We start from the raw sequence: 88,189 nt of genomic DNA, 5'->3' as shown, positions 1-88,189 counted from the left end.
CGGCCGACGGCAGGCTAAAGCAGAACCGGCCCGGCGGAAATCCGCCGGGCCAGCTTTGCCGCACGGTGCGCGACCGGTTCAGTTGCCGTTATGCGCTTCCGCCGGCATGTCGGACGCGACAGCCTCCGGCACCGGTTCCGCCGCGGACGCTTCAGTCATGGCGGCTGCATCGGCAGCTTCGGCCGCCTTCCTGCGGGCACGGGTCTCCGCACCCTTCTTGGCAGCTGCGGACCGGCTCGAGCTGCCCGTCGGCGCCGTCGCCTTGCGAAGCGCGGGCTTCCGCACCGCACTGACCTGGCGTGCCGGGGTAGCCTTGGTGGCCGAAGGCTTCTTCGCCGCGGCGGGACGTGCCGCCTGCTTCTTGGCCGCAGCCGGCTTACGCGCCGCCGTGGTGCGGGCTGCCGTCGCCTTTGTGGCAGTGGATTTGCGAGATGCGGTGGATTGCGAGGTAGCGGATTTGCGAGCGGGTGCCGTGCGTGTGGCAGCCGGCTTCTTCGCGGCGGTTCTCGCCGTGCTGGTCCGCGCCGAGGACGCCTTCGCCGCCGCAGGCTTCCGGGCGGTCGCTGTTCTGGTGGACGCCGCCTTACGCCCAGTGGCCGTCTTGGCGCTGCTCGGCCTGCTGGCTGTGGAACGGCTGGTGGACGTCTTGGCCGCGGTCGTCTTGCCGCTGGAGGACGTCTTGCGGGACGAGGCGCTCTTCGTGGCTGCTGGCTTGCGAGACGCCGCGGTCTTTGTTGCGGCGGGCTTGCGCGTGCTAGCCGTTCCCCGGGCAGCAGTGGTCTTGCTGGCAGCCGGCTTCCGGGCCGCTGTCTTCGCTGCAGCGGGCTTGCGGGACGCGGGGACGCTGCGGCTGGCGGGCTTCTTCCCTGCCGCGCTCTTCACCGCCGCGCTCTTTGTGGAAGCGCTCCGGCTCGCGGTGCTTTTCGTCGAGGCGCTCTTTGTCGAGGCGCTCCGCGACGCGGTGCTCTTCGCAGCAGAACTCCTTGTCGCCGTGCCCTTCGCTGCGGTGCTCTTCGCCGTAGCGCCCTTGCTCGCAGCGGGCTTCTTCGCCGCCGGCTTGGCCGCGCTCTTGGCCGCGCCTTTGGCCGGCGCCGCCTTGCGGCCGGCCGTGCTGGCCTTCCGCGTCGCCGCACTGCGTCGGCTCGTGCTCATTGCCATGGCTTGCGCCCTGGGTGTCTTGCTGTCGCTGTCGGACATGTGCTGGATCTCCTAACCCAAAGTCTCTGCCGCCATGGTCTGGCATACGGGGCGCACGGCTTGGCCCCGCATCCCGGTTTCTGCGCGGCGCTTCGCTGGCAGCCGGATCGCCGCTGACAGAGTCCGCCTCGCCGATCTCTTGTCCCGCATTCCGGCCGATGCACGACGCGGCTCTTGACAGCGCCACCCGCGAATCGCGCTCAACCGGTGCGCGCGCCACACGCTATCTTCACGCACAATCTGCTTGTCAACGAAATCCGCCTGTCCCCGTTGCAAAATCACGACGTCGCGTCCGGATCCACGCCCTGCTGCATGAGCAGCGAGGGTGGGCTGCGGCGCCAGGAGACACGCCACAGCCTGCATCGAACGCAAATCAGCGGTGCGGCAGCTCCCGCTGCGCGGCGCCGGTGTACTGCGACAAGGGACGGATGAGGCGATTATCGGCGCTCTGCTCGATCACATGCGCCGCCCAGCCGGTGATGCGGCTGGCAACAAAGATCGGGGTGAAAAGCGGGATGTCGAAGCCCATCAGGTGGTACGCGGGCCCCGCCGGAAAATCGAGATTGGGATGGATGTTCTTTTTCTCCAGCATCTCGGCGGCGAGGATGCGGCTCATCTCCATCCAGCGGCGGTCGCCTACCACCTCGGCCATCTTCTCCGCGTACCGGGTCATGGTCGGCACGCGACTATCACCGTTCTTGTAGACGCGATGGCCGAAGCCCATCACCAGCGCCTTGTGATCGAAGCGTCCCCGGAGCCAGTCGGCAGCCTTTTCCGGGCTGCCGATCTCGGTGAGCATGTGCATCACGGCCTCGTTGGCGCCGCCATGCAGCGGGCCTTTCAGCGCCGCGATGGCCGCGGTCACCGCGCCATGCAGGTCCGCGCCGGTGCTGGTCACAGTGCGCGCGGTGAAGGTTGAAGCGTTGAATCCGTGCTCGGCATACAGGATCAGGGAAACGTCGAAGGCCTTCACCACTTCCGGCGCCGGCACCTTGCCGAGCACGACGTGGAAGAAATTCTCCGCGAAGCTGAGCGACGGGTCGGGATCGACCGGTGCCTGCCCTTTCGAGGCGCGGTGCGCCGCGGCGATGGCGGTCGGGATCCTGGCCAGCAGGCGCATGGCCTTGCGCCGCGTCGCGGGCTCGGACGTATCGGCAGTGTCCGGGTCCTCAAGCCCGAGGAAGCTGACCGCCGTGCGGATGGCGTCCATCGGATGGGCGTCATGCGGAAAGGCCCGGATGACCTGGTGCAGCGCAGGCGTGATGGCCCGGTTGGACGCCTCCTCCTTGCGGAAGTCGGCAAGCTGCGCGGCATCGGGCAGCTCTCCGTTCCACAGCAGATAGGCCACCTCCTCAAAGCTGCAATGCTCGGCCAGATCCTGCACGGCGTAGCCGCGATAGGTCAGGCTGTTGGTTTCCGGCATCACCTTGGAGACGGCGGACACGTCGGCGACCACGCCGACCAGCCCCTTGCGGATCTCGTTGAGGTTCTCGCTCATGGACTTCCTGTTCCTTGTTTGGAGTGCCGGCGAAACGGCGTGGCGCCGGCAGATCGGCCAGGGCGGAGAACGGTCTCCGCCCCTTTCCCGGTCAGAAAATGCCCGGCTTGCCCTCGGCCAACGCCCCGCGCGGCATCGCGACGTTGAGCAGATGCAGCTCGCCGGCCGCGAGGCGCGGCAGGTCCTGCACCACCTCCAGGAACCGCGCGCCTTCACGCGGTGTGATCAGCCCCTCGGTCATGGTCAGGAACTTGCCGATGTAGTCTTCCCGCACCCAGGGCTTCGCGCCCAGCGGATGGGCATTCGCCACCGCCATCTCATCGACCAGCGTGGTGCCGTCCCGGAAGGTGATCTCCACCCGTGCGCCGAACGCCTTCTCGTCCGGATCGACCGAATGGTAACGCCGGGTCCATTCCGGATCCTCGCGCGTTTCCACCTTGTGCCACAGCCGCACGGTGTCAGCCCGGCCCGCACGGCGCGGCGCGTAGCTGTCCACATGGTGCCAAGCGCCGTCCTGCAACGCGACGGTGAAGATATACATGATGGAATGGTCCAGCGTTTCGCGACTGGACTTCGGGTCCATCTTCTGCGGATCGTTCGCCCCGGTGCCGATGACGTAGTGGGTGTGGTGGCTGGTGTGGATCAACACCTTCTCGATCGCGTCGAAATCGGCGATCTTCTCCCGCATGCGGAAGGCGAGGTCGATCAACGCCTGGCTCTGGTATTCGGCCGAATGCTCCTTGGTGTAGGTGTCGAGGATGGCGCGCTTGGCCTCACCCTTCTCCGGCAGCGGCACCTGGTAGTAGGTCGGGCCGTACACGTCGTCACGGTTGGACCGTCCGGCCAGGACCCAGGCGATCACCGAATCCTCACCCTCGTAGATCGGGCTCGGCGCGCCCTCACCGCGCATGGCGCGGTCGGCGGCTTCAACCGCCAGCTTGCCCGCATGGGCAGGCGCGAAGGCCTTCCAGGTGGAAATTTCGCCCTTGCGGCTCTGCCGGAAGGTGACGGTGGTGTGCAGCGCCTGCTGCACTGCCTGGTAGATGGTTTCCTGCTTCAGCCCGAGCAGCGTGCCGATGCCTGCCGCCGCCGAGGGGCCGAGATGCGCGATGTGGTCCACCTTGTGTTCATGCAGGCAGATGGCCCGGACCAGGTCGACCTGGATCTCGTAGCCCGTCGCGATGCCGCGGATGAGGTCGCGCCCCGATCGCTCCATGGTCTGCGCGACCGCGAGGATCGGTGGGATGTTGTCGCCGGGATGCGAATAGTCGGCAGCCAGAAAGGTGTCGTGCATGTCGAGCTCGCGCACCGCCGTGCCGTTCGCCCAGGCTGCCCATTCCGGCGAGAAGCCGGCATTGTTCGCCAGGCCGAAGATGGTCGCGCCGCCCTTGCGGGGATGCCCCATCGCCATCGCGCGGGCGGATGTCGGCGCCTGCCGGTTGACCGAAGCGATGGCCACGGCGGCGTTGTCGATCACGCGGTTGATGATCATTTCGGCCACCGGTTTCTGCACCGCCACACGGTCGGCAGCGACGGCGGCGATCTTCCAGGCGAGCTGTTCCTCGCGCGGCAGCAGCGCCTTGGAGGGGTGGACCTTCACGTCGTGCATCTTCATGCGACGGCGTTCTCCCATTCTGTTGCGGTGGTTGGCCGTGCCGTTGTGCGCCGCATCGCGACGGGCGTCCATTCCGATTGATCGCGGTCCGCGATAGCTTTTGCGTATGGACGCACGCCTTCTCCGCCGCCTCGGCCATTTCCTTGCTGTTGCCGAGGAAGGGCATTTCGGTCGCGCCGCCACGCGGCTTGGCATGTCGCAGCCGCCACTCACTGCGCAGATCCAGGCGCTGGAAGCGGAACTCGGCGTGCTTCTGCTGGAACGCACGCGGCGCGGCACACGGCCGACGCGCGAGGGCGAAGCATTGATCCCGCTGGCCCGGCGGCTGGTGGAGGATGCCGGAAAGCTGCAGTCCCTGGCGCGCGAGCTGCGAAGCGGCCGGCACGCGCCGGTAGCCATCGCCTGCGTCACCTCCGCCCTGTTCGACCATCTTCCGCCGCTGGTGCGCGCCCTGCGGGATGCTCGCCCCGAGGCGGCCGTGACCGTGCGCGAGATGGACACGGCCGACGCCATGGAAGCTCTGCGCCGGGGAGAGGTGGACCTGGCGCTGCTGCGGCTGGATGGTGACCGGCCGCCGCTGCGCGTGTTGGCGCTGGGCGAGGACGAACTGGTTGCCGCTTTTCCTCAGGGCCATCCGCTGCTCGATCTTCCCGAGCCGTTGCCGATTTCGGCTCTGGCCGATACGCCGCTGCTCACTCTGCCACGCGCGATCAGCCCGGCCTATTTTGATGCGCTGGTTGCCGCCTGCCGCGAGGCGGGCTTCGAGCCACGCGGGCTGAGCGAGGTCGGCTCCTCCATGGCGCAGCTTTCCTTTGTGGCGTCCGGCTTGGGCGTTGCCCTGGTGTCGTCCGGCATGGCGCGCATTCATCCTCCTGGGCTGGCCTTTCGCAGGCTGCGGGGCCCGATCCGCGCCGTGGCGGTGGCGCTGGCGTGGAACGAGGATCGCGAAACGGAATCCGCTCGGTCCGCTCTTCTCCTGGCGCGTGAGGCGTTTCGGTTGTCCTGAGCGCACCATGAAACCGATACAGAGACGGATTTTCTTTATCGATCAGTTGATAAGAACTTTCTTCTGACTCGGAATCTCGGCATTGTTGCGCTTGTGCACGTGGCCTCGGGGGAGGCTGGCGGGCACGCCCGGACATGGCAGCAGGCCGCCGGGAGGGAGGGGATGCGCGGCCCGCCTTCGGGGGCGTTGGTGCGGGGCGCGCGATGGGGGATTGAGCCGGATGGCGGATCAGCGAAGGCCCGGTCGGGGCCGTGTCGCGCGTGCCTTGCTCGCGCGCTGCGGCAACGTGTTCTGGGGACAGGCCCGGACCGGGCTAGTGGCGCTGGCGGCAATGGGGGCCGCCCTGTGCGCCGCACCCGAGGCCAAGGCCCAAATCGGTGGCAGCCGCTATGCCGCCATTGTGGTCGATGCCAGTACCGGGCGCGAGATCCTGGCAATCAACGCTGACGAGCCCCGCTACCCTGCCTCACTGACCAAGATGATGACCCTCTACCTGGCCTTCGAGGCCATGCAGCAGGGTCGGCTCTCTCCTACGACCCGCATTCCGGTGTCGCGCCACGCGGCAGGACAGCAGCCTTCCAAGCTCGGCCTGCGTGCGGGCAGCACCATCACGGTGCGCGACGCCGTGCTGGCCCTGATCACCAAATCCGCCAATGACGCCGCGGCCGCGCTCGGCGAGCGTCTGGGCGGCAGCGAGGTGCAGTTCGGCCGGGTGATGACGCGCAAGGCGCGCGAGCTCGGCATGCGCAGCACCAGCTTCCGCAACGCGTCCGGCCTGCCCGACGCGCAGCAGGTGACCACGGCGCGCGACATGGCGATCCTGAGCCGTGCTCTGCACCGTGACTTTCCCGGCCGCTATGACTGGTTCAGCATCCGCAGCTTCAACTACAACGGCCAGACCATCCACGGCCACAACCGGGTCCTCACCGAGTACGACGGCGCCGACGGGCTGAAGACCGGCTACATCAATGCCAGCGGCTTCAACATCGCCACCAGCGCGGAGCGGGACGGCCGTCGCATCGTGGCCGTGGTGTTTGGCGGCGCGACCAGTCGCGAGCGCGATGACCATGTGATGGCGTTGCTCGATCGTGGCTTCTCGGCCGGGCCCGGCCGCAACAGCGACATGATGACGGCCTCGGTCAGTCCCAGACTGATCGCGACGGCCAATGCCGCACCCATGGCCGCGCCGGCGTTGAGCCCGCCGCCCATGGCGCGTCCGGTCGCAAGCCGCACCGCCAGGCCGGTGTCCGCCAGGGGCAACTGGGGTGTTCAGGTTGGCGCCTTCACCGACCGCCAGATCGCCACCCGCGCGGCCTCCAGCGCTGCCAAGAGCCTCGGCGCCGCCCGGGTGGAGCGGGTGAAGGTGAAAGGCGTTTGGTATTACCGTGCCCAGGTCATGGGCCTTTCCGCCGGAGCGGCTCGCAACCTGTGCGACGCCCGCCGTGGTCCCTGCATGGTGCTGCAGCCCTGACAAGCCTGCCCGTCATGGCTTGTTGATGGCGGAGGGCGGGCTTATCGTCCGCCCATCAAGCTCGACCGGATCATGCCGAATGCAAGAAGCCTATGACCGCGTTTTGCGCGGCGACCTTGTTCTCCCCGACGCGGTGCTGCCCGATGCCTACGTTGCGGTGCGGGGAGAAACCATCGCAGCCATCGGTCAGGGCACGCTGCCGCCCGCGAAGCAGGTGGATGATTTTTCCGGCAAGCTGATCCTGCCCGGGCTGGTGGATGGCCACATGCACACGGGCAGCGCCATTGGCTGGCCGGGCATCGAGGGCGCTACGGCCACGGCAGCCGCAGGCGGCGTCACCACTGTTTGCGACATGCCGTATGACGTGCCGCGCGCAGTGACCTCGGCTGAGATCTTCCGCGAGAAGGTCGAGGCGGTGCATCAGTGGGCGCATGTCGACGTCGCGCTTTACGGCACCATCCGCAAGACGGGCGGCGTCGATGCCATTGCCGGCCTGGCCGAGGCCGGTGCTTCGGCGTTCAAGCTTTCCACCTATGAATATGACGCGGTGCGCTTCCCCCGCATCGATCACCCGACCATGGTCGAGGCCTTCCGGGAGATCGCCAAGACCGGCCTGATGGTCGCCGTGCACAATGAGGATCAGGAGCTGGTCGAGCGTCTGACCGCGGAGGCACGGGCCTCCGGCCGCGTTGACCCGATCATGCATGCCCGCACCCGCCCGCCCCTGGCGGAAACCATGGCAGATCTGGAGATCTTCGAGATCGGCATGGAGACCGGCGCGCATGTCCACATCGCGCATTCCTCCGTCGCCCGCGGCTTCGATATCGCGGAGAGCTTCCGCTCCATGGGCGGACGTGCCACCGGCGAAGCCTGCATCCAGTATCTCTGCATGACCGAGGAGGACCTTGTCCGCCTGAAGGGCTTTGGAAAGTGCAATCCGCCGCTCCGCACGGCGGAGGAGGTGGAGCGCATGTGGGTGGCACTCACCGCCGGCAAGATCGCCTATGTTTCCACCGACCATGCCCCGTGGCAGCGCGAGAAGAAGCTCGGCGACGACATCTTTGCCTGCGGCGCCGGGCTGACCGGCATGCAGAGCTATGCGCCGCTGATGTATACTCTGCTGGCGGAGCGCGGCCTGCCCGTCACCTGGATGGCACGACTCTGTGCCGAGAACACCGCCCGCTATCATGGCTTGTTCCCGAAGAAGGGTGCCATCCGCATCGGCTCCGATGCCGATTTCGCGGTGCTGGAGACCGGCGACTTCGTGTTCGACGAGGCCACCATCCAGGACCGTCCAGATGCGCGCTGGTCGCCCTATCATGGTCGCGCGATGAAGGCGCGGGTCGCCGCCACCTTCCTGCGCGGCGCTGCCATCTGGAACGGCACCGAGGTGCAGGCCAAGCCCGGCCAGGGCCGCTTCGTTCCCCGCCAGCACCGCGAGAGCGTGCTCGGGTGATTCGGCCGCTGCTGGTAGCAGGCGCCGCCCTCGGCGCCTTCTTCCTGTGGATCGTGGTGACGGGGCCGGGCACCAGCCTGCCACTGGCGCTGGGCGGCGGTCTTGTTGCCCTGCTGGCCGGCCGCATCGCCTACCGCCTGCTGACGCCACGCGGCGGCGACAACGACACCGCCCCGCCGAAGTGAGGGATGAGGCCCATGTTCGAGATGCGTGAGGAGAAGGACGGCAGCCTGACCGTCTGGGTAGCGGGAGGAGAGCGCGTCGCCATGCTGAAAAGCCGCGAAGCGGCGGAGGCGCTGGTCGATGCTCTGGAGGATGCCTGGGATTCAGCCTTTCTGCAGGCCGTCGCCGAGGTGCAGGAGGATTACGGGGCAGATTTCATCGATCCCTTGCCCCCCGCCGCCAACTGATCCAACCAGCCGGGAGAACCAGACCCATGAGCCGCAAGATCACCGTCGCCGGGGCGCAGCTTGGCCCCATCCAGAAGGCCGAGGGCCGCGATGAGGTGGTAGGTCGCCTGGTGCGCCTGATGGAAGGGGCGCACCGGCGCGGCGCCGAGGTGGTGGTGTTTCCCGAGCTGGCCCTCACCACCTTTTTTCCGCGCTGGTACGAGGAGGACATCAACAACGCCGACCACTGGTACGAGAGCGCCCTGCCCTCGAACGCGACGGCGCCGCTGTTTGATGCCGCCCGCAGGTTCAACATCGGCTTCCATATCGGCTATGGCGAGATCGTGCACGAGCCCGATGAGGGTGGCGTCCAGCGCAAGAGGCACTTCAACACCGCCGTCTATGTCCACCCGACGGGCGAGGTGGTGCTGAAGTACCGGAAGGTGCATCTCCCCGGCCACCGCGACTTCGATCCGAAGCGCAAGGTGCAGCACCTGGAGAAGCGCTACTTCGAGGTTGGCAACCTTGGCTTTCCTGTGGTCCGGGCGCCGGTCGGTCAGGCCGGGCCGGTCAACATCGGCATGTTGATCTGCAATGACCGCCGCTGGCCCGAGGCCTGGCGGGTGCTCGGCCTGCAGCAAGTCGAGCTGGTGATGCTGGGCTACAACACGCCCTCCACCAATCAGGATGCCCAGGGCTTCGAGGCGCACCACCTGCGTGTGGAGCACAGCCACCTGTCGATTCGCGCAGGCTGCTACCAGAATGCTTGCTTCGGCGTCGCCGTTGCCAAGGCAGGCACGGAAGATGGGTGCGAGTTGTTCGGCAACTCCATCATCGTCAACCCGCAGGGGCAGATCATGGCCGAGGCGGTGACATGGGATGACGAGCTGATCGTGGCTGATTGCGATCTTGAACAGTGCGAGCTCGGCCGCAACTCCATCTTCAACTTCGCGGCGCATCGCCGGACAGAGGCCTATGGCCGCATCCTGGAGCAGACCGGCAGCGTTGCGCCGGACGAGTGGAAGCCGGGCGACAAGCCGAATGGCTGAGGGCGCCTCCCAGAAGCGGGCATGAAGATGGCCGTGGTTGCCCACTTGCGGCCGCAGCACCTCCGCAGCCCGCGTTCTGGAGGTGAACCATGACAGATGTGTAGATCCCGGAACGGCGCCGCCTGCTGGGCATGGTCCTGGCATGCGCGGCGGCAATGGTGCCGTTGCCCACGCGTGCCGACGAGGATGATGACGATGACCATCGGCGCGGCACCCGCCATCGCCCGGAGGATCCACGCTGGCACCCTCAGCAGGAGCTCCGCTTCCGAAACCGCCATGACGATGACGACGATGATGATGAGGAGGCACGCCGTGCGCGTCCTCGCGCTCGTCGTGGCGGGCGGGAGGATGACAGGGATGATTGACGGCTGAAGCGGTGGCTGGAGGCGCGGCCCCTTGTCACGGCGGGGTCACGGAGGGAGCATCGCCCACCTAGTCCAGCGCGGAGCAGCCTGCCCATGCCCACCGAGAACCATCCCCGTATCGCCGCCATCTCTGCCGAAGCCGGCGAATGGCGGCGCGACATGCACGCCCACCCCGAATTGTCCTTTGCGGAGCATCGCACCAGTGACCTGGTGGCTGCCCGGCTGGAGTCCTGGGGCATCGAGGTGACGCGGGGCATCGCCGGCACCGGATTGGTCGGCACGCTGCGCGGCAGGGATGCTCCTTCGGGGCGCAACAGCGGCCGCGCCATCGGACTGCGCGCCGACATGGACGCCCTGCCGATGCAGGAGATCACCGGCCTCCCCTATGCTTCCACGGTGGACGGAAGAATGCATGCCTGCGGGCATGACGGGCACACGGCGATGCTGCTGGGGGCAGCCCAGTACCTGGCGGAAACGCGTGATTTCGACGGCACCGTCCACTTCATCTTCCAGCCGGCGGAGGAAGATGGCGGTGGCGGCGAGGTAATGGTGAAGGAAGGGCTGTTCGAACGCTTTCCCTGTGACCAGGTCTTCGGCATCCACAATGACACGCAAACACCGGCGGGCGTGTTCACCGTGGCGCGCGGCACGGTGAACGCGGCGGCGGATTCCATTGACATCCGCATCCTCGGCAAGGGTGGGCATGCAGCCCGTCCGCATCAGACATTGGATCCCGTGCTGGGCGCGGCGCACATCATTGTGGCGGCACAAAGCGTGGTCAGCCGGCGCACCGATCCGCTTGACTCGGCTGTGGTGTCACTTTGCACGGTGCATGGCGGCACAGCACGCAACGTGATCCCCGAGGAGGTGACCGTCACCGGCACGGTGCGCACGCTGAAGCCCGCGACCCGTGACGCGGTGGAACAGCAGCTCAAGGCCGTCATTACCGCCACCGCCGAGGCGCATGGGCTGCGCGCCGAGATCACCTATGTCCGCGGCTACCCCGCCGTGATCAACAGGGACGAGCCGGTGGAACGCGCCCGCCTCGCCGCCGCTGCCCTGGCAGGCGAGGACCGGCTGATCCGGGAACGCCCACCCACCATGGGTGGCGAGGATTTTTCCTACCTCGCCAATGCCGTGCCGGGTTGCTTCATCCGCCTCGGTCAGGTCGATCCGGCAAAGCCGGGCTTCGCCACGCACCATCCAGGCTACGATTTCAACGATGCCATCCTGCCGACCGGCATCGCCTTCTGGGCGAGCCTCGTCGAGCAGGAGCTCAAGCCCGAGTAAGGGATGGCGTCAGGCAACGGTGGCGAGGATCGCCTGCGCCGCCGCGGCCTGGCATGGCTCGATCACTGGCACGCCGGCGGCATCTTCCGCCGCCGCGCGGTGTCCGGCCATGCCGGCGCAGCCCAGGATCACCGCTCCTGCCCCTTCAGCGGCGAGGCGCCGGGCCGTGTCGCAGATGACGCCACGCGCCGCCGCAGGATCGGTCAATGTCTCCATCGGCAGGTTCAAAGCGATGCTGGCCGCCAGCCTGCCCTCCGCCCCCATGGATTGCAGGGCACGTCTTTGCCGTGCCTTGGAGGCCTCCACGAAGGCGATCACGCCAAAATTCTCCGCCCGCGCCAGAGCTGCCGCCACCGCGCAGCGGAAGGGCCCGAAGACCGGCCGCCTCGTTGCGCTCCGCACAGCCTCCAGCCCTGGATCTGATACGCAGGCAATGATGTAGGCATTGGCCGGCTCGGCCTCGACCATGCGGCACAGCGGTTCGGCCACCGAATACCAATCACGCCAGGAGGCGATGGCAGGCGGTCCGCCGGGAAGCGAAACCACCTGGAACGGGGGCGCCGCCGGCGCGGAGAAGGAGCGTAGGCTCTCGGCAATGCCGCGTGTGCAGCTTTCCGATGTGTTGGGGTTGATGACCAGGATGCGGCGCATGGCGACAGCATCCTGGTGGCTGGGACGGATGGCAAGCAGTTCGCTGCTCGGCAAGGCCTTGATCTGGGGCCGGTGCCATGCCGATATGGTCTATGTGGATCACGCGCCGCGGCACAAGGCGGCCGTCGGGTTCCTATCACGGGATCCCGGACCGCCGGCCGGCCAAGGGGCGGCGGATCGAAGAACAGAACAGCAACCAGGACCGCACCGAATGGAACGCCCGCCGCAACGCTGGGAACCTGCCCGCGGCACCGCCGTGCCGCCGGGGGGTCCTTCCTTCACCACCATGGTTTTGCGCGGCGCCCGCAACAGGTGCCCGATCTGCGGTGAGGGACATGTTTTTCAGGGCTACCTGCGCATAGTGCCCGAGTGCAGCGTCTGCCATGCGCCGCTGGGACGGGTGCGGGCGGATGACGCACCTCCTTATTTCACCCTGTTCATCGTGGCCCACATTCTGGTGCCGCCGATCTTCTGGATCGAGAAGGCCTATCAGCCACCGATGTGGCTGCACATGGTGGTTTGGCTGCCGCTCTTCGCGCTGATCTGCGTGGCGATGCTGCGGCCGGTGAAAGGGGCGGTACTGGGCTGGATGCTTAGGCTCGGCATCACGGGCGATCCGCATGGCGAGTCCCAGGGCGATTATTCGGCCGCCCAGTCGGCGGCACCCCCGGTCCCGGGGAATGAAGGCGGAGTGCCTGGCACATCCGGAAGCCCGGTGCGCCCCCGCCCCGCACCGGAGGGGCGCCATGGGTGAGCAGTGCCTGCAGCGACTGGTGCTGCCGGATCAGGCGCCGCTCCCCAACCCGTATGCCGAGGCAGACCGCAGCCAAGCGGTGGCCGATCTTCTGGCACAAAACCGCTTCGACCCCGCCGGACTGCCCGCCGGCCCATACGCGCTGTATCTGGAGATCCGCGAGGGGCGGCTGATCCTGGACATCCGCAGCGTCACCGAAGCGCCGTTGCGCATCATCGCGCTGGCACTGGGGCCATTCCGCCGGCTGATCAAGGACTACCACATGGTCGTCGCCAGCCATGAGGCGGCGGTCACGGAAGGCGGCTCCGACGCGCGCATCCAGGCCATCGACATGGGCCGCCGCGGGCTGCACAACGAGGGCGCCGAATTGCTGGCTGCGCGACTGGATGGCCGCGTGACACTGGATTTCGAGACCGCGCGCCGCCTGTTCACCCTGGTTTGCGCCCTGCACCAGCGTATCTGACGGCGCATCCCTCTCACCCTCTCAGCGCATGCGAACTTCACATGATTTCAGAGGGTGCCGGGCCTATATGCGCCCACCACACCCTATCACCCCGCCCGCGCGCGGCTTTCCACGGACGGAGGCTTGCCCCCATGAAGATCGACGGCGTTCCTTATCGCAGCGTTTGGGTCGACCCCGAGGATGGTTGGTCCGTCCGCATTATCGACCAGACGCGCCTGCCCTGGGCGGTGGAGATCCTGCGCCTCACGGAAGAGAAGCAGGTGGCGCACGCCATCAAGTCCATGCAGGTGCGGGGTGCCCCGCTGATCGGCGCCGTTGCGGCCTACGGGCTGGCGCTGGCGCTGCGGCGCGATGCCTCGGACGCGGCGCTGGAAGGTGTCGCGGCCATGCTGGGAGCCACCCGCCCCACCGCCATCAACCTGCGCTGGGCCCTGGCCCGCATGCTGGATGCGCTGCGCCCGGTGCCAGAAGCGCGGCGCGCGGACGCTGCGTATGCCGCCGCAGCGGCCATTGCCGAGGATGACGTCGAGACCTGCCGCGCGATTGGTCAGCACGGGCTGCCCCTGATCGAGGCGATCGCCGCCCGCAAGACGGGCAAGCCGGTCAACATCCTGACTCATTGCAACACCGGATGGATCGCAACGGTTGATTTCGGCACAGCCCTGTCGGTGATCTACCAGGCGCATGATGCCGGCATCCCGCTACATGTTTGGGTGGACGAGACACGGCCGCGCAATCAGGGCTCGGCGCTGACGGCGTGGGAGCTGGGCAAGCACGGCGTGCCGCATACGGTGGTCGCCGACAATGCGGGCGGTCATCTGATGCAGCACGGGGAAGTCGATATCTGCCTTGTCGGCACCGATCGCGTGACGAGGCAGGGCGACGTGGCCAACAAGATCGGCACCTACCTCAAGGCGCTGGCGGCGCATGACAACAACGTGCCCTTCTGGGTGGCGCTGCCGCACTCTACCCTGGACATGAGCGTCCGCGACGGCGTTCGGGAAATCCCGATCGAGGAGCGCGACGCGCGAGAGGTGCTGGAGGTGACCGGCCAGAGCTGGGATGGCCGCGTTCAAACCGTGCGAACTGCTGCTCCGGGCAGTCCCGGCCTCAACCCGGCCTTTGATGTGACGCCGGCGCGTCTGGTGACGGGGCTGATCACGGAGCGCGGGCGCTGCGACGCCACAGAAGCTGGGCTGCTTGGTCTCTATCCCGAGTTCTTGGCCAACGTTGCGGCGGAATAATTGCTGCGCCATGTGCGGGCGGCCTGTCCGGTATTTCCCGTGACACGGCTGCCCGGGCGTTGCACGCTTCTTGCTGGCATGATGCGGTCACAACGGCCGCACCCGGCCGCAGGGAGTCCAGTTGAAGTATGCGTAAACTTGCCTTCGCCCTTGCCTTCGCCGCGCCGATCGTGCTCGGTGCCGCGGCCCAGGCCCAGCAGCCGATCCGCACCGCCGTGGACGGAACCTTCGCCCCCCATGCCTTTCCCAAGCTTGATGGCGGTGTGCAAGGTTTCAACGTGGACCTGTTCACTGAGGTGGCGAAGCGCATGGGCCGCCCCATCACCATCGACAGCGCCAGCTTCTCCGGGCTGATCCCGGCACTGAATGCCGGGCGCTACGACTTCCTGGCCGCGCCGGTGACGGCAACCCGGGAGCGGGCCGAAGGCGTGCTGTTCACCGAGGGCTACCTCTACACCGCCTTCCAGTACGGCATCCGCAAGGGCTCGGCGCCAATCAAGTCGATGGACGACATCAAGGGCAAGGCGATCGCGGTCAACAAGGGCTCAGCCTACGATGCCTGGGCCCAGGCCAATGCCGGCAAGTACGGCTTCACCGTGCAGACCTATGACAGCCAGCCCGACGCGGTGCAGGCCGTGGTGGCGGGCCGGGCCTATGCGACGCTGGGTGGCAACACCACCATCCGCTATGCCGCCACACGCAATCCGATGTTCGTGCCGGATTTTGTCATGAACGAGACCCGCGCCCACTGGGCCGCACCATTCCGCAAGGACGACGTGGCCGGGCGTAACGCGGTCGAGAACGTGCTGGAATGCATGAAGAAAGACGGCACCATCGCCGCCTTGTCGGAAAAATGGTTCGGCGTAAAGCCGGCTGAGGACGATGCCGAGAACGTCGTCTTCCCCGGCTATGGCGTGCCGGGCTTCCCTGGCCATGATGCAACGGAGCACACGTCGAACTGCGGCTGAGCATAACCCTGTGCGGCGTGGCGCGTTCCTGCTTGGACCGTTCGCAGCAGGAGGGCGCCATGCCGCGCGGTGACAAGTCAGCCTACACCGAGAAGCAGAAACGCAAGGCAACGCACATCGGGCAAAGCTACGAGGCACGCGGCATCCCCGAGGACGAGGCCGAACGCCGCGCCTGGGCCACGGTCAACAAGGATAGTGGCGGCGGCAACAGGAGCGGGTCGGGGCGCGGCAAGCCGGATACCCAAGCCGCCGCGCATGAAGGAGGTAGAAAGGGCGGCGCCGCCTCGGCGAAGCGCCCTGCCGCCGAACGTTCGGCCTCGGCACAAAAAGCACCCGGTTCGCGGCAGGCCCACGCCTCTTGACCGGCAGGCCGGACCAATTGCTCAACGCTGCCGCCAGGGCAGCCCTTCGGCCTTCCAACCGGCCACCTGGCCGCGATGACCTTCGATGTCGGGCGGCCCTTCGAAGCCGTCAGCGACGTTGAAGGCATTCGGGAACCCTGCGGCCTGCGCGGCCTGGGCCGCGGCCAAGCTGCGGGCGCCCGAGCGGCACATGAAGTAAAGCTTGTTCAGCGGCGTCAGCCCGGCCTTGCGCAGATGATCGGCGAAGGCGCCGTTCACCTGCATCGACGGGTAAAGCTGCCAGGGGATGAGGATGGGCTGCTTGCCTGCCTCGGCCAGCTCGGCAAGACCGACGAAGTTCCATTCCGCATCAGTGCGCACGTCGATCAGCACTGCATCGGCATCCTGCCGCAGCGCGTCCCAGGCGGCGCGGGGATTGATGTCTTCCACGCTCATGACAGGTCCTCCACAGGTTCCATGACATTCGACGTTCCCCCGGTCTGTCCCAAGGGCACCACATGCCGGCACTGATCTTGGGGTCGCCGGACCGCAACGTCCATGGGTGGCTGGCCGAGGGGTGCTGGCCTTGCCGCCGCGCCTTCGGCAGGATGCGCGGAAGTTCTCGAGAGGATAGGGCATGGCCTTCGTGGTGGCGGTTGCGCAGCGCAAGGGCGGCGCCGGAAAATCGACCGTGGCGGCCAATCTGGCAACGGCGATGGCCGTGGCAGGATGCAAGGTCGCGCTGCTGGACACCGATCCGCAACAAACGCTCGGCCGGTGGCATACCTTGCGGACAGGCCACCGCAAGGCCTCGCCCCTCACCTTTGAAACCTCTGCCGGCTGGCGTCTTCCCGGCACGGTGGACCGCATGCGCACGTCGCATGAGCTGGTGGTGATCGATACACCTCCACATGACGACCTGGATTCGCGGACGGCGATCCGCGCGGCCGATCTTGTGCTGGTACCTTTGCAGGCCTCGCCGCCCGATCTCTGGGCCATGGACGCGACCCTGGATCAGGCCAGGGCGGAGCGTCGTACCGTTCTCCTGGTGATGAACCGGCTGTCGGCGACCGGTCGGTTGCGGGACCAGACACTGAGCACCATAGGGCAACGTGGATTGCCCCTGTTGGAGCCGGCCTTCGGCAGTCGCGCCGATTTCGTCAATGCCTTTGCGGTTGGCCTGGGGGTGACCGAGGCTGCTCCCCGCGGTCTGGCGGCGGCCGAGGCGCGTGCTGTGGCAGAGGCCGTCATGCGGCAGGGCAAGGCCGGATGAACGGCCCTTCCAGTCGCAGCGGCGCTGCGGCCAACGCGTTACGAAAGGATAAGCTCGCGCCATGGATATCGAACTGATCCGCGACATGGCCGGACCAGAGGCACAGGCCATCCGCGATGGCCTGTCCCGCCATCGTGCCGCCGCCCTCCGCGGATTGCGGGCAGACATCATGCTCACGCACCCGCTGTGCCTGTTCCGGCGCGACGAGGCCGGCATTGTCCAGGCCGGGCTGCTGGCCGAGGTGGCTCTGGACTGGCTGTTCATCGAGAAGTTCTGGGTGGACGAGACTCTCCGCGGGCAGGGCGCCGGCTCTGCCCTGCTGACTGCAGCCGAGGCCGAAGCGGTGCGCCTCGGCGCTGTGGGCGCGCATCTCTACACCAGCTCGTTCCAGGCGCCCGCCTTCTACCGCAAGCACGGCTATCGGGAGATGGGCCGGCTTGAAGGACGTCCCGCAGGTCACGACCGGCACTGGTTCGCCAAGCGCTTCTGATCACCTGGCGCGAAGCCGGACCTCGCGGTGCCAAATATAAAGTCCGGACGCCACCAGGATTGCAACGCCGAGCAGATCCAGCGTGACCGGCCACTCGCCCCACACCAGCAGCCCGAAGCTCATGGTCCAGAGGATGCCGGAATACTCGAAGGGTGCGATCAGCGTCGCCTCTCCGCTGCGGTAAGCGGCCGTCATCAGCAGCTGCGCCAATGCGGAAACCAGTCCAACGGCCCCCAGCAAGGCCCATTGTCCCGGCGATGGCCAGACCCACACGGGCAACGCTCCGGCCGCGCCCACCAACATCCCGCCAATGGCGAACCAGAGCGTGATGGTGGCGCCGGACTCACCCGCCTCGCCCATGCGGCGGATGGTGATCATGGCCAGGGCCCAAGCCAGGGCACTGGCGAGCACCGCCAGCATGGCCATGGCCGGAGGCGCGTCGCCATCCCCGAATCCCGGACGCAGCAGCACCAGCACCCCGCAGAATCCGGCCACCACGGCTGCCAGACGCCGCGGCCCGACCTTCTCCCCCAGCAGCGGGATCGACAAGGCGGTGAGAAACAGCGGCATGGTGAAGCCGAGCGCCGTCACCGTGGCCAAGGGCAGCTGGGTATAGCCATAGAAGGTCCCCAGCATGCCGATAACGCCATAGACCGTGCGCTGCGCATGGGCCCAGGGTTGCCGCGTCGCCAGTATGGTACGACGGCGGCCAGGCCCCGCCATCGCAATCGCCAGCGCCAGCAGCACCGGCACAGCGAAAAGGTTGCGGAACAGCACCACCTGCATCACGGGAATCGCGCCACCCAGCGCCTTCACCGCCACCGCCGCCGTGGCAAAGGTGGCCGCGGCGCCGATAACACAGAGAATGGCCCGGCTCCGCGCAGCCGGGTTGGAGGCAGCAGAGCCGGGGAGTTCCGCGGCATCTTGCGCCGCCGGGGCATGGACGATGGTGTTTGGGCGGCTCATGATGCGTGAAACGTTTCCCCAAGCGAGGTTAGGCTGCCCGCCGTATGAAGGCCAGACCGCTCAAGGCCCCTCCCGTTCCGCCGCATCCGCTCTACCGCCCAGAAAGCGACGAGGTCGTCTGGTCTGGCCGGTTCGCCCTGCAGATCGTGCGCTTCCGCTACCTGCGAAGCGATGGCACGCCCTCGCGCAGCCTGACCTGGGAATTGTGGCGGCGCGGTCAGGGCGTGGCGCTGCTGCCCTATGATCCCTGGACGAAGCGCGTGGCGTTGATCGAGCAATTCCGCCTGCCGGCCCTGGCCGCCGGCGAAGAGCCGGTGATGCGTGAGTGCCCTGCCGGGCTGCTCAACGTCGGCGAAGACCCTGCGGAGGCCGCGCTGCGCGAAACGGAGGAAGAAACGGGCTTTGTTCCCGACCGCCTGGCGCCGATCGGCGAATATCTGCTGATGCAGGGCGGCTGCGACGAGAAGATGCACTACTTCTGCGGCAGGGTTCGCCTTCCGGAGCCTGGCCTGATCGGCGTGCGCGGGCTCGAGGAGGAGGGCGAGGAAACCCGCATCCTGGTGCTGCCGCTGGCGGAGGTCGCCGGGATGCTGGCCCGCAATGAGATCCGCAACGTCACCACCGCCATGCTGCTGATGTGGCTGCAACTCAACCTGACCCGACTTGACCGCGAATGGATGGATGCATGACCGAACTGCTGTTCCGTGACGATGCCTATGCGAAGGACTGCACCGCAACCGTGATCGCCTCAGGCCCCGATGGCGTGGTGCTGGACCGCACGGTGTTCTACGCACAGGGTGGCGGGCAGCCGGGCGATACGGGAACGCTGCGCTGGCCGGGCGGCGAGATGCCGGTGGCCAACGTCGTGAAGGGCGGCGAGGGCGGCGTGCTGCACATGCCGGCGGAAGGCTCGGACCTGCCTCCGGCGGGGACGGAGGTGACCGCTGCGCTGGACTGGCAGCGCCGGCACAGGCTGATGCGGATGCACACCAGCCTCCATCTTCTCTGTTCCCTCATTCCCGGCGCTGGCGTCACGGGAGGCCAGATCGGCACCGACCGTTCCCGGCTTGATTTCGACCTGGCGGAGCCGCCGCCGAAGGAATGGCTGAGCGACCGCCTCATCGCACTGGCCGCCGAGGATCATCCGGTGACTACGCGCTGGATTACCGAAGCGGAACTGGACGCTAATCCCGGGCTGGTCCGTACCCTGTCGGTGCAGCCACCACGCGGATCGGGGCAGGTGCGATTGGTGCGGATCGGCGGCGACGCCTCCCCTGTGGACATGCAGCCCTGCGGGGGAACCCATGTGGCCCGCACCGGCGAGATCGGCCGGATCACGGTGAGCAAGCTTGAGAACAAGGGGCGGCAGAACCGCCGCGTTTATCTGGTACTGGAGGATTGATGACCATGCGGAATCTCGTTTCCACCGATTGGTTGGCGTCCGAGCTCGGCGCGCCGGATCTGCTGGTCTTCGACACCACCAAATACCTGCCCAACGAGCCGCGCGACGCGCAGGCCGAGTTCGCCGCGGCGCATATTCCCGGTGCCGGCTTCTTCGACATCGACGCGGTCGCAGACCCGGAAACCGACCTGCCGCACATGGCGCCGACTCCGGGCCGCGCGGCGCGAATGCTAGGCGCACTCGGTATCGGCAACCACCACCGCGTCGTGTTCTACGACCAGAAGGGGCTGTTCTCGGCCGCGCGCGGCTGGTGGCTGATGCGCTTGTTCGGTCATGAGAAGGCGGCGGTGCTGGATGGCGGGCTGCCAAAATGGCGCGCGGAGAATCGTGCGACTCAGGCTGGCAGCGTCGCGGACGTGCAGCCGCAGGCCTTCTGGACCGACTTCATCGCCCGGCGCCTCGCGGGGATCGGCGATGTGAAGCGCGTGGTGGAAGATCGCTCGGCCCTGATCCTGGACGCGCGACCGAAGGGCCGCTTCGACGGCACCGCTCCCGAACCCCGCCCTGGGCTGCCCTCCGGCCACATGCCGGGCGCCGCCAGTGTGCCGGCCTCCGATCTGCTGCATGCCGATGGCACCATGCTCCCACCTGATGAGCTACGAACCCGCTTCGCCGCAGCCGGCGTGACGGAGAACGAGGCGCGGCCGCTGATCGCGTCCTGCGGCACAGGCGTCACCGCTTGCATCGTCGCGCTCGGCCTCGTGCAGGCTGGGCTGCCGGAGCCCGCCGTGTATGACGGCTCCTGGACGGAGTGGGCCTCGCGTCCCGAAACTGCCAAGCAGAGCAACGCCTGATGCCCGACGATCTGCCCCCCAACAGCCCGAAGGGCCAGCACCCGAACACCGGCGCGCATTTCGCGACCCGCATGTCGCATGGCGGCCGCGCCGGGACCCGTGTGCATGGCTTCGTCAACCCGCCGGTGCATCGCGGCTCCACCGTGCTCTACCCTTCCTGCGCCGAGCGCGGCAGCATCAATGCCCGCTCGCTCGAGCAGGTCATGACCTACGGCACCGCCGGGGGCCCGACTCATTTCGCGCTGGAGAACATGATCGCCGAGATCGAGGGCGGCAGCCGGGCGCTGATCGTCGGCACTGGCCTCGCCGCCTGCACTTTGCCGCTGATGGCCTACCTGAATGCCGGCGACCATTCCTTGGTGCCGGACAGCGTGTACGGCCCGACCCGCCGCATCTCGGACGGGATGCTGAAGCGGATGGGCGTGGAGACGACCTACTACGACCCGCAGATCGACGCCGCGGGATTGCAGGCGCTGATGCGCCCCAACACCAAGGTGGTGTATGCCGAGAGCCCTGGCAGCCATACCTTCGAGATGCAGGACATCCCGGCCCTGGCCGATGTGGCGCATGCCCAGGGCGCCAAGCTGATCATGGACAACACCTGGGGCATCCACCACTTCCAACCCTTCACCAAGGGCGTGGATGTGTCGGTCCAGGCGCTGACCAAGTATGTGGGCGGCCATTCCGACGTGCTGTTGGGCAGCATCACCGTGAACACGCCGGAGGACTGGGCCATCATCGCCGGCGCGGCGCGCGAGGTCGGGCACTATGCCAGCCCGGATGACTGCTGGCTGGCGCTGCGGGGCCTGCGCACCCTGGCGGTGCGACTGAAGGCGCAGGAAGCGGCAGGGCTGGCGGTGGCGCGCTGGCTCGATGGCCGGCCCGAGGTGCTGCGCGTAATGCATCCCGCCATGGGCAGCCACCCGCAGCACGCGCTGTGGAAGCGCGATTTCACCGGCGCCTGCTCGCTGTTCGGGGTGGTGTTCGATCCCCGCTACACGGTGCGGCAGATCGATGCCTTCGTGGATGGCCTGTCCCTGTTCGGCATCGGCGCTTCATGGGGCGGCTACGAAAGCCTGGCCTTGCCCACCACGAACTACATCACCCGAACGGCCACGCGGCTCGATGTGCTGGAAGGGCCCACCGTCCGCTTCCATATCGGACTGGAGGACACGGCGGACCTCGTTGCCGATCTGGAGGCAGGGCTGGACGCGCTGCCACGGTAGGATCGCTGCGCCGCAGCAACAACATCGCGGGCGGGCGGCAACCCTGCCCCCCCTTCCGGCGTCTATGGCCTTGCGCTCAGACCCGAGGGGAACTCCGTGCCGCCCGCCATCAACAAATCCCGCATCACCGAAGGCCGCGCCAATCCGTTGGGCGCCTCCTGGACCGGCCTGGGCGTCAACTTCGCCCTATTCTCGGCTCATGCCACCAAGGTCGAGCTCTGCCTGTTCGACGATGCCGGCGAGACCGAGCTGGAGCGGATCGAGCTGCCGGAATACACCAACGAAGTGTTCCACGGCTTCCTGCCCGATGCCCGCCCCGGTACCGTCTATGCATATCGCGTGCATGGGCCCTATGCGCCCGAGGAAGGGCACCGCTTCAACCCGAACAAGCTGGTGCTCGACCCTTATGCGCTGAGCCATGTTGGCGAGTTCCGGTGGGACCATTCCATGTTCGGCTACACCATCGGGCATGAGGACGAGGATCTGTCCTTTGACGAGCGTGACAGCGCTCCGTTCATGCCGAAATGCCGCGTGGTCGATCCCGCCTTTACGTGGGGTGACGACCGGCGCCCGCGCATCCCCTGGGAACGCACCATCATCTACGAGACCCATGTGAAGGGCGTGACCAAGCGGCACCCGCTGGTCGCGCCGGACGCACAAGGCACCTACGCCGGCCTGGCCAACCGGGATGTCATCAAGCACATCAAGTCGCTCGGCGTGACGGCGGTGGAGCTGCTGCCGATCCACTTCTTCGTCAACGACGACTACCTGCTCGAAAAGGGGTTGGTGAATTATTGGGGCTACAACTCCATCGGCTTCTTTGCGCCGGCTCGTCGCTACGCACGGAACCAGGATTTCGCCTTTGCGGAGTTCAAGGAGATGGTAGCCCGGCTGCACGATGCCGGGCTCGAGGTCATCATGGACGTGGTTTATAACCACACCGCCGAAGGCAACGAGCGCGGGGCGACGCTGTCCTTCAAGGGCATCGACAATGCCAGCTACTACCGGCTGCTGCCGGACCAGAAGCGGTACTACATCAACGACACCGGTACCGGGAACACGGTGAACCTGTCGCACCCGCGGGTGCTGCAAATGGTTACCGACAGCCTGCGCTACTGGGTCAACGAGATGCATGTCGACGGCTTCCGCTTCGACCTCGGCACCATTCTGGCGCGGGAGCCTGGCGGTTTCGACACGCAGTCCGCCTTCCTCAAGGCCTGCATGCAGGACCCCGTTCTGGCGGATGTGAAGCTGATCGCCGAACCCTGGGATATCGGGCCTGGCGGCTACCAAGTCGGCAACTTCATGCCAGGTTGGGCCGAGTGGAACGACAAGTACCGCGACACGGTTCGCGCGTTCTGGGTCGGCGAGGAAGGCAAGGCGGCGGACCTTGGCAACCGGCTCTCCGGCTCGGCCGACCTGTTCAACCACAATGGCCGCAAGCCCTGGGCCAGCGTCAACTTCCTGGCCGCGCATGACGGTTTCACGCTCAACGACCTCGTCACCTACAACGACAAGCACAACGAGGCGAATGGCGAGGAGAACCGCGATGGCCACTCGCACAACCTTTCGTACAATTACGGTGTGGAGGGCCCGACCGACGACCCCGAGATCAACGCGGTGCGCGAGCGTCAGATCCGCAACATGCTGGGCACGCTGTATCTGAGCCAGGGTACGCCCATGCTGCTGGCGGGCGACGAATTCGGTCGCACGCAGGGAGGTAACAACAACGCCTACTGCCAGGACAACGAGATTTCCTGGCTTGACTGGAACTGGGGCGAGAAGGGCGATCGGCTTACCGCCTTCACTCAGAAGCTGGCGGGCTTGCGCGACCGCTTCCCTGTGCTGCGCCGCGGCCGTTTCCTGTCCGGCGAGGTCCACGAGGCAAGCGAGGTGCAGGGCATCTCCTGGTACAAGCCCTCCGGCGAGCCCATGGAGCAAGCGGATTGGGAAGACCCCAACACGCGCTGCCTGGCCAAGATGCTGGATGGCCGGGCTCAGACCAGTGGTATAAGGGTTGCGGCGCATGATCAGACACTGCTGCTGATCGCCAATGCTTACCACGAGGCTGTGGAGTTTACCCTCCCCTCCTCTGTGGAAGGCGAAGCCTGGGTGCGGTTGATGGATACCAACATCGCCGACGAGGAAGATGAGGACGAACCCGCCTTTCCGATCGGTCACAGTTACACCGTGACAGGCCGTTCCCTGCTGCTGTTCTACCTGAAGCGGCAGCGTCGCCGTCGGGCCTGATCCGCTTAGCGTTCCGCCACGTTGCGGCTTGTGCTAGCCTGAGGGGGTGCGGCATCCGGTGCCCCCCTGGCGCCTGGCCCGAGACGGAGCGTCGGCATGGGCGCAACGCGGCATCCGAGATGCGCTACGTCTCCCTCAGCCCTGCCCTCGCGCGCAGCGCTGGCGGAGCAGGAGGCGTTGCTCGCTGCGCATCGGCGCTTTACTCGACCGATGCGCAGCGAGGACGAGGTCTGGCAGGCAGTGGCCGAGGCTGCCCTGGATGTGGTCCGCGCGGCGCACGGCGCCAGCGTCGCCCTCCCGGAGGGTGATGATCTGGTTTGCCACGGGGCCGCTGGCAGCATCGAGGCAGGAACCCGCTTCCGCCGCAATCCCAGCCTGTCCGGTCGATGCCTTGAGGAAGGCCGGCCCCTCCTCATGGCCGACGGCTTCAATGACCCCCGGGCCAACACCGCCATCAACCGCGCCAAGGGCATCCGCTCCGCGATCGCCGTGCCATTTCCGCTGCGCGGTCGCTTCGTCGGTGTGCTGCGGCTGATCTCGCCCAAGGCCGACGCCTTCACCGAACGCGACAGTGCCCTGGCCCAGATCCTGGCCGGCATCATCGGCACCGGCCTCAGCTCGCTTGGCGAGCAACGCGCCCTGATGGCGGCACGCGAAAGCGATGCCAAGCAGCAGTTGATGGCGGATGCCGTGCCTCACATCCTTTGGCAGGCCGATGCCGAAGGGCGGGTGGATTTCCTCAACCGCCGCTGGGCGGAGGTCACCGGTATTCCCGCCGACCACGCCCTACAGGCTCAGCCTTGGCTGGAGCTTCTGCATCCCGAGGATCGACAGGCGGTGGCCGATGCCTGGATGGCGGCGTCGCGCAAAGGCTGCGAGTTCCGTGTCACCTATCGCCAACGCGATGCCAAAGGGTGCTTCCGCTGGATGGTGAACATCGGACTGCCTTACCGGGAGCCTGGCACAGGCCGGATCACCCGCTGGTTCGGCAGCACGGTCGACGTGCATGACGAGATGCAAGGCCGTGAGCAAGTGCGCCGGCTCAATGCCGAGCTGGAGCGAGTCGTCGCGGAGCGGACACTGGAGCGGGACCAGATCTGGATGAGTTCCACTGATCTGCTCTGCGTCGCGTCCGTGCAGGGACAGATGTTGGCGCTCAACCCGGCCTGGACCCGAACGCTGGGCTGGCCGGTCGAAAGCCTGATCGACCAGCCCTTCATGGATTATGTGCATTCCGAGGATCATGAAAGAACCTCGCAGGCCATGGAGGGCCTGCGCCGCGGCCAAGCGCAGTTTCACTTCGTGAACCGTTACCGGCATCAGGATGGCAGTTGGCGCTGGCTGTCATGGAATGCCAACCCTGTGGAGGAGAGGATCTTCGCCACGGCCCGCGACATCACCGCCGAAAAGGACCACGAGGAGCTCCTTCAACAGTTGGAGGATCAGCTGCGGCAAAGCCAGAAAATGGAAGCCGTGGGCCAGCTTACCGGCGGCTTGGCGCACGACTTCAACAACCTGCTCACCGGCGTCATCGGCAGCCTGGACCTGCTGGAGGCCCGGCTGCAGCGCGGCAGGCTGGAAGATCTGGACCGCTTCATCCTGGCGGCCCGCGGTGCGGCAGAGCGCGCAGCTTCGCTGACCCACAGGCTAATGGCCTTTTCACGCCGCCAAACACTGGATCCCCGTCCGGTGCGGGCCGACGAGCTGGTGCTGGGCATGGAAGAGCTGGTTCGACGGACGGTGGGGCCCGGCATCCGGGTGGAGGTGGCGCGAGGTGACGCACCCTGGGGCACGCTCTGCGATCCCAACCAGCTGGAGAACGCTCTGCTGAACCTCTGCATCAATGCACGGGACGCGATGCCCCAGGGCGGGCGGTTGCGCATTTCCACCGCCAATCTTTCGCTGGAAGGACGCGGGGCTCAACTGGTTCGCCTGACTCCCGGCGATTACGTGGTCATGCGCGTGGCCGACACGGGAACCGGCATGCCGCCGGAGGTCCTCGCGCGGGCCTTCGATCCATTCTTCACCACCAAGCCCATCGGCCAGGGCACCGGCCTTGGCCTTTCCATGGTTTACGGCTTCGCACGCCAGAGTGGTGGCGAGGTGTCGATCGAGAGCCGCCCCGGCCAGGGTACGGCCATCAGCCTGTTCCTGCCGCGCCATGACGTTGACCGGGCCGACGTGACCGTGCCTGCGCCGGTGCCCGTGCTGGAGCCGGCGCCTGGGCCATTCAGCGTGCTGGTGGTGGATGACGAGCCGACGGTGCGGCTGCTGGCGCGGGAAGTGCTGCAGGAGATGGGCTGCAGCGTGGACGAGGCCTCCGAGGCCGGCGCCGCCTTCGCCATGCTGCAATCGGGACGCGCTTTTGACCTGTTGGTCACCGATGTCGGCTTGCCGGGTGGCATGAACGGACGGCAACTCGCCGATGCGGCGCGGGTGCTTCAACCGGAGCTGAAGATTCTTTTCATCACCGGCTATGCCGAAGAGGCGGCGTTGCGCGAAGGCAGCCTGGGGCGCGACATGGAGATCCTGGCCAAGCCCTTCAACGTGGAGGCGCTGCACCGGCGCCTCAGCGCGCTCTTGGAGGCGGAGGACAGGTAGGCCGCGCCGCGTCCCCGCTGAACCTCCCGCCTGGTCAGGCGCTCATGGAACAGGCGGCGCAGCGTCCTTCCACCTCCACAACAGCATGACCGGGCTGGAAGCCCTCCCGCGCCGCTGCATCGGCCAGGGCATGCGCCACCCCATGATCGCTGATCTCAATGGTCAGACCGCAATCGCGACAGATCAGGAACTGGTGCGCATGGTGATGGCCGGCATGGTCATGCCCGGCCTCGACACAGCCGACAAAGGCGTTGAGCCGCTCCACCTTGTGGATCAGCCCCTGCTCCAGGAGGAAGTCCAGCGCTCGGTACACGGTGGGCGGCGCCGCACCGGGGCGCAATGCCTTCAGCTTGTCGAGCAAGGCATAGGCCCCGAGCGGCTGCTCGGCCTCCAGCACCAGGCCCAGCACCTGGCGGCGCAGCTCCGTCAGTTGCACGCCGGCACGTACGCACTGTCCCTCCGCGGCACGCAGCCTGTCGGCCAGGTCCGTCTCGCCGCCGCCAGATCGTGTCGTAGCCTCCCTCGCCGTCATGCCCCCTGCTCCCATCCTGCTTCTGACGTTATATAGTAACCGAGAACTGAGTTGAGGAGCCGCACCATGCCGGTCACCGATCCCGCCGCTCGCACCCGCTTCATGGAGGCGGTGCGCTTCAACGAACAGGGGCTGATCCCCGTCATCGCCCAGGCCGCCGGCGATGGCGAGGTCCTGATGATGGCCTGGATGAACGCCGAGGCGCTGGAGGAAACCCTCGCCACCGGGCGTGTGGTCTATTTCAGCCGCAGCCGCAATGCCCTGTGGCGCAAGGGTGAAACATCAGGACAGGTGCAGCACTGGAGCGATCTGCGCCTCGACTGCGACGGCGACACTATCCTGGCGCTGGTCAAGCAGAAGGGCGTGGCTTGCCATACCGGACGCCGCTCCTGCTTCTTTCAGGCGCTGCGCGAGGGCGAGTTGACCGCCATCACCGCACCCGAAGCCGATCCGGCGGTGCTTTATGGCCGCTGATCGCCTGCTTCCCGTTACCTTGCTGACCGGCTTCCTTGGTGCCGGCAAAACCACCCTGCTGAACAACCTGTTGCGGCAGGAGGCGATGGCCGGCACCGCCGTGCTGATCAATGAGTTCGGGGAAACGGGACTGGATCACCTGCTGGTCGAAACGCTGGAGGACGAGGCGGTGCTGCTGCAGGCGGGCTGCCTCTGCTGCACCATCCGTGGCGACCTCGCGCGCGCGCTGGAAGGCATCGCCAAGCGTGTAAGGGATGGCCAGGACCTGCGGCGCGTGATCATCGAAACCACAGGCCTCGCCGATCCGCTGCCCATCCTGCAGACGCTGATGGCGGATCCCGGGACGGCGCGCCATTTCGCCCTGGATGGGGTTGTCACCGTGGTGGATGCGGTGAACGGTACGGCAACGCTGGACTCCCAGCCCGAAGCGGAGCGCCAGGCCGCCGTGGCGGACCGGCTGCTGGTTTCCAAGGCCGATTTGACGTCGCAGAATAAGCTGTCCACGCTGCTGGCGCGCCTGGCGGCGCTGAATCCGGTGGCAGAGCCCCGCATTCTGGGGCCCGGGGGCCTCGACGCCGCCGACATCATCGGCCTGAGTCCGGAGACTGCGCCGCTGCGCGACGAGGCGTTGCTTCGTTGGCTCAAGGAAACGGCGCCGGCCGCGCATCACCATGGCAGCGGCGGGCATCACGGGCACCACCACCACGATGCGAACCGGCACGACTCGCGGATCCATGCCTTCTGCCTGCGCTTCGACTCCCCCCTGCCTTGGGATGGTCTGGCCACCTGGCTGCAGATGCTGACCGCCACACGCGGCGATGCCGTGCTGCGGATAAAGGGCATCCTGGACGTAAAGGGACAGGATCGCCCATTGGCCATCCACGGTGTGCAAGGCGTGTGGCACGCGCCGGCTCTTCTGCCGAGCTGGCCAGATGCAATGAGGCCCTGCTCGCAGATGGTGTTCATCCTGCGCGACATGCCCCGCGACGTTATCGAGAAGGGTATCGCCGCCTTCTGCGCCGCTGCGATCACGCCAAAGAGAGCAGAGGCAGCGGACGATTGACGCACCGCATCAAGGCGCGTTCCCTCAGCACGAAACGAAGAAGGACCGCGTCATGTCGCTGACCATGCCGGAGGAGCTGCTGCTCCTGATGCTCGATGATGAGAGCGGGCGGCTGATCGACCGCGCAGCGCCTTCCGGCGACTATGCCCTGGTGGCGGCCATCCTGGCCGAGCTGGAGGTGGAGAACCGGATCGACGCGGGGGTAGAGCGGGTCGTTCTGCTTGATCCCCGGCCAACCGGCGACGCGGCGCTGGACGACGTGCTGGCGCGGATCGGTGCCGAGGTAGAGCCGCGCGGCAGCCGTTGGTGGATCGAGGCGCTTGCCAGCGAGGCGGACAGGCTGCGCGACCATTACTTCGACAAGCTGGTCGAGCGCGGCGTGCTGAAGCTGGAGGAAGGCCGGTTCCTCTGGTTCTTCGCAGAACGCCGCTACCCGATCTTGTCCGACAAGGAGGAACGTGAGGTCAAGGCGCGGCTGATGTCGGTGATCTTCGAGGATCATACGCCCGCGCCGCGCGACGCGCTGCTGATCGGGCTGGCCCGGGCGGCAGGACTGCTGCCGCTTTTGCTGGCGACGCCCGAGCTGGAGAGCGCCCAGCAGCGCATCGATGCCGTCGCTGACCGTGAGCCCTTGAACCGGGCGCTGACCGACGCGGTGCGCGACATCTTCACCGAGATCGCCCGCTCCGGTCCGGTGATGTGACGCACGCAACCCGGGCAATGCGGCGCGCATTGCCCGGGGCATGATCGATCAATCCCCTGTCGCACTGATCTCCGGCGCCGCGCACGGCATCGGCGCCGGCATTGCCGAACGCTTGTGCCGCGATGGCTGGCGCGTGGTCACCGCTGATCTGCGTCCCGGCATGGCCGGCACCCGGCATGTGATCGCCGATGTGTCGGAAGAGGCCGCCGTCGACACGCTGGTCGAGGGCATCGCCACGGCGGAAGGCCGTCTGGACGCGCTGGTCTGCAATGCCGGCATCATGGTGCGCAAGAAAGTCACCGAGCTTTCGCTGGAGGAGTGGCAGCGGGTCCTGACAACCAACCTGACGAGCGCCTTTCTGCTGTCCCGCAAGGCCGCGCCCCTGTTACGCCAGAACCGAGGTGCCATCCTGACCATAGCGTCCAGCCGCGCGCGCATGTCTGAACCTGATACGGAGGCATATGCCGCCAGCAAGGGCGGCATCGTGGCGCTGACCCACGCCCTGGCCATCAGCCTGGGGCCGGAGGTGCGGGCCAACTGCATCAGTCCCGGCTGGATCGATGTGGGCGGCGAGCCGCTGCGCCCGGAGGACCACGCACAGCATCCGGCGGGCCGCGTCGGCCGGGTGGAAGACATTGCCGCGCTGGCTGCCTTCCTGCTTGGGCCGGAAAGCGGCTTTGTCACCGGCGCGGAATTCATGGCGGATGGCGGCATGACGCGGAAAATGATCTACGCCGAATAGTGGCCGTCGGCCCAGAAGGTTCAGCGGCGGCTCAGCCCGCCGGCTCCAGCTTCAGCAGAGGCCTGCCGGCGGCATCCAGCAAGGTCAGGAAGCCGCCACCGATGCGATAGGAGGCCGTTGCGTCGAGCGCGGCCAGGAACCGTGCTTCCAAGGCACTGGCGGCAGGATCAAGGCAGGCCATCCGGGTCGAGGCCAGGGGACCGATGCGCAGCCGCGCACCGTCCAGCATGTACGGGCCTGCCAGGCGGTTGCAGCCGCCCGAGCCGCTTGCCCGGCGGGAAACAGGATCGAGCCGCAGGGAAGGCAGACGCGCGACGGCTCCCGCATCGGCCAGCCGCCAATCCACCGCCTCGACCGGCGGGGTTGCCGCACCAGCCGTGCGGTCGGAACCGGTTGCTCCCTGCGGGCTCTGCGGCGCCGCCGAGCAGGCGGCCAACAGCGCCGCGAGAGCGACGGCTGGAATGGCGCGGTTCATGACAGTCTCCTTCTTCGCTGGTCCGCGGCGTGCCCCTTCTCCACGCCGAGTGCAAGCACTTCCAGGCCCTCGCCAGCCCGTATCATCTGTTCTATCCCGACCACATGGCCCCTTTCCCGCTCCGCTTCGAAACTTTGCGTGGCGCCGCGCTGATGCCTCATCTGCCGGATCTTGCCGGGCTGCGCATCGCCGTATTCCGCGAATGGCCTTATCTTTACGAGGGCGACGAGGCCTATGAGGCCCGATACCTTCGTGCCTATGCCGAGGGCGAAGGCGCGGCTGTCATGCTCTGCCGCGACGGCGACCGGCCGGTCGGCATCTCGACCTGCGAACCGATGGGCACGACGCATCAGGCCGTTCGTGCATGTTTTCTTGAGGCAGGGCTGGATCCCGGGCGCTTCTGTTACTTTGGCGAAAGCGTCCTGCTGCAGCCTTATCGCGGACGCGGTGCGGGGCTGCGCTTCTTCAAGTTGAGGGAAGCTCACGCGCGAAGCCTCGGTGCGGATTACGCCACCTTCTGTGCCGTGGAGCGCGAAGTGGATGATCCCCGGCGCCCTGCCGGCTACTTGCCGCTCGACGGCTTCTGGCAACGGCGGGGCTACACGCCCTACCCGTCGCTGCGCTGCGTCATGAACTGGCGCGAACCAGGCGGAAGGGCGGAGATCCCGCACCACCTCAGTTTCTGGATCAAGCCGCTGTCCGAAGCGTCGCTGCCGTGAATTCCCCCGTCCTGACCCCCCTGAAGGTGGCCCTGCTGCAGTATCCCGTGGAGCGACCGCCTGGGATTGCGGAGTTTTCCGCCAAGCTGGATCGTTGGCTGGCGGAAGCGGTGCGGCACGGGAGCCATCTGGCCGTGCTGCCGGAGTATGCCTGTGCGGAACTGGGCGCCGCGCTGGCCGGCCAGCCCGCCGACGAGGCGGCCGAGCTGGTGGCCTTGGTGGACGCCGCGCCGGCTATTCTGAACGCGATGCGCCACGCGGCGCAGCGCAGCGGATTGTGGCTGCTCGCCGGCACGTTGCCATTCCGGATGGATGACGGACGCATCCTGAACCGCGCCCCGTTGATCACGCCGGAAGGAGCGGTGGCGTTTCAGGACAAGCATTTCATGACCCGGTTCGAGGCTGAGCGATGGGGTGTCAGCGGCGGCAGCGCGCCCGGCGTATTCGACACGCCCTGGGGCCGGATCGGCGTCTCCGTCTGCTATGACAGCGAGTTCCCGACCCATGTTCGGAGCCAGGTGGAAGCCGGTGCCTGGTTGATCCTTGCTCCTTCCTGTACCGATACGTTGCATGGCTTCAACCGTGTGCGGCTGTCCTGCGCCGCACGGGCGCTGGAAAACCAGTGCTTCGTTGCCATGACGCCCACAGTGGGCGAGGCGCCCTGGTCCGCGGCCCTGGATCGCAACCGCGGCTACGCGGCTATTTTCGGTCCCGTCGACAGGGGCTTCCCGGAAGATGGGCTGATTGCGCGCGGCGCCCTGGATGCCGCGCAGTGGGTGTTTGCCGAGCTCGATCCAGAGCGGGTCGTGACGCTGCGGCAGAACCCGTCAGTGTTCAACCACCGGGACTGGCCTGACGCTGCCTTTCCCGCCGCTCGTCCGGCCGCGTTCTCGTGACGCTGCTCTACCTCGTTGCCGGCGAGGCCTCGGGCGACATGCTCGGCGCCCGGCTCATGGCGGCGCTGCGACGCCGCAGGCCTGACCTCAGCTTTGCCGGAGTCGGCGGCGACCGGATGGCGGAGCAAGGCTTCCACAGCCTGTTTCCCATGCGCGAACTGGCCCTGATGGGGCTGCTGGAAGTGCTACCCAACCTGCGGCACCTGGCGCGGCGCCTTGACCAAACCGTGGCCGACATTGTTGCCCGCCGTCCGACCCTGGTGGTTACCATCGACAGTCCGGGCTTCACGCTGCGGGTGGCGCGGCGGGCCAAAGCACAGGGCTTCCAGGTGGCGCATTATGTGGCGCCACAGGTCTGGGCCTGGCGGCAAGGGCGGGTGAAACACATCGCGCGGGACGTGGACCGCATCCTCGCGCTCCTGCCCTTCGAGGCACCCTTCTTCGAGCGGGCGGGCATTCCGGTCGATTTCGTCGGCCATTCCATTCTGGAATCCGGAGCTGACGGCGGAGATGCGGCACGCTTCCGTGCAGCCCATGGCGTCGCCCCGGAGGAGCGGGTGGTGCTGGTGATGCCAGGCAGCCGGCGCAGCGAGGTAGGCCGGCTTCTACCCATCTTCGGAGAAGCCTTGAGCCGGGCTGAGGCATTGGTTCCGCGCCTGCGGCCAGTGGTGCCCTTGGCAGGGCCCGTGGAGGACGCGGTGCGCCAGGCGGCCGCCAGCTGGAGCCCTGCACCGATCCTGATCCATGATGTGGCAGGCAAGTACGACGCCTTCGCCGCGGCGCGCGAGAGCGGCGGCGCGGGGCTGATCAAATCCGGGACCTCCTCGCTGGAGGTCGCGCTGGCAGGCGTGCCCATGGCGGTGGGCTACAAGGTAAATCCCCTTTCCGCCGCCATAGCCAGGCGCCTGATCAAGGTTCCCTTTGTCAGCATCGTCAATCTGCTGGCCGAGCAAGAGGTGGTGCCGGAGTTTTTGCAGGAGCGCTGCACTCCACCCTTGCTCGCTGCGGCTCTTGCGGAGCTGCTGCGCGATCCCCGCGCCGCCGACGCGCAGAGGCGCGGCTTCGACCAGGTGATGCATCGCCTCCGTCCGCCTGTCGGTCTGCCCAGCGAAGCCGCGGCAGAGGCCGTTCTGGCCATGCTGGATCATGCAACGGATCCAAAGCCGCTTCGTTTGCCAGCTTGACAGGCGACGGTGGCGGATAGGCGGCGGCGACGGATTGGGTTATCGCTGGGTCAGACGCCATCCGCGCGGGCTGGCCGCCCCCGCCGACCGATCACCCGGACAGCCGGGGCGAAGGAGTATCGTGCCTCAGATCCTGAAACGCTTCAGCAGCGGCATCGAAGGGCTGGACGAGATCACAGGCGGCGGTCTGATCGCCGACAGCACCTACATCATCCAGGGTCATCCCGGTTCCGGAAAGACCATCTTTGCCAACCAGATCGCCTTTCATCAGGCGGCGCGCGGAGCCAGTGTGCTGTACGTCACGCTGCTCGCGGAATCGCACGAGCGCCTCTTCGCCTTTCTGTCCACCCTGCAGTTCTACGATCCTTCCAAGCTCGGGCGCGGCGTCACCTATGTCAGCGCCTTCACCACCATGGAGCAGGAAGGGCTCGATGGAGTCATCAAGCTGCTGCGCCGCGAGATCCCGCGCCAGAAGGCAACACTGCTGGTGTTGGATGGCCTTCTGAACGCGCGTGAGAAGGCGGCCAACACGCTGGAGATGAAGAAGTTTATCGCCGAGCTGCAAAGCCACGCCTCCTTCGTGAACTGTACCGCCCTGCTCCTGACCAGCGCACGGTTTGAGGAGAGCAGCCCCGAATACACCATGGTCGATGGCGTGATCGAGCTGCGGGAAGAAGAATATGGCGTCCGCACCATGCGGCGGCTGCGGGTGCGCAAGTCTCGCGGCAGCGCGGCTTCGGGCGGACTGCACCAGTACATGATCCGGGAGAGCGGCATCGCCCTCTATCCCAGGCTGGAAGCGCACCTGGCCACGCCGTCCGTTCCGGACGAGCAGAGCCTCGCCCGCACCTCGTGCGGCCTGCAGCGTGTGGACGAGATGCTGTCCGGTGGCCTCCCCGTGGCGTCCACAACCGTGGTGATCGGGCCATCGGGCTGCGGCAAGACGAGCTGGGGCCTTAACTTCCTTTGCGCCTCCACCTCCCAGGAGCCAGGGCTGCATTACGGCTTCTATGAGACGCAACCCCGGTTGCAGCGCAAGGCCAAGGCCATCGGGCTGGACATGGATCCCCTGATTGCCTCCGGCGCATTGACATTGGAATGGCGGCCACCGGTGGAGCGTATGGCGGACGTGATCGGGCACGACTTGCTGAAACGCGTCACACAACTGGGCGCCAAGCGGCTCTTCATCGATGGGCTAGGTGCCATTGAGCGAGGCATGCTGACAACAGGCCGCATCGTGCCCTGGTTCAGTGCGCTGGTGAACGAGCTGCGGGCACGCGGCGTGACGGTGCTGGTTTCCGCGGAGGCCAACAACCTGTTCGATCCCGCACCCACTCTGCCAGCGCCGGAGATGCTGAGTGTCGTGGACAACATCGTTCTGATGCGATTTGTTGAAATGGAGGCGCGGATCCACCGGGTCTTCTCGATGGTGAAGGTCCGCGACAGCGCCTTCGACCCCATGCTGCACGACTTCAACATCACCGATCAAGGCATCGTGGTGACGGAGCGCCTGCTGGGCAAGGATCTGACCAACGACCTGCCTTCCCCCACCGGCCGACCCGCCTGACGCGGCGGAAAGGAGGCAGAGCGGCCGATGACGACGATCCTGGTGGTTGATGACGAGTTCCTGGTCTCGGACCTTCTGGCGAGCGCGCTCGAGGACCAGGGCTACCACGTCACCCAGGCGCATCATGGCCGCAAGGCGCTGGCAGTGCTGGCACGGGAAAAACCGGCCCTGATCATCACGGATTTCATGATGCCGCTGATGAACGGGCTGGAACTGGCTCAGGCAGTCAAGGAGGATACCCGCTGGAGGCATCTGCCCATCATCTTGCTGAGCGGTGCGCAAGGCAGCATCGCGCGCGGGCATCCGCATCTTTTTGCCGACGTGTTCGACAAGCCCTTCCCGATCCGCGCCCTTGTGGCGCGCGTGCGTGAACTGGCCGGCCCGCCCGCGGAGGAGCCGGCCGAGTGACGCTTCAGGCCGCGCGCCGTCTGGCCGCATCGTAGAGCGCCAGCCTGCGCGTGGCTGTTTCAGTCAGCCCGCCAGAGTAATCGAGGCCTGCATCCGGCAGAGTCTCGGCGAAGTGGCAGGCGGCATTGTGGCCCGGCGCCACCTCGCGCAAGGCCGGGACCTCGCTTCGGCAGCGGTCCTGCGCAAACGGGCAGCGAGTGTGGAAACGGCAGCCTGGCGGAACAGCCATCGGGCTCGGCACGTCGCCGCCAAGCGGGGTCACCTTGCCACGTCGGGCCGGATCCGGGTGTGGGATCGCGGCCAGCAGGGCGCGCGTGTAAGGGTGGCGCGGATTGGCGAACAACTCCCGCTTGCCGCCGATCTCCATCACCTGGCCGAGATACATGACCGCGATCCGGTCCGCCATGTGCTTAACCACGGCGAGATCATGCGCGATGAAAAGGTAGGAGAGTCCAAGCCTCGCCTGCAGATCCTTCATCAGGTTGACGACCTGTGCCTGGATGGACACGTCCAGCGCGGAGACCGGTTCGTCACAGACCACCAGATCCGGCTCGACCGACAAGGCGCGGGCGATGCCGATGCGCTGCCGCTGACCGCCCGAGAACTCGTGCGGATAGCGTTCGGCATGGAAAGGCTGCAGCCCGACGAGACGCAGCAACTCCTGCACCTTGGCGCGACGCGCGGCATTGTCGCCGATGCCGTGCACCACCATCGGCTCGGCAATCGCCTCGCCCACCGTCAGGCGGGGGTTGAGGCTGGCATATGGGTCCTGAAAGACGATCTGAATGCGCCGCCGGAGGCTGCGCATGGCGGCGCCACCTACCTTGGTGACATCCTGCCCGTCGAAGCGGATGGTGCCGGCCGATGGCTCGATCAGCCGCAACACCAGCCGCGCGGTGGTGGACTTGCCACAGCCGGACTCACCCACCAGGGCCAGGGTCTCGCCACGCCGCACTTCAAAGGAAACACCATCGACTGCTCGCACCGTGCCGACTTGTTTCTGCACCAGCACGCCCTTCTTCACCGGGTAGTGCCGGGCGAGGCCGGAAACTTCCAGCAGGGCGCTCATGCCGCATTCTCCAGTGACAAGGAGTTTTCGATGGGCGCCCGGATGCAGGCAGCCTCATGCCCCGCCGACAACTCACGCAGCGGCGGCTGAGCCGTGGTGCAGTCGGTGATGCTGAAGGGGCAGCGCGGGTGGAAACGACAGCCTTCGGGAAAGGCGAAAGGCGGCGGCACGGCGCCGTCAATCGCCAGCAGCCGCTCGCGCTCTTCATCCAGCCGGGGAACGGAACCGAGCAGGCCCAGCGTATAGGGATGCTGCGGGTCCTCAAACAATTCGCGGGCCGTGGTGCGCTCGGCCACCTTGCCGGCATAGAGCACCGCGACCTCGTCGGCCATTTCGGCGACCACCCCGAGGTCATGGGTTATCAGGATGATCGACATGCCGGTCTCATCCTGCAGCTCGCGCAGCAGGTCGAGGATCTGCGCCTGCACGGTGACATCAAGTGCCGTGGTGGGCTCGTCGGCGATCAGCAGGCGGGGGCGGCAGGCCAGCGCCATGGCGATCATCACGCGCTGCCGCATGCCGCCCGAGAGCTGGTGCGGGTACTCGTCGAAACGACGCTCGGGGGCCGGAATGCGCACGCGCTTCAGCGCGGCGATGGCCTGATCGCGCAACTGCGCTGCACTGTCTTTCGGCGAATGGACGCGCATCGCCTCGGTGATCTGCTTGCCCACGGTGTGCACCGGGTTCAGCGAGGTCATCGGCTCCTGGAAGATCATGGCGATCTGCCCACCGCGCACCTGCCGCATCTGGCTGGTGGACAGGGTGAGCAGGTCCCTCCCCTCCAGCAGCACGCGGCCATCGGTGATGCGGCCCGGCGGCGGCACCAGCCGCATAATGGAGAGTGACAGCATGGACTTGCCGCAACCGCTCTCACCCACGATGCCGAGCGTCTGGCCGCGCTTCACGGAAAGATCGATGCCGTCCACCGCACGAACCAGGCCAGAGGAGGTCTTGAAGGAGGTGCGCAGGCCTTCGATACGGAGAAGTTCAGGGGAATTCATCAGGCCCATCGAAAGGTCGGAGGAGAAATCTTCTCGACCGGACGATGCGCCCAGTCCTGTTTCGGCGCACGGTCGAGGATGCGCTTCTGCGCTTCGTCCAAGGCTGCCGCGGCGGCGTCGTAATCCATGGTGAGAACCTTGCCATCGCGCACCACTTCCTCGCCATCCACATGCACGGAGCGGATGGCGCGGTCACCCGCCGCGTAGAGCAGCGAGCGCATCGGATCGCGCGCCGGGCGCATCATGGGATGCGTCACGTCCACCAGCACGAAATCCGCGCGGCAACCGGGGGCAAGCCGGCCGATATCGTCGCGTCCCAGCGCCTGTGCGCCACCGATGGTGGCGGCGTCGAACAGGTCGGTGGAGGTGAGGCTGCGTGGATCGCCGGATTGCGTGCGCGCGAGGTAGGCAACCAGGCGCAGCTCGTCGAGCATGTTGTGCGGATAGGTATCGGTGCCGATGCCCATGTTCACGCCGCGCTTCCGGTAGCGTCCGAAATGCTTCAGCGTGATGCCGCGCCGCGCGAAGACGGTGGGGCAATGGGCCACGGTGGTGCCAGTGGCGGCGAGCCGGTCAAGATCCGTCTCGGTGTGCCAGCGCGTGCTCGGATGGTCATCGAGGAAGATGCCGTGCCCGATGATCGAGCGCTCCGAGAGCAGACCCTGGCTGTCCAGCCAGCCGATCGGAGTCAAGCCGTGGCGGCGGGTAATCTCGTGGAACTCCACGACCGACTGCGCGGCGTGGATCTGCCAAGACAAGCCGCGCGCCTTGGCCTCCTGGAAGCTCTCGCGCAGCAGCGTCTCGGAGCAGGTGTCGATCTGCGCCGGAACCACCATGCCGAAGAGCCGGCCGGATTGGTGCTGCTCCGCGCGCTCGATCAGGTTGAGCGCCTCGGACATGGCCTTCTCGCCGGCCTTCTCGTCCCACTCATACTCGACGACGTGGCCGTTCTTGGTGAACCACCGCGCCGAGCGGAACATCGGCGCGACGCAGACGCGCAGGCCGCTCTCCGCCAGCAGGTCGAGCCAGCCAGGATGCGCCATGGACAGGTCGGCCACCGTGGTGACGCCCGACAGCAGCAGTTCCGACAAGGCTACGCGCACGCAGCTCGGCACGGCCTCCGCATCGGCCCGGAAGATCGGCATGTACTCATAGAGCGAGGAGTTATAAAGGCCGGGAGAGCCGATCTCGTCCAGCAGCCCCTTGTTCATCGGCTCCGAAGAAGGATGGCAGTGGATGTTGACGAGGCCGGGCATGACCATCAGGCCCTTGCCATCGATCACCTCATCGGCCGGCCCGTCATACTCCCGGCCGATATGGGTGATGCGCCCATCCTCGTAGGCCAGCACCGCATCCGTCAGGTAGGTGTGCTGCTTTTCCGCCGCGTCCCAGGCAATAACCAGATCGGCGTTGCGGATAACGGTGGTGACCATTCTTTCCTCCCTCGCTCAGCGCGTCAGCCGGATGTCGAGGCCCTTGTAGAGCGCGACACCGTAGATGCCGTGCGGCCGCACGCCTTCCACACGTTGCCCGGACATGACCCAGAGCGGCTGACGGATCAGTGGCAGCCATGGACTTTCCTGCGCCAGCTGCACCTGGACTTGGCCGATGGCCTGGGCGCGCTGCGCCGGGTCCGTGGCCGCTTTGGCCTCGTTCAGCAGGCGGTCGGTTTCAGGATCGTTCCAGTTCATCCGGTTCGGTGTGGGCCGGTTTGCACCGGAGAAATACAGGGCCAGCCCATCCGTCGCCGAGGCGTAAGGATAGGCCATAATGAAGGCGTCGAATTCCTGCGTCGCCAGTTTGCCCCATGCAACGGTGGCGTCCCAGAGCTGGACGCGCATCTCGATCCCGATGCGCCGCAGGTCCGCCTGGATCGCCTGCATCATGCCGCTGTTGTACTGATGCTGGATAGCATAGGCGAGGAATGAGGCTCGCTGCCCGTCCTTCACCCGAACACCGTCCGTCCCCATGGCCCAGCCCGCCTCGTCCAGGACCTTGCGCGCGCCCTCCACATCAAGCTTCGGCATCTCGGCACGGGCTTCGGCGCTGGCATCGAGCGCCTTCGGATTGATGTAGGCGTCGGCCACCTCACCGGCGCCAAACCAGACGGCCTTGTTGATGGCCGCCTTGTCCACCGCCATGTTGATGGCACGGCGCACGGCGGCATCGCTGACCACCGGCTTGTCGACCTTGAAGCCCATGAAGTTGTCGTAGAAATATTGTGTCTGCTGCTGCAGCTTCACCGTCGGGATCCGCTTCAGGCCTTCCAGCGCGAAGTACGGAATCCACTGCGTCACATCGCCCTGGCCCGATTGCACGGCAGCGAGCCGGGTATTGGCCTCCGGGATGATGCGCATGACAATCCGGCCGACCTGCGGCGACGGATTGTTGTAGATCGGCGGACCCCAATTGTAGGCGGGGTTCTTGGTCAGCACCATTTCCTGCCGCGGCTGCCAGCTCTGCCAGCAATAGGGTCCGACGCCGTTGAAGCCCTGTACCCCGAAGTTGTCGCCCAGCTTCTCCACTGTTGCCTGATCGACAATGCCGAAGAAATACTGGGTGAGCTGGATCAGCAGCTCGGAGAAGGGCTCCTGCAGCTCGTACTCGACGGTGAGGTCGTCAACCGCGCGGATCTCCTTCACCTTGCCGGCACGCCAGCGCACCGGGCCCCGCAGCGCCGGATCGACGAAGCGGTTCAGGCTGTAGGCCACATCCTTCGCCGTCATCGGCTTGCCATCGCAGAACTTCACACCCTGCTTCAGCTTGAAGGTGTAGAGCTTGCCGTCCTCGCTGACCGTCCAGCTCTCGGCCAGGCCGGGGCGGATCGTGGTCTGGTCCCAATCCATCGATACCAGCGTATCGGTCAAAAGGAACAGCGCCTCGCCGGCGGCGGTGGCAGAGGTGCGGGCCGGATCGTAGCGGTCCGCGTCGATCTCGCGCAGCACGACCAGTGTGTCGCGCGGCGACATCTGCGCCATGGCGGGCAGGCTCGCCAGCGACAGCGCTGTGCCAGCCAGCAGCGCGGCGGCGCGGCGGCCGAAATTGGGAGCGTCAGGCATGCTTGGCCCTTTCATGAGCGGGTCAGACACGGAGCCGGGGGTCAAGCGCATCGCGCAGCGCATCGCCCAGCAGGTTGAAGGTGAGCACGACCACAAAGATCGCGACGCAGGGCAGCACCGCGATATGCGGCGCGAAGAACAGGAAGTTGCGGCCCTCGGCGGCCATGGCACCCAGTTCCGCCACCGGCGGCTGTGCGCCAAGCCCGAGGAATGACAGGGCCGATCCCAGCAGGATCACCTGGCCGAAGCGCAGCGTGGCGAAGACGAAGATCGGGGACAGGCAATTGGGCGCCACATGCTTCAGGATCAGCCTGCCATCGCCCATGCCGGTGGCGCGCGCGGCCTCGATATAGTCCATACGCATGACCACCAGCGCCGCACCGCGCACGATGCGCGCCATCAGTGGCACAGTGGCAATGGACAACGCCAGCACCACCGCCGGAATCCCCGGCCCGAAGATGGCGGCGATAGCGAGGCCGAACAGGATGGCCGGGAAGGACAGCAGCACATCCATCAGCCGCATCAGCAGTCCGTCGACGCGGCGGTAGAAGGCGGCAGCAAAGCCGATCAGCGCGCCGATCACCCCGCCCAGCACAACCGAGGCAAGGCCCATCACCAGCGTCACGCGCAGGCCGAACAACATGCGGGTGATCATGTCGCGTCCCTGGCTGTCGGCACCGAGCGGCAGGCCTTCCGTCCCCGGCACCGACATGGCCGTGGCCAGGTTGTTGTCGAAGGGATCGGTCGGCGCGATCCACGGCGCAAGGATCGCGGCGAGGATCAGCAGCATGGCAATGCCAAAGGCCGTGGCCGCGATCGGCTCCTTCAACATGCGCTTCAACGTGCCGGGACGGCGCGGCGCCGATGCCGCAACAGGGGTGGCGGCGGCCGCGGCGGCGGAGGTCAGGCTCGCCATGCTCAGGCCGCCCGCATGCGCGGATCGAGCGCGACGTAGAGAACATCAACCACGAGATTCACCAGGATGAAGCCGAGGGAGAGCACGATGATCGTGCCCTGCGCCATCGGGAAATCGGAGGAAAGAATGGCGCCCACGGCCAAGCGGCCTACGCCCGGCCAGGAGAACACCGTCTCCGTCACCACCGCGCCGCCCAGCAGAAAGCCGATCTGCAAGCCTATCAGCGTCACCACCGGGATCATGGCGTTGCGCAGGGCATGACGCATCACCACCGTGCTCTCGGCCAGTCCCTTGGCACGGGCGGTGCGCACATGCTCGGCGCCCAGCACCTCCAGCACGGCGGTGCGTGTCATGCGCGCTACCGGGGCGATGAACACGCCGCCCAAGGTGAAGGCCGGCATGGCGATGGCCTGCCATCCTTCCAACGTCCAGAGCGGACCGCCTCGCCCTGTGAAGGGCAGCAATTGCCATTGAAAGCCAACAAACCAGATCAGCATCAGCCCCAGAAAGAAGACAGGCACCGAGCCGCCGGCAACCGACAGGGCGGTGACCACACGGTCCAGCACCGAACCGCGGTAATAAGCGGCGACGGTGCCCAACAGGATACCGATCGGAATGGACCAGAAGAGCGAGGCGAACATCAGCTCCAGCGTCGGGCCGATGGTGGCACCCAGCTCCTGCGTGACCGCGACGTTGTTGATGATGGAGACGCCCAGATCGCCTTGCAGCAGGCGCCAGAGATAAACGCCGAACTGCACCCAGAGCGGCTGGTCGAGCCCGAGGTCGCGGCGAATGGCCTCCACAACATCGGGGGTGGCGGAAGGACCGGCGCGGACGATGGCGGGATCGTTGGGCACCACCTGCATCAGCAGAAAGCCGACCAGCAGCACACCCAGCATCACCGGCGCGGTCATCAGGAGGCGTTGAACAATATGACGCAGCATCGGATCAGTCCGCGGCCCCCGCGAGTGCCGCCGCCTCGCCATGACGGTCGAAGATCACCCGGCCACCTCGGAGGGTGAGGTCGGCCTGCGTTTCCAGGATCGCCTCGGGCTCCGCGGCAAAGAAGTCGTGCGACATGACGGCGATGTCGGCGAGCATGCCCGGCTCCAGCGTGCCGCGCGACTCTTCCGCGAACTGCGAGTAGGCGCCGCACCAGGTGTAGCAATGCACGGCCTCTTCCGCCGTCAGCCTCTCGTCGGCACCAAGCACCGTGCCCTTCGACGTTCTGCGCGTCACCATGGTGTAGAGGTTCGGGAAGGGATCGACCGAGCAGACCGGACTGTCGGTCGAGGCCGCCGGATGATGCCCCTCATGCAGCCAGGTGCGCATGGGGTAGGAAGCAGCGGCGCGCGCCTCGCCCAGATTGGTGATGTAGAGGTCGCCGAATTCCCAGATGAAGGAAGGCTGCGGGATCGGGATGATGCCGTGCTTCAGCATCCGCGCCCGCTGTCCGGCATTGAGAAAGCCGCAATGCTCGATGCGGTGCCGGCGGCCCTTGATCGGCATGGCAGCGCTGTCCGCCTTTTCCATGCCGGTCAGCACCTGCTCGATCGCCGCGTCGCCAATGGCATGGATATCGAGCTGCCAGCCCTGTGCGTGGTAGCGCGCCAGCATCTCGTACTGCGATTCGTCGGGGAAGCAGAAGATGCCGGTGCCGCCGCCCGCGCTTTCGAGATAGGGCTCGTAGAAGGCGGCTGTCAGCCCGCCGGCGGAGCCATCGGCAAAGGTCTTCACCGCGCCCCAGGCCAGCATCTCCTCGGCGGCCGCCCCTTGCGCGAAGTTTGGCCGCAGCCCTTCACCCCAGGCCTGCGTGGCGATGCCTTCCGGATTGCCCGCCAGCACCTGCCACATGCGCTGCACCAGCCGGCCATCGGCGGCGGCGCGACGATAGGCTCCGATCTCGGCCATGCCGGCCGTCATGCCGACGTTCATGTCGCTGGCTGAAGCAAAGCCCAGGCCTGCCAGGTTCCGCCCACCGGCCTCGATGGCGTCCACCATCTCCGCCTCGGTGGGTGGTGGGATGATGTCGCGGATCAGGCGCATGGCCCGTTCCTGGAACAGGCCGGTCAACTTGCCACCCTTGCGCTCAATGGCGCCACCCTCCGGGTCGGGCGTGTTGTGGCCAACGCCGGCCAGCTTCATGGCCGCCGTGTTTGCCACCGCCACATGGCCGCATGTGCGGGTGATCAGCACCGGGTGGTCGGGCACGGCGGCATCGATTTCGCTGGCGAGCGGGTGGCGGCGGATGTCCAGCTCGCCGTGATCATAGCCACGGCCCAGGATCCACTCCCCCTTCGGCGTGTTGCGCGCCGCAGCCTTCAGGCGGTTCAGCACCTCGTCCAGCGTGCGCACCTCCTCGGCCCGAAGGTTCACCTGCCGCAGTCCCAGCCCGTAGGGCAGCAGGTGCATGTGCGCCTCGTTCAGCGCCGGGATGGCAACGCGGCCGCCAAGATCGACGCGCCGTGTGGCGGCACCGGCGGCTTCCGCCACCTCGGCGTCCGCGCCGACGGCCACGATGCGGCCATCCTTGACCGCCAAAGCCTCGGCGAACCCTCCGGCGAGCCCGCGGAAGATGCGGCCGCCCGTGATCAGCAGGTCGGCGCTCATGAGCGCCAATCCGTCTTGCTGCCCTCGATCAGCTGCAGGGCCGAACTCCAGGCCCATTCGCTGTGCGCCAGCGACCGCTCTGGATTGCCATTGAATTGCGCGGCAGTTCTGCTGCGCACCTCCTCTGGCGGGAAGACGAGTTCCGCACCGCCCGATTGCGCCGCGATCTGCGCCTGGCAGGCCCGCTCCAGGTAGTAAATCAGGTTGAAGGCTTCCGGGATCGAGCGGCCAGCAACCAACAGGCCATGGTTGCGCAGGATCATGGCCCTGTGCTCGCCCATGTCTTGCACCAGACGGTCCCTTTCGTCGAGGTCGAGTGCGACGCCCTCATAGCCGTGATAGGCGAGGTGGCCGTGGAACTTCAGCGCGTGCTGGCTGATCGGCAGCAGCCCGTCCTTCTGAGCCGAGACGGCGATGCCCGCTGCGGTGTGGGTATGCACGACACAGAAGGCGTCTTCCCGTGCCATGTGCAAGGCGGAATGGATGGTGAAGCCGGCGGCGTTCACCTGCTTCGACTCGCCGCCCTCTTCGACGATGTTGCCGTCGAGGTCGATTTTCACCAGATCGCTCGCGCACATCCGGTCGAACAGCACACCGTACTTGTTGATCAGGAAATGGTGCTCGAGCCCCGGAACCCGCGCGCTGATGTGTGTGTAGATGAAGTCGGTCATGCGGAAATGCGCGACCAGCCGGTACAGCGCGGCCAGATCGCAGCGAATGCGCCACTCCTCCTCGGAACACTGCATGCGCGGGACGGATGTGGCGACGTTCATGACCATTCTCCCTGGAATGGCCGGGAGTGTCAGCCGGGGCATGAGCAGCGTCAATCAGGGGAATCAATGCTGCACCGCAGCTTTAGTGCGGAACTGCGCAGATGTTAAGCAAGAGTCCGCTCATCCGCGGAGCATCGCCGCTTGCCGGAAACGTTTACGGGAACCTTTCCGCCACAGCCGTGCTGAGTGGCCCTGTTGATCAGGCTGGCTGAAGCTGGTCGTCCTCAACCACCACCGCAGCCTCCGCGGACCAACCGAGACGCACGACAAGGCCTTCGGACGGAGCAACGGATGCGTTCCAGGCTGGCATGACAACACGCAACGGACCCAGATCTTCCGTTGCGACGATCAGGCTGAAGGCGGCACCGGCGTAAGACCAGCTCACCACTTCTCCGGACACAGTGTTGTCAGCGGCTCCATCAGGCGACAGCAGCAGGATCTTCTGAGGACGCAATGACAGCAGCACGTCCCTTCCCGCCGTGATGGGGCACGCGACACGCAGCGCGAGGTCACCAACCTTTACAATTCCCCCGGGCCCGGCCTGCCCACGCAGAAAGTTCGAGGTGCCGAGGAAATCCGCAACAAAGCGGGTACGCGGCGCTTCGTAGAGTTCGAACGGCGTGCCCTGCTGGACCACCTGTCCCTTGTTCAGGATGGCAATGCGGTCGGACAGGCTGAGCGCCTCCTCCTGGTCATGCGTGACGTTCACGAAGGTGCGGCCGATGCGGCGATGCAGTGCCTTCAACTCCTCCTGCAGCTCCGCCCGCAGCTTCTTGTCCAGCGCCGAAAGTGGCTCGTCGAGCAGCAACAACAGCGGATCGAACACCAGCGCACGCGCCAACGCCACGCGCTGCTGCTGGCCGCCGGAAAGCTGCGCCGGCCGCCGGTCGGCGAAAGCGGAAAGCTGCACCAGATCCAGTGCGGCGCGCACCTTCTCGGCTTGATCGGCACGGGCCATGCGACGCACCCGCAGCGGAAATGCAACGTTCTCCGCCACCGTCATATGCGGAAACAGCGCATAGCCCTGGAACACCATGCCGAATTGCCGCTTCTCGGGCGGCAGCGCGGTAATGTCGTTGCCATCCAGCAATACATGCCCCGCCGACGGATCCACAAAGCCCGCGATGATCATCAGCAGCGTCGTCTTGCCCGATCCCGAAGGGCCAAGCAGCGTCAGGAACTCGCCGCGCCCCACGGCAAGGTCGACACCTTCCACGGCGGTGAAGCCGCCATACCGCTTGCCGACGCCGTGAAGCGCCAGCGCATGTCCCGTTGCGGTGCTCATCGTGTCAGGCCCTATAGCCTGGCTGCTCGCGGTCCATCTTTCGCTTCAGCGCCTGCCAGGGCAGCCAGCCCTTTACCGGCGAATCCTGCGCCTGTTCCCGCACGCGGGCGACCATCTCGGGCGATGGCATGGACAATGCGGCGCCAGTGGATTGCGCCGCCACCTGGATGCGGCAGGATTGCTCCAGGTAGTACATCCAGTAGAAAGCCTCGGCCACGGTGCGGCCGATAGTCAGCAGACCGTGGTTGCGAAGAATCAGGCAGGGCTTGTCGCCAAGATCGCGCACGATGCGCTCCCGCTCGCTCAGATTGTCGTCGGCCGCGATGCCTTCATACTCGTGCATGGCAACGCGATCGTGCAATTCCATGTTCATCTGGTTGAGCGGCAGCAGCCCGCCCGCCTGGGCCGCGACCGTCATGCCGGCCAGGGTGTGGGTGTGCATCACGCACTGCGCCCGGGACACAGCCCGGTGCACCGCCGAATGGATCACGAAGCCCGCGGGATTCACCGGCCACTCCGTGTGCTGCAACGGTTCCCCTTCGGCATCCACGGCCACCAGGGAGGAGGCGGTGATTTCCTCGAACAGCAGGCCGTAGGGGTTGACCAGGAAGCGATGCCCTTCTCCCGGAATGCGGACGGACAAATGGGTGTAGACCAGATCGGTCATGCCGAACTGCGCCAGCAGCCGGTAGGCGCAGGCGAGGTCCTCGCGCAGATCCTGCTCGCTCGGCTGATGCGACGGATCGGGGCGGATGGGCGGCGGGGGCAAAGCCATCAATAGCCTCGTGTGGGGTCGTAAAGGTTGGGCAGCGGCCGCCCCGCCTCGAAATCGGCGATGGCGCCGGCGACATACCGGGCCCGCCCGGAGCGGCTGGCCGTGGAGGCAATGTGCGGCGTCACGGTGATTCCGGGATGCGACCAGAGAAGGCTTGCGGCAGGCAGCGGTTCCTCTTCGAACACGTCCAGCACAGCGCCGCCAAGATGCCCTGCATCCAGCGCCGCCAAAAGATCGGGCACCACCAGATGCGAGCCCCGCCCGGCATTGACCAGCCCCGCACCCCGCGGCAGCTGCGCGATCAACCTGGCGTCGATCAGCCCGGCCGTTTCCGCGGTGGAGGGCAGAAGGCAAACCAGGGTGTCGGTGCTGGAAAGAAACTCGGGCAGTTCTGCCGGACCCGCGAAGCTGACGACGCCCGGCAGTTCCTTGCGCGAGCGCGACCAGCCCTGCACCGGAAACCCCACACCCTGGAGCATGGCCGCGGCGTGGCGCCCCAGATTGCCCATCCCCATGATGCCCACGCGGCGTTCGGGGGCGATGTAGCGGCTTTCCCGGTACCGCCATGCGTGTTCCGCCTGGCCCAGGGCGAAGTGCCGAGCATCGCGCAACAGCGTTAAGCAGGCCCAGACGACGTATTCGCCCATGCGCTGCGCCGTTTCCGGGTTGCCCAGGCGCACCAGCGGCAGATGCCTGGGCCAGTGCGGATCGCAGGTGATGTGGTCCACCCCCGCGGCCGAGGAAAACACCGCCTTCAGCCGCGGCAGCGAGGCTAACCAGCCGGCGGCGGGCTCCCATACCAGGACGTAGTCCACCTCCGCGGCGGGAACGTCGGCATCCTCCCACCAATGCACCGAGATGGTGGGATCGACCGCGCCGAAGCAGGCCTGCCATTCCGGTAGGGCCTCAACACCGCCCGACTTCACCAGAAGCTTCACCACGTGACGCCGGTCCCCTCGTTGCCGCGGTTCAGCCTGCCTCCGCTCCGGCCCACACGTCCAGAGGTGCTGCACCACAAAACGGCGGTCGATTGGCCACCGGCCGCCGCCTCGCGCCAGCCGATTGATCATGATGCGCAAGCCGCAGGCAAGGTGGCCTCCGTTCAGCGACATGTCAGGCAGCGCTTGACGCCGGGGAGCCGCCCGCAGAGCATTCCTGCAAACGAAACAAAACCGGAGACGTCACGATGCTGCGCCGCGCCCTGCTGGCCATTGTTCTGCCGGCCTGTGCCCTTCTCTTCCCGGCCATCGGGGCCACCCAGGGCTTCAAACCGCAGAATCCGGAATGCATCGCTCCGGCAGCACCTGGCGGCGGCTTCGATCTCACCTGCCGCACCACGGCACGGCTGCTGAACGAGTACGGCATCGTCGGCCCGGCCATCCGCACCCAGAACATGCCCGGCGGAATCGGCGCCGTGGCGATGAACCAGGTGATCGCGCAGCGCCGCACCGATCCCAATGTCATTGTCGCGGTGTCCACCGGCTCCTGGGTCAACCTTGCACAGGGGCGCTTTGGGCGCTGGACGGAGAACGATGTCCGATGGGTCGGCGCCATCGGAGCCGATTTCGGCGTCATCGCCGTGCGCAAGGACAGCCGATTTCAGTCACTGGCCGATCTGATGACAGCACTGAAGGCTGATCCGGGCAGCGTGCCGATCGGAGCGGGCGGCGCCGTCGGCAGCCAGGACTGGACCAAGGCGGCGCTGATCGCGAAGGCGGCCGGCGCCGATCCACGCCGGCTCCGCTATGTTCCCTTCGAGGGTGGTGGTCAGTCGATGGCGGCGCTTCTCGGCGGGCATATCCAGGTTTTCCCTGGAGATGCTTCCGAGGTGCAGGGTCAACTCGCGGCGGGGGAAATCCGGCTGTTGGCCGTTCTGGCGCCGAACCGGCTACCTGGCGCCTTTGCGGAAGTGCCGACCGCACGCGAGCAGGGGGTGGACGCGGAATGGACCATCGTCCGCGGCTTCTACATGCCGCCAGGGGCGCCCGATGCCGCCTATGAGTTCTGGGTTGACGCGATCCGGAAGCTGCAGGGCGAACCCCGCTACGCAGATGCCCGCAATGGTGCGGGGCTGTTCGAGTACAATCTGGCGGGGGCCGAGTTCGACGCCTTGGCCAAGCAGCGCACGGCCGAATACCGGCAGCTCGCCCGGGATGTGGGCCTGGTGACGCAATGAGCGAACACTCGTCGCCGGCGCCGCATCCCCCGCGCGCCATGGCCTCCTCGCCCTTGCCGGACCGCGTGCTGGCGCTGGCGTTGCTGGGCGTGGCCATGCTGGCGGCCCGCCATGCGGCGAGGCTTGAAGTGCCCTTTGCGGCCGATCCGTTGGGTCCGAAGGTGTTTCCTGCCGTGATCGCGGCGTTGCTCGGCGCCGCGTCGCTGACCCTGCTGCTGCGGCCAGGGCTCGGTTGGGAATCCGCGGGCCGGCCCTGGCGCGGCCTGGCCTGCATCCTCGCCATGCTTGCCTACGCTCCGTTGCTGTCGCCGCTGGGGTTCATCCTTGCGACCGGACTGCTCTGCCTCGTCATTGCGCGGGCCTTTGGCGGAAGCTCGATGCAATGCGGGATGGCGGCCTTGGTCACGGCTCCTGCGCTGTTTCTGTTGCTGGACCGGCTGCTGGACCTGCCCCTGCCCCGCGGCCCGTTCGGCTTCTGACCGCATGGACGCCCTGGCCCAGCTCGGCGGCGGCTTCGCCGTCGCCCTTGCCCCGCTCAACCTGCTGCTGGCGCTGTGCGGCAGCTTTGCCGGAACTGCCATTGGCGCATTGCCCGGCCTCGGCCCCCTGAATGCCATTGCGCTGCTGTTGCCGCTGGTTTTCGCCCTGAAGCTGCCGCCGGAAAGTGCGCTCATTCTGCTTGCCGCCGTCTACTACGGCAGCGGGTACGGTGGCCGCATTGCCGCCATTCTTCTGAACATGCCGGGCGAGCCCGCCGCCGTGCTGACCACCCTGGACGGCCACCCGATGGCCCGGGCCGGTCGAGGCAGCGCGGCACTGGCCATCTCGGGCATCGGCAGCTTTGTTGGCGCGACGCTGTCGGTGGTGCTGATGACCTTTCTGTCCGTGCCGCTGTCCCGCGCGGCGGTGGGGTTCTCGCCGGCCGACTATGTCGCGCTAATCGCTTTCGCGCTGTCCCTGCTCGGCGCCGTGGCCATGGGCAATGCCGCGAAAACCTGGATCGCGGCGTCGCTCGGGCTGCTGCTGTCCCTGGTTGGCATCGATGGCGGCACCGGGATCGAACGCTTCACCTTTGGCAGCATCGAATTGCTGGGCGGCATCGACTTCACCGTGCTGGCCATCGGCCTCTTCGCCGTCAGCGAGATCCTGCTGCTTCTGGAAAGCCCGGTTACAACCGCCGCCAGCCATCTGGGCCGGGGCGCAAGGCTGACGCTGGGCGAAGTGCGGCGCTGCATTCCCACCATGCTGCGTTCCACCGGCATCGGCTTCGTCATCGGGGTACTGCCGGGTGCCGGCGCCTCCATCGCCGCCGCCCTGTCCTACACCACCGAGCGGCGGCTGAACGGCCGCACGGGGCACTTCGGGCAGGGTGACATCCGCGGCGTGGCGGCACCCGAGACGGCCGACAATGCGGCGCAGATCGGCAACATGGTGCCGATGCTGGCGCTGGGCATTCCCGGCTCTGGCACCGCCGCCGTGCTGCTGGGCGCCCTGCTGATGTACAACATCACGCCCGGCCCCCTGTTGTTCGAGCAGCGGCCGGAAGTGGCCTGGGGACTGATCGCCAGCATGTATGTCGGCAACGTCATGCTGCTGGTGCTGAATCTGCCACTGGTAGGCCTGTTCGCGCGGCTGCTGATGGTGCCGGGATGGATGCTCTATCCCGTGGTGATCGGCCTGTCCTTTGCCGGCGTTTATGCCGTGTCGAACTCAGCCTCCGACCTGCTGCTGGCGGTCGGCTTCGGGGTTGTGGGCTGGCTGTTCCGAAAGCTTGACGTGCCGCTGGTGCCGATCATCCTGGGCTTCGTGCTGGGACGGCTGCTGGAAGACAACCTGCGCCGCGCACTGTCCCTCAGCGATGGCGACGCCATGGTGCTTCTGGCGTCGCCGGTTTCGGTTGCGCTCTGGGCGATGACGCTGCTTGCCGTGCTCTGGCCGCTGATGACACCCCTCTGGCGTCGATGGGAGGTGCGTTGACGGCGCTGCGGGCAAGTTCACCGTTCCTGCCCGCACCATTCGGGTTCAGGCGGCGAGCAAGCTTTCCGATGGCCCGAAGAATTCGTAGTGCAGGCGGGCATCGGCGATGCCGGCGGCCAGCAGACCCGGCACGAAATGCGCCAGGAAGGCACGCGGCCCGCAGAGATGAATCTCCGCCTCCCGCGCTTCGGTGGCAGCCAGCAACCAATCCACCGAGGGGCGCCCGGCAAGGGAATGGTCCTGCTCCGCCTGCCCAGGCTCCTCGTAGAAGGTCGTCACGCGCAGTCCGGAATGACGATCGGCCAGCTCCCGCAGCCGCCCTGCAAAGGCGTGCGTTTCGCCACTTTGGGTGCCGTGCACCCAATGCACCTTCGCATCCGGACGGCGCGCCAGCAGATCCTCCAGCATGCTGAGGAGCGGGGTCAGGCCGACACCGCCCGAGACCATCAGCACCGGCCGCCCGGTATCGTGCAACACGAAATCACCCGCCGGCGCCGCCAGCCGCAGCTTGGTGCCCGGCAGGCCATGTTCATGCAGCCATCGGGACGCCAGCCCGTCCCGCCGCACAGAGATCCGGTAGCCTGCATCGCCTGGAGTCGAGGAGATGCTGTAGTTCCGGCGCAACGGCGCCTGCCCGGGAATGAACAGCTCCAGCCCCAGATAGGCTCCGGGGCGATGCAGCATCACCTTTCCGCCATCAGCAGGCCGCAGCAGGAAGGAGGTGATGACGCTGCTTTCCGTCACTCGTTCGGCGACGACGAAGTCGCGCCAGCCATTCCAGCCGCCCGGTGCCTCGGCCTGTTCGCCGTAGATCTGGGCTTCGCGCCCGATCAGCAGTCGTGCCAGCGCCCAGTACGCCTCACCCCAGGCACCCAGGACCTCAGGCGTCGCCGCTTTCCCCAACACGTCGGAGATGGCGCCGAGCAGTGCCGAAGCCACGGCATCGTAATGCGCGGGCTGGATGTCGAGTGAAACGTGCTTCTGGGCGATCAGCTCCACCGCGCCCGCCAGCGGCCGCAGATCGTCGATGTTGCGGGCATAGGCCAGTACGGCGCCGGCCAGTGCTCTGGGTTGCCGCTCGCTCATGCCCTGATGCGACTGGTTGAACAGGTTGCGGACCACGGGATCCTGGAACAGGCGCCCGTACATCGCGCGGGCGATCTCCACGCCATGAGCCTCCAGGGCCGGGATTGTAGCCTTGATGATCTGCCTCGTGGCTTCGCACAACGGGTTCGGCATGGTTCCATCGACCTTTAAGGTGCAAATTATATGCATCTTATAGCGCCGGTGTTTTTAAGGTGTAAACGTCATATATCTTTCAGATGCGACTGACCCTGCACACCGACTATGCGTTGCGCACGCTGATCTTCGTCGGGCTGCGTCCAGGGCGGCTCGCCTCGATCGCCGAAATCTCGGCGGCCTACCGAATTTCTGAGAACCACCTGACAAAGGTGGTGCACGGGCTCGGCCGGGCGGGATTTCTGGAAACGGTACGCGGGCGCGGCGGCGGGTTGCGGCTGGCACGGTCGGCCGAAAGCATCCGGGTAGGCGATGTGGTGCGCGCCACGGAGGAGGACATGGCCCTCGTTGCCTGCTTTCCTGGAACCACGGCGCCGGGCGTGGCGCCCTGCCTGATCGCCGGCACCTGCCGGTTGACGTCGGTACTGGCGGACGCGCTCGGCGCCTTCATGGCCGTGCTCGACGGCGTGACGCTGCAGGATTTGCTGGCGCCCCGGCAGCAGGCCTTGCGGGCGCTGCTGGGGCTGGAAGCGGACTCGCCGGGTGGTCAGCTCAGCAATGCGTAAATCATGCGGACTGCGGTGATCGCCAGAAACAGCGCGAAGGCGCGCTTCAGCATCAGTGGCGGAATGGTGTGCGCCAGATGCACCCCCCAGGGCGTCGCCAGGATCGAGCTGGGCACGATCAGCGCGAAGCCGATGAGGTTCACATAGCCCACCGAAAAGGGGGGCAGCAGCGGATCGCCGTAGCCGCCCCAGAGGAAGCCGGCCGTCGCCGGGATGGAGATGATCAGCCCGAAGACGGAGGCCGTGGCGACTGCCGCTCGGATCGGCGCACCGAACATGGACAGGATCGGCACGCCCACCGTGCCGCCGCCAATGCCCATCATGGCGGAAACGGTGCCGATGAAGCCGCCGATGCCCCAAAGCCCCGGCCCGCGCGGCGTCCTGTCGCGCAGTTTGAAGTCCACCCCGGTGAAGCCCATGTTGATGGCGACCAGCAGCGCGATCGTTGCGAACACCGCCGACAGCGCATCGCCATGCAGCCAGATGGCCAGCACGGTGCCGATGACAACCCCGATGATCATGCTCGGCCAGATGGCCTTCAGCAGCCCCATATCGATGGCGCCGCGCGCGTGGTGCTTGCGCGCCGAAACGATGGAGGTGGGAATGATGGTGGCCAGGCTCGTGCCCACCGCCAGCTTCATCTGCACCGCCTCAGGAATGTCCAGCAACGGAAAGATGTTGAACAGCACAGGCACGATCACGATGCCCCCGCCGACGCCGAGCAGCCCGGCCAGCGTTCCGGAAAGCAGGCCCGTGAGCGCCATCGCAACAGCGAGGCCCGCCAGCCAGTAGGGATCTGTCATATGTTCCATGGGAGCAGCGAACCTTGGCGATCTTGGACGGTGGACGCATGCTGTTACACCCAAGCCGAGGTTCCGTCAGCCCGTGGCCATTGCCAACTATCTGATCACCGATCCGCTCTTCTACGCGCTGGCGGTGCCGGCCGTGCTGATCACGGGCATCAGCAAGGGCGGCTTTGCCTCCGGCGGCGGCAACCTGTTCGTGCCGGCTGTGGCGTTGCTGATCCCGGCGCCGCAGGCCGCGGCCATCTGCCTTCCCATCCTCTGCGCCATGGACATCGCCGGTCTGCGCGCCTGGTGGGGACGCTGGAGCAAGCGGGAGATGCGCGTGATCCTGCCAAGCGGCCTGTTGGGCATCGCCATCGGAGCCTTCGCCTTCGGCCTGATGACAGATCGCGCGATCAAGCTGATGGTGGGCGGCATTGCCCTGGCGTTTCTGGCACGTTCACTCTGGCTGGCACGCGGCACCGCGACGTCGCGGCCGGCCCGGCCCAGCGTGGGACGTGGCGGATTCTGGTCTGCTGTTTCGGGCTTCACCTCCACCATCGCCCATGCCGGAGGACCGCCGCTGGCCGTCTACCTGTATCCCCTGCGTCTTGAGCGAGCCCAGCTTGCCGCGACAACAGTGGTGTTCTTCGGCATGGTCAACTACGTAAAACTGCTGCCCTACGCGCTGCTGGGACAGTTCAGCCTGTCCAACATGCTGACCAGCCTGGCGCTGATGCCCTTGGCGCCGGTCGGCGTCCGGCTCGGTGTGTGGCTGCAGGGCCGCGTCAGCGACCGGCTGTTCTACCGGCTGATCTATGTTCTTCTCGGCGCCACCGGGCTGAAGCTGGTGGCCGATGGCCTGGGGTTTTAGAAGCAAACCATGTCCGACACTCCCAATCCTGACCTTCCTTTCCTGGGCGTTCTGGGCGGCATGGGTCCGCTCGCCAGCGCGCAATTCATGTTGCGCCTGACCTTGCTGACCCCGGCCACGCGCGACCAGGACCACCTGCCCGCCGTACTGTGGTCCGATCCGCGTGTGCCCGACCGCACGGCGGCCCGCCTGTCGGGTGGCGAGGATCCCCTGCCCTGGCTGCTGCGCGGCATCGGGGGCCTGGAAGCGGCGGGCTGCGGGGCCATCGCCATCCCCTGCAACACCGCCCATGGCTGGTACGACGGCATGGCGGCGGTGACGCGTCTGCCCATCCTGCACATCGTCGATGCCGCGGCCGAGGAATTGGCGCGCCTGGGTGTGAGCCGGGGCCGGATCGGCGTGATGGGTACCGCCGGCACGCTGGCCATGCGGCTCTACCAGGAACGGCTCGAAAGTCGCGGCTATGATTGCATCGTGCCCGAACCCGCCGAGATGGAGGCCCTGGTTTCCCCAGGCATCGCGCTGGTGAAGTCCAATCGCGTCGCCGATGCCTATGCTCCCCTGGCTGAGGCCGCCCGCATCCTCAAGGCACGGGGCGCTGCCGCCGTGGTGCTCGGCTGCACGGAAATCCCCCTTGGCATCCTGGCGGGGCCGCATGCCGAGATCGGCCTGCCACTGGTGGACACCATTGATGCGCTGGCTTTGTCTGCACTCCGGTGGGCAGGCCGCTGAAGCGGCGAGGCAACTTCTCCGCTTTGAAGCCGAGGCATAATGCCGGCTCAGCCTGAAGGCGCGGCCGGCTCCGAATTGGAGGGGTGACGCGGCAGGCCCCTCTGGACAAGGTGTCGTTCCAGCGCGAGCCTTCGGTTCGCGCAGGCGGCCGCCTGCCCTTCCGGAGTGCGTGGCCTTGTTCCTGACCATGGTTTGCACCGCCTCCCCGAACTGCCCGGAGTCTCGCCGATGAACAGCATGCCTGGCTGGAGGAGCCGCGCGGGATCGCCCTTCACCTGCGAGAAGGGCCCGGCGCAGGCCAGCAAGGGGATGGTAGTCACCAATCACCCGGTAGCCTCCTCGGCCGGAGCGGAGATGCTGTTGGCCGGCGGCAATGCCATCGACGCAGCCATCGCCGCCCTGTTCACCCTGACGGTGGTGGAACCCATGATGGTCGGTCCGCTGGGTGGCGGTGTCGCGCATATTCGCCTTAGCGATGGCCGGCACATCGTGATGGATGGCCTGTCCACCGCACCCGCCGCGGCGCGGGACACCTTGTACCGTCCCGTGTCTGATACCCTGCCCGATTACCAGGAAACGGAAGGGCAGGCGAACAAGGTCGGCGTACTCGCCATGGGGGTGCCAGGGGCACTGGCAGGTTGGTGCAAGGCGCTGTCGGAGCACGGAACCCTGCCGCTTCGCGACGTGATCCGCCCCGCCATCCGCGCCGCCGCCGACGGCTTTCGCGTCACGCACTACCTGCGCGGCGCCATCCTGGATGCCGCGGCGGATCTCGCGGCCGATCCGGGGTTGGCAGCAACCTTTCTGCCTGGCGGCGAGGCTCTCAGCGCCGGCACGCTGCTCTGCCAGCCGGAGCTTGCGGACTCGTTGCGCATGGTGGGCGATCAAGGGCCGGCGGCGCTCCATGGCGGTGCGATCGGCGGGGCGCTGGTGGCCCATATGGCGGCGCGCGGCGGGCTGATCACCATGGCTGACCTGGAGCGTTACGCGGTGGCGGAGCGCGAACCCATCATCGGTCATTACAGGGGGTTCGAGGTCCTGGCGCCCCCGCCTCCCTCCTCATCCGGCGTGCATGTCGCGCAGATGCTGAACATCCTGGAGGGGTTCGACCTTCGCGGGCTGGGCTCCGGCAGCGCCGAAACCATCCACCTGCTGGCTGAGGCCTTGAAAATGGCCTTTGCCGATCGCGCGGTGGCCACGGCTGATCCCGCCTTTATCAAGGTTCCGGTGGAGCGTCTGACCAGCAAGGCCTATGCCGATGAACGCCGTGCACTGCTGAATCCGGACCTTGCCCAGGCCTGGGCACCAGGCATTCCCCAGGCGGAAAGCGCCAACACCACCCATGTCACGGTCGCCGATGCCGCCGGAAACATCGTCGCCACCACCCAGACGATCAACAGCCTGTTCGGCGCCAGATTCACCATTCCGGGCACCGGGTTGATTGCCAACAACTACATGTTCAACTTCGATCCGCATCCAGGGCAGGCCCTATCCGTAGCGCCTGGAAAGCGCGTCTTCACGTCCATGGCCCCAACCATTGCCCGTCGCGACGGCAAGCCTGCCTTCGCCCTTGGCTTGCCGGGAGGCTTGCGGATCTTCGGATCGGCCATGCAGACAGTGATCAACCTGATCGACCACGGCATGTCGCTGCAGGAGGCGGTGGAGGCACCACGGGTGTGGACCAACGGCCATACGCTGGAACTGGAGCCCACCATTGCCGCAAATGTGGATGGCCACCTGGAACGTCTCGGGCACAGGGTGCAGCGGGTGAAACATATCGGCGGCGGCATGGGCGCCATCCGCTTCGCAGCCGACGGTATGCTGGAGGGCGCCGCCTGCTGGCGGGCCGATGGGACGCCGGTGGGCATCGCAGGCGGACTGGCGCGCGCGGATGTCCGCTTCAACCTAGAACAGTTGCGGCGCTGACCGGCGCCGGAACCCGACGGGTTCCGGCGCCAAGCCAAGTCAGATGCGACGGTCGCCAGGGCGTGCCGGGTCGATCACGTCTCCGGCACTGCCGGCCGGACCGACATAGGGGGTGTCGCGTTTGTCGTCGTAGCCCGTCCAACCGCCCTCGCGGTAGCTGGCTTCGCGTTCCGTCATATTGACCGGCTGGTGGCGCGACAGGATGTCCAGCACCTCGCCTTCCCGCGCATCATCGGCGCGAACGCTGACGATGCTGCCGCCCCGACGCATGCCCTCAGCATAGACGGGCGCCTCGGCTTCGCTGACGCCGGCGCCGGTCAGGCTGCCGATCAGCCCGCCCGCGGCCGCCCCGACACCAGCGCCGGTCAGCGCGGCCACCAGTGCGCCTGCCGCCACGACCGGCCCGATGCCCGGGATGGCAATGGCGCCCAGCGCTGCCGCCACGCCTGCGCCGCCACCCACAAGGGTGCCAAGCGAGGCGCCGATGCCGGCGCCGGAACTGGCCTTCTCGCCGGTGTCGCTGTGCTTCGTTCCGGTGGCCGAGCCGGTGGTCGTTTCGGCCGAGCCCGTCTCGTCGGAGCGCGCGATGACACTGATGTCGTCCGACGAGAAACCGGCGCTCTCAAGGTCACGAACGGCGTTGAGGGCATGCTCCCGGCTGTCGAACATCCGGGTAATGGTCTTTTGAGCCATGTTGCGGTCGCCTTTACTGGAGGTTCGGAATGCTTGCTTAGCGGGCGGCGCCGCTGCCGGTCACCACGTTGCCCTGGAAGTCCAGACCCACATCGGACTGGGTCCCATTGCGCATGGCCTTGCCGCGCCAAACGCCCTGGTCGTCCTGGCGGAGCTCCTGCACATCGGTGTAGCCAGCAGCCTCGATGCGACTGCGGGCCTGGCCCTCCGTGAAGCTGTTCGAGCCAGCGGCCGGCGTCTGGGTGGTCGGCGGATCCCGGCGCTCACCGCTTCCGGCGGCGCCGGTTCCCGTGGTGCCGGTGGTCGCGCCTGGCGTGGTCGCGCCGGGATTGTTCATTCCAGGCGTGCCCTGCTGCATGGTGGTGCCACCACCCCGGGGCTGTTCGGGTGAGCCGGCCGTGCCGCCGCCGGGCTGAGCCTGCGCCCATGCGGCCGGCGCGGCCATCAACACCGCGGCCACGAATCCAGCCAACCTTGCGATGCGCATGATGATGTCCCCTCTTGATCCTTGACTTGGCAGCGGCTTTTCAGCCGTGCGTGCAGGATTAACCCTGGAGGAGCGTCAGGTTTGCCCGTTTCGCCTGTGGAAAAAGCCGATTCAGGCCCGGAGGCACAGCAAAAAGGCCGCACCTTCCGGGCGGCCTTTCCATCTTACTCGCCCAGTGGTCGAGCGATCAGGGGCACACGCAGCCATCGGTAGGGCCGGTTTCGCCCCGCACCACGTGGTGGTCGATCCATTCGGAGACCAGTCGCCGAGCCTCGTTGACGGAGGCTTCAGGGTGATGGATGCGGTACAGGGCCGTGCAGGCACGGAATGACGAAAGATCGTCGTTCCCGGTTTCCCGCAGCTCCCGGTACGCCGTCACCACCGCCCGTTCGCACCGGCGTGTGATGTGGCTGAAATCATGACCCATCAGCATTCTCCGTGAATTTGCGAGCCAAATGCGAATCGCTCGCAATTCATCCCTGCAGTTTTATAGGCTGGCTCGATGATGCCATCAAGGCCAGTCGATCAAAGCTTTGGACACGCCCGGGTCACGATCCCGAGGCGACGGCCTCCGCCAGGGCACGGCCGACATCTTCCGTGCCGGCCTGGCCGCCCATGTCACGGGTGCGCGGGCCGCCTTCGGCCAGCAGCTTCTCGATGGTGCGGACAATGCAGTCGGCCGCTTCCTTTTCCCCCAGATGCTCCAACATCATGGCACCGGACCAGATCTGCCCGATCGGATTGCAGATGTGCTTGCCAGCGATGTCGGGCGCCGATCCATGCACCGGCTCGAACATCGATGGGGCGGTTTTCTCCGGGTTGATGTTGGCCGATGGCGCGATGCCGATGGAGCCCGCCACTGCCGGGCCCAGATCCGAGAGAATGTCGCCGAACAGGTTGGAACCCACCACCACGTCGAACCAGTCCGGATGCTGCACGAAATGCGCGCAGAGGATGTCGATGTGGAACTGGTCGGTGGTGACACCCGGGTAGTTCTGCGCCATGGCGGCGAAGCGCTCATCCCAGTAAGGCATCGTGAAAGTGATGCCATTGGATTTGGTGGCGCTGGTCAGCTTCCTGCGTGGTCGCGTTTGCGCCAGCTCGAAGGCATATTTCAGCACCCGGTCCACGCCTTTGCGCGTGAAGACGGCATCCTGGGTCACGAACTCGCGCTCGGTGCCAGCGAACATCTTTCCACCGGAGGAGGAATACTCGCCCTCCGTATTCTCTCGCACCACGTAGAAATCGATCTCGGCGGGGGTGCGGTTGGCAAGCGGCGTCTTGGCACCAGGCATCAGCTTGCAAGGGCGAAGGCTGATATACTGGTCGAACTCGCGCCGGATCGGGATCAGCAAGCCCCAGAGCGAGATATGGTCCGGCACGCCCGGCCAGCCCACGGCTCCCAAAAACACGCTGTCGCTCTGGCGAAGTTGCTCGATGCCGTCCTCCGGCATCATGCGGCCCGTCTTGCTGTAGGTCTCGCAGGACCAGTCGTAGTGGTCGAGCTTGAATTCGAAGCCGAAACGGCGAGCGGCGGCGTCCAGCACACGCAATCCCTCCGGCACGGTTTCCTTGCCGATACCATCCCCGGGCACCACGGCGATCCGATAGGAACGGGTCATGCGCTTCCTCCAAGCCTTCGACGCAGGTGAAGGGTGCCGCCCCTCAGCGTCCACGGCAAGGGGGCGGCCCTCTGCGCCTCCCGCAGTTCCTCGCCAGCAGCCGCCCTCGACCACGCTGGCCGGCTCAGGCCCAGCCCCTGGCGCGGATCGCCTCCGCCACCCGTGCTGCCTCATCGACCGGCTGCCGCGCAAAGGGCGCCGCGGCGACGAAGGGGCGGGCCTGACCGGCCTCGTACAGGCTGCGCCACAAGGCACGATGGCGTGGCGCATCCGTAGTTTCGGCGATAAAAACCGGCGCGCCCGTGGCCAAAGCCTCGCTGATCATGGACACCGAATCGCCAGTCACGACTACCACGTCGGCCCAGGCCAGGAAGCCGGCATAAGGGTTGGCGCCGCCATCCTGCCAGCCATGCAGCACATGGGGCGTTCCGCGCAGCGCCTCCTCCAGGACCGGGCGCGCCGCGACGCCACTGCGGCGGGAGGTGGTGGCCATGACACTGCCGCCAAAGGCGGCGGCGCGGTGCGCCAGCTCGGCGACCAATCCAGGCTCCAGCCCTTCAGCCCGTACGGCGCCGCCTAAAAGAAGCGCCACCCGCAGAGCCGGCAGTGTGCCCAGCGTGGGCGCCCATTCCGCCCGCGCCTCGGCCAGCCTCCTTGCGCTCATTCGGTGCGCCGCTCCCAGAATGGGCAGGATGTTGCTCGCCTCCCGCGGCCGGTCGTGCCGTCCAATCACCAGAAGATCGAAGCCACTGGCGCCGAAGCCCGGGCGCATGGCATGCACGGTGCGTGCTCCCTGGCGGCCCAGCCAGCGCGCCACCGGCGCCGAGCGGCGTCCGGCCGAGATCACCAGCTCAGGCCAGGGCGGAGCCAGCGCCTGCCGCGCGGCAGGCGCGACGCCGGCTAGGCTGGGCCACGGCCATGGCAGGCGAGACAGCCCTCCCCAGGCCAGCTCCACGGTGTGGAAGGGCGTGCCCAACCGCTCGGCGATGCCCAGGGCCTGCGCCGCGGTGCCGGCCCTGGGATCGGCCAGAACCCAGATGCGACTCGGATCTGTCATGGACGTGACGCCCCGCTCGTTTTACGAACCGCCGCCAAAAGGAGCCCCCGACATGCCTTCGACCCCCTTCTCCGCGCCCGGGGTTTCCCCTGGGACCTCCGACTGGGATCGCGACGCCGCGCTCACCACCGCCCGCATCCTGCTGGAGATCAAGGCGGTCAATTTCCGGCCCGAGGAGCCCTATACCTTCACCAGCGGCTGGAAAAGCCCGGTCTACATCGATTGCCGGAAGATCATTTCCTTTCCCCGCGCCCGCAACAAAATCTGCGACCTGGCGGTGGAGAAGATCAACCGCCACATCGGCTTCGAGACGATCGAGGCGGTGACAGGCGGCGAAACGGCTGGAATCCCCTATGCCGCCTGGATTGCCGACCGCATGGGGGCGCCGATGTCCTATGTGCGCAAGAAGCCCAAGGGCTTCGGTCGGAACGCCCAGATCGAGGGCGACGTGCCCGAGGGCAAGCGCACCCTGCTGGTGGAGGACCTGACCACCGATGGCGCCAGCAAGATCCGCTTCGCGCAGGCGCTGCGCGACGCCGGCGCGGTGTGCGACGACACCTTCGTGGTGTTCTTCTACGGTGTGTTCCCCGGCGGGCAGGAGAAGCTGAAGGAGATCAAGCTGAACCTGCTGCACCTGGCAACTTGGTGGGACGTGTTGGAGGTCTGCCGCGAGCGGCCCTACTTCTCCGAGGGTGCCTTGAAGGAAGTGCGCAAGTTCCTGGAAGATCCCGTAGGCTGGAGCCGCGACCGCGGTGGCGTCGGCAGCCTAGCCGAAGCGGAAGCCTACAAGGCCAAGGCGGGGTAACCTCCCTGTTCTCATAGCAGGGCGTTACAAGCCGCCCCTCCTGGCGGAGAGCGCTGCTTGTAACCCCCGGCGCTGCGCGTGGAGCAGGCCGCCCTGCCCCGGTGTCTTTCGCGGCTGCACCGGCAGGCGGACGCGGCGCGCCCGATTGACGAACACGCCCGGATCGCCTTTGATGCCCACGATGACCGCTATCCGCCCCCTCTCCGCACGGTATTACCGCCCGCTTCCATAAGCGGCGGACCGATCATCCATGTCCCCACCGCTGAGAGTCGGCGTGGGGATCATCAGGGGCAGTGCCGACCTCTCAGTCTTCAAAGAGGTTCGCAGAATGACTTCCCCCACTTCATCCCTTCCGCCCGCCCAGGTCGGCATTATCGGCTTCGGCGCCTTCGGGCGGCTGATGGCACGGCATCTTTCGCCGCATGTGGCGCTGCTGGCGCATGATCCGCGGCTGCCGCCGGGCGATGCGCAGGAGGATGGCGCCCGACCGGTGACGTTGGCCGAGGCCGCTGCTTGCCCGGTCGTGGTTCTGGCTGTGCCGGTGCGCGCCCTGGCGGCCACGGTGGAGGCCATCCGGCCGCATCTTCGGCCCGGTGCGCTGGTGGCCGATGTAGGCTCGGTAAAGTGCATCCCCGCTGCCATTCTGCGGGACGGCTTGCCCGACCATGTCGAGATCCTGGGCACCCACCCGCTCTTCGGCCCGCAAAGCGCGCGGAACGGCATTGCCGGGCTCAGGATTGCGCTCTGTCCTATTCGAGGCCGGCAATGGCTCCGCCACGCCGCCTTTCTGCGACGCGGGCTAGGGCTGCGGGTCATGGTGGCAACGCCCGAGGAGCACGACCGGGAAGCCGCCTTGGCCCAGGGCCTGACGCACCTGATCGCCAAGGTGCTGGTACGGATGGAGCCGATGCCTGGGCGGATGACCACGCGCAGTTTCGAACTCATTCAGGAGGCGGTGGGCATGGTTCGCGACGACGCGCCGGAGGTGTTCCAGGCCATCGAGCACTCCAATCCTTTCGCCGCGCTAGTGCGGCGACGCTTCTTTGGCCTGGCCGCCGAGTTGGACCAGGAGCTGGAGGCCGGCCACCCGGGCCCCGCGCCACTTGCTCTGGCCAGCGGATGATCCCGTGGCGGCCAGCCATTTCCGCTACCGCGACGCAGCAAGGAGCGGCATCATCGGGCGATGCGACGACATCTTCTGACCGCCCTTGCCCTCGTTCCGCTCGCTCTCGCCTTGCCGGTCGAGGCGCAGCCCCCGCGCGAAAGCCTGACGATCGGCATCAATCAGTACCCGTCCAACTTCCACCCGAATATCGAGAACATGGCGGCCAAGGCTTATATCCTCGCCTTCGCCCTGCATCCCGTCACCGCCTTCGACGCCGACTGGAAGCAAAGCTGCATCGAATGCGTCAGCCTGCCCTCGGTCGAGGCGGGCGATGCCGTGCTGGAAACGACGCCCGAGGGCAAGCCAGGCATCCGTGTCACCTGGCGCATCCGCGAGGGATGGAACTGGGGCGACGGCCGGCCCGTGACGGCCGATGACATGCGCTTCGCCTGGGAAGCCGGACGCGCCTTCGAAACCGGCTTCGGCCCGGCCGAGACATACCGCTCGGCCTATGAGTTCACCGTCAACGACCCGAAGAGCTTCACCATCCGCTTCGACAAGGTAACCTACAACTACGCCGGACTTGGCCAGTTCCAGCCACTGCCGGCGCATCTGGAGCGGGCCATCTGGCAGGCCGACAAAGCCGGCTATCGCACGCGCTCGCGCTACGAAACCGATACCACCAATCCCGGCCTCTACAACGGCCCCTACCGCATCTCCGCCGTGCAGCCCGGCGCTGGCGTGACGCTGGAACGCAACGCGCACTGGACCGGCCCTGCCGCACCCTTCAACCGCATCCAGATCCGAACGGTGGAAAACACCGCGGCCCTCGAAGCGCAGCTGCTTTCCGGGCAGCTGGACATGGTGGCGGGCGAATTGGGCTTTCCCCTGGAACAGGCGACCGCGCTGCAACGCCGCGTAGGGGACCGCTTCAGATTCTCCTACAATCCTGGCCTGACCTACGAGCATGTTGAGACCAATCTCGACAATCCCGTCCTGGCCGATCGGCGGGTTCGGCAGGCCCTGCTGCATGCCGCGGATCGGGCGCAAATCGTTGCACGCCTGTTTGAAGGCAAGCAGGAGGTAGCGGATGGTGGCGTGCATCCGCGTGACGCCGCCTATTCGCCTGATACGCCGAAATACCCCTATGATCCTGCCCGCGCCCGAGCCCTGCTGGAGGAGGCGGGCTGGAAGGCTGGGCCTGACGGCATTCGCCGCAATGCCGATGGCGAGCGGCTGGCGCTCGAGATCATGACAACCGCAGGCAACCGGACACGTGAACAGGTGCAGCAGATCCTGGCGGGCATGTGGCGGTCGGTGGGCGTCGAGGCGCGCATCCGCAACGAGCCGCCGCGCGTGTTCTTCGGCGAAACGGTGAGCAAGCGGCGTTTCACTGGCCTGGCCTTGTTCGCCTGGGTCAGCAGCCCGGAGAACGTGCCGCGCTCCACCCTGTTTTCCGACGAGGTCCCACGCGCCGAGCGCAACTGGTCCGGCCAGAACATCGCCGGCTACAAGGATGCGGAGGTGGACCGCCTGATCGAGGCGCTGCCGCTGGAGCTCGATGCCGATAAGCGCAAGCCGCTCTGGGCGGAGTTGCAGCAGCGCGTCGCCACCGACCTTCCTGCCCTGCCCCTCTGGCATCGCTCCGACGCGCATGTCTGGCCGCAATGGCTGGATGGCGTGACGCCCACAGGCCACCAGAACTATTCGCCGCTCTGGGTGACGCAGTGGCGGGTGCGCTGAGCCTCGTTCTGCGGCGCGTGCCGCAGATCGCACTGACCCTGGTCCTGCTTTCCCTCGCCGCCTGGCTGGCCATCGGGCTGATGCCGGGTGACCCGGCCTCGCTGGCACTGATGTCGGACCCTCACCTGACGCCCGAGGATGTGGCCCGGCTGCGCGCGTTGCACGGCCTCGATCAGCCCCTGATGGCACGCTACCTCGCCTGGATGGCAGGTCTTGCGCGCGGGGAATTCGGCTACTCCCGCCTTTTTGCCCAACCGGTCTGGGCAGTGATGTGGCCCGCCCTGCTCTCGACACTGGTGCTGGTCGGCGTTGCGGTGGCGCTGGCGGCCGGCCTCGGCGTCGCACTCGGAGCGCTGGCGGCGCTGAAGCCCCGCGCGGCGCCGCTGGTCGATGCGGCGGCGTTGCTGGCGCAAGCAGTGCCATCCTTCTGGCTCGGTATCCTGCTCATGATCCTCTTCGCCGTCTGGCTGGGCTGGTTGCCCGCCGGTGGAACGCCCAACACCGGCCAGTCCGGCTGGTCGTTCCTGATCCTCCCTGTTGCCACCATCGCCTTCGGGCAGATGGCCGCGTATGCGCGGCACGCGGCCACAGCGCTTTCCGCTGAGCTGGATCGTCCGCACATCACCGCCGCGCGCGCGCGTGGCGCCAGCGAGCGCAGGCTGCTCTGGCGCCACGCCATGCCCAACGCTTCCGTGCCATTGTTGACGCTGCTGGCACTGGATGCCGGGTCCCTGGTTTCGGGCGCCCTGGTCACCGAGACCGTCTTCGCCCGACCCGGCATGGGCAAGCTGCTCTACGATTCCGTGATGGGCAACGACTACAACCTGGCGCTGGTGGCGCTGCTGCTGGTGGCCCTGGTGACGATGCTCGCCACCCTGGCCGCCGACGTGGCGCAGCGCTGGATCGACCCGCGGATCGGCGAGCGGTGACCCGGCTACGGACCGGTCTGGCGTTGCTGATGCTTCTGGCACTGGGCGGCATCGCTGCGCCGTGGATCGCGGGCTGGCTGGGCAAGGACCCTTTTGCGCCGGACCTGTTCCTGCGCTACGCGCCGCTCTCCGCCGAGCATCCGCTCGGCGCCGACGAGCTGGGCCGCGACCTGCTTCTGCGGCTGCTCTACGGCGCGCGGGTTTCGCTGGGCGTGGGGCTCGCAGCGGCCCTGGCGGCTTCGATGCTCGGCACCGCACTGGGCCTGCTGGCAGCCTGGCGCGGCGGCGTGGTGGATGCCGTGCTGATGCGGTGGGCGGACGGGATGCTGGCCCTGCCGGCTCTGCCCATCCTGGTGCTGCTGGCGGCAATGGACCCCGCACGCCTGGGCTTGCCACGCGGAGAAGCCTCCACCGACATGCTGCGCATCATTGCCATCCTGGTGCTGTTCGGCTGGGTGGGCGTGGCGCGGCTCGCGCGCGGTGTGGCGATCTCGCTGCTGAGCAGCGACTATGTACGCGCCGCGCGGGCGCTGGGCGTCACAGAGGCGCGTCTGCTCTGGCGTCATGTTCTGCCCGGGCTGGCGGCACCCGTCGCCGTGGCATCCGCCCTGTCCGTCGCGGGCGCCATTCTGGCAGAAAGCGTGCTGAGCTTTCTGGGCCTTGGCATCCAACCGCCCACGCCCTCCTGGGGCAACATGCTGGCCAATGCGCAGGAGGCGGTGTTTGCCGCACCACTGGCTGCGCTGTGGCCGGGCATTGCGATCCTGCTGGCGGTCACCGGCTGCGCACTTGTGGCGGATGGGGTGGCGCGGCGCGGGCGCTGACTTGGTGCGCCGTCGCAAGCGGTTCACGTTCCTGCAGGCGCTGTGGCACGGCGCACCAAACCGGTCACCAGCGGCACCGAGTGCGCCCGGTGGGCATCGAGGAAGCGCAGCAGCGCCGCCTCATCCCGCGCCAGCGCCGCATCCTGGATGCGCCGGTGTTCCTCCCGCATCTGTTCGCGGTGAGGCGCCACGCCGAAATACAATGCCCTGTACTGGTCCGAGGCGCTCCAGATCTGCTCCAGGATCCGCAACAGGCGTGGCATGCCGCACGGCGTGAACAGTGCGAAGTGGAAACGCCGATTGGCGGCTGTGAGAGCGGCAAGGTCTTCGGCCTGGCAGGCCGCGTCGACCTGCTGAGTGGCCTCCGCCATGCTCGCCAGATCCGCGGCACCGAGACGCGGCAGGCCCACCCGCACGGCCTCGGTCTCCAGGATCTCGCGCAGCCGGTAGATTTCGGTCACTTCCGCAACGTCCAGCCGCGCGGCGGTGTAGCCGCGATGTGGCGTATAATCGACCAGCCCTTCCCCTTCGAGGATGCGCATGGCCTCGCGCACGGGCACGCGGCTGACACCAAAGCTTTCGGCCAGCGCTTCCATCTGCATGGGCTCGCCTGGCCGGAGAACGCCACCGGCAAGTTGGCGACGCAGTTCCCGCAGCACGGATTCCTGCGCCGTCGGTGGCTTGATGACGGGACGGGGCCGGTCGGTTGACATTTATCATTTATAAATGTGACATCGAAACGGAGACAAGAAGGAAGAGGAGGAAGCCATGTCCGAGGATTCAGCCCTGTTCGACAAGGGAATGCCGATCCGCCGGGAAGTGCTCGGCGCCGAGTATGTGGACGGCTCCATGGCACGGGCCGATGACTTCATGATGGCGTTCCAGCGCGCCACCACTGCCTGGGCCTGGGGCTGGGCCTGGGGCGATGATACGCTGGACCGTCGCACCCGTTCGCTGCTGAACCTCGCCATGCTGACGGCGCTCGGGCGCACCCCGGAAATCAAGCTGCATGTGAAAGGGGCGCTGAACAACGGCCTCAGCGTCGACGAGATCAAGGCCACGCTGCTGCACGCCACCGCCTATTGCGGCATCCCTGCCGGTCTCGATGCCTTCAAGGCGGCGCATGAAGTGCTGGTGAAGGAAGGCGCCGTGCCTGTGCCGAAGGACCCCAAGGCGTGAGCGCCACGCCCGGCGCGGCTTCCAACGTCGGCTTCATCGGTCTGGGCAAGATGGGGCTGCCCATGGCCACCTGCCTGCTGGCGGGGGGACATTCGGTCATGGCTCATGACAGCCGGGCGAAGGCCACCGAAACATTGCGGGGAAAGCCGAGGCTGAGCGTGGCGGCGGATGCGGCCACCCTTGCCGCCGCGCGAGACATCATCGTGCTGATGCTGCCAACCAGCGCAGTGATCCGCCACGTGATGCAGGAAGGTGGGCTGCTCGCCGCGCTGCGGCCCGGCACATTGGTGATCGACATGGGCTCCTCGGTGCCGGCGGAGACGCGCAGCCTCGCGGCCGAGATCGCAGCGCGTGGCGGGCAGCTCGTCGATGCTCCGGTTTCGGGCAGCGTCGCCAAGGCATTGACCGGCACGCTGGCCATCATGGCGGGGGGCGACGACGCCGCCATCGACCGCGCCATGCCCGTCCTGTCCTGCATGGGGGAGAAGGTGATCCGCACCGGCCCGGTCGGCTCCGCCCATGCCATGAAGGCGCTGAACAACTTTGTTTACGCGGCCGGGCTGCTCGCCTCCATCGAAGCGGTCCGGATGGGCGAAAGGCTGGGGCTGGACCTCGCGGTGCTGACGGATGTGATGAACGCGTCCTCTGGCCGCAACGTCGCCACCGAAACCAAGCTGAAGCAGCACATCCTGAATGGCGGTTATTCCGCTGGATTTCAGATCGGACTTCAGCGCAAGGACCTGGAAACGGCGGGCGCCATCGCCGCAGAGACGGGCTTCGACGCGCGCAGCCTCGCTTTGTGCCGCCACATCTGGACAGAGGCGGTGGAGGCGCTGGGCCCCGCCGCCGACAACACGGAGTTGCACCGCCACCTGCGCTGAGGCCAGGACGCGTATGCCGCGACAAGCCGGGCCAACAAGCAGTAGGACCGCTGCGTGACGCTGCTGCCGGGGGGAGTGCCGCGATGGGGCTACATCACTCCGCCGTGTCGCCCCCGCGATCGCTCGTTGTTGTGCCGACCCTGATCAAGGTCCGGGGCGATTGCACCCGCGCCGCCGACCGGAAGCCAGCTAGGCGCCGGGGTTCAGGGTAGCACCCAGCGCGGCGCTGAGAACTGCGGCTTCCCGCAAGACGGCGCTTTCCATAGGCGCGCGGCGCCGGGCATCGGCCAGGCGCGTCACCGTGCCGGAAAGGCACAGCGCGCCGAGCAGGGCGCCGCCTGGACCATGCAGCGGTGCCGCGATGGCCGCCAGTTCCGGATCGCGCTCGCCCAACGTCACCGACAGCCCTGCTGCACCCCGCAAGACCCGTGCCGCGGCGCCACGGTCCAGCGGCAGCAGCGTGCCTGCCGCGAGTTGGTCTCGCACCGCGTGCCGTCCTTCCTCGCGCAACAGGCAGAGCCGCGTCTCGCCTTCCCGCACATACAGGCTGGCGCTTTCGCCGGTTTCCGCCACCAGCCTGCGCAGGGCCGGAGGCACCACGGCCCGCAGCGCACCGAACGGCGCTGCCTCTGCCATAAGCCCCAGGCTGACCAGCGCCGGACCCAGCCGCCAGCAAGCGCCGTCGGACGTTCGCAACAGCATCCGTGCCCGCTCCAACGAGGCGATCAGCCGCAGCAGAGTGCTCTTATAGAGACCGGTGCGGCGCGACAGTTCGGCCAGCGACAAGGCATCCTCGCCCGGTCGCCAGGCAAACAGAACTGACAGGGCGCGGTCCACCGCGCCCACGCCTGCCTCCGGCGCTTGTGGCTTGACCGCCATGGTCCATGATCCCATTCTGTCAGCAAGAACATCATTCTGTCTGACGGAACGCGCCACGTGTCAACCGAAACGCCCAAGCCCCTGCCCCTTGCCGGCCTTCGCGTGCTCGATTTCGGCCACACCGTGATGGGTCCCACCTGCGGGGTGGTGCTGGCCGATCTGGGCGCCGAGGTCATCCGGGTCGAGCCGCCGGAAGGCGATCGGACGCGCCGGCTCGGCGGCTTCGGCGTGGGTTTCTTCGCCACCTACAACCGCAACAAGCTGAGCCTCGCGCTCAACCTCAAGGATCCACGCGGCGCGGAGATCCTGCGCCGGCTGGTGCCCACGGCCGACGTGCTGATCGAGAACTTCGCTCCCGGCACCATGGAGCGGCTGGGCCTCGGTTGCGACGCGCTGCGCGCCATCAATCCGCGCCTCGTCTACTGCGCCCTGAAGGGCTACCTGCCCGGCCCTTACGACACGCTGCCAGCACTGGACGAGGTGGTGCAAATGCAGGGCGGCCTCGCACACATGACTGGTCTTCCCGGCCGTCCGCTGCGTGCCGGCACCTCGGTGGTGGACATCATGGGGGGCGTGTTCGGCGTGGTCGGCATCCTGGCCGCGCTGCGCCAGCGCGAACAGACTGGCGAAGGCCAGAAGGTGCAGGCCTCCCTGTTTGAGAGCGTCGCCTTCATGGTGGGGCAGCACATGGCGGCCGGCGCCATGGCGGGCGAGCGCATGCCACCGATGACGGCCCGGCGTATCACCTGGGCCATCTACGACGTGTTCGAGGCCAGCGACGGGCAGGTCTTCGTCGGCGTCACCAGCGACCAGCACTGGCAGCGCCTCTGTGCCAGCTTCGAACTGGAGGAGCTGGGCGCCGACCCCGCCCTTGCGAGCAACGGCCAGCGTGTCGCCGGGCGCGAGCGTATCATGCCGGTGATGGAGAAAATGATCGCCGGATGGACGGTGCAGGAGGTGCTGGACCGCTGCCGCGCCGCCTTCATCCCCTGCGCGCCGGTAGCCCATCCGGAGGACCTGTTCAACGATCCACACCTGCTTGCCAGCGGCATCATGGGCGAAACGGCGCTTACCGGGCATCTTTCTGCCCCCATTCCCATGACGCCGGTCCATCTGGCCGACAGCCGTGTCACGCTGCGGCACCAGCCGCCGCGCCTGGGCGAAGGCGGTGCGGCCATCCTGGAGCAGCTCGGCATCACGCCCGAGGAGCAGGCCGCCCTGGCCCGCGACCACATCCTGACCCTTCCCGCGGAGAATGCCGCATGAGCCTCCCCTCCCGCATTGAAATCCGTGAGGAAGGCCCGCGCGAAGGCTTTCAGTTCGAGAAGGGCGAGATCCCGACGGCGCGGAAGATCGCCCTGATCGACGCCCTGTCCGAGACCGGGCTTCGGCACATCCAGACCGTGTCCTTTGTCGACGCGCGCCGCGTCCCAGGCATGGCCGATGCCGAAGCGGTCTGCGCGGGGATCACGCCGCGTCCGGGCGTCGCCTACAATGCGTTGTGGCTGAATGCCAAGGGCTTCCTGCGGGCGCTGGTCACCCCGAACGTTGCGCTGGAGGGCAGCGTTTCCGTTTCGGCCTCGGAAGTGTTTGGTCGCCGCAACCAGAACCGCGACCGCGAGCAGGACCTGGCTGCCGCCGCGGCGCTGATGGCGCTTTACGCCGAGCACCGCGTGCCGCTCCGCCGGATCACCGTGATGGCCGCCTTTGGCTGCAACTTCCAAGGCGAGGTACCGATCCCCGCGGTGCTCGACCGGGCCGAGGCGCTTCTGGCGCTTGCCGGCGGCGCGGGGCTGACGGCAGGGCCGCAGCGCCCCTATCTCTCACTGGCAGACACCATGGCTTGGGCCACGCCGCTTTCCATCCAGCGCGTGGTTGGCGCGGTGCGGCAGAAATGGCCGGATCTGGAGATCTCCCTGCATCTGCACGACACGCGTGGCATGGCCATGGCCAATGCCTGGGCCGGGCTGCAGATGGGCGTCGCCCGCTACGATGCCGCGATCGCCGGTCTTGGTGGGTGCCCCTTCGCCAAGCATGCCGGTGCCGCAGGCAACATCTGCACCGAGGACCTTGCGCTGCTCTGCGCCGAAAGCGGCGTTGCCACCGGCCTGGACCTCGATGCCCTGATTGAGGCGGGGCGGCTGGCCGAGGATGTGGTGGGCCACCCTTTGCCGGGCCGGGTCAAGCAGGGCGGGAAACTTGTCGCCAGGGCCTGAGGTCTCTTGTTGCGAGACTTTCGCAACTGCATAAAGCGATGATGTTCCGCCGTAGAGCCGATCGTCCAGCACCCCCGCCCTCCCTGCCGCCTGCCATGGTGCGCGAGGCGAGCCCTGAAACGCTGGATGCCGCCTTTGCCGGACCACCGGAGGAAGCTGCGCGCTGGATCGCCGCCGCAGCCAGGGCGGGCATGACCCAGGCGCAACTGATCTACGGCCAGATCCTGCTGGACGGGCGTGGCGTGCGGCAGAACAGGGCATCAGCGCTGGGCTGGTTTCGCGTCGCCGCAGGTGCCGGAAATCTGGCGGCGCTGAACATGATGGGACGCTGCCACGAGCTGGGCTGGGGAACCCCGCAGGATGTACCGCAGGCGGTGACGCTGTATCGCGAGGCGGCCAGCCGCGGCGAGCCCTGGGCGCAGTACAACTTGGCCAGCCTCCTGGCACGCGGGGTGGGCGTTGCGCCAGATCTTGCCGAAGCCCTTCTGTGGTTCCGCCGCGCGGCCGCTCAGGGTCACGCCAAGGCCATGACCGTCATGGCGCGGCATCTGGAGGAAGGAACCGAGGGGCCGCCTGACCACGCCGCTGCGCGGACGCTATACGCCCGGGCCGCCGAGGCCGGCGATGTTCGCGCCCAGTTCAACATGGGAACCCTTGCGCTGGAGCGGGGCTGCGAGGCCGACGCCCTGCGCTGGTTCCGACAGGCCGCCGCCGGCGGTCCTGCCGATTTTCGTCAGGACATCGCGGCGCGGCTGGCCCGCCGGCCGGAAGCGGCCATGCAGGCCCTGGCGGCGGAGTTGCGGCAGCCCGCCGCCTGATCTGCAACTAAGCTCTTGGGGTGCTCCCCGGGCCACCTGGCTCCCGCGGACGCAGCAGGCTGCCGAGCAGCTCGCCCACGCCACCCTGACCAAGCTCGTCTTCCCGTTCTGGCACCTGACCCTGCGGGGTCATCCGATCCACCAGCTCCGGCATGGTGCGGCGCAGTTCCTCCAGCAGGCTTTGCCGATCCGTTCCAAGCTGCACGGCCACCTGATCCAGCTCGGCCGGATCGAATTCGCGCTCCAACGCGGACAGGGGAATCTCCCGGTTGGCACCCGGCGATACCCAGGAATCCACTTCTTCGGCAAAGCCCTGGCGCCGCATGCCGCCCAACATCCCGGCCAGCCCTCCGAGCAGCCCGCCCAATCCGGCATTGGCTCCCGAACCGCTGCCGCCCATGCCGCGGCCACCTGCCGCTCCACCCATGCCACCGCCCAGGATGCTGCCTAGCACGCCGCCAAGACCACCGCCCATTCCGGCGCCGCCGGCGCCGGGCTGGCCGCCGCCGCCCAGCAATCCGCCAAGAACGTCAGCCAGGCCGCCGCCCGGTGATGCGCTCCCCCCAGTCCGCTGGTCTCCCTGTTGCCCAGGGACCTGATAGGGCGGCAAACCCTGGCCACCTTGCCCCGGCGCTTCCGGCTGGTGCTGGCGCGAATCGCCGCGCAGCAGGCCGCCCAGCACGTCGCCGATCCCGCCTTGTCCACCGGAGGATGCGCCACCCGGCAGCCCTGCCGGTCCGGGTGTCCCACCATGGCCCATGCCTGAAGGCTGGTCCTGCTGGCTTCGCGCATGCTTCATCAACTGCTGCACAAGAAGGGCAATGGCCGCCATTTTCACGCCGTTGGACAGGCCTCCGCCCAGCCCGCCGCCGCGTTGCCCGCCGAAGAATTCGCTCATGGTCGCCTGCTCCCTTGCCTGAATCGGTCGCGCACCCCGCCGATATGCGTGTGCTTCCAGGCACCGGAACCTAACGTTCTCGCGACCGCGAGGTTGGTGTTCGACATGTTGGCACGCCCTGCGCGAACCGCCCGCCATGCTCCTCGCTCAGCGGCTGCGCCGCGGTCAGCCCATGGCGGGCATGGCGCGGCCGCCGGCCAGGCGTAGGATGCGGGTGGGGCGCTCCACCCCCAGCAGGCGATGTGTGATCAGGATCACGCTGCGCCCCTGGGTCGCTTCCTCCAGCGTTTGAAGGAAGGCCTGCTCCGCAGCGACATCCAGTCCGGCGGCGGGCTCGTCCAGGATCAGCACAGGCGCAGGCGACAACAGGGCACGAGCCAAGGCGATGCGCCGCCCCTGCCCGCCCGAGAAGCGCGCCCCTCCCTCGCCGCACCGCGTCGAAAGGCCTTCCGGAAGGGCCTGCACCACTTCGGCGACACCGGCCCGGCCCAGAGCCTGCCACAGCGCGTCGTCCGAGGCCTCAGGCGCGGCCAGGCGAAGATTGGCGGCAATGCTGTCATCGAAAAGCCGCGCATCCTGCGTCAAGCAGGCGATGCGGGAGCGCACGGTGTTGCCCGCCATGTTGGCGATGTCGATGCCGCCCAGGGTGATGCGGCCTTCCTGGGGCGCAGCCAGCTTCAGCAGCAGGGCAGCCAGGCTGGACTTGCCGGCACCGGACGGTCCAAGCAGCGCCAGCCGTCCCCCTTCCGGAAGATCGAGGTCAAGCCCTTCGAACACCGGCGGACGGTCCGGCGCCCAGGCGAAGCGCAGACCCTCGATCCGCAGGGCATGCCCGGGCGGTGCCGGAGCGGGCTCGGCCGGCTCGGCCATGGGAGGCGGAGTATCGGCTGCCTCGAACAAGCGCCTGGCCCCGGCGGAGGCAGCGGCCAGCGCGGTGCCGGCGCGCGGCACGGCGGCCAGCACCTCGGCCGCAGCCAGGGCCAGGAAAAGGCCGAGAACGGCTCCGGCCACGGCGCCTTGACCCCCCGCCAGCCCATAGCCGAGCGCTCCCAGCAGGCCGAGCTGGGTCAGAGCCAACCCGCTGGCGCCGCTCCAGGCAGCGCGCCGCGCCAGGTATTTCTGCTTGCGGGACAACAGCTCGCCCGACCGCATCAGGCGATCGGTCACGCGACCTTCGGCATTGGCCGCGAGCGTATCCTCCAGCCCCAGCAGAGGGTCCACGGCAGCGGCGCGCAGCTGGCCTTGCGCATCGGCAACACGGGCCGCGGCGCGGCCTGCCGCGGGCGCCAGCAGCGGCGGCAGAATCAGCGCGACGCCCAGGGGCAGCGCCACAACGGTGACCAAAGCGGGGTCCGCAGCCCCCAACAGCACGGTCATGGCGAGCACAACCGCGATGGCGGCGGCGCCTGGGACCAAGGCGCGCAGATAGAGCCCGTCCAGCGCCTCCACATCCGATACGATGCGGCCCAGCAGGTCGCCGGCGCCACGAAGGCCCAGCCCTGCCGGCAGCCGCTCGGCCAGACGGCTGAAGAACCAGATCCGGGTGTCGGCCAGGGCACGGAAGGTGGCGGCATGCGTCGCCAGACGTTCGGCATAACGGAACAGCGGCCGCACCAGGATCAGTGGGCGCAGCAGCAGCAAGGAACCCACGGCACCGGCCGTCAGCGCGCTGTGCAGCAATCCTTCCGAAACGCCGCGCCCGGCCAAGGCCAGCAACGCCACGCCTGCCAGGGCGGCCAGAGCCGCCATAACGGCGCCGCCGATCAGCCAGCCCCGCCGCCCGCTCCAAAGGCCGAGAACACGCAGGAGTTCACGCAGCATGCTTCTCATTCGCCGGCCAGCCGCGCTGGCGTGGCGCGGCCTCCCTCCATTTCCAGCACGCGGCTGAAACGGGCACGCAAAGCCGGGGAATGCGTCGCGATGATGGCCGTGCGCCCGGCGCACAGGCGGCGTAGGCTTTCCAGCACATCCGCTTCCGTGCCGGGGTCGAGATGCGCGGTTGGCTCATCGAGCAGCACCAGCGGCGCATTGCGGAGAAAAGCCCGCGCCATGGCCACTCGCTGCGCCTGTCCGCCGGAAAGGCCATAGCCTCCTTCGCCCACCAGGGTGTCCAGCCCTTCCGGCAGCGCGTCGGTGAAGTCGGTGACACGGGCGGCGCGGGCGGCGGCCAGGATTTCGGCCTCGCTGGCCTCAGGCCGGGCAAGCGCGATGTTGGCGCGGATGGTGTCACGGAACAGATGCGCTTTTTGCCCGACATAGGCCGAAAGCCGCCGCAGTTCCGACGGCTTCAGGCTGGTGGCGTCGCGTCCATTCAGCGCGATACGCCCCTGGTCCGGGCGGTTGAAGCCCATCAGCAGCCGCAGCACCGAGGACTTGCCCGAACCCGAGGGGCCGGCCAGCACCAGCGCCTCACCCGGCAACACGCGAAAGGACAGATCAGCGAGGGCCGGGCCGCGCGCCGGATCGTAGGTCAGCCCGACCTGCTCAAAGGTGACCACCACGCTCGGCGGCATCTCGGCCAGCTGCAGTCCGGCTTCCGGAACGGCTTCATCCTGCAGCAGCGGGGCAAGGGCGGCGGCAGCGCCCTGGGCCGACATCCGCTCGTGGTAGGCGGCGGAAAAGGCCCGGAGCGGCGCAAAGAATCCAGGCACCATGAGCAGGCAGAACAGCGCCGCCTGCGGATTGGGATGGCCACCCACCAGCAGGTTGCCGTGGCGCCATGCCAGGCAACCCAGCACGGCAGCGGCGATCACTTCCAGGTTCAGGCCGGACAGAAAGGCGACGCGCAGGACCTTCATGGTGCGGCCGCGCAGTTCCTCGGCGGCAGCCCCCAGCGCCTGCGCCTCGCTTTCCTGACGGCCGAACAGCACGATCTGCGGCAGGCCCCGCATGCGGTCCAGAAACCGGCCGGACAAGGCTTGCAGCGCATCGAACTGGCGCCGGCTCGCCATGGCCGCGCCGATGCCGGTCACCGCCATGCCCACCGGCACCAGCCCGCCGGCGGCCAAAAGGATGACGCCGCTCAGCGGATCCTCAAAGGCCACCACCAGCGCGATCAGCAAGGGGCCCAGCGCCGCCAGCACCGCGGCCGGCAGCCAGCGGGCGAAATAGCCGTCCAGCGCCTCGATCCGGTCCACCACCAGCGTCGCACGTTCACCGGCCGGACGGGTGTCGGAGGGCCCGAGGGCCAGCAAGCGGGCGAAGGCGCGGCGGCGTAGGCCGGCCCGCGCGGCGGCTCCGGCATCCGCCTGGGCGCGCTCCTGCGCCACGCCGAGGCCGATCGCCAGGAGGGCGAGCGCACCGGCGGCGGCAAGGTCGGACCAGGCCGCCTCGCCGTGGCCCAGCAGGCCAGTCAGCAGGCGGGCCATGAACCAGGCCTGGGCGAGGCCGCAGGCGATCGAAGCAAGACCGAGCAGGACGGGGCGCGCCATCCGCCGGCGGCCGTCCCGGGCCGTGGCTGAGAGCAGGGCGCGCGCCCGGGCCGCCTCGGCCGGCAGGGGCTGAGACATGGCGCGCTTTCTAGCCGGGTTTCCGCCACAACAAAACCTTGAAGCCGCGTTTGGCTAGCGGCTTCACTCGCGAATTCCGGCCCGCCCGTCCCTTGCGGCGCCACCGAACAGGAGACGACCAGCCGAATGCTGCCCAGCCATGGACGCTACGACTATCACGCTTGGCCGGATCGCCCTGCCTATTCCTGGCCCGGCGGCGCCAAGCTGGCCGTGTATCTTGGCATCAGCCTGCAGCATTTCTCGTTCGGGGAGGGGCTGGGCGCCGAGATCTGTCCGGGGCCGAACGGCGGGGGCGGACCGCATCCCGATGTGCTGAACTATTCCTGGCGCGACTACGGCAACCGGGTGGGCGCCTGGCGTCTGATCGAAATGCTGGACGCGCTGCGCCTGCCGGCCACGGTGCTGGTCAACAGCAGTATGTACCACCACGCGCCCGCCCTGGTGGCCGCGCACCGGGCCCGCGGCGACGAGATCGCCGGCCATGGCCGCACCAACAGCGAGCGGCAGTCCTCCATGGACGAGACCACAGAACGGAACATGATCCGTGAAGCCACCATCGCGCTTTTCGAATCCGAGGGACGGCGGCCGCAGGGTTGGCTATCCCCCTGGATCGCTGAAAGCCGCGCCACCTCCGACCTGCTGGCCGAGGCCGGATACCGCTACACATTGAACTGGAGCGCCGACGATCAGCCGATCTGGCTGCGCACCCGGCATGGCCCCTTGCTCGCCGTGCCCTACCCGCAGGAGGTGAACGACCTCTCCTCCATCGCCGTGCGCGGGGACTCGGCCGAGCAATTCGCCGCCACCATCGTGGCGGATTTCGAGGAGCGGCTGCTGCAGACCCGCGACGGCAAGCCGCAGGTCATGGGCATCGCTCTGCATCCCTACCTGATCGGGCAGCCCCACCGGCTGCGGGCCCTGCGGGTCGCGCTGGAGCATATCTCCCAGCGCCAGGGACTGGTGTGGATCACCACCGCCGGACAGATCGCCCAGCATGTGCAGACCATGCCTGGCATGGTGCCGTGACGGGCACGTCTCCAGGCAAACTCAGAAGTCGAGGTCGGCGTAATGGGAAGGCGGGTTCACCCCGCTGACCCTGTCCGCCAGGAGCGGACGGAAGGCAGGGCGCGACTTCACCCGGGCATACCAGTCCTTGGCAGCATCGCTCATGGTCCATTCGATGTCGCCAATGTAGTCCAGCGCCGAAACATGCGCGGCCGCCGCCAGATCCGCCAGGGACAGGGTGCTGCCAGCCAGCCAGCCCCGTGTCTCGGCCAGCCAGCCGAGATATTCCAGATGCGGCTTCATGTTGGCGTAGCCCGCGCGCAAGGCTCCCGCATCGGGATTGCCGCGCCCGAGCAGCCGCTTCATCTGCTTTTCGTACAGCAGGTTGTCGGTCACCTCCCGCCCGAACTTGCCGTCGAACCAGGCGGTCAGGCGGCGGATCTCCGCCCGTTCGCCCAGGGTACGGCCGAGCAGCTGCACCTCGGGATAAGCCTCGTCCAGGTATTCGCAGATGGCGTAGCTGTCCGCCAAAACCAGACCGTTTTCCTCGGCGAGCACCGGCACGGTGCCTGCCGGGTTGAGGTCCAGAAACTCCGCCCGCCGATCCCAGACCCGTTCCAGCCGCATCTCGTAAGGAATGCGCTTCTCGCTGAGGACCAGCCGGACCTTTCGCGAGGCGGGGGACAAAGGCAGGTGGTAGAGAATTCGCATGCAGAACGCCAAGCCGGAGGACGGAGCGCAGAGTTATCGCACGCACACTCCGTAGCGGCTACCCGCTGATCACGGCACGTTGCGCGATGTTTCGCCGCTAGCGGGACAGGAACGGAACCGTGCCGCCCCTGTCCCGGTGACCTCACTCAGCGGCGATGGCCACATCCTCCATCGGTCGCGGCAAGTACTTGGCGTACTCCTTCGGCACCACGTGCCAGAAGCGGCCGCGCTCGACCGTCCAGTCGTTGAGCAGGCGCGCCGCCAGGCGCGAGCCCGTTTCGCCAGCATGGGCGGCGATCAGCTCGCGCAGATGCCCTTCCCAATGGGCGGAGGCCAGCCGGCGCCAAAGCAGCGTGTCGGGATTGACGCGGTGCTCGAAGCTGTCATCCGCGTCGTAGATAAAGGCCTGACCGCCGGTGAAACCAGCGCCGAAATTATCGCCCACGGCGCCCAGGATCACCACTGCACCGCCGGTCATGTACTCGCAGCCATTGGCGCCGACCCCCTCCACCACTGCGGTGGCGCCGGAATTGCGCACGGCGAAGCGCTCGCCGGCCTGGCCGGCCGCAAACAGCTCACCCGCTGTCGCGCCGTAGAGGCAGGTGTTGCCAATGATGGCGTTCTCGTTCCACACCAGGTTCGAGGATGGTGCCGGGCGCACAACGATGCTGCCGCCCGAGAGGCCCTTGCCAACGTAGTCGTTGGCGTCGCCCAGAACCTCGAGCTTCAGCCCGCGCACCGCGAAGGCACCGAGCGACTGTCCTGCCGCGCCGCGCAGCCGCACAGTGAGATGCCCTGGCTGCAGGCTGTTCATGCCGAATTTACGGGTGATCTTCGAGGAGATCTTGGTGCCGATGGCGCGGTGCGTGTTGCGGATGTTATAGGCGAGCTGCATCTTCTCGCCACGTTCGAACAGCGCGGCCGCGTCGCGGATCATGTCCGCGTCCAAGGTTTCGGGCACCTCGTTCCGCCCTTCCAGCGTGCAGAACCGCGCGAACGGCCCCGCATCGGCCTGCACCAGCAGCGGGTTGAGGTCGAGGTCGTCCAGATCCTCGGAGCCGCGCGAAACCTGCTTCAGCAGATCGGTGCGGCCGATCACCTCCTCCAGCCTGCGGAAACCGAGCGAGGCCAGGATCTCGCGGATCTCCTCGGCAATGAAGGAGAACAGGGCGATGACCTTCTCGGGCGTGCCCTCGAACTTCTTGCGCAGGTCCTCATCCTGGGAGCACACACCCACCGGGCAGGTGTTGCTGTGGCACTGCCGGACCATGATGCAGCCCATGGCGACCAGCGACGCGGTGCCGATGCCGAATTCCTCGGCACCCAGCATGGCCGCGATCACCACATCCCGCCCGGTCTTCAGCCCCCCATCGGTACGCAGCTTGATGCGGTGGCGCAGGCGGTTGAGCAACAGCACCTGGTGCGTCTCGGAAAGCCCCATTTCCCAGGGCAGGCCGGCATACTTGATCGAGGACACCGGCGAGGCGCCGGTGCCGCCGGAATGGCCCGACACCAGGATGGCGTCCGCCTTCGCCTTCGCCACGCCAGCCGCGATGGTGCCGATGCCGGAGCGCGACACCAGCTTCACGCAGACCGAGGCCTCGGGGTTGATCTGCTTCAGGTCGTAGATGAGCTGCGCCAGATCCTCGATCGAGTAGATGTCGTGATGCGGCGGGGGCGAGATGAGCGTGACGCCCGGCGTCGCATGGCGCAGCTTGCCGATGAGTCCGGTGACCTTGAAGCCGGGCAGCTGCCCGCCCTCGCCCGGCTTGGCGCCCTGCGCCACCTTGATCTCGATCTCCTTGCAGTTGTTCAGGTACTCGGCGGTGACGCCGAAGCGGCCTGAGGCAATCTGCTTGATGGCCGAGTTCGGATTGTCGCCATTGGCGCGTGGCCTGGCGCGCTCCGGGTCCTCGCCTCCTTCGCCGCTGTCGGAGCGCGCGCCGATGCGGTTCATGGCGATGGACAGCGTCTCGTGCGCCTCGGGGCTGAGCGCGCCGAGGGAGATGCCAGGGGCGATCAGCCGCTTGCGGATCTCGGTGATGCTCTCGACTTCCTCGATAGTGACCGGGCTGCGGCCCTCGGCGCGGAAATCCAGCAGGTCTCGCAGCGCCACGGGGGCGAGCTTGCGCACCTGCTCGGAATAGCGCTTGAAGGTCTGGTAGCTATCGGTCTCCACCGCGTTCTGCAGCAGGTGGATGAGGCTGCCATCAAAGGCATGCGCCTCGCCGCGCCGGCGCAGCTTGTACAGGCCGCCCACCGGCAGCACGGCGCTGGCGCCATTCCAGGCCTGGCGGTGCATGGCCAGGACGCGCCGCGCGATGCCGGACAGCCCGATGCCGGAGATGCGCGACTGCGTGCCGGGGAAGAACTCGGCGACCAGCGCGCGCGACAGGCCCACCGCCTCGAAGTTCATGCCGCCGCGATAGGAGGAGAGCACCGAGATGCCCATCTTCGACATGATCTTGAGGAGGCCCTTGTCCACCGCCTTGCGGTAATAGCCCACGCAATCCTTCAGCGACTTCTGCCCGAACAGGCCGCGACCGTGCCGGTCGGCAATGCTGTCCTGCGCCAGGTAGGCGTTCACCGTGGTGGCGCCCGCGCCGATCAGCACAGCGAAGTAGTGCACGTCCACGCATTCGGCGGCGCGCACATTGAGGCTGACGAAGGTACGCAGCGAGTGCTTCACAAGATGAGTGTGCACGGCACCCACGGCCAGGATCATCGGGATCACGGCACGCTCGGCGGACGTCGCCTCATCGGTCAGGATGACGTGGGCGCAGCCGGAGCGCACGCCCTCCTCGGCCTCGCGCTTGATGCGCTCGATGGCACGGCGTAGGCCGGGCTCGCCCTCCTCCACCGCGAAGGTAGTGTCCACCACCACCGCCGTGTCGCCCATGTAGTCGCGCATGGCGGCGAACTCGGCGTTGGAGAGCACGGGGCTGTCCAGCATCAGCATGTCGCACTGCGCCGGATCCTCGTCGAGGATGTTGCCGAGGTTGCCCAGCCGCGTCTTGATCGTCATCACCCGCGTTTCGCGGAGGCTGTCGATCGGCGGATTGGTGACCTGGCTGAAGGTCTGGCGGAAGAAGTGGTGGAGCCCACGATAGCCGGCGGACAGCACGGCAATCGGCGTGTCGTCGCCCATGCTGCCGATCGCCTCGGCGGCGTCCTCGGCCATGGGATGCAGGATGGATTCCAGATCCTCCATGGTGAAGCCCATGGCGAGCTGGCGCCGGCGCAGCGTGTCGCCGGTCAGCTCCTGCGCCTCGTCCACCTCGTCGCGCACAATGCCGTCGATGCGGGTGGTGCGGTTCACCCATTGACCAAACGGGCGGCGCGCCGCCAGCACGTCCTTCAGCTCCGTGTCGCCGTAGAAGCGGGCCTGATCGAGATCGACACCGATGCACTGGCCTGGCCCGACGCGGCCCTTGGCGACGATCTCCGCCTCGGCCACCTTCACCATGCCGGTCTCGGAGCCAACAATCAGCAGCTTGTTCTGGGTAATGGTGTAGCGGATCGGCCGCAACCCGTTGCGGTCGAGGCCCGCCACGGCCCAGCGGCCGTCGGTGGCGCAGACGGCCGCCGGACCGTCCCACGGCTCCATCACCGCGTTGCAGTACATGAACAGATCGCGATGGGCCTCCGGCATGGTGGCATTGCTGCCGATGCTTTCGGGGATCAGCATCGCCTTGGCCATGGGCGCGTCGCGGCCGCCGCGGACCAGCAACTCGAACACGTTGTCCAGCGTGGCGGTGTCGGAGCCGCCCGCCTGCACGATGGGCTTGATGTCGTCCATGTACGGGTCGAGCAACTCGTGCGCCAGCCGCGTCTCGTGCGACTTCATCCAGTTGATGTTGCCGTGGACGGTGTTGATCTCGCCGTTATGCGCCAGCATGCGGAAGGGTTGCGCCAGCCGCCAGGTCGGAAAGGTGTTGGTGGAGTAGCGCTGGTGGTAGATGGCAAAGCGGCTGACGAAACGCTCATCCCGCAGGTCGGGATAGAAGTCCGTCAGGTTCTCCGCCAGAAACATGCCCTTGTAGATCATCGAGCGGCACGAAAGGCTGCAGAGGTACAGCTCCGGCACCTGCGCCGCGATGGCCTGCTTCTCGATCCGGCGGCGGATCACGTAAAGGTCCCGCTCACAGGTCGCGGCATCGCGCTGCTCGGGGTCCCAGATCAGGATCTGCTCGATCTCGGGGCGCGTGGCGTTGGCTTTCTCGCCGATGCAGGAAACGTCAATCGGCACCTGCCGCCAGCCATAGATGAGGTAGCCGCCTGTCAGGATCTCGGTCTCGACAATCTGCCGGCAGCGTTCCTGCGCCGAAAGATCGGTCTTGGGCAGGAAGACCATGCCCACCGCGATGCGCCCTGGGCGCAGCCGGTCGCCGCCGCGCTCAACCACTTCGGCGAAGAAGTTCTGCGGGATCTCGATGTGGATGCCGGCGCCGTCGCCGGTCTTGCCGTCGGCATCCACGGCGCCGCGGTGCCACACCGCCTTCAGCGCATCGATGCCGGCCTGCACCACATCGCGGCGGGGCTTGCCATCAAGAGCAGCCACCATGCCGACGCCGCAGGCATCGTGCTCGGTGACATCGACATGCGCGGTGCCGCTCAGGAGCGCGGCGTTGCGGGCATAGGTCTCGGCAAAGGATGCGCCGTTCTCCAGGCTGTCCATCTTGATCACTCCGCCGCCATGGCCGGCGTCTTCTTCGCCAGCACGTATTGCTCGATCTGATCGGCCGCATCACGGCCATCCCGGATCCCCCAGACAACGAGGGAGGCGCCCCGCACGATGTCGCCCGCGGCAAACACGCCCGGCAGCTTCGTCATCATGGTTCGGCGATCGATGGTCACCGTGCCCCAGCGCGAAACGGCCAGTTCCGATGCACCGAAAAGCGCCGGCAGATCCTCGGGGTCGAAGCCCAGTGCCTTGATCACAAGGTCCGCCTTCACGGTGAACGCGCTGCCGGCGATCGGCTCCACCTGCTGGCGACCGGTGGCGTCGGGCAGGCCGAGATGCATGCGCAGCGCGGTCACGCCGCTGACCTGCCCCTCACCCTCGAAAGCGTCGGGTGCCGAAAGCCAGGCGAAGGTCACGCCCTCCTCCTCGGCATTGGACACTTCGCGCATGGAGCCGGGCATGTTGGCCTTGTCGCGCCGGTAGAGGCAGGTGACGGAGCTCGCACCCTGCCGAATGGCGGTGCGCACGCAATCCATGGCGGTATCGCCGCCGCCGATCACGACCACCGTCTTGCCGGCTGCGTCGAGGGATCCATCCTCGAAGGCGGGAACCGTGTCGCCCAGGCCCTGGCGATTAGAGGCGGTGAGGTAGTCCAGTGCCGGCACGATGCCACCCAGGTTCGCGCCTGCCCCACCGATGTCGCGCGCCTTGTACACGCCGGTCGCGATCAGCACGGCATCATGCTTCCGCCGCAGTTCTTCCAGCGTGATGTCGGTGCCCACCTGGCAGTTCAGCACGAACTCGATGCCGCCTTCGGCATACTGGGCATGGCGACGAAGGACGACCTCCTTCTCCAGCTTGAAATTCGGGATGCCGTAGATCATCAGTCCGCCGACCCGGTCGTACCGGTCGTACACCGTGACCTTCCAGCCGCGCAGCCGCAGCCGCTCGGCCGCCGCCAGGCCCGCGGGGCCGGCCCCGATGATGCCGACGGAGTGCTCGACCTCTCGCACAGGCCGCGGTGGTTTGACCCAGCCTTTCTCCCAAGCGGTGTCGGTGATGTACTTCTCCACCGCCCCGATGGTGACGCTCTCGAACCCCTTCTCGATCACGCAATTACCTTCGCAGAGCCGGTCCTGCGGACAGACACGGCCGCAGATCTCGGGGAAGGTGTTGGTGGCGGCTGAAACCTCATAGGCTTCTTCCAGCCGACCTTCCGCCGTCAGCTTCAGCCAGTCAGGAATGTTGTTGTTGAGCGGGCAGTGGATCGAGCAGAAGGGCACGCCACACTGGCTGCAGCGGCTCGCCTGATCGGCAGCATGCTGGGTGCTGAAGCGACGGTAGATTTCGCCGAAATCCGACCTGCGTACCTGCGCATCCCTTTTCTCCGGCGTCTGTTGCGACAGGCGCACGAATTGCAACATGCGTTCGGCCATGGGCGGGTCCCTCGGGCAGAGAGGCTGGCAGGATCAGAAGGACATCACGTGCAATGCGGGGTCCAGCAGAGCTTCGGCATCCTTCTGGTGGCGATTTGGCATAGTTACCAAACCGTTTCCAGCCAATTTCCCCCATTACGTCAGCATAACTGACATAATATTAGACGGGAAGCAGCATCACTGCCTCATTTTCCGCCCGACCGTCTCCATAAACATCCGGTTCGGACCTAACCCCCCAGAACCCTCTGCTTGCCTCCGCCAACGCGGTAGCGAGACAGGTAGCCAGGCACGACCGCCTCCATGGGCTTGGCCTCTAGACCAAGGTCAGACAGGCCCTGTGCGCCTTCCGCCACCACGTTGTCGCGCCGCAACTGAGCAAGTTGATCACGCGTCAGCGGCTGGCCGGGAAGATGTTCGCCAAGCCGGGCCTGCAGACGCACCAGGCCGTCCGGCAACGTCACGAGACGGCGTTGCCGACCGGTCACCTCCAGCACGTAGCCCATCAGCTCGCGGAAAGTCGCGATCCTCGGCCCACCCAGTTCGTAGGTTTGCCCAACGGCTTCAGGCCTCTCGGTAGCCGCCACCACGGCATCGGCCACATCACCAACGTAAACGGGCTGAAAGCGCGTGCCGCCACAGATCACCGGCATAAAGGGCAGCATCTGTGCCATGCCCGCGAAACGATTAAAGAACTGGTCTTCCGGCCCGAAGATAATGGAGGGCCGCAAAATGGTTGCTGCGGGAAAAGCCGCTCGCAAAGCCTCTTCACCCGTCGCCTTGCTTCGTGCATAGGCGCTGGGGCTCGCTGGGTCTGCGCCAATGGCCGAGACATGCACCAGCCGCTGCACACCGCTGGCTGCTGCCGCCCGGCCGATGCGGCCGGGCAACTCACCCTGGAGCCTGTTGAAATCGCCCGAGCGCTTCTCGGCCAGGATGCCGATCAGGTTCACCACCAGTCCGGCGCCCTCGACTGCCGCGGCGATGGCGGTTTCCGATCCCAGATCGACACGCACCGGCATTACCTGGCCAACTCGCCCCTGGGTGGTGAGCGGCAACACGGCATCGGCGTGACGGGTCGCGATGCGGATGTCATAGCCGAGCTTCGCCAGCCGCGGCACGAGATGCCGCCCAATGAAACCGGTGCCGCCGAAGATCGTGGCCAGACGCCGCATCGCACTCTCCCGTTCCCGCAATGGATCCTGGCCCGACATATGGGCCCGCTTCAGGAACGCCAAGACGGCTGGAAAAGCATCATCGGTGTGGGATTTTGCCGCGCTGGCCGGCTCCGCATGGCGGCAGGGCTTTGACCCTCCGCCTCCCCGTCTCTATATGCTGAACCTTTGTGAGGGTGCGGCCCGGTCGCTCCCGAAGATCATTCAAGGTTTCCGATGACCCTGCCGCTGATGCCGAAGGCCACCGCTGTGTGGCTCATCGAGAAGACGTCCCTGAGCTTCGACCAGATCGCCGATTTCGTCGGGATGCATCCGCTGGAAGTGCAGGCCATCGCCGATGGCGAGGTGGCCCAGGGCATTGTTGGGTATGATCCCGTGCAGAACGGCCAACTCCGCCGCGAGGAGATCGAGCGATGCGAGGGCAGCCCTGAAGCGCGCCTGCGGCTGATGGAAACCGCCATCCCGATGCCGAAGAGCCGCGGCAAGGGTGCGCGGTACACCCCCGTTTCTAAGCGCAACGACCGACCGGACGGCATCGCCTTCCTGCTGCGCAACTACCCGCAGCTGACCGAGGCGCAGATCGGGAAGCTGCTGGGCACCACCAAGGACACCATCATCAAGGTGCGTGACCGCACCCACTGGAACTCGGCCAACATCAAGCCGCGCGACCCGGTGATCCTGGGGCTGTGCAGCCAGTCCGACCTGAACGCCGCGATCATGGCCTCCGGAGGCAATCCGGCGGAGCCGGCCGCGCCGCTGGACGAGGATGACGACGCCGCCTGAGCGGCGGTGCCGCCCGACGCCGGCCGGCACATCCGCTTCGTCGCTTCGCTGAAGGCCCCGGCAACGGGGCCTTTTTCGTGCTGATCAGCGACGACGTGGGGGAGCGGCGGCGGATTTCGGCACGGGTGGCAGGTCTTCCTCCAGAATGGTGAGATGCACCGAGTAGGAGACTTCGCCCTCATCCTCATCCCGGTGGACCGTGCCGATCACCTCGTCCTGCACCGCCACCTCGACCGATAGGCCGGCGCGGGCGGGCTTGATCAGAGAAACACGCTCGCTGCCGAGGATCCTTCGCAGATAGCTTTGCACACGCGCGATGTCCGAGGCATCCATGCCGGTTCTTGCTCCCACTGTTCTGACGAAGCCGCCGACAGGCTCCTCCGTCCCCGCCTGAGCACGGGGCCTCGCCTTCTGCGCGCGGAGCTATGTCCGCGCAACCCCGCCACCCTCGGTTTTCAGAAATTTCGGCTCTGAAAGCACAACGCCCCCGAAGGCCTCTCGGGCCTCCGGGGGCGCCGGGTCGGTCCGCTGGGAACGGATGCCGGCCCGACCGGACCTCAGCGGGCCGTACTCAGCCTTTGCATTTCTTCCTTCAGTCGAAGCTTGGCCTGTTTCAACCGGGTCAGGGCTCCGGTATCCGGCTGCGGTCGCTGGCCTTCCGCGGCGATCTGACGCTCCAGTGAGGCGTGACGCTCCTGCAGGCTGCGCAGGCGGGGCTGTTCGGTCATCGGTGCTCCATCCTTCAAGGGTTGGGCTCCGCCGGGCAGGCTGGCATGGCTCATGCACTGCATGGCCGCCCTGCCCGGTGGGGCACGACATCCAACGCGAACTGTCCCGTTCGGAACGGCGGAACATGGCTGCGGCGCCTGTCCCGCAGGCCGATAGGCCAGTGCGCGCTGTGCGATCGCGCCAGGACATGATATGGCGCTTTTTCACCCGGATGCGACTCAAACCGAACAACTGATGAGGCCCAAACTGGCCGACCGTGACAGCCTGCTTCGCCGACTCCATGAACTGCGCAGCGAACATCGTGATCTGGACACGGTGATTGCCCGGCTGGAGACCTCGCTCGTGGATCAGCTGCAATTGCAGCGGCTGAAGAAACGCAAGCTGAAGCTCAAGGATGAGCTGGCCTGGCTGGAGAGCCGATTGCTGCCTGATATCATCGCCTGACGAAGGACAAGGCCTTTTCGGCATCCCGCCCCTGACCGCCTGACGGCCAGGCCTCAGTTCGGGCGAATAGGAACAGGGCTCCTTTCGGTGCCCTGGCCTGTTCCGAAGTGAACCGTCGGCTCAGCGCAGCACGATCTCGACGCGGCGGTTCTGCGGCTCGCGCACGCCATCGGCGGTCGGCACCAGCGGACGGCTCTCGCCGAAGGCCTGGACCGTGATGGCGGAACGGGCAACA

General features: G+C 67.2%; 87 protein-coding genes. 51 read left to right on the top strand and 36 right to left on the bottom strand.

Translation table 11 applies throughout. The features are described 5' to 3' along the window. Positions 1–157: 157 nt before the first annotated feature. Positions 158–1,213: a hypothetical protein gene (locus tag ACFOD4_RS11530; protein WP_379596571.1), complete on the top strand. Its 1,056-nt coding sequence runs from the start codon at positions 158–160 to the stop codon at positions 1,211–1,213. 357 nt (positions 1,214–1,570) lie between these two features. Here ACFOD4_RS11530 and ACFOD4_RS11525 read toward each other — a convergent pair whose 3' ends face one another. Both ACFOD4_RS11525 and ACFOD4_RS11520 read right to left on the bottom strand, forming a co-directional pair. Then, positions 1,571–2,695: a bifunctional 2-methylcitrate synthase/citrate synthase gene (locus tag ACFOD4_RS11525; RefSeq protein ID WP_379596569.1), complete on the bottom strand. Its 1,125-nt coding sequence runs from the start codon at positions 2,693–2,695 to the stop codon at positions 1,571–1,573. 91 nt (positions 2,696–2,786) lie between these two features. Further along, positions 2,787–4,310 carry an MmgE/PrpD family protein gene (locus ACFOD4_RS11520; protein WP_379596568.1) on the bottom strand — a complete coding sequence of 508 codons (1,524 nt, stop codon included), beginning with the start codon at positions 4,308–4,310 and terminating at the stop codon, positions 2,787–2,789. A gap of 106 nt (positions 4,311–4,416) precedes the next feature. Here ACFOD4_RS11520 and ACFOD4_RS11515 point away from each other — a divergent pair, with 106 nt between their 5' ends. From ACFOD4_RS11515 to ACFOD4_RS11480, 8 genes are all read left to right on the top strand, one after another. Then, the gene (locus ACFOD4_RS11515) at positions 4,417–5,316 is read left to right on the top strand and encodes a LysR family transcriptional regulator (protein WP_379596566.1); all 900 of its coding nucleotides are present in this window, start codon (positions 4,417–4,419) and stop codon (positions 5,314–5,316) included. 220 nt (positions 5,317–5,536) lie between these two features. Next, positions 5,537–6,787 (top strand): serine hydrolase, encoded by a 1,251-nt coding sequence (locus ACFOD4_RS11510; RefSeq protein ID WP_379596564.1) that lies wholly within the window; start codon positions 5,537–5,539, stop codon positions 6,785–6,787. A gap of 79 nt (positions 6,788–6,866) precedes the next feature. Further along, the gene (locus ACFOD4_RS11505) at positions 6,867–8,243 is read left to right on the top strand and encodes a dihydroorotase (RefSeq protein WP_379596562.1); all 1,377 of its coding nucleotides are present in this window, start codon (positions 6,867–6,869) and stop codon (positions 8,241–8,243) included. Next, positions 8,240–8,428 (top strand): hypothetical protein, encoded by a 189-nt coding sequence (locus ACFOD4_RS11500; RefSeq protein WP_379596560.1) that lies wholly within the window; start codon positions 8,240–8,242, stop codon positions 8,426–8,428. The genes ACFOD4_RS11505 and ACFOD4_RS11500 overlap by 4 nt, the downstream gene beginning before the upstream one ends. Before the next feature lie 12 nt (positions 8,429–8,440). Next, the gene (locus tag ACFOD4_RS11495) at positions 8,441–8,653 is read left to right on the top strand and encodes a hypothetical protein (RefSeq protein ID WP_379596558.1); all 213 of its coding nucleotides are present in this window, start codon (positions 8,441–8,443) and stop codon (positions 8,651–8,653) included. Positions 8,654–8,679: 26 nt separating this feature from the next. Next, positions 8,680–9,681, top strand: a complete 1,002-nt coding sequence (locus ACFOD4_RS11490) for an N-carbamoyl-D-amino-acid hydrolase (RefSeq protein WP_379596556.1) — start codon at positions 8,680–8,682, stop codon at positions 9,679–9,681. A gap of 195 nt (positions 9,682–9,876) precedes the next feature. Continuing rightward, entirely contained in the window at positions 9,877–10,053 is a 177-nt protein-coding gene (locus tag ACFOD4_RS11485) for a hypothetical protein (protein WP_379596554.1), read from the top strand. 86 nt (positions 10,054–10,139) lie between these two features. Next, entirely contained in the window at positions 10,140–11,336 is a 1,197-nt protein-coding gene (locus ACFOD4_RS11480; protein WP_379596552.1) for a M20 aminoacylase family protein, read from the top strand. A gap of 9 nt (positions 11,337–11,345) precedes the next feature. Here the strand turns inward: ACFOD4_RS11480 and ACFOD4_RS11475 are convergent, their stop codons facing one another. Continuing rightward, positions 11,346–11,987, bottom strand: coding sequence for an aspartate/glutamate racemase family protein (locus ACFOD4_RS11475; RefSeq protein ID WP_379596551.1), 642 nt, complete (start codon positions 11,985–11,987; stop codon positions 11,346–11,348). Between the two features lie 211 nt (positions 11,988–12,198). On the opposite strand from ACFOD4_RS11475, the gene ACFOD4_RS11470 reads away from it, so the two are divergent. From ACFOD4_RS11470 to ACFOD4_RS11450, 5 genes are all read left to right on the top strand, one after another. Continuing rightward, a complete protein-coding gene (locus ACFOD4_RS11470; RefSeq protein WP_379596549.1) occupies positions 12,199–12,741 on the top strand; it encodes a DUF983 domain-containing protein in 543 nt (180 codons plus the stop codon). Next, positions 12,734–13,204, top strand: a complete 471-nt coding sequence (locus ACFOD4_RS11465) for a UPF0262 family protein (RefSeq protein WP_379596547.1) — start codon at positions 12,734–12,736, stop codon at positions 13,202–13,204. The genes ACFOD4_RS11470 and ACFOD4_RS11465 overlap by 8 nt, the downstream gene beginning before the upstream one ends. Positions 13,205–13,335: 131 nt before the next feature. Then, positions 13,336–14,448 carry an S-methyl-5-thioribose-1-phosphate isomerase gene (gene mtnA, locus ACFOD4_RS11460; RefSeq protein ID WP_379596545.1) on the top strand — a complete coding sequence of 371 codons (1,113 nt, stop codon included), beginning with the start codon at positions 13,336–13,338 and terminating at the stop codon, positions 14,446–14,448. A 128-nt stretch (positions 14,449–14,576) separates the two neighbouring features. Then, a complete protein-coding gene (locus tag ACFOD4_RS11455) occupies positions 14,577–15,416 on the top strand; it encodes a transporter substrate-binding domain-containing protein (protein WP_379596543.1) in 840 nt (279 codons plus the stop codon). Between the two features lie 59 nt (positions 15,417–15,475). Beyond that, on the top strand, positions 15,476–15,778 hold the full coding sequence (locus ACFOD4_RS11450; RefSeq protein ID WP_379596541.1) for a plasmid stabilization protein: 303 nt from the start codon (positions 15,476–15,478) through the stop codon (positions 15,776–15,778). A gap of 21 nt (positions 15,779–15,799) precedes the next feature. Here ACFOD4_RS11450 and ACFOD4_RS11445 read toward each other — a convergent pair whose 3' ends face one another. Continuing rightward, positions 15,800–16,213: a rhodanese-like domain-containing protein gene (locus ACFOD4_RS11445; protein WP_379596540.1), complete on the bottom strand. Its 414-nt coding sequence runs from the start codon at positions 16,211–16,213 to the stop codon at positions 15,800–15,802. Positions 16,214–16,394: 181 nt separating this feature from the next. On the opposite strand from ACFOD4_RS11445, the gene ACFOD4_RS11440 reads away from it, so the two are divergent. Continuing rightward, positions 16,395–17,030, top strand: a complete 636-nt coding sequence (locus ACFOD4_RS11440; protein WP_379596538.1) for an AAA family ATPase — start codon at positions 16,395–16,397, stop codon at positions 17,028–17,030. Between the two features lie 61 nt (positions 17,031–17,091). After that, positions 17,092–17,520: a GNAT family N-acetyltransferase gene (locus ACFOD4_RS11435; protein ID WP_379596537.1), complete on the top strand. Its 429-nt coding sequence runs from the start codon at positions 17,092–17,094 to the stop codon at positions 17,518–17,520. Here the strand turns inward: ACFOD4_RS11435 and ACFOD4_RS11430 are convergent, their stop codons facing one another. Further along, positions 17,521–18,486 carry a DMT family transporter gene (locus ACFOD4_RS11430; protein ID WP_379596536.1) on the bottom strand — a complete coding sequence of 322 codons (966 nt, stop codon included), beginning with the start codon at positions 18,484–18,486 and terminating at the stop codon, positions 17,521–17,523. It abuts the gene before it with no gap. Between the two features lie 44 nt (positions 18,487–18,530). On the opposite strand from ACFOD4_RS11430, the gene ACFOD4_RS11425 reads away from it, so the two are divergent. The 6 genes from ACFOD4_RS11425 (at position 18,531) to ACFOD4_RS11400 (ending at position 26,819) form a co-directional block, all read left to right on the top strand. After that, on the top strand, positions 18,531–19,175 hold the full coding sequence (locus ACFOD4_RS11425; RefSeq protein WP_379596535.1) for an NUDIX domain-containing protein: 645 nt from the start codon (positions 18,531–18,533) through the stop codon (positions 19,173–19,175). Then, on the top strand, positions 19,172–19,888 hold the full coding sequence (locus ACFOD4_RS11420) for an alanyl-tRNA editing protein (RefSeq protein WP_379596534.1): 717 nt from the start codon (positions 19,172–19,174) through the stop codon (positions 19,886–19,888). The genes ACFOD4_RS11425 and ACFOD4_RS11420 overlap by 4 nt, the downstream gene beginning before the upstream one ends. A 5-nt stretch (positions 19,889–19,893) precedes the next feature. Continuing rightward, the gene (locus ACFOD4_RS11415) at positions 19,894–20,742 is read left to right on the top strand and encodes a rhodanese-like domain-containing protein (RefSeq protein WP_379596532.1); all 849 of its coding nucleotides are present in this window, start codon (positions 19,894–19,896) and stop codon (positions 20,740–20,742) included. Further along, entirely contained in the window at positions 20,742–21,968 is a 1,227-nt protein-coding gene (gene metC / locus ACFOD4_RS11410) for a cystathionine beta-lyase (protein ID WP_379596531.1), read from the top strand. Before ACFOD4_RS11415 ends, metC begins: the two co-directional genes overlap by 1 nt. A 96-nt stretch (positions 21,969–22,064) precedes the next feature. Beyond that, positions 22,065–24,218, top strand: coding sequence for a glycogen debranching protein GlgX (gene glgX / locus ACFOD4_RS11405; protein WP_379596529.1), 2,154 nt, complete (start codon positions 22,065–22,067; stop codon positions 24,216–24,218). A gap of 96 nt (positions 24,219–24,314) precedes the next feature. Continuing rightward, positions 24,315–26,819: a PAS domain-containing protein gene (locus tag ACFOD4_RS11400; protein ID WP_379596528.1), complete on the top strand. Its 2,505-nt coding sequence runs from the start codon at positions 24,315–24,317 to the stop codon at positions 26,817–26,819. 34 nt (positions 26,820–26,853) lie between these two features. Here the strand turns inward: ACFOD4_RS11400 and ACFOD4_RS11395 are convergent, their stop codons facing one another. Continuing rightward, positions 26,854–27,351: a Fur family transcriptional regulator gene (locus ACFOD4_RS11395; RefSeq protein ID WP_379596527.1), complete on the bottom strand. Its 498-nt coding sequence runs from the start codon at positions 27,349–27,351 to the stop codon at positions 26,854–26,856. 66 nt (positions 27,352–27,417) lie between these two features. Between ACFOD4_RS11395 and hisI the strand changes: the two genes are divergently transcribed. Genes hisI through ACFOD4_RS11375 form a run of 4 tightly spaced genes read left to right on the top strand, consistent with a single transcriptional unit; the run spans position 27,418 to position 30,333 of the window. After that, positions 27,418–27,825, top strand: a complete 408-nt coding sequence (hisI, locus tag ACFOD4_RS11390) for a phosphoribosyl-AMP cyclohydrolase (protein WP_379596525.1) — start codon at positions 27,418–27,420, stop codon at positions 27,823–27,825. Continuing rightward, complete coding sequence (locus ACFOD4_RS11385) at positions 27,815–28,888, top strand: CobW family GTP-binding protein (RefSeq protein ID WP_379596524.1); 1,074 nt, start codon at positions 27,815–27,817, stop codon at positions 28,886–28,888. The genes hisI and ACFOD4_RS11385 overlap by 11 nt, the downstream gene beginning before the upstream one ends. Positions 28,889–28,940: 52 nt before the next feature. Then, the gene (locus tag ACFOD4_RS11380; protein WP_379596522.1) at positions 28,941–29,591 is read left to right on the top strand and encodes a GOLPH3/VPS74 family protein; all 651 of its coding nucleotides are present in this window, start codon (positions 28,941–28,943) and stop codon (positions 29,589–29,591) included. A gap of 40 nt (positions 29,592–29,631) precedes the next feature. Beyond that, the gene (locus ACFOD4_RS11375; protein WP_379596521.1) at positions 29,632–30,333 is read left to right on the top strand and encodes an SDR family oxidoreductase; all 702 of its coding nucleotides are present in this window, start codon (positions 29,632–29,634) and stop codon (positions 30,331–30,333) included. A 31-nt stretch (positions 30,334–30,364) separates the two neighbouring features. On the opposite strand, the gene ACFOD4_RS11370 is transcribed toward ACFOD4_RS11375, so the two are convergent. After that, entirely contained in the window at positions 30,365–30,808 is a 444-nt protein-coding gene (locus ACFOD4_RS11370) for an META domain-containing protein (protein WP_379596520.1), read from the bottom strand. Positions 30,809–30,837: 29 nt separating this feature from the next. Between ACFOD4_RS11370 and ACFOD4_RS11365 the strand changes: the two genes are divergently transcribed. The 5 genes from ACFOD4_RS11365 to ACFOD4_RS11345 all read left to right on the top strand — a co-directional run bounded on the left by ACFOD4_RS11365 (position 30,838) and on the right by ACFOD4_RS11345 (position 35,582). After that, positions 30,838–31,527: a GNAT family N-acetyltransferase gene (locus tag ACFOD4_RS11365; RefSeq protein ID WP_379596518.1), complete on the top strand. Its 690-nt coding sequence runs from the start codon at positions 30,838–30,840 to the stop codon at positions 31,525–31,527. Continuing rightward, positions 31,524–32,423: a carbon-nitrogen hydrolase family protein gene (locus tag ACFOD4_RS11360; RefSeq protein ID WP_379596517.1), complete on the top strand. Its 900-nt coding sequence runs from the start codon at positions 31,524–31,526 to the stop codon at positions 32,421–32,423. Before ACFOD4_RS11365 ends, ACFOD4_RS11360 begins: the two co-directional genes overlap by 4 nt. Then, complete coding sequence (gene lpxB / locus ACFOD4_RS11355; protein ID WP_379596515.1) at positions 32,420–33,607, top strand: lipid-A-disaccharide synthase; 1,188 nt, start codon at positions 32,420–32,422, stop codon at positions 33,605–33,607. Before ACFOD4_RS11360 ends, lpxB begins: the two co-directional genes overlap by 4 nt. Before the next feature lie 121 nt (positions 33,608–33,728). Then, entirely contained in the window at positions 33,729–35,174 is a 1,446-nt protein-coding gene (locus tag ACFOD4_RS11350; RefSeq protein ID WP_379596514.1) for an ATPase domain-containing protein, read from the top strand. A gap of 27 nt (positions 35,175–35,201) precedes the next feature. Then, positions 35,202–35,582 (top strand): response regulator, encoded by a 381-nt coding sequence (locus tag ACFOD4_RS11345; RefSeq protein WP_379596512.1) that lies wholly within the window; start codon positions 35,202–35,204, stop codon positions 35,580–35,582. Positions 35,583–35,586: 4 nt separating this feature from the next. Here ACFOD4_RS11345 and ACFOD4_RS11340 read toward each other — a convergent pair whose 3' ends face one another. The 11 genes from ACFOD4_RS11340 to ACFOD4_RS11290 all read right to left on the bottom strand — a co-directional run bounded on the left by ACFOD4_RS11340 (position 35,587) and on the right by ACFOD4_RS11290 (position 48,011). Further along, positions 35,587–36,651, bottom strand: a complete 1,065-nt coding sequence (locus ACFOD4_RS11340; protein WP_379596511.1) for an ABC transporter ATP-binding protein — start codon at positions 36,649–36,651, stop codon at positions 35,587–35,589. Beyond that, positions 36,648–37,652 (bottom strand): ABC transporter ATP-binding protein, encoded by a 1,005-nt coding sequence (locus tag ACFOD4_RS11335; RefSeq protein WP_379596509.1) that lies wholly within the window; start codon positions 37,650–37,652, stop codon positions 36,648–36,650. The genes ACFOD4_RS11340 and ACFOD4_RS11335 overlap by 4 nt, the downstream gene beginning before the upstream one ends. Continuing rightward, positions 37,652–39,085, bottom strand: coding sequence for an amidohydrolase family protein (locus ACFOD4_RS11330; protein ID WP_379596508.1), 1,434 nt, complete (start codon positions 39,083–39,085; stop codon positions 37,652–37,654). The genes ACFOD4_RS11335 and ACFOD4_RS11330 overlap by 1 nt, the downstream gene beginning before the upstream one ends. Before the next feature lie 15 nt (positions 39,086–39,100). Continuing rightward, positions 39,101–40,711 carry an ABC transporter substrate-binding protein gene (locus ACFOD4_RS11325; protein ID WP_379596506.1) on the bottom strand — a complete coding sequence of 537 codons (1,611 nt, stop codon included), beginning with the start codon at positions 40,709–40,711 and terminating at the stop codon, positions 39,101–39,103. Between the two features lie 22 nt (positions 40,712–40,733). Then, positions 40,734–41,627 (bottom strand): ABC transporter permease, encoded by an 894-nt coding sequence (locus ACFOD4_RS11320; protein WP_379596505.1) that lies wholly within the window; start codon positions 41,625–41,627, stop codon positions 40,734–40,736. Positions 41,628–41,629: 2 nt separating this feature from the next. Next, positions 41,630–42,571 carry an ABC transporter permease gene (locus tag ACFOD4_RS11315; protein ID WP_379596504.1) on the bottom strand — a complete coding sequence of 314 codons (942 nt, stop codon included), beginning with the start codon at positions 42,569–42,571 and terminating at the stop codon, positions 41,630–41,632. Between the two features lie 4 nt (positions 42,572–42,575). Next, a complete protein-coding gene (locus ACFOD4_RS11310; protein ID WP_379596503.1) occupies positions 42,576–44,237 on the bottom strand; it encodes an amidohydrolase in 1,662 nt (553 codons plus the stop codon). Further along, positions 44,234–45,010 (bottom strand): class II aldolase/adducin family protein, encoded by a 777-nt coding sequence (locus tag ACFOD4_RS11305; RefSeq protein ID WP_379596502.1) that lies wholly within the window; start codon positions 45,008–45,010, stop codon positions 44,234–44,236. Before ACFOD4_RS11305 ends, ACFOD4_RS11310 begins: the two co-directional genes overlap by 4 nt. A gap of 199 nt (positions 45,011–45,209) precedes the next feature. Beyond that, positions 45,210–46,295 (bottom strand): ABC transporter ATP-binding protein, encoded by a 1,086-nt coding sequence (locus ACFOD4_RS11300; protein ID WP_379596500.1) that lies wholly within the window; start codon positions 46,293–46,295, stop codon positions 45,210–45,212. A gap of 4 nt (positions 46,296–46,299) precedes the next feature. Further along, positions 46,300–47,070 carry a class II aldolase/adducin family protein gene (locus ACFOD4_RS11295; protein ID WP_379596499.1) on the bottom strand — a complete coding sequence of 257 codons (771 nt, stop codon included), beginning with the start codon at positions 47,068–47,070 and terminating at the stop codon, positions 46,300–46,302. Next, positions 47,070–48,011: a 2-hydroxyacid dehydrogenase gene (locus tag ACFOD4_RS11290; RefSeq protein ID WP_379596498.1), complete on the bottom strand. Its 942-nt coding sequence runs from the start codon at positions 48,009–48,011 to the stop codon at positions 47,070–47,072. Before ACFOD4_RS11290 ends, ACFOD4_RS11295 begins: the two co-directional genes overlap by 1 nt. A gap of 245 nt (positions 48,012–48,256) precedes the next feature. On the opposite strand from ACFOD4_RS11290, the gene ACFOD4_RS11285 reads away from it, so the two are divergent. From ACFOD4_RS11285 to ACFOD4_RS11275, 3 genes are read left to right on the top strand one after another with little or no spacing between them, the layout of a single operon-like run. Continuing rightward, positions 48,257–49,246 (top strand): Bug family tripartite tricarboxylate transporter substrate binding protein, encoded by a 990-nt coding sequence (locus ACFOD4_RS11285; RefSeq protein WP_379596497.1) that lies wholly within the window; start codon positions 48,257–48,259, stop codon positions 49,244–49,246. Next, positions 49,243–49,725, top strand: a complete 483-nt coding sequence (locus ACFOD4_RS11280; RefSeq protein WP_379596495.1) for a tripartite tricarboxylate transporter TctB family protein — start codon at positions 49,243–49,245, stop codon at positions 49,723–49,725. Before ACFOD4_RS11285 ends, ACFOD4_RS11280 begins: the two co-directional genes overlap by 4 nt. A gap of 4 nt (positions 49,726–49,729) precedes the next feature. Beyond that, positions 49,730–51,223 (top strand): tripartite tricarboxylate transporter permease, encoded by a 1,494-nt coding sequence (locus ACFOD4_RS11275; RefSeq protein ID WP_379596493.1) that lies wholly within the window; start codon positions 49,730–49,732, stop codon positions 51,221–51,223. Between the two features lie 45 nt (positions 51,224–51,268). Here ACFOD4_RS11275 and hmpA read toward each other — a convergent pair whose 3' ends face one another. After that, positions 51,269–52,462 (bottom strand): NO-inducible flavohemoprotein, encoded by a 1,194-nt coding sequence (gene hmpA, locus ACFOD4_RS11270; RefSeq protein ID WP_379596491.1) that lies wholly within the window; start codon positions 52,460–52,462, stop codon positions 51,269–51,271. Positions 52,463–52,545: 83 nt separating this feature from the next. On the opposite strand from hmpA, the gene ACFOD4_RS11265 reads away from it, so the two are divergent. After that, positions 52,546–53,028, top strand: coding sequence for an RrF2 family transcriptional regulator (locus ACFOD4_RS11265; protein ID WP_379596489.1), 483 nt, complete (start codon positions 52,546–52,548; stop codon positions 53,026–53,028). Here ACFOD4_RS11265 and ACFOD4_RS11260 read toward each other — a convergent pair. Next, a complete protein-coding gene (locus tag ACFOD4_RS11260) occupies positions 53,010–53,840 on the bottom strand; it encodes a sulfite exporter TauE/SafE family protein (RefSeq protein WP_379596487.1) in 831 nt (276 codons plus the stop codon). The genes ACFOD4_RS11265 and ACFOD4_RS11260 overlap by 19 nt on opposite strands. A gap of 73 nt (positions 53,841–53,913) precedes the next feature. Between ACFOD4_RS11260 and ACFOD4_RS11255 the strand changes: the two genes are divergently transcribed. The 3 genes from ACFOD4_RS11255 (at position 53,914) to ggt (ending at position 57,345) form a co-directional block, all read left to right on the top strand. Beyond that, entirely contained in the window at positions 53,914–54,687 is a 774-nt protein-coding gene (locus ACFOD4_RS11255; RefSeq protein WP_379596485.1) for a sulfite exporter TauE/SafE family protein, read from the top strand. Positions 54,688–54,696: 9 nt separating this feature from the next. Beyond that, positions 54,697–55,419, top strand: a complete 723-nt coding sequence (cuyB, locus tag ACFOD4_RS11250) for a cysteate racemase (RefSeq protein WP_379596484.1) — start codon at positions 54,697–54,699, stop codon at positions 55,417–55,419. 228 nt (positions 55,420–55,647) lie between these two features. Continuing rightward, entirely contained in the window at positions 55,648–57,345 is a 1,698-nt protein-coding gene (ggt, locus tag ACFOD4_RS11245; protein WP_379596482.1) for a gamma-glutamyltransferase, read from the top strand. A gap of 39 nt (positions 57,346–57,384) precedes the next feature. Here ggt and ACFOD4_RS11240 read toward each other — a convergent pair whose 3' ends face one another. The 5 genes from ACFOD4_RS11240 to ACFOD4_RS11220 all read right to left on the bottom strand — a co-directional run bounded on the left by ACFOD4_RS11240 (position 57,385) and on the right by ACFOD4_RS11220 (position 61,204). Beyond that, positions 57,385–58,038, bottom strand: coding sequence for a hypothetical protein (locus ACFOD4_RS11240; RefSeq protein ID WP_379596480.1), 654 nt, complete (start codon positions 58,036–58,038; stop codon positions 57,385–57,387). 37 nt (positions 58,039–58,075) lie between these two features. After that, positions 58,076–58,525, bottom strand: a complete 450-nt coding sequence (locus ACFOD4_RS11235; RefSeq protein WP_379596478.1) for a hypothetical protein — start codon at positions 58,523–58,525, stop codon at positions 58,076–58,078. A gap of 187 nt (positions 58,526–58,712) precedes the next feature. After that, on the bottom strand, positions 58,713–58,952 hold the full coding sequence (locus ACFOD4_RS11230; protein ID WP_379596476.1) for a hypothetical protein: 240 nt from the start codon (positions 58,950–58,952) through the stop codon (positions 58,713–58,715). Between the two features lie 121 nt (positions 58,953–59,073). Beyond that, positions 59,074–60,147, bottom strand: coding sequence for a tartrate dehydrogenase (locus ACFOD4_RS11225; protein WP_379596474.1), 1,074 nt, complete (start codon positions 60,145–60,147; stop codon positions 59,074–59,076). Positions 60,148–60,271: 124 nt separating this feature from the next. Then, positions 60,272–61,204 carry a mitochondrial fission ELM1 family protein gene (locus ACFOD4_RS11220; protein ID WP_379596472.1) on the bottom strand — a complete coding sequence of 311 codons (933 nt, stop codon included), beginning with the start codon at positions 61,202–61,204 and terminating at the stop codon, positions 60,272–60,274. Between the two features lie 52 nt (positions 61,205–61,256). Between ACFOD4_RS11220 and ACFOD4_RS11215 the strand changes: the two genes are divergently transcribed. The 5 genes from ACFOD4_RS11215 to ACFOD4_RS11195 all read left to right on the top strand — a co-directional run bounded on the left by ACFOD4_RS11215 (position 61,257) and on the right by ACFOD4_RS11195 (position 66,610). Next, complete coding sequence (locus ACFOD4_RS11215) at positions 61,257–62,009, top strand: orotate phosphoribosyltransferase (RefSeq protein ID WP_379596470.1); 753 nt, start codon at positions 61,257–61,259, stop codon at positions 62,007–62,009. Positions 62,010–62,337: 328 nt separating this feature from the next. Further along, positions 62,338–63,132 (top strand): prephenate dehydrogenase/arogenate dehydrogenase family protein, encoded by a 795-nt coding sequence (locus ACFOD4_RS11210; protein WP_379596468.1) that lies wholly within the window; start codon positions 62,338–62,340, stop codon positions 63,130–63,132. A 60-nt stretch (positions 63,133–63,192) separates the two neighbouring features. Next, positions 63,193–64,857, top strand: a complete 1,665-nt coding sequence (locus ACFOD4_RS11205) for a peptide ABC transporter substrate-binding protein (protein ID WP_379596466.1) — start codon at positions 63,193–63,195, stop codon at positions 64,855–64,857. Next, positions 64,842–65,786: an ABC transporter permease gene (locus ACFOD4_RS11200; RefSeq protein WP_379596464.1), complete on the top strand. Its 945-nt coding sequence runs from the start codon at positions 64,842–64,844 to the stop codon at positions 65,784–65,786. The genes ACFOD4_RS11205 and ACFOD4_RS11200 overlap by 16 nt, the downstream gene beginning before the upstream one ends. Further along, entirely contained in the window at positions 65,783–66,610 is an 828-nt protein-coding gene (locus ACFOD4_RS11195; RefSeq protein ID WP_379596462.1) for an ABC transporter permease, read from the top strand. Before ACFOD4_RS11200 ends, ACFOD4_RS11195 begins: the two co-directional genes overlap by 4 nt. 23 nt (positions 66,611–66,633) lie before the next feature. Here the strand turns inward: ACFOD4_RS11195 and ACFOD4_RS11190 are convergent, their stop codons facing one another. Next, positions 66,634–67,323 (bottom strand): GntR family transcriptional regulator, encoded by a 690-nt coding sequence (locus ACFOD4_RS11190; RefSeq protein WP_379596460.1) that lies wholly within the window; start codon positions 67,321–67,323, stop codon positions 66,634–66,636. A gap of 55 nt (positions 67,324–67,378) precedes the next feature. On the opposite strand from ACFOD4_RS11190, the gene ACFOD4_RS11185 reads away from it, so the two are divergent. Next, positions 67,379–67,789: a carboxymuconolactone decarboxylase family protein gene (locus tag ACFOD4_RS11185; RefSeq protein WP_379596458.1), complete on the top strand. Its 411-nt coding sequence runs from the start codon at positions 67,379–67,381 to the stop codon at positions 67,787–67,789. Then, on the top strand, positions 67,786–68,670 hold the full coding sequence (locus tag ACFOD4_RS11180) for an NAD(P)-dependent oxidoreductase (protein WP_379596456.1): 885 nt from the start codon (positions 67,786–67,788) through the stop codon (positions 68,668–68,670). Before ACFOD4_RS11185 ends, ACFOD4_RS11180 begins: the two co-directional genes overlap by 4 nt. A gap of 189 nt (positions 68,671–68,859) precedes the next feature. Here ACFOD4_RS11180 and ACFOD4_RS11175 read toward each other — a convergent pair whose 3' ends face one another. Beyond that, positions 68,860–69,549 (bottom strand): IclR family transcriptional regulator, encoded by a 690-nt coding sequence (locus ACFOD4_RS11175; RefSeq protein ID WP_379596454.1) that lies wholly within the window; start codon positions 69,547–69,549, stop codon positions 68,860–68,862. Positions 69,550–69,606: 57 nt separating this feature from the next. Here ACFOD4_RS11175 and ACFOD4_RS11170 point away from each other — a divergent pair, with 57 nt between their 5' ends. From ACFOD4_RS11170 to ACFOD4_RS11160, 3 genes are read left to right on the top strand one after another with little or no spacing between them, the layout of a single operon-like run. Continuing rightward, positions 69,607–70,815, top strand: a complete 1,209-nt coding sequence (locus ACFOD4_RS11170; RefSeq protein ID WP_379596452.1) for a CaiB/BaiF CoA transferase family protein — start codon at positions 69,607–69,609, stop codon at positions 70,813–70,815. Beyond that, positions 70,812–71,765 carry a hydroxymethylglutaryl-CoA lyase gene (locus ACFOD4_RS11165; protein ID WP_379596451.1) on the top strand — a complete coding sequence of 318 codons (954 nt, stop codon included), beginning with the start codon at positions 70,812–70,814 and terminating at the stop codon, positions 71,763–71,765. Before ACFOD4_RS11170 ends, ACFOD4_RS11165 begins: the two co-directional genes overlap by 4 nt. 41 nt (positions 71,766–71,806) lie before the next feature. After that, positions 71,807–72,583: a tetratricopeptide repeat protein gene (locus tag ACFOD4_RS11160; RefSeq protein ID WP_379596450.1), complete on the top strand. Its 777-nt coding sequence runs from the start codon at positions 71,807–71,809 to the stop codon at positions 72,581–72,583. A 7-nt stretch (positions 72,584–72,590) separates the two neighbouring features. Here the strand turns inward: ACFOD4_RS11160 and ACFOD4_RS11155 are convergent, their stop codons facing one another. From ACFOD4_RS11155 to cydD, 3 genes are all read right to left on the bottom strand, one after another. Then, the gene (locus ACFOD4_RS11155) at positions 72,591–73,481 is read right to left on the bottom strand and encodes a YidB family protein (protein WP_379596449.1); all 891 of its coding nucleotides are present in this window, start codon (positions 73,479–73,481) and stop codon (positions 72,591–72,593) included. Positions 73,482–73,646: 165 nt separating this feature from the next. Further along, a complete protein-coding gene (gene cydC, locus ACFOD4_RS11150) occupies positions 73,647–75,302 on the bottom strand; it encodes a thiol reductant ABC exporter subunit CydC (protein ID WP_379596447.1) in 1,656 nt (551 codons plus the stop codon). Positions 75,303–75,307: 5 nt separating this feature from the next. Then, positions 75,308–76,990 (bottom strand): thiol reductant ABC exporter subunit CydD, encoded by a 1,683-nt coding sequence (gene cydD / locus ACFOD4_RS11145; RefSeq protein WP_379596446.1) that lies wholly within the window; start codon positions 76,988–76,990, stop codon positions 75,308–75,310. Between the two features lie 126 nt (positions 76,991–77,116). On the opposite strand from cydD, the gene ACFOD4_RS11140 reads away from it, so the two are divergent. Further along, positions 77,117–78,016, top strand: a complete 900-nt coding sequence (locus tag ACFOD4_RS11140) for a polysaccharide deacetylase family protein (protein ID WP_379596445.1) — start codon at positions 77,117–77,119, stop codon at positions 78,014–78,016. A 21-nt stretch (positions 78,017–78,037) separates the two neighbouring features. On the opposite strand, the gene fzlA is transcribed toward ACFOD4_RS11140, so the two are convergent. From fzlA to ACFOD4_RS11120, 4 genes are all read right to left on the bottom strand, one after another. After that, positions 78,038–78,706, bottom strand: coding sequence for an FtsZ-binding protein FzlA (fzlA, locus tag ACFOD4_RS11135; protein ID WP_379596444.1), 669 nt, complete (start codon positions 78,704–78,706; stop codon positions 78,038–78,040). A gap of 142 nt (positions 78,707–78,848) precedes the next feature. Beyond that, on the bottom strand, positions 78,849–83,384 hold the full coding sequence (gltB, locus tag ACFOD4_RS11130) for a glutamate synthase large subunit (RefSeq protein ID WP_379596442.1): 4,536 nt from the start codon (positions 83,382–83,384) through the stop codon (positions 78,849–78,851). A gap of 5 nt (positions 83,385–83,389) precedes the next feature. Then, positions 83,390–84,826 carry an NAD(P)-dependent oxidoreductase gene (locus ACFOD4_RS11125; RefSeq protein WP_379596440.1) on the bottom strand — a complete coding sequence of 479 codons (1,437 nt, stop codon included), beginning with the start codon at positions 84,824–84,826 and terminating at the stop codon, positions 83,390–83,392. 227 nt (positions 84,827–85,053) lie between these two features. Continuing rightward, a complete protein-coding gene (locus ACFOD4_RS11120; RefSeq protein ID WP_379596438.1) occupies positions 85,054–85,998 on the bottom strand; it encodes a complex I NDUFA9 subunit family protein in 945 nt (314 codons plus the stop codon). 216 nt (positions 85,999–86,214) lie between these two features. Here ACFOD4_RS11120 and ACFOD4_RS11115 point away from each other — a divergent pair, with 216 nt between their 5' ends. Beyond that, positions 86,215–86,781: a DUF1013 domain-containing protein gene (locus tag ACFOD4_RS11115; RefSeq protein WP_379596436.1), complete on the top strand. Its 567-nt coding sequence runs from the start codon at positions 86,215–86,217 to the stop codon at positions 86,779–86,781. An 84-nt stretch (positions 86,782–86,865) separates the two neighbouring features. Here ACFOD4_RS11115 and ACFOD4_RS11110 read toward each other — a convergent pair whose 3' ends face one another. Together ACFOD4_RS11110 and ACFOD4_RS11105 are read right to left on the bottom strand one after the other, a co-directional pair. Continuing rightward, the gene (locus ACFOD4_RS11110; RefSeq protein ID WP_379596435.1) at positions 86,866–87,114 is read right to left on the bottom strand and encodes a DUF3126 family protein; all 249 of its coding nucleotides are present in this window, start codon (positions 87,112–87,114) and stop codon (positions 86,866–86,868) included. Positions 87,115–87,338: 224 nt separating this feature from the next. Further along, a complete protein-coding gene (locus ACFOD4_RS11105; RefSeq protein ID WP_379596433.1) occupies positions 87,339–87,509 on the bottom strand; it encodes a YdcH family protein in 171 nt (56 codons plus the stop codon). Between the two features lie 235 nt (positions 87,510–87,744). Between ACFOD4_RS11105 and ACFOD4_RS11100 the strand changes: the two genes are divergently transcribed. Next, positions 87,745–87,954, top strand: coding sequence for a YdcH family protein (locus tag ACFOD4_RS11100; RefSeq protein ID WP_379596962.1), 210 nt, complete (start codon positions 87,745–87,747; stop codon positions 87,952–87,954). Positions 87,955–88,189 lie beyond the last annotated feature (235 nt).

It is taken from the genome of Teichococcus globiformis (genome assembly GCF_042646265.1).
Lineage (GTDB): Bacteria > Pseudomonadota > Alphaproteobacteria > Acetobacterales > Acetobacteraceae > Pseudoroseomonas > Pseudoroseomonas globiformis.
The sequence above is the reverse complement of the archived record's forward strand: the minus strand, read 5'-3'. Positions and strand labels throughout refer to the sequence as shown.

Coding starts and splice junctions, on each gene's coding strand:
- ACFOD4_RS11530 (WP_379596571.1), top strand. CDS start 158: ATGGCGGCTGCATCGGCAGCTTCGGCCGCCTTCCTGCGGGCACGGGTC.
- ACFOD4_RS11525 (WP_379596569.1), bottom strand. CDS start 2,695: ATGAGCGAGAACCTCAACGAGATCCGCAAGGGGCTGGTCGGCGTGGTC.
- ACFOD4_RS11520 (WP_379596568.1), bottom strand. CDS start 4,310: ATGAAGATGCACGACGTGAAGGTCCACCCCTCCAAGGCGCTGCTGCCG.
- ACFOD4_RS11515 (WP_379596566.1), top strand. CDS start 4,417: ATGGACGCACGCCTTCTCCGCCGCCTCGGCCATTTCCTTGCTGTTGCC.
- ACFOD4_RS11510 (WP_379596564.1), top strand. CDS start 5,537: ATGGCGGATCAGCGAAGGCCCGGTCGGGGCCGTGTCGCGCGTGCCTTG.
- ACFOD4_RS11505 (WP_379596562.1), top strand. CDS start 6,867: ATGCAAGAAGCCTATGACCGCGTTTTGCGCGGCGACCTTGTTCTCCCC.
- ACFOD4_RS11495 (WP_379596558.1), top strand. CDS start 8,441: ATGTTCGAGATGCGTGAGGAGAAGGACGGCAGCCTGACCGTCTGGGTA.
- ACFOD4_RS11490 (WP_379596556.1), top strand. CDS start 8,680: ATGAGCCGCAAGATCACCGTCGCCGGGGCGCAGCTTGGCCCCATCCAG.
- ACFOD4_RS11485 (WP_379596554.1), top strand. CDS start 9,877: ATGACCATCGGCGCGGCACCCGCCATCGCCCGGAGGATCCACGCTGGC.
- ACFOD4_RS11480 (WP_379596552.1), top strand. CDS start 10,140: ATGCCCACCGAGAACCATCCCCGTATCGCCGCCATCTCTGCCGAAGCC.
- ACFOD4_RS11475 (WP_379596551.1), bottom strand. CDS start 11,987: ATGCGCCGCATCCTGGTCATCAACCCCAACACATCGGAAAGCTGCACA.
- ACFOD4_RS11470 (WP_379596549.1), top strand. CDS start 12,199: ATGGAACGCCCGCCGCAACGCTGGGAACCTGCCCGCGGCACCGCCGTG.
- ACFOD4_RS11465 (WP_379596547.1), top strand. CDS start 12,734: ATGGGTGAGCAGTGCCTGCAGCGACTGGTGCTGCCGGATCAGGCGCCG.
- mtnA (WP_379596545.1), top strand. CDS start 13,336: ATGAAGATCGACGGCGTTCCTTATCGCAGCGTTTGGGTCGACCCCGAG.
- ACFOD4_RS11455 (WP_379596543.1), top strand. CDS start 14,577: ATGCGTAAACTTGCCTTCGCCCTTGCCTTCGCCGCGCCGATCGTGCTC.
- ACFOD4_RS11450 (WP_379596541.1), top strand. CDS start 15,476: ATGCCGCGCGGTGACAAGTCAGCCTACACCGAGAAGCAGAAACGCAAG.
- ACFOD4_RS11445 (WP_379596540.1), bottom strand. CDS start 16,213: ATGAGCGTGGAAGACATCAATCCCCGCGCCGCCTGGGACGCGCTGCGG.
- ACFOD4_RS11440 (WP_379596538.1), top strand. CDS start 16,395: ATGGCCTTCGTGGTGGCGGTTGCGCAGCGCAAGGGCGGCGCCGGAAAA.
- ACFOD4_RS11435 (WP_379596537.1), top strand. CDS start 17,092: ATGGATATCGAACTGATCCGCGACATGGCCGGACCAGAGGCACAGGCC.
- ACFOD4_RS11430 (WP_379596536.1), bottom strand. CDS start 18,486: ATGAGCCGCCCAAACACCATCGTCCATGCCCCGGCGGCGCAAGATGCC.
- ACFOD4_RS11425 (WP_379596535.1), top strand. CDS start 18,531: ATGAAGGCCAGACCGCTCAAGGCCCCTCCCGTTCCGCCGCATCCGCTC.
- ACFOD4_RS11420 (WP_379596534.1), top strand. CDS start 19,172: ATGACCGAACTGCTGTTCCGTGACGATGCCTATGCGAAGGACTGCACC.
- ACFOD4_RS11415 (WP_379596532.1), top strand. CDS start 19,894: ATGCGGAATCTCGTTTCCACCGATTGGTTGGCGTCCGAGCTCGGCGCG.
- metC (WP_379596531.1), top strand. CDS start 20,742: ATGCCCGACGATCTGCCCCCCAACAGCCCGAAGGGCCAGCACCCGAAC.
- ACFOD4_RS11400 (WP_379596528.1), top strand. CDS start 24,315: ATGGGCGCAACGCGGCATCCGAGATGCGCTACGTCTCCCTCAGCCCTG.
- ACFOD4_RS11395 (WP_379596527.1), bottom strand. CDS start 27,351: ATGACGGCGAGGGAGGCTACGACACGATCTGGCGGCGGCGAGACGGAC.
- hisI (WP_379596525.1), top strand. CDS start 27,418: ATGCCGGTCACCGATCCCGCCGCTCGCACCCGCTTCATGGAGGCGGTG.
- ACFOD4_RS11385 (WP_379596524.1), top strand. CDS start 27,815: ATGGCCGCTGATCGCCTGCTTCCCGTTACCTTGCTGACCGGCTTCCTT.
- ACFOD4_RS11380 (WP_379596522.1), top strand. CDS start 28,941: ATGTCGCTGACCATGCCGGAGGAGCTGCTGCTCCTGATGCTCGATGAT.
- ACFOD4_RS11375 (WP_379596521.1), top strand. CDS start 29,632: ATGATCGATCAATCCCCTGTCGCACTGATCTCCGGCGCCGCGCACGGC.
- ACFOD4_RS11370 (WP_379596520.1), bottom strand. CDS start 30,808: ATGAACCGCGCCATTCCAGCCGTCGCTCTCGCGGCGCTGTTGGCCGCC.
- ACFOD4_RS11345 (WP_379596512.1), top strand. CDS start 35,202: ATGACGACGATCCTGGTGGTTGATGACGAGTTCCTGGTCTCGGACCTT.
- ACFOD4_RS11340 (WP_379596511.1), bottom strand. CDS start 36,651: ATGAGCGCCCTGCTGGAAGTTTCCGGCCTCGCCCGGCACTACCCGGTG.
- ACFOD4_RS11335 (WP_379596509.1), bottom strand. CDS start 37,652: ATGAATTCCCCTGAACTTCTCCGTATCGAAGGCCTGCGCACCTCCTTC.
- ACFOD4_RS11330 (WP_379596508.1), bottom strand. CDS start 39,085: ATGGTCACCACCGTTATCCGCAACGCCGATCTGGTTATTGCCTGGGAC.
- ACFOD4_RS11325 (WP_379596506.1), bottom strand. CDS start 40,711: ATGCCTGACGCTCCCAATTTCGGCCGCCGCGCCGCCGCGCTGCTGGCT.
- ACFOD4_RS11320 (WP_379596505.1), bottom strand. CDS start 41,627: ATGGCGAGCCTGACCTCCGCCGCCGCGGCCGCCGCCACCCCTGTTGCG.
- ACFOD4_RS11315 (WP_379596504.1), bottom strand. CDS start 42,571: ATGCTGCGTCATATTGTTCAACGCCTCCTGATGACCGCGCCGGTGATG.
- ACFOD4_RS11310 (WP_379596503.1), bottom strand. CDS start 44,237: ATGAGCGCCGACCTGCTGATCACGGGCGGCCGCATCTTCCGCGGGCTC.
- ACFOD4_RS11305 (WP_379596502.1), bottom strand. CDS start 45,010: ATGAACGTCGCCACATCCGTCCCGCGCATGCAGTGTTCCGAGGAGGAG.
- ACFOD4_RS11300 (WP_379596500.1), bottom strand. CDS start 46,295: ATGAGCACCGCAACGGGACATGCGCTGGCGCTTCACGGCGTCGGCAAG.
- ACFOD4_RS11295 (WP_379596499.1), bottom strand. CDS start 47,070: ATGGCTTTGCCCCCGCCGCCCATCCGCCCCGATCCGTCGCATCAGCCG.
- ACFOD4_RS11285 (WP_379596497.1), top strand. CDS start 48,257: ATGCTGCGCCGCGCCCTGCTGGCCATTGTTCTGCCGGCCTGTGCCCTT.
- ACFOD4_RS11280 (WP_379596495.1), top strand. CDS start 49,243: ATGAGCGAACACTCGTCGCCGGCGCCGCATCCCCCGCGCGCCATGGCC.
- ACFOD4_RS11275 (WP_379596493.1), top strand. CDS start 49,730: ATGGACGCCCTGGCCCAGCTCGGCGGCGGCTTCGCCGTCGCCCTTGCC.
- hmpA (WP_379596491.1), bottom strand. CDS start 52,462: ATGCCGAACCCGTTGTGCGAAGCCACGAGGCAGATCATCAAGGCTACA.
- ACFOD4_RS11265 (WP_379596489.1), top strand. CDS start 52,546: ATGCGACTGACCCTGCACACCGACTATGCGTTGCGCACGCTGATCTTC.
- ACFOD4_RS11260 (WP_379596487.1), bottom strand. CDS start 53,840: ATGGAACATATGACAGATCCCTACTGGCTGGCGGGCCTCGCTGTTGCG.
- cuyB (WP_379596484.1), top strand. CDS start 54,697: ATGTCCGACACTCCCAATCCTGACCTTCCTTTCCTGGGCGTTCTGGGC.
- ggt (WP_379596482.1), top strand. CDS start 55,648: ATGAACAGCATGCCTGGCTGGAGGAGCCGCGCGGGATCGCCCTTCACC.
- ACFOD4_RS11240 (WP_379596480.1), bottom strand. CDS start 58,038: ATGGCTCAAAAGACCATTACCCGGATGTTCGACAGCCGGGAGCATGCC.
- ACFOD4_RS11235 (WP_379596478.1), bottom strand. CDS start 58,525: ATGCGCATCGCAAGGTTGGCTGGATTCGTGGCCGCGGTGTTGATGGCC.
- ACFOD4_RS11230 (WP_379596476.1), bottom strand. CDS start 58,952: ATGGGTCATGATTTCAGCCACATCACACGCCGGTGCGAACGGGCGGTG.
- ACFOD4_RS11225 (WP_379596474.1), bottom strand. CDS start 60,147: ATGACCCGTTCCTATCGGATCGCCGTGGTGCCCGGGGATGGTATCGGC.
- ACFOD4_RS11220 (WP_379596472.1), bottom strand. CDS start 61,204: ATGACAGATCCGAGTCGCATCTGGGTTCTGGCCGATCCCAGGGCCGGC.
- ACFOD4_RS11215 (WP_379596470.1), top strand. CDS start 61,257: ATGCCTTCGACCCCCTTCTCCGCGCCCGGGGTTTCCCCTGGGACCTCC.
- ACFOD4_RS11210 (WP_379596468.1), top strand. CDS start 62,338: ATGACTTCCCCCACTTCATCCCTTCCGCCCGCCCAGGTCGGCATTATC.
- ACFOD4_RS11205 (WP_379596466.1), top strand. CDS start 63,193: ATGCGACGACATCTTCTGACCGCCCTTGCCCTCGTTCCGCTCGCTCTC.
- ACFOD4_RS11190 (WP_379596460.1), bottom strand. CDS start 67,323: ATGTCAACCGACCGGCCCCGTCCCGTCATCAAGCCACCGACGGCGCAG.
- ACFOD4_RS11185 (WP_379596458.1), top strand. CDS start 67,379: ATGTCCGAGGATTCAGCCCTGTTCGACAAGGGAATGCCGATCCGCCGG.
- ACFOD4_RS11175 (WP_379596454.1), bottom strand. CDS start 69,549: ATGGCGGTCAAGCCACAAGCGCCGGAGGCAGGCGTGGGCGCGGTGGAC.
- ACFOD4_RS11165 (WP_379596451.1), top strand. CDS start 70,812: ATGAGCCTCCCCTCCCGCATTGAAATCCGTGAGGAAGGCCCGCGCGAA.
- ACFOD4_RS11160 (WP_379596450.1), top strand. CDS start 71,807: ATGTTCCGCCGTAGAGCCGATCGTCCAGCACCCCCGCCCTCCCTGCCG.
- ACFOD4_RS11155 (WP_379596449.1), bottom strand. CDS start 73,481: ATGAGCGAATTCTTCGGCGGGCAACGCGGCGGCGGGCTGGGCGGAGGC.
- cydC (WP_379596447.1), bottom strand. CDS start 75,302: ATGCTGCGTGAACTCCTGCGTGTTCTCGGCCTTTGGAGCGGGCGGCGG.
- cydD (WP_379596446.1), bottom strand. CDS start 76,990: ATGTCTCAGCCCCTGCCGGCCGAGGCGGCCCGGGCGCGCGCCCTGCTC.
- ACFOD4_RS11140 (WP_379596445.1), top strand. CDS start 77,117: ATGCTGCCCAGCCATGGACGCTACGACTATCACGCTTGGCCGGATCGC.
- fzlA (WP_379596444.1), bottom strand. CDS start 78,706: ATGCGAATTCTCTACCACCTGCCTTTGTCCCCCGCCTCGCGAAAGGTC.
- gltB (WP_379596442.1), bottom strand. CDS start 83,384: ATGGACAGCCTGGAGAACGGCGCATCCTTTGCCGAGACCTATGCCCGC.
- ACFOD4_RS11125 (WP_379596440.1), bottom strand. CDS start 84,826: ATGGCCGAACGCATGTTGCAATTCGTGCGCCTGTCGCAACAGACGCCG.
- ACFOD4_RS11120 (WP_379596438.1), bottom strand. CDS start 85,998: ATGCGGCGTCTGGCCACGATCTTCGGCGGCACCGGTTTCATTGGGCGG.
- ACFOD4_RS11115 (WP_379596436.1), top strand. CDS start 86,215: ATGACCCTGCCGCTGATGCCGAAGGCCACCGCTGTGTGGCTCATCGAG.
- ACFOD4_RS11110 (WP_379596435.1), bottom strand. CDS start 87,114: ATGGATGCCTCGGACATCGCGCGTGTGCAAAGCTATCTGCGAAGGATC.
- ACFOD4_RS11105 (WP_379596433.1), bottom strand. CDS start 87,509: ATGACCGAACAGCCCCGCCTGCGCAGCCTGCAGGAGCGTCACGCCTCA.
- ACFOD4_RS11100 (WP_379596962.1), top strand. CDS start 87,745: ATGAGGCCCAAACTGGCCGACCGTGACAGCCTGCTTCGCCGACTCCAT.